Below are 115,343 nucleotides of genomic sequence, written 5' to 3'. Positions count from 1 at the left end.
GGCTACAGGCTTAATATCAAGATGGGCTTCAGGTTTACTCCCTACCCTAGTATCAGGTTTTATGGCATGATTGGCGGCGAAGAGAAAAACCATCTACTTAACACATCGAAGGGGTTGCTGTTTCCGGTTTTGTGGCATGAGCCTTTCGGCATAGCGCTTATCGAAAGTTTATATCTGGGATGTCCGGTATTTGGAACACCCTATGGGTCTTTACCTGAATTAATTACGAATGAGGTAGGCTTTTTATCAGATAAAAAATCTGAATTAATAAAACAGGTAGCTGATATTGGGCGATTCAGCAATAAAAAGTGTTCTGAATATGTAGCCGATAATTTTACTATTCAGCATACTACAAAAAAATACCTGAAATATTATGAAATGGTACTAAACAAACAAAGCATTAATGCTTTTCCCCCAAAGTTAAAAGAGGCAACCCCAAAGTTTTTACCTTTTTATGAATAGAAATAGGGTAAAATTAAGTATTACCCGACTGAATATATACCAAGCCCTGCTACCTTCTGATAAGATAGCAGGGCTTTTGAAATTGAAAGGTTCTACAATCTGAAATTTCGTAGATTGTAAGTAAATGTGAGCATATAGTAGCGGCCTAAAACCTGATTTTTTACATCTTCCACATAAGCTGTTAATACATTACGGCTAATGCTATTATTCTGTTTCAGGATGTCAAATACATTGATACGAAGCTCTCCGGCTTGTTTTTTCAGGAATTTGTAACCCAAGCCCCCATTCCATAAAGTAAAGCTTCTGTTATAGCCAGCACCCAAACCCGAATAAGCCTGATTAACTACTTCTGTCTGGAACACAAAACCTTTTCCGAACAACCAGTTTAGCTTGAAATTAGTACTCTGCGATAAATAATTGCTGTTCAGGTTAGCTTGTAAGCTATTACGTACAATATTATAACTCGGCGAGTATGAAAGAGTAAAGTCTAGTTTTTCGCTGGCACTACTACTTACCACTACCCCACCATTAATACCATAATTGTTAGTGAAACTCTTATTGTTATTAATCAGGTTCGGGTTTTTAGCATAAGAGAACCCAGCATTGAAATTTACATTAGACTTGATTTTTGATACTGGCAACCCATAACTTACAAATGAACGAACATTTAACATACCATCCATGTTAACTGGTTTTGTTAATTGTGAACCTTTGAAAAGGATAATTCCGTTGGTTAGCTCATAGTCTCTGTCAGCTATAAAAGTTGACTGTACAATGGCATTATTTGAGTAACTAAGGTTACCAAATATATTGAAGCTCTGAGCAGTTTTTGATTGAGTTGAACCAAAACGTACAGAAACCGAATGTGTATAATCTTGTTTTAAATCAGGGTTACCGGTTGACAACTGCGTTGGGTTGCTATTATCGATAACATCTTGTAACTGATTAACCGACGGTGCGTTTGTATTGGTACGATAAAAAAACCGTAAGTTAGCTTTGTTCTTGAAACGATAGTTAAACATAGCATTTGGCAGAAAGCTATTAAACGAATATTTCACGTTTTGTGCAATTGGATACGTTTGTTCGCTTGCTAGCTGCGCATTCTGATATGCAGCCCCTACTGTAAGGAACGATTGCTGATTACGGATACGATAACTAACACCGGTTCGGTTAGTCAGGTAACCGTTGTCAAATACGCTACTCAACGACTGGTTTAGTAACGAATAGGTTTCAGTTTTTTCGTCAAACGCATTTACGCGTTTGTCTGACATACTCGAATTATACGAGATATTATGGTCAAACTGTATTTGTCCTGTTTTACTTACAGGCTCTGTGTAAGTAACAGTTGCCGAAATACGATTACTATTTGTCAACGACTTGGTTTGCTGATTAATAATCTGCGTGGTATCGTTCGGAGAGAAATAGCGGCTTATCGAATATTGGTTGGTTAAACCTGTGCGGTCGCTCAGATTATCTTGTAGGCTAATAGAGAAAGTCCGGCCTTCTTTGGCAAATCTATGACGATATAAAAGTTCTCCTGAAGCGTTAATACCCTTGTTATTTGAATTTCTTGAAGTTTGTGTGGTGTTCTGTAAAGCGCCTTCAAGTATAGTCTTGGCATCAAGAGTTGAAAGAGCGTCGTTATCTTGCCAACTAATACGTGGCGTAAAAATAATAGAGTTGTTTTTATCGATATTGTACTCCAGACGCATATTTAACCGGTGGTTCATGTTATCGTTATTAGTAGTACTTACGGCATCATAAGTTTGAGGTAAAGTACCTAGATACTCGCGGTGCGAGGTGCTTACGTTTCCGTTATTGGCTGAGTTGAAAAAATAACTGGTATTGAGTTTTACTTTTTTACCTAAGTTATCGCTATAATTCAGACCAATAGAAGTTGTATGTGCAATACCCGGCTGCTGCCCAACCAGAAAATCACCAGCGTTGCCACCACCACCACCCGGGCGGCCACCTCCACCAAAATTACCACCACCACCGCCTGGACGACCACCGCCACCGCCGCCACCTCCTCCGCCAAAGCCACCACCACCCGATGAGCCTAAAACACCCAGAATATCCTGATTTGAGAAGTTTTGCTGATTAATATTGTTAGAAAGCCCAATAATAGTTAGTCGCTGGTCTTTCTTAAAGAAGTTCATACTTACGCCAGCCTGATAGCGTTCGTTTTCACCATAACCGGCATAAACCTTACCAAACTGGCCATTATTTTTACCCTGAACCGTAGTAATGTTAATGGTCTTGACAGAGTTACCATCATCAAAACCTGTAAATTGTGCTTGTTCGCTGAGGCGATCAAAAACCTGAACTTTATCAATAATTTCGGCAGGCAGGTTTTTGAGAGCTAAAGTAGCATCATCACCAAAAAACTCTTGCCCATCAACCGTTACTTTTTTAACCTCTTCTCCTTGTGCTTTTACAACACCATTTTCAATGGTTACACCGGGCATTTTCTTAACAAGGTCTTCGGCCGAAGCATCAGGATTAGTTTTAAAAGCATTGGCATTGTATTGAACCGTATCACCTTTTTGTTCAACACGAATCTGTTTCTGACGAACCACCACTTCGCTTAACTGGCGTGCATTTTCACCCATTACTATTACGCCTACGTTTTTGGCCGTAGCACCCACAGTAACTTTGGTTTCGGTGTCATCATAACCAATTGAAGTAACCCGTAGGCGATATGCCCCTGCCATAACTCCTGTAAATCTGAAGTTACCAGCGGTATCGGCTTGTACTCCTTTTCGTTGTGTGCTGTCTTTCTGGTTAATTAATAATACGCTGGCACCAACCACTGCTATCTTGGTTTTTGCCTCTTGCACTGTTCCTGTTACTTCTACTCCTTGAGCAAAAATTCTAGCAGAAATCAGAAGTGTGATAGATAATAAAAATAGATGCTTCTTCATTGTTAGTATATCGTTGACATCTCTTAGAATAATAATCGACCATAAAGTTTAGCCAAGTATAAACGTTAGGCGACCAACTTGTTAGTTTTGTAGATAAAACATATCAAAACGACTGATTATCTACACATTTTTTATTGTATTTATCTAATATTAATAATTTAAGCTCTCTAAAATAATATTTTGGCCAATAGTAAATTATCATCTTAAACTACGTAAAATTGCATTTTATTTAGTCAAAAAGGCACAGGTAGCCACATTAAATTTTACAATAATTAAAACACTGATAATCAAATAATTAAAAACACAAAATATGTATCTCCACCGCTACGTCCATCAGTTTACAATAGGATTTTATTTTGTTTTATGCCTTACACAAATACAGTATACCCATGCTCAGGCAAATATAAAGCCTAAAGCGAAGTATAATTATTTATTGTATTTACCCAAGGATTATGACAAAAAAACTATGCCATACCCTGTAATTATTTATTTACATGGCAGTTCGCATCGAGGCACTGACCTCAATAAATTAAAAGGCTATGGTCTTCCCTATCTGATTGAGCAAGGAAAGGAGTTTAATTTTATTATTGCTTCACCCCAATGCCCCGATGGCAAATACTGGAGCAGCGAAAACTGGTTTGACTCCCTTTATACCGAACTCACCAGCAAATATCGGGTTGATACACAACGCGTATATCTGACGGGTATCAGCCTCGGCGGTTATGGTACTTTCATTGCTGGTATGGACCATGCCGACAAACTGGCAGCGATGGTTCCGCTTTGTGGGGGTTGTAATGATAGCGATATGCCACGGATATGCAACACCCTGAAAACTATGCCTATCTGGACCTTCCACGGAACGGCCGATAATGTTATTCCTATCAGCGAGACTGAACGAATTGTAAAAACACTGGAAGGGTGTCAGGGGAATATTAAATTTACTAAGTTAACCGACGAAGGCCACGGTATACAGTACCTCTACGAACGTGACGATATTTATGAATGGATGCTACAATGGAAACGAAAATAAGTAATGATACCCTTAAAAAATTAGCAAAACACCCAAAAATATGAATGTTTTGCCAGTATAAAATCTTAAAAAAAGTGTATTTCCAAAAGAAGCCTATTTAACTATTTTTCAACACTGTATCCTGATTTTTTGAGAAAATCAATAAGCCAGTAAAAGTAATAAGCCCGTTAAGCATAAGTTTTGAAAAGCCAAACTCAAACGAGAAATTATATTTCATAAATTCTTCAATACCATAAGTCAGAAACGGAGAAGCCACACAAACAAAAGGAATATATTTATCTGTTACAGGGCGTTTCATATATAAACCAAAGGCAAAAAGCCCCAGTAAAGGCCCATAAGTATAGCCCGCTACATTGAATACTGCCGAAATTATCTCCTGACTATTAATGGCTCTGAATATGATAATAATAATAAAGAATACCCCTGTAAAGCCAATATGCACCCAATGTTTCAACCGTGTTTTATCTTTTTCGGTACGGTTTTCAAATTTAAGAAAATCAACACAAAAAGCCGTTGTAAGAGCCGTTAAGGCCGAGTCAGAACTGGCATAGGTAGCTGCCGTAATACCTAGCAAGAACGTTACAGCCGCAAGTGTACCAAAATGGTTTCCGAGGGCTAATGAAGGGTATAAGTCATCTGTATTAGCAGGAATTGGAATGTTCATTGTCTGAGAATAAAAATAAAGCAACACTCCCAGACTTAAAAACAACAGATTCACAAAAACCAGTACGACATAAAACCAGAACATATTTTTTTGAGCTTCGCCTATGCTTTTACAGGTCAGATTTTTTTGCATTAAATCTTGGTCAAGCCCTGTCATGGTCATGGCAATAAATGCCCCCGACAAAAAATCTTTCACAAAATGGTGCTTATTCGCCCATTCCCAAACAAAAATTTTAGAATACGGACTTTCTGAAATAGTAGTAAAGACCTCGCCTGCTGTCAGGTTCAATTGTTTGGCTATCAGATAAATAGTCATCACAAGGGCTGTGAGCAAGAAGAAAGTCTGGAGTGTATCAGTAACAATAATAGTTTTTACCCCACCTTTAAAAGTATAAACAAATATAAGACCCATGGCTATAAGTACCGTCAGTTCGAAAGGTATTTTCAGGTCATCAAAAATTACTAGTTGTAACACCTGAACGGCCACATACATTCTTAGGGCTGAGCCAATAGTACGCGAAAGCAAGAAAAAACCTGAGCCTGTTTTATAAGCCCAAAAACCAAAGCGTTTTTCGAGGTAACCGTAAATCGAAATCAGGTTTAGCCTGTAATACATAGGCATAAGCACGGTGGCAATTACCCAATACCCTACTGCATAGCCTAAAACTACCTGAAAATAAGAAAACTGAATTTTTCCGACAGCACCCGGTACCGAAACGAACGTTACGCCTGAAATAGATGTTCCTATCATACCGAAAGCTACCAGATACCATGGTGACTGGCGGTTTGCCGTAAAGAAAGTATCGGTGTTAGCACCTTTGGCTGTATAGATAGAAATAAGAATTAAAACAAGAAAATAAACTATCAGAATTGTTAGGGCAAGCGTCGAACTCATAGGTGCTTTGATTTATCATTAAAGTGTCAAATATCAAAACTTTTTTTGCGATAACAAAACTACTGTTTGCAAAGAATGAGTTATCTTCGTATAAAAATAGGCAATATTACATATTAATCATGCACTCTTTACACGTTAATATGAGTATGACCTATTTGATATAGTGTTTCTTAAAAAATTTAGAAAGTTTATAAAAATGACAACATTGCCGAATCCAGAGGTGGAAATCTTAGAGGAAGTAGTTGAAGATATTGCCAGCATAAAACTTTGGGAACTAGTAGTTTATAATGATGATATAAACACTTTTGACCATGTAATTAACACATTAATTGATGTTTGCAAACATACCCCAGAGCAAGCCGAACAATGTACATTCATTATCCATTACAAAGGAAAATGTGGCGTAAAATCGGGCGATTTTGAAGAATTGGCACCAATGAGAAATGAAATTTGCCGAAGACATATTTCGGCAGAAATAATGCTTAAATAACGCTATTTTGCCAGATAATAAATCAATGTAGCTGCTGCGTTAAATCCAAATACACAATTTATTTATTACACCAAAAGGCCTGAAAAATCTTGAATTTCCCTTCAAAATTAATCGAAGACGCTGTTATTGAAATCTCAAAGCTGCCCGGTATCGGAAAGAAGTCTGCCTTGAGGCTGGTTTTGCATTTGCTTAAACGAGAAGAAGCTCAAACACAGCTTTTGGCAGATGCGCTGCTGGCTATGCGCAACAAAACTACCTATTGCCGGAAATGCCATAATATTTCAGACGATGAACTATGCCAGATTTGTAGTTCGCCCCGCCGCGACCAACACATTATTTGCGTAGTTGAAGATACGCGTGATGTACTCGCTATTGAAAATACGGCTCAGTATAAGGGTTTATACCATGTGCTTGGGGGTATTATTTCTCCGTTAATGGGTGTTGGCCCGAATGACCTCCAAATAGAATCTTTGTTGAAAAGAATTGAACACGCCTCAGGAGAAGAAAAAGTTCAGGAGGTAATTCTGGCACTTAGCCCAACTATGGAAGGCGATACCACGGCTTTTTACCTGCAAAAGAAATTAAAGGTTTTTCCTATCAAAATCAGTACTATTGCCCGAGGTATACCTATTGGCGGAGATTTGGAATATACCGATGAGGTTACATTAGGCAGAAGTATTCTGAGCAGAATAGCCTACGAATAATATAAATCATATAAAAACTCATGAATCAGTTACAAGGCTCTGGGCAATTCCCTGTATTCAAGGGTATTCCGAGAGTTAAAATATGTTGTATCAGCAGTATTCAGGAAGCACACGAAGCTGTAAGTTTTGGTGCCTCGGCGTTGGGTCTGGTAGCTAAAATGCCTAGTGGCCCCGGCCCTATTGCCGATGAACTCATCCGTGAAATTATAGCTACTATCCCCCCGCCTGTGGCTTCTTTTTTGTTAACCAGCCGCACCGATACGCAGGATATTATTCAGCATCAGCAATTGGTTAACAGCAACGTTATTCAGCTTGTTGATGCCATTAACAAAGGCAATTATGAAGACTTCCGCCTTGCAATACCCGCTACAAAAATTGTACAGGTGATTCATGTCATTGATGAAAACAGTATTGATGAGGCTCTGGCAGCTGCCGAACAGGTTGATGCCCTCTTGCTTGACTCAGGCAACCCTAATCTGGCAGTGAAAGAACTAGGAGGCACAGGGCGAGTTCATAACTGGGCTGTAAGTCGGAAAATTGTTGAACAGGCCCGTGTACCTGTTTTTCTGGCCGGAGGGCTGAAAGCCGAAAATGTACGGGCTGCCATTGATAACGTACAACCCTATGGTTTGGATTTATGCAGCGGTGTACGAACAAACGGAAAGCTCGACTTGTTTAAGCTAGAAACGTTTTTTAATGAAATTTATAAAATTTAAGTCTATATATTTGTAGAAGTACAATCGATTCATTTTTACTCAAATCCCCTGCATAAACCATGAACAGAAAAGATTTCATCAAAGCAATTGTCGGAAGCTCTTTTTTATTGAAAATGGGTAATGTTTTTGCGAAACCTGTTAGCTTTGAAGGTATGTATACGCTTGCACCGTTACCTTATGCTAACGATGCTCTAGAACCGCACATTGATAAACTTACCATGGAAATTCACCATGACCGTCATCATAAAGCCTATGTTGATAACCTTAATAAAGCCATTGCCGGCACAGACATGGAAAAAGTACCTCTGGCTCAGTTATTAAAAGATATCAGTAAATATCCTGTGGCAGTAAGAAATAACGGTGGCGGGCATTGGAATCATACGTTTTTCTGGCAAATATTAGGCCCTAATGCTGGCGGAGCACCCACTGGTAAATTAGCAACTGCCATTAATAGTTCATTTGGCAGTTTCGATAAAATGAAAGAAGAGTTTGCCAAGGCAGCAACTTCACGCTTTGGTTCAGGCTGGGCATGGCTGATTGTTGGCCCTGACAAAAAACTTAAAATTACATCAACTCCAAATCAGGACAACCCGCTAATGGATGTAGCGCCAGACAAAGGCACACCCGTATTAGCTATTGATGTCTGGGAACACGCATATTATTTGAAGTATCAGAATAAGCGCGCCGATTATATCAATGCTTTCTGGAATGTAGTTAACTGGGCCAAAGTAAGCGAGAATTTTGAAGCAGCTTAAAGCACTGATTAATATACCACTACCAAAAAAGGATTTACAAGACGTAAGTCCTTTTTTGTGTAATAAGGGGAAATAGTTGCTATTTTTTACTATATTTGCTATAAATTTATGCTTTCTTGTATTGATTCCCATGAGTGACCAAAACCCTAAATACGATCCGCTTCAACAAAAAGAAGTTATCGATGATATGTTTGAGAACTGGTTTCTCGACTATGCGTCGTATGTAATTCTCGAACGTGCCGTGCCAGCCATTGAGGATGGCCTGAAACCTGTGCAAAGACGCGTGCTTCATGCACTTAAGGAAATGGACGACGGCCGGTTTAACAAAGTAGCCAACGTAATTGGCTCCACCATGCAGTTTCACCCACACGGTGATGCTTCTATCGGAGACGCCATCGTTTCGATGGGGCAAAAAAACTTGCTTCTCGACACGCAAGGTAACTGGGGGGATATCAGAACCGGAGACGGCGCAGCAGCACCCCGCTACATAGAGGTAAGGTTATCTAAGTTTGCTAACGACGTTTTATTTAACGAAGACACTACCGAATGGCAGATGTCGTACGATGGTCGTAAGCGCGAACCTATCAATCTTCCTTCTAAATTCCCGCTCCTGATTGTACAAGGAGTTGAGGGTATTGCCGTAGGCTTATCAACTAAAATATTGCCTCATAACTTTGTTGAAGTCTGCGAGGCATCAATTGCCCTTTTAAAGAAAGAGTCTTTCCAGCTTTTCCCTGACTTCGCCACAGGTGGCATGATTGACGTAAGTAACTATAACGACGGTGCCAGAGGCGGAAAGGTAAGGGTAAGGGCAAAAATTGCTGAGATAGACAAAAAAACACTGGCCATTCAGGAAATACCGTTTAGTACTACTACCTCAAGCCTTATTGAGTCGATTATCAAGGCAAACGATGCCGGAAAAATAAAAATCAAAAAGGTTGAAGATAACACTGCAAAAGATGTTTCTATTATTATTCATCTGGCCCCAAACACTTCGCCTGATATTACCATAGATGCGCTATACGCTTTCACAGAATGTGAAAGTTCTATTTCGCCCAATGCCTGCGTTATCATTGACGAGAAACCTCACTTCGTTTCTATCAGCGATATTCTACGCACCTGTACACAGCAAACTATGCACCTCTTGAAACGTGAGCTTGAAATCAAGAAGCATGAGTTAAAAGAGAAACTATTGTATAGCTCGCTGGAAAAAATCTTTATCGAAAACCGCATTTATCGTGACATTGAAGAATGCGAAACCTTTGAAGCCGTAATACAAACTATCGATAAAGGCTTAGAACCCTATAAAAAAGATTTTTACAGAGAAATAATCGAAGAGGACATTCTTCGCCTTTGTGAAATAAAAATCAAGCGTATTTCAAAATACGACTCCTTCAAGGCTGACGAATTAATGCGTCGCCTAGAACAAGAACTCGCAGAAGTAGAAGATAACCTGCAAAATCTGGTTCGATACACCATTAGTTTCTATAAAGATTTACTAAAGAAATATGGTAAAGGCCGCGAACGTAAAACCGAAATCAGACAGTTCGGGGCTGTTCAGGCAACAGTAGTAGCTGCCAATAACCAAAAACTATATGTTGACCGCGAAGGTGGCTTCATTGGCTATGGCTTAAAGAAAGACGAGTACGTAATGGATTGCTCTGATATTGACGACATTATTGCCTTTAAACGCGATGGCAAGTATGTTATCACCAAAATTCAGGAAAAGGTTTTTGTGGGTAAAGACATTATTTACTGCTCGGTATTTCGCAAAAACGATGAAAGAAAAATCTATAATGTTGTTTATGTCGATGGTAAATCGGGTACGTCTTATGCCAAGCGTTTCTTTGTAACAGGTATAACCCGCGACAAAGAATATGACATCACAATGGGGCATCCGAAATCGAAAGTACTTTACTTTACTGCCAACGACAATGGCGAAGCCGAAAGCGTTTTGGTTAACCTTACGGCCAATTCAACAGCCAAAAAGAAACAACTCGATTGGGATTTTTCGACGCTTTCCATCAAAAACCGAAACTCAATGGGAAATGTACTCACCAAGTTTCCGGTCCGAAAAGTCGTATTCAAATCAGCAGGAAAATCTACTTTAGGTGGGGTCGACATCTGGTTTGACAGTGTAATTGGTAAACTTAACCGCGATGAACACGGGCTGTATCTGGGCAACTTTGGTTCTGAAGACAGAATTCTTGTACTTTATAAAGATGGCCAATATGAATTAACCAACTTTGAACTGACGAATCGGTACGAGCCACGAGAGATTATGCAGGTAGTGAAGTTTGTAGCCGATAAGCCCATTTCATGTTTATACTACGAAGGCGAAAGTAAAACCTACTACATTAAACGCTTTAAAATTGAGACAACTACCATCGACAAAAAATTCTTGTTCATTACTGATACCAAGAATTCCCGTTTGTTGGCCGTTAGCACCGATAAATACCCGCGGATGTCGCTCAAAACAAAAGCAGATAAAAAAGCACCTGTTGAGACCCAGAGTATCAATATCGATGAATTTGTTGAAATAAGAGGCTGGAAAGCCATCGGACAAAAACTGAGTGTTCATGAGGTTGTTGAGGCAAAAATGCTTGCGCCTAAACCCGAAGAAGTAGAGCAACCCAAAGAAGAAATAACTCAGGAAATACAACTACCTGAAAATCAGGAAATAACCGATGACACAGACGGCCAACTAGCGTTATTTTAATAACCTGAATTTTTCGCTTAAGCTATATTTTAATATGAGGGGAAATTATGTTTCCCCTTATTGTTTTTACTAACAAATAATATTATGCGTTGTTTATTGTTGTGCTGCCTACTTCTCTGTGGGTTTGTTCAAGGCCAGACACTCCCCGATAAGTTTAAACAACTAAGCTATGCTACATCGTGGCAAAAGGTAGCAGCCATTCAGCTGAATTTTTCGGCATACCATCCACAGGGAATGGTAAAAATTGATAATTATTTTTTTCTGAGTTCGGTTGAAGTTACACAAGCACCCAGAAATGGAAGTTCGGGCGAAGGCATTGGGCATTTATTTAAATTAGATTCAACAGGTAAATTAATTTCTTCTATTAACTTAGGCGAAGGCGCAGTGTATCATCCCGGAGGTATTGATTATGATGGTGAATCTATCTGGATTCCCGTAGCCGAATACCGCCCTGATAGTAAATCTATTATCTATAAAGTTAATCCGAATACACTTGCAATTAAAGAGATAATGCGTTACCCCGAACATATCGGAGGTATTGTGCATAATACCGAAGCCCACAAACTTCTAGGCATAAGCTGGGGTTCAAGAAATTTCTACCAATGGCCCGTTAATTCAAAAGATAAAGCAAGCAATACGGAGGTACCTCCTGATAAATTACGAATTCCTAACCCCTCTTTTTATATCGATTATCAGGACTGCCACTATGTGGGCCAGCAAATGATGCTCTGTTCAGGTTTACAGAAATATAGCAATGGTACACAAATTATCCGGCTTGGGGGTATTGATTTAATTAGTTTAAAAGACTACCGCCCTATTCATCAGGTACCTATACGCCTGTGGTCGCCTACTGGTTTACCCATGACAAACAACCCTTTTTGGCTGGAATCTACGGCTAAAGGTATAAGAACCTACTTTATCCCTGATGATGATAAAGCCGCTACTCTCTTCATTTATGAGGCTGTTTTAGAGCCATAACTACTATTAAAACGTCTTTTTAGGCTTATAAGACCTATTTTTACCGAATTTTGATTTTTTTTCTCCATAAAATTTGGTAGATTAAAAATTACTTTTTATAATTGCCGAAAGTTTCGGCAACGAAATCCGAAAAAATCGGCACAATGAAAAATAACACCAACAAAACCATACTGGCAATTAATATTGCTCATTTAAGAAAATTGAAAGAATTGAGTCAGGGAAATCTGGCGGAAACCCTGAATGTGCCGAGAACAACGCTAGGTTCCTGGGAGGAAGGCAAATCATCTCCCTCTATTGAAGGGCTTACTGCTCTTGCAAGATTCTTTGATATATCAGTTGATACGCTCATATCGATGGATTTGAGTTCGGTAACTGACATTAAAAGTCTGGTTGAAATTGGTGGGAAAAGAGTACTTTTTCCGATTGTGGTTGATAAACATGGTAATGATATGATTGAGTTAGTGCCAGTAAAAGCCTCGGCGGGATACCTCACAGGCTACACTAACCCTGAGTATATCCAGAGTCTGCCACGCATTTCGTTACCATATATTGCGCATGGCAAATATCGGGGTTTTCCGATTGTTGGAGACTCAATGCCTCCTTTAGAAAAAGGAGCGTTTGTAATAGGAAAATATCTGGAGAATGTATCTGAAATAAAAGATGGTAAAACCTATGTAATACTAACACAAAACGATGGACTGGTATACAAAAGAATATTAAAATTTAATAAGTCTGACGGCTACCTGATGCTACATTCTGATAACAGCTACTACATGCCCTATAAAATTCCTTTTGAAGAAATATTCGAGATTTGGGAATTTGTATGTAGCATTAATCCTTCAGACCAACAACCATCCGACTTGGCGTTTTCTGTTTTGCAAAGCATTCAACAGGATGTACAGGCAATTAAATTAAATATGAAGTTATAAAAAAGCTATATCGATAGTAAGGAACTCTAGAACTGCTGCTTGATTATTAAATAAAAACATTTCCTGATAACCATTAACTAACTTTTAAACAAAGCCTAAAGATGCAAACCACTAAATTTCTGAGTATGAGAATATATGAATATATAGCTGAGGGAATCGATTTTAAAATGCACGATTTCCTACCAGCCTCCAATAAAAAGCAAGCCGAAAAAAAGGTGAAGCTGGCAATAGCCAAAATGGGGTATCAGAAACCAACCTCTCTTAATCTGAGCCCTGTAAAATAACATTATGATTGAACTCCATTTACTTAGAAGAGCCGTAGCAGAGAAATAGTAAATCCACACAGCACTCGTTCTAAATATATAATCAATTTGATTATAGCAATACTATTTCTCTCTACGCATTATTTAACTCACTTCACATTAAATTCCCGATGTAGCTTCTCTCTTTGTAAGGCTATTATTACCTTTGCCATTATTTTTTCAGACAAGAAAAAAAACTTCCTTTTTTTATAAGAAAATTAGCCTTTTTTTAGTTAATTTTCAGTGTGCTTTAATCAATTATAAGTTATAATGCTCGAGAATCGTAAAAAAATTATCCTTTTCTTCTTCTTTACCGTCCTCATGATTTACGCTGTGAGGTTGCTGTATTTACAAGTTATTGATGAAAAATACCGGTCATTAGGTTCAACTAACGCCATCAGACGTGACGTTCAGATTCCGCTACGCGGGCAAATCTACGACCGTAATGGCAAGCTGCTTGTAGCCAATGTAGACGTTTATGATATGTATGTAACCCCACGGAAAACCAAGCCGATGGATACACTACTGTTTTGCCGTTTGTTTGGTATTACTCGCCAGTATTTTGATAGCACCATGCGCATAGCAAATGAATACTCGGTAAACCGCCCTTCGTTATTTTTACGACAATTATCTAAGGAAGACTATGGTCGAGTATCTGGTCTTATGCTGCATTTCCCGGGGTTTACGTTTGAACTATCATTCTTTCGGACTTATCCGGCCAATACAATGGCCAACGCCTTAGGTTATATTGGTGAGTTATCGAAAGCTCAATATGATGCACAAGGAGATGTTAAATATTATCGAAAAGGAGATTACATAGGCCTAACGGGTATAGAAAAAGAATATGAACCTGAACTGCGAGGCAGACGAGGAACCCGATTTACGATGGTAAACGTAAAAGGTGAAGATAAGGGCTCTTATGGTGACGGCGCGTTTGATACACTGGCAGTTATTGGCAAAAACCTCTATACGGGTATTGATGTAGAAGTGCAACAATTAGCCGACAGCCTTTTCCAGAACAAAGTAGGTGGCGTAGTGGCCATTGAACCCAGCACAGGCGAAATCCTGACTATTGGGTCATATCCTACTTACAACCCCAATGAACTTTCAGGACGACAATTTTCAGCTAAATTCAAACAATTATCTCTTAATCCTGATAAACCATTGTTAAATAGGGTAACAAACTCTTTTTATCGGCCCGGTTCTACATTTAAACTTGTACAGTCGGCTGTTGCACTTGAGCAAGGAGTGATAACACCAACAACTTCTTTTACGGGTTACCCCTCTCCTATGGCCTGCCACGGACACTCGGCGTTTCATACAGCTAATTTGCATAATGCTATTCAAAATTCATGTAATCCTTATTTCTTCAATGTTTTCAAGAAAATAATTGGCAATAATAATATTTCAGACCCTTTCGAGTCGGCCCGTCAGGGATTAGATGTATGGCATACCATGATGGCCAAGTTTGGCTTTGGGGTAAAATTAGGGATTGATATTCCGGGTGAAAAAGCAGGTTTGTTACCAAGCGTAGAACGATACGACAAAGTATATGGAAAAAAACAGTGGAAATTCTCTAATATTTATTCGCTGAGTATTGGTGAGGGTGAACTTGGCGTAAATGTACTTAAACTAGCCAATTTATGTGCGGCACTTGCCAACCGTGGATACTGGGTAACACCGCATGTAGTAAAAGGGATAGGCCAACCTAAAGGTGGCACTAAACAGGAATTGATTCAGGTACATCAGACAGGTATTGACGCCAAATATTTTGAACCAATTGTTGACGGCATGTATGATGTAGTTGAACACGGTACAGGCCGTGTTGCAAGGCTGGAAGGGATTGAGGTTTGTGGTAAAACAGGTACTTCGCAAAACAAGAAAGGTGGCGACCACTCGCTTTTTATTGCATTTGCACCACGTGTAAACCCTAAAATAGCCATTGCCGTGGTTGTCGAGAATGGTATCTGGGGAGCAAGAGCCGCGGCTCCGATAGCTTCTCTTTTAATTGAAAAATACCTTAAACGCGATATTAAACGTAAAGAATATATCTTACAGATTATGAACACAAGTTACCGCACAACGGCAGCTCGTGCGCAAGGCTTTTCGCCTGAAAATTAATTTATAAAATGGCATTCAACACAAAAGCCTCCTTCTTTCTGAGGGAGGCTTTTATTATTTGTAAGACAACCTATTATTGAGTTTTGAGCATCGGGAATAATCTTCTGATGTCGTCTTCTGTGGGTCTTGAGCCATATTCACAAATTTCAAATGCTTCGGCGTGTTTCACGTTGGCGGCATAGGCTTTTCCATACCATTTTTCGAGTGATGCCCTAGCTTCTGGTGTAATAGGCACAGCTCGGGTTTTAGCTAACCATGCTTTACGGTCAGCATCGCTTTTGGGTACTTGGTCGAGGTACCCCCCAATCCACGGAAGCCACTCATATACCTGTGATACGTGCGCATCGAGTGCATAAACTTTCTGTTCATAAACAGAGGTAATATCAACAGTAACATCAGGGCGAAAGGGATTAGGTCGCTGAAAATTGTCCTGAAAATACAGAAATACAGGATTTTTCTTTAAAGGAGGAGTATCGGCTGCTACATTCGGAACACCTACCATATAGGCGGCATCCTGTACCAAAACACCTGTATATCGGTGGTCTGGGTGATAATCGTTTGGCCTTGGTGCAATCACAACATCTGCACCCCATTCTCTGATTTTACGAATAATCTGTAACCTTACATTCAGGTTAGGCAACAACTCCCCATCATGATTGTCAAGTACATCATACTCTACTCCAAACCTACGGCCAGCTTCTTTGGCTTCGGCTAGTCTTCTTTTGGCTAGTATACCACCACCCTCGCTCTGGTGTCCTGCGTCACCATTAGTTACCGAAACAAATTTAACAGCATGGCCCATTTTGGAAAATAATATACCAACACCCCCTGCATCTAAATCACAATCGTCAGGGTGTGCACCAATCATAATAATTCTAAGGGGTGTCTGGGCTTCGCTCACCGAAATACCCATGCAGGCCAGTAAGGCAAATAGTAGTATTCGTCTTAACATAATTGTTGTTGTTTAAAGGGTTGAATTTGATTAAATTACCGCTAAAATTAAGTTTTTTTATCTGGTTTTTCAATCGTTTTTTTACTCAAAAATTGGCATATCATGCAACGACTTATATGTTTTTTCACATTTTTGCTATTTTTTCTTAGTACCTCTTTTAGTTCTGTTGCACAGGAAGTTTCGGCCTCTGGACAACTACATATTTTAAAAACTGCCGACTTTGAACCTAATGGCAAAGGCACAAGTATCGAATGGGAGAAAACTCAGTGGGTTTCGCTTCCTCAAAGGCGAAATGATGGAAAAGTTTACACTACTAATGCTAAGGTTTTATATTCTGACACAGGTATTTACTTTTTGTTCGATTGTCAGGATTCTCTCATAACTTCTACCCTGAAAGCTGATTTCACAAACCTGTATCTGGAAGATGTTGTTGAAGTGTTTTTATGGACAGACGAAACCAACCCAATCTATTTTGAATATGAACTCTCGCCATATAATTATGAACTACCTATACTGGTACCTAATATGAAAGGTAATTTTTTAGGCTGGCTGCCGTGGCATTATGAAGGCGACAGACGTACAAAGCATGCTGCCATAATTGAAAGTAATGGAAAACAAGTTACAGGCTGGAAAGCCGAATTTTATATACCGTATGTACTTCTGAAACCATTGAACAATGTACCACCCAAAAAAGGAACGCAATGGCGGGCCAATATGTACAGACTTGATTATGACAAAAGAACATCGGCGTGGTCATGGCAATTGACCCGAACGAATTTTCATGATTTTGAAAAATTCGGCACTTTTATTTTTGACTAAACCGCCCTTGTGCTGGTTTCGTTATAGCCATCGTTTGTATTTTTTCTGAAAAATCGTTTACATTTGCTAAAATCAACTCATTAATGACTTTACAACAACTCTTTCAGCGCATTGGCGAGAATCCTAGTTTTTTATTGTTTTATTTCCTGATTATTCCGGTAGCTGCCATCATTGCGGGTGTGTTAGGTAAAGGCGAAGGGCATCTATCACCCTGGAAATACCTGTATGCTGTTCTAATTTATCTGGTAAGTGCGCCCGGAGTTTTTGCCGTTGTTCTTAATATCTATTTTTTTCTTTTTCAAAGGGGAGATATTATGCAGACCGATGTTTACTTACAAATTTTACCGATTGTAGTGATGTTGGTTACTATTTTTATTATAAGACGTAACGTTGACCTCGCCCTGATTCCGGGATTTGATAAGATTTCGGGTCTATGGTTTATGCTTTTTGCGACTGTGGCACTTATGTGGCTACTCGAAAAGATACATATTGTTGTTTTCTCTTACTTGCCATTTCAGTATCTTCTGGGCATTTTCGTTATTCTTTTCACCCTTATTTATGTTGGTTGGCGGCGTTTTGTGGCTAAATGATTCTGGCATAAGCGTTAACAAAAAAGGCATCTAAAATGATAATAGATGCCTTTTTAACTTTAGCCAACAGGCTTTTATTTCACTTTATTACCATTTTTATCTATAAGAAAAGATTCCATGCCTTTATAAACTCTGGCTCTGCCTTTCTTTTCTTTACTGAATGCCTCGGCATTATCATATTCGCACTTGATAATTATATTTCCGTCAATACCAATGTAGCCCCAATAACCGTCTATATTTACCATTGCTAGTTCATCTTCTGAAAACTCTTCAATTTCATCAAAGGCAGGTTTTGCTATTACTTTAGCAGTTTCTGCATCTCTTACTCCCCACTTTTCATTTGCCTTGAAACCTAGTAGCACAACTTTACTATTTTTAATTAATGTTTTTTTCTTTTCTTCAACGGCTACTTTTTCGGTTTCGGTATCAGGTTTATCAGTACTATTTTTTTCGATGATAACATTTGCAGAATAATCCTTTTCGTTATCGGTAAAAAAACGAAGAGCATCGATTGTAAACTGCCATGTACCATTTATTTTTTCGACATGAATTTCGGCTACTCTGTTGCAGGGCTTTTTAAATGGTTGATTTGTTCGTGAATCAAACCCATTGTAATCAACCTGAAAGCTAACCTTTACAAACATAAATGTCTTAGACGGCGCAGCCATTACCTTTGATGCTACCGCGTTTATGAGTTTAATCTTCTTATTTGCGTTTTTAAAAACGCCGTTATCAGACTTACCATAATAGAGGCATATATCATTCAGGTAAGAGTCTATTCTTTTAAAATCAGCTTTATTAGTAGTGGTAGCCCTTGTTCTGAAATCGTCTTCTACCTGTATCTGGTCATCTTTAAACAATGGGTAAAATTCAGAAGAAGAGATTGTTACATTTTTTATGATGTCTTCCCTTTCGTATGAGGGGGCCTCGAGTAACTGATTATACATATATTCTAATTCCTCAATTTTTTCAAGGGCCTTGCGTTTAAACAGTTTTTCTTCCGAGGTAGTAATTCTATGCTGCGCCTGCGCCCATATTGAATGAGCACAAATGAGCATAACAAATAATGACAGAAGTTTTAGTCTCATTTTATTTGGTATCTGTTAGTTCCTGTTTTGTATAAATAATCTCGACTCTCCTATTTTTTTTCTTGTTATTTTCATCATCATTAGAATTAGCCGGACGGTTACCGCCATAAGAAATCCACGATAATCTTTTAGGATTTATTCCCGATTTTAATAAATAAGTATAAGTTATTTTGGCTCTGTACTCGCCTAAGGTTTCATTCTTTTTGGGGTCACCTACGTTGTCGGTATGGCCTATAATTTTAGCATAAATATCTGTCTTGACAGCCAAATAACGTGCGATAGAGTCTAAAGTACCTTTGGCTCCTGCTGTAAGATTATAATCACTTTGTTCAAAATAAATAATATCAGTGTCATTTCTTTTAAGATTTGCTGATACATTAGCCACTGAATCTTTCTTTGGCTGTTGTGTGGGCTCTTCTATTTTAAAAAAACTAAGACCTGAATTAACAGTAAATTGCCCGTTCAGGGTTTGTTTGGTTGTAGTTATGCTATACTTGTACACACCGGCCTCTTCTACATTGGCATAAAAGCTGTTCTGTTTAATAAAAGTTGGTATATTTTTAGGCTTGGTATCTGATATGGTTACTTTTTGCAACATATCGGGGTTAACTGTGTGTACATCAACCGAAATATAAACTGGTGTTTTAGACAAAGCAATTTCATAATTAGAAACTTTGTTATCTATTTTGTCAATCACCAGATTCCCCATATACTTCTGAAAACCTTTTGCTTCAATTTCGATGGCTATTATATCTTCTTCCGTAAAAACTACTTTTTCAGCCGAGGTTTCTTTTGTTTCAAAACATTGCTCCTGACCATTTTTTGTATAGTAAAGGCAGACCTTGCTTTTAATAGCTTTCTTTGTAATGGCATCAATCACCTTGAAATATCTGATAGCCTTTTTATCAACTTTAGGTTCTTTGGCATTGGCTAAAGTAAAGTCAGATTGCTCTGACTGTGCATAGGGTTTATCCATAATTTCCTTATCGAGAGCCAGCATCTGGAAAGTAACATAGTATAAGCCGTTATAATCGGCATTTGTCAACGGTACCTCTACACTACGGAAACCTTTCTTGGTTAGTGTTATGCTTGGTGTGCCACACGGAATATTTACTTTAAACATACCTGTTTCGTCCGACTGCCCCAGGATTTGTTTTTTTGCACCGGTTTTTGTCGAAATTTCGGCCGATAAGCCTTTGTTATCTATATAATTAATTATTTTTCCGTGTAGCTGTATACACTGCCCATTGGCTTTAAAAAAAATAAGATAAAAAAATATGAATAGTATATTTTTCAAGTTGAATTATTTGATTTTACTTATCTTTTTCTTGGCTTACAGTTACATCACCCAATAAAACTTTCCAGCCTACTTTCGATTCTCCACTAGCATTACTGGTAAAAGACTCCAGTTTAACTTTATAGTTTTTATCTACAACATCCGAATACAGGGCTTTGCCATTAGCACCAAATCCTACGAAAGACTGCTCGCCTCTTACCAAACCATAATAATTACCGTCTGATGCTTGTGATAACTCACTCACGAATCTAAGGTTAGCATATTCAATATCAATTGTGCTATAACTTAAATTTTTTAAGTCTTTAAGATATTTTTCTACTGTCTTGGTAGCTGTTGTTCCTCGTGTTTTAGAAGTAATTTCAATGGTAGCTCCGGGCGTGAATAACTCCAATGCTTCTTTGATAGCCTTGTTTCTTTCGTCAGAACTTTTATTCTTATTACCGATAACCTCAAGATAATCCTTGAACTTCACTACGTAGTCAATAGATTGCTTCGCATAAGTTTCTTTTTCCTCGCTAGATAGTTTGGTCGCTTTTCCGTTAGTTTTGGCAACTGGTATTTTCAAAGAATCAGGCTTAGGCTTGATATTTGGCTTCACAATAGGCTTTGGATTAATAGGAGTATGAGTGTTAGTAGTTTTATTGACAATACTATTAAACTTATCGCTATTGGTCTCTAATATTGGAGCGACTTCTTCTATGCTTCCTATGATTTCGTGTGAACCATCGCGATGCACAACTACCAGCACGTTATCTTTATTAATTGAAGAACGTTCGCCCTTGAGGTTCTGATAATTGATTGACTCCTTGTTGTACATAATCGTACAAGGTATTATATCAAAAGGAACAGCCCTGAATATAACATCATGCTCAGGCATGGATGATTGAGTATTATAAAATTTATCAATGATAACTTTGGCGGCATCAGGTGAGTCAGGTAATGATGAAATCACCAGATATCTTCCGAATTCATTGAATGCCGCTACTACTTTTGATTTCTGGTAGGTTCTTGTTCCGCCATTATCAATTGAGAAACTGATTTTCCCTTCTTCGGGCACTTTCTCTATTTTACCAACAAAACCGGCCCCATTATTTAGATAGAGATATGTTTTACGCTTTGAGTCCTGAGCAAAAGCGCCATAAGCAATCATCCAACATATAAATAACTGTAAAAATCTTTTCATATTATTCGTATTTAAGTGAGTTGTTATGCTTAAAAGCATTGTTCTGAGCTTATTTTTTCATTTTAAAACGCCAGATTTGATATTTATCAGGCTTAGCCCCTCTGTCCGAACAGAAATATACGAAGTCGTCGGCGGTCCAGATAGGTGCAAAATCGTTTGATTTGTTTACTGTATATTGGCGAAGGTTTTCTCCGTTTATATCAATAGTATAAATGTCTGAATCTTCTTTATTCTTCTTGGTTAACTGAAAAATGAGTTTTTTTCCATCGGGGCTCCAGTTAGGGCTGGTTGCATAACCTAAGCTGGCATTTGTAATTTGTTTCGGAGATTCGCCATCAAGCGACATAATCCAGAGCGTACCTGTTTCTTTTGATTTTTTTTTGTCGAGGTCATATCTGATAAAAGCCACACTTTTGCCATCAGGTGAAATTCTTGGAAAACTACCTACACCAATCATTTTTAACTCATTTGTTTTAAGGTCTTTTACCCAGATTTGATTCTTTGTTACAACAGCACCTCGATACTCAATTTTCGCTGATTTTGAGGTAGCTTGAAGGTACGTTCTGGGGGTGGCTCCTTTTTCAAAAATAATTAGGTTACCATCTGGCGACCACGAAGGGTTATATTCGTCTTCATCGGTATTGGTTACCTGCGTAATTGCTTTACCTTTTCCGGCTTCTATATAATATATATCATAATTGGTTTTATCCAGATACTGAAACACAATCCGGTTATTAGCCGTAGAATAATTGGGTGCCAGATTAATATTTTGCCCACTTGATTTTTGAACTAGTACTTTATTCAACACTTTTTCTCTCATATACATATTATATGACCCATCTTCTTCTTTCATCACGAAAACCAAATTTTCACCAAAATCACCTCCCGACGGGTAATACGAAGGTTTATCTGAATCTGTTATCTGGGTGAGTGTATCAAAGTTTTCACCTTCTGAGGTAGTCTGGTAAATTTTTGGCGCGCACGAACTAAGTATAATAAATAAAAGAATAGGTAATTTTTGCTTCATACAATTAGTAATTTTATAGGAGTTTAAATTCAAACTTTGTCAATACAATACTTTCGTTGGCCTTAAGCGATTTAAAAACAAAACCTGCATTGATTTTTTTCATATCGATTAAATGATTGAACGGAAACTTATTGTATCCTGAAATGGCCTGCCCGTTAACTGAGTAAATAAACTTATTTTGTGTAGGGTCAACTGCAATTTTAAGCATATACTTGCCCGATTGCGGTATATCTGTCAGCTGAGGTTTAATACCTGTCATGAATTTCATTGCTTCGCCTTTGGCTTTTGCGTTAATCGAGAACGTGTTTTCTTCTGTATTTATAATGAAGTAGCTGTAATTGTCTTTATCCTGATACTGCCACACAATTCCGAACTCTTTGATGTCAGTTTGTTTGGGTTTATCAAATTCAGCAACAACTTCAAAAGGTCTACCTTTAAAATCGCCGGTTACTGGTACGGTTAAAGCTCCTTCAACTTTATCAGTATTGGTTAATATCTGATATTTATTTTCTTTTTCGAGAAAACTAGCTTTAAAACCCTCAGCTCCTTGCCATGACCACTCTTTAGGATTCGCCACACAAGTAAAGTTTTGCAGCACTGCTCTATATTCGGTATTGTTTTCTCCAAAATATGTTACATTAGCCATTGGGCAGTTATCTTCATAGTCAATTAGCATTTGCTGCTTGCCCTTGTCATCATAGATATATTTAGTGGCAGTTTCTATTTTTAATGCGGCATTGTATTTACCCACAATAACTTCTTTTTCCAGACCATTTTTATCGTATACTACTTCTTTGAAGTATTTACGGGTTTTGTTGGTATTATACAACTGTTCAGATTTTATTTTGCCGTCAGCATAATAAGAAAAATCTTTTTCGAGTTCACCATTATTATATGTCCTGACCGATTTGGTGCCGTCCTCTGCATAAAAAATACAGTCGCCCTGATAAGCTCTGTTTTCGGCCTCGTTTTGTGTATCATAACGAAGAAACTTACCTATAAACTTTAACTTATTAGTACCCTTGTAATAGTCTTCAACTATACCCACAGGAGCCTGACTTTGGTCGAACTGGGCTTTACGATAATAATAGGCTTTATCGGCTGAGGTTTGCTTATAATTTCTATCAAAGTAAATAATTGACTCGCCCTCTTTAAGGGTAGGAACACTACTGGTATAAGCCAAAGAGTTACCTGAACTGGAATTATTAAAATAGGATAATGTATTGACTCTCTTGAAGGCACTAACTCCATAGGCTACTTTATTTTCCTGTGCAAAACAGGGGTTTATCAAAAGGCTTATGGCAATAATCGACGACAGTTTTATTGTGGCTTTCATTTAGGTATGTTTTATCTTTGACTATATACACTTTGCCAGAAATAATCTCGGAAATACGTAGTTTATCCGAGCCTCTAGTCATAGCAATACTGACTTGAAAAATACGATAGAATTATCAAAACTAAAAGTGTTTTGCTGATAAATAATTCGTTGAAATATCCCAAAATCTGTAACAAATATTTAAAAAAGAGCCGGATAATAAAAAAGGAAGCTTCCTTTTTTATTATCCGGCTCTTTTTTCTAAGTTCACAACCGAAAACAAGAATTTATTATGGCCTAAATATGCCTGTATCTGTTTTCGGGACTATAATGTAATGGGTAAATATTAGTTTACAGCTAGCAAGCCAGACATAAAAAGATTAACATTTTCTTGTAACAAAACACCCTTGCCCATTACACATTATCAGGATTATTATCTTGAAAAACGGCTTAAAACGAATAACTTTTACCTTTGACCTACTTATGTTTTTTTATTATGGCTAGGCTATTAATGATAACCATATAAAAGATTATATTAGCATTAATTTTACTATAAAGCTACCTATCGATTTTGAAATAATACTATGACTGTTGAGGATTTTAATAAAAGATTTGACTTTAACTCGGATGCTTCGGGAAGCATTATTGGCCGAGGAGGCTTTGGCGTTGTTTATAAAGCCTACGACAAAGTGAGGCATCGTTTTGTAGCCATTAAACGATGTGAAGTTGAGCAGTCATCAAAATTTGACCTCAAAAGAGAAGTAGAGGTAGCCAATGAAATAGAGCCTCATCCGAATATTTTGCGGTATGAAAACATTTTCAGAATAACTGAACAATATGGCACTTATGATTACGCTGTAATGAAATATTATGCCGAGGGCAATCTGGAAGATGTAATGAAAAAAAATGTTCTTTCAGACGAACACAAAAAACAGATTATTGCCGGATTACTGAAAGGGCTTATTCATATTCATCAGATACCTATTATTCATCGGGACTTTAAAACAGCTAATATTCTGATGGAAAAATCGCCGACGGGAGAGTGGAAACCGCTGATTTGTGATTTCGGGCAAAGCCGTTTAGTAGATAACGACAATAGTATTATTACCAATAATTCGCAGTTTGCCCTGACTCCAAAATATTCGGCCCCTGAACAGCTATTAGGTACGAAACAACTACGAACAAATGCCGACTTGTGGGCGCTGGGTGTGATAATTTATCAGATGTTTAAAGGCAAACTTCCTTTTACTGTTGAGGGAAGCGATAAAGACTGGGGCAGGTCTGAGAGAATTCGTTTATTGATTCTGCAAGGTGATATTCCTAAAGACATTGTTACACTGCCGGAGCCTTATCAGGAAATTGTTAAAAAATGCTTGGTATCAGATCCTGATAAACGGGTAAAGAATGCCTCTACCCTTCTGGGGCTGATTGAAAAACATAACTCTTCAAGCAAAGAAAATAGCGATATTAGTGGTGATATAACGACTGTTTTTCCGCCACCAAAACCCAAACCGCCTACACCGAGGCCTAAGCCTTTAGAAGATAAAAAGGTGCTTTACACCGAGCAAAGTGAAGAAGAAAAAGAAGGTTCAGGAAAAGTTCTTAATTATGTTCTGATGGCAGCCATTGTTATTATTGTTGGGGTTGGTGTATATTTCTTTCTCAAAAACAACGACTCACAACCTGTAGCTTCAATGGTTGCTCCTAATAACACATCAGACAGTACAGTTAATAATAATAAGCCACAACAAAAAAAGGTTAACAGTATTACGCCTCCTGAAGTAATACCTGATAAGAATGATAAAACAACAGCACCTGTTGATTCGCCCCTTAATGAGAGTTCTATAAAGAAAGGAAACCAAGTTTTTGCTATTCAGGTGATTACTAATGAAGACTGCCAGATATGGATTGATGGCAAAAAACATGGAAGCCTTAAAGCTTATGAAAGTAAAAAGTTTACTTTTTCTTATCCTTCTTCACAAGATTCATACAAAGTGTATATTGTTACCTTGAAAAGCTACAAAGACGATGAAGTAACAAGCAATGTAGGAGTAAATGCAGGGCAAACGGAAATAGCAGAAATTAATTTTTAATACCATGGGAAACTATTCTTTAATATATAAACAGTTCAGCGAACCTCCGGCGTATCAACTTGCTTATGATAACAACACCGGAAATATTTATATAGGCGGAGGATATAATTTAAGTAGCCACTCGGCTGAAGAAATTATTACAGATTTAACACGTGCGGGTTTTGATAATTTTACTGCACATACGTTGGCCGAAGCAGCACATAAAACTGACATAGAAGCCCAGAACTGGGTGAATCAGAACCGTTTTTTGATGTTGTCGGAGCAACAGCACCAGAATATTTTCAGCCATATTATTATACCTGAATACGAAGAAAAACTTTCGCAGCAGTTAGATGCGCTCCACGAGATGTATCCGGCAAATTTCCCTGAAAATCAGGAGAATTTATCAGATACTCAAAAACAGATACTGTATCATTTTGTAGATAAAGGAGAGTTAGGCCAACATCCTGAACTTGTAATTGCAGTATTGAATGAAGACTGGGAAACTGTTAAAGCCGAGCTACACAATTTCGATGCAGGTATTTATCAGGATGCTTCTCACGACATTTTAAATACTTTTTTTGCTGAGGGAAATTCATCAGCAACATTTGAGAGTGACTCCCAACCTGAAGGGTATGAAGCCATACAATTGCGCATACCTACCAATTATGATTTTACTTATAATCAGGAAATAGGGCATCAGGGGCAAAGTCTTGTACCACATTTTCCGGGAGGGAAATCAGGGGTTACCATCGGCCCCGGATATGATATGAGCCTTAGGTCGCCAGAAGAAATTTATCAAGACCTGACCTCAGCCGGAATTGATACCAAAACAGTAGAAATATTAATGCAGGCAGCTAATAAGTCAGGCCCGGAGGCACAGGCATGGATTGCCTCGCATCAGGATATACATATTACGGAAGAGCAACAACGCTATTTATTTTATAATATTCTGGTGCCACAATATGAGGAGCGTACCCAGCAACAATTAGAGAGTTTTCTTGAATCTCATCCTGAAATAGACCCAACGCTAGCCGATTGGGATAATCTTTCAGACAAGCAAAAGCAAATGTTATTTGACTTTACCTATAATGCAGGGCTAGAAAAGTTTCCAACATTTGTGAATGCCGTATTGGAAGAAGACTGGGAAAAAGCGTATCAGTCTTTTGAGCGGTATTCGGCAGGTGAGCTTCTGGCATATCGGAATGAAAGCTTTTATGATGAATTTCTGGACGACAACCTGCATCATAATTATCAAAGCTGGCACGACTTGCCTAATGACGACACAGACCACCATGCGTATCTGGGTATGTAAGGCCAACACAAACAATGGGATACTACCAGATAAATACCCTTTACAAAACAGGTAAAACTACCCAATAAAACGTAACAACCCTACGACGAAAATCATTCTTAGGCACGTTATCGGGTAAGCCTCTGGGGATGTCCTCACCGCGGCCTAGCACAGTTATTTTTATATCAAGTTTTCGGCCTTCAACTTCTTTTCTCTGATTAATTATTTTTTCCAGTAATTCTTTTACAGCCACTGCACGAAGTTCTGATAATTTCTGATTCAGCATACTACTGCTTGGGTCGCTTACACCTACAAAGTCGGCTAGTTCACGATATAATCTCGATCTCTTGTCGATAGGTGTAGCATCCGAATATCCGGTTACAATAATTTCACCCTTTAAGTTGGTAAAAGTACCTTTATATTTGTCGGCAAACGAGAAAAGTTTCTCCACAATAGGGCTAAACAATCTTTTCCCTTCATCCTGTTGGTCGGCTAATAACCGGTATTCTCCGGGCTTAAACAAGGCACCTATCTCTGACTTACTAAATGTTTCATTACCCAGAAAATCAACAATAACCTTAGTTTTTTCTTCCAGAATCCGCATTTTATTACCATTCTCTCTGATTGCCTGATTCGCTCGTTCTAATGATTCATTGTTAATGCTTCCTTTTGTTTCCAAGTCTTTAAGCGACTTGTTAAGGATTATGTTCTGAATCTGAATACTTTTTTGTTCAGCTAATACATAATTCTGTATCTCAGCATTGGCCGATTCGGCAATTTTACCCTCTTTATAGGCTTGTTCTGACTGCCCTGCCACTATTTGTAGCATTTTTATTGACCTTTCGTTCGAATCAATGGCGGTTCGCAAGGCAGCTTTTGAACTATCAACAGCGGCCTGATTAACAGCACAAGCGTTTACTATCCATGTTACAGCAAGCACCGACAATATTCGTACAAACAGTTTCATAAGCATTTTCTTCTTTAATAGTCACAATATCAGTTAGTTATCTTTAGGCCCTGAACTTTTCTTTTTAGGCTTATTTAATTCATAATCATAAATAAAACTCCCACCTTCTTGTTTATCTTTCTGTTTTTTGGGTTTAATTTTTGTCCTTTCTGGTAGAGGCTTTGTTTCTTTCTGAACTGTATCAACGGCTTGCTCTTTAGGTTGAGTTGTTACAGGAGATACAGTGTTACTTTCGGGCTTGTTTTTAGGTATGGTATCTTTCACCATTTCAGTTGGTGAGTTTTGCATAGTCGGGCTACCCTGATTTCTATTCTCTTTTGAATAGTAGAACCAGAAAACTCCTAAAGCCAGCAAGGTTATACCTATCATAACATAAGGCAATAGTTCAACGCGCTTGCCATTATCTTTTTTTACCTGTGGTTTCGGTGTGGGGGCGTGTCTTGGTTTTTCAACAATTGGTTCAGTAAAAATTTCTGTTTTTTCAGCACGTACGGTTTTTAAAATTTTGATTAGCTCTGTTGCTGATTTTGCTCGTTTTTCAGTATCCAAAACCAGACATTTCAGAATGATGGTCTGATATGGTTCTTCTACTTTGAAAATTGTTTCAGGAAGTTCAACTTTAAGAATCTTGTTAATTAACTGTTCTCTGCGGCCTGTGGTATCGCTTTCACTTACGAAGAAAGGAGGGTTACCCGTACACATTTTGTACAATAACGCGCCAAACGCCCATAAATCTGCGTTGGGTTTTACTTTAGTACCCAAAATCTGTTCCGGTGCCGCATAGTTCAGGGTTCCACCAACAAAGCTGTTATCCGTAAACGACTCTTCGGTTGATTCCTTTATTTTGCCTAAGCCAAAATCAGCAATTTTAGGTATGTATTTACCTTTCTGAGAAGCAATCAGGATATTTGCTGGCTTAATATCCCGATGGATTATTTTATTCTGGTGTAGAAAATCAATACCCAACAGCATTTCTTCAACCAAAGACTGAAACTGAGCAGAAGAAATTCTTTGTTTGTCAAGAAAACTATTAAGGTTCCCTAAAGGATAATAATCCATAATAGCTATGTCGTACACGCCAAGCCCAGCCATTTTAAAACGGTAACAGGCTTCATAATACACAATATTTTTATGAATAGGCAACGATTTAACTATTTCATATTCGTGCATTAAGCTGTATTTTTCTTCTTTAGGTACTTTTGAAACCTTTACAACTACTTCTCTATTTCTCAATAAATCATCAGCACGATAAATACTGGCAAAGCCTCCTTCACCAAGTTTATCGTTTACTTCATCATAGATATAATCCTGAGAAAATTCAGAAAAGTCTTTGTATTGTTTTTCCATTTAGTATGGTTTTATTTTCTTGAATTCGTTTTCTACTGAAAGTGTACTGGCTTTTTGTCCTACCCTTACCATAGCCGTTTTAAGTTTACCATTCATACTCAGAATGGTATCATACTTTGCCTGCAAATATTTAATGCCGTTATCTGTAAGTAAAATTAGCCCATATCTGCCTTGCTCTTTAACCCAAAAAAATTGTCTCCCATTATAAGCATGTGGTTCTATTTGCTCAAACCTGAATGGTAGTTTAACAGCATTATATCTATTCACGAGGCCATAAAAATTATCTCTTTTTTCAAGAAAAAGATAAGCCCAGCCAGTTTTATTATTAAATGTGTCTTTTGTTATTGTTGTTTCAAGAGGCGTTGAAACTAGGGTGTCAGCGTTTTTTTTTTCGATTTTAGCCTTTTCTTCTTTTTGTTTAGACTGGTGACCTTGTTTTTTTTCAGATTTGAAAAAATCAAGGTATTTCGCGGGCAACATCGTATACCCAAAATAGGCAACGGTTATACCTAATAAAATGAGTATTATCCAGAAAGCGGCTTTCAATGAGGTATCGTTATTTTTTACATTTTTTGATAACTTTCTGGCTGAATTATTTGGTTTAGAAGAGCTACTCTTATTTTGCGAAACGATAATATCTCTTATTTTAACAATATAGGCCGAAAAATTATCTTTTGTTTGTCCGGCAGATATATCAATAAGGGCTTTGCCGATATATGCAGGTTCGTTAAATTTCCTTACAGTATCTTCCAGAACATTTTCGTTTACCTGTTCGGTTACTCCATCAGTACAAAGAAAAAAAACATCACCGGTTTTTATAGTATTTATAACCGTAACATCGGGCTTTGTTTCTTTTACTGTTCTGCCCTGAATAGCTCTCGTAATTTCGTTTCGTCTTGGGTGCTCCTGTGCTTCTTCGAGAGAAATAAAACCATTTTCGTACAATTCCATCACAAAAGAGTGGTCTTTTGTCTGGAAAATAATATTTCCGTCACGAACAAGATACACTCTGCTGTCGCCGATATGAGCAATGGTAGCACCTTGCTCATGCAAATGTACAAGAGTAGCAGTAGTAGCCATTCCTTTAGCTAAAGGGTTATGGCTGAAGTAATCATCAAAGGTTTGTTCAACATAAGCTAACGCCTGCTCAATTGTTTCTTTGGTGGAAACAGTTACATTGTTTTCAGCAAAGAATTTTTCAAAACTTTTGCAGGCCAGTTTACTGGCGATTTCTCCTTTTTGTGCCCCTCCTACACCATCACATACAATAAAAAGCCTTGAAGAAACACTAACTTTGTCGGGGTCTGGAAAGATACTATCTTCATTGTTAGCTCTGCCTCCTATTTCAGAATAGCCGTAAGGTTGGAACAACTGGAAGTACATAAAAACGTTGAATTATTTTTTATAAAAAAACAGTACTACCATTCCGGTAATAAAAACTATAATTCCACCAATAAGAATGATGGCATCCCACGCAGACAAAGATTGTTTATTTTTAGGCTTATCTTCTGAAAATTCATCTAAATACTGTAATTCGTCTTCATAAGAGGTAGACGCTTTTTCTCTTGGCTTGCGAGAAGTTTCTGTAAAAACCGATGTATTGTCGTTTGATTTGCGCGCAGGCTCATTAACAACTGGTGTATTATCACTCTCATAATACATGGTTGCATCCTCTCTTTTGGGCTTTTCGGCAGCGGGAGGAGGCGTTTGTGGCGGATGCTCAAAAAACTGTGTTTTATCTTCAACTGGTGCTTTTGGCTTTGGTTTTTCCGCGGGCTTTTCACTTGCCGGAACAGGTTGTGGTTTAGGATTCACCACGGTCTTGTCGGTATCAACGGGCCTACCTTCTGCTGCGGGCCGTGGTGTTGGTTCAGGCCGAGGTCGGGGGTTAATACGAGTTTTGTCGGGGTCAACAACGCCCCCTTGCAAATAAGGGTCTAATTGGTTTTCGATACAGTTTTTAAATTCATTACAACTCGAAAATCTGTTCTGTGGGTTTCGTTCAAGGGCCTTCGCTAGTATCTTATCAAATACTTCTGGAATATTTTTATTAACCATACTCAGCTGAGGCAATTTTCCTTCTTCGATGGCTCTGAAAAGCTCAATTGGCGACTGCGTATTGCTAAAAAGCGGCTTCCCTACCAATATGTAAAACATTACTAATCCTAACGAATAAATATCGCTTTGCGGGCTTACGTTCCGTGAGTTATCAAATTGTTCTGGACTGATAAAATTAAAAGTACCCACTGTAAAATTTGCCGTAGTAAAATTTGCATCATCAGCAAAGTCTTTTACGGTATCAAAATCAATTACTTTTGCTTGTAACTCTCTGCTAATTAATATATTAGAAGGCTTGATGTCACGATGTATTACCTTATTCTGATGTGCATATTCGATAGCATCCAGTAACTGCGAGAAAAAACGCATCAGTTTTAAAGGAGAAGCCGGGTCATAGTTCTTTATTATAAAATCTTCCAGATTAATGCCATCAATATACTCTAAAGCTACTCCGAGTATATCTGGTTTGTTAATCAGGCTTACAAAACTTACGATGTTAGGATGATTCAACCGCTTTAAAATTTCAGCACCATGTTTAAATCTTTCTTTAAATTTAAGATTTGCCATACGGCTTTTATCAATAATTTTTAACGCGACTTTTAGATCGGAAGATTCTTCGGCAGCCAGCCAAACATCTGAAAAACCACCATTACCCAGATGGCTCAAGACTCTGTAATTATTAATAATCTCCCCTATCATGTAAGTAAATTCCTTTAGATTTAGATAATCATTTATTTTTTTCAACCCTTTGCAGGGCTTCGCGGGCTTCTTCGTTATCAGGCTGAATGTCCAGAATTTTTTTGTACCATTTTCTGGCCTCTTCCTTATCTGTTCTCACTTTATTCGCGTTCATTTTTGTAATGTCAGATTCTCCGTATTCATAAATATAGCCTATTTCATACATCGCGTCAGTATCGCCCAGATTAGCTGCAATTGTATACCACGTAAGTGCGTCTCTGCTTTTTTTCTCAAATTTATTTTCGATAGGATATTGGTACAGATTACCTAACCTGAACGAAGCATCTTTTTTAAGGCTTTTATTCATTTTTGCAGTATTAATAGCTTCCTTATAATACTTGATAGCATTTTCATACCTGAATTCAATTTTAAACTTCTGCTCGTCTTTTTCGTACAGATAAGCCATATTATACATAGCCGTAGCATTTCCTAGTTTGGCCGCGTCTTTCCATAATTCAAGTGCTTTGTCGAGATTTTGGGCTACTCCATTACCTTTGTAATATAACTGACCAAGTTTTACCATCGCAGAGTCGTCGTTCATACTTACTGCTTTTTCGTAAGCACTTATTGCTTTTTTATATTGAAAGTTAGCCCAACTCCCGTTAAGTGGTTTGCCTGCAGTAGCATTTGTGGCTGCACCCGATTGCTCATTTTTTTTGACAAAATCATCAGCCCTTTGGCGATAAATATCACCAGTGATTCTCCACGCCCATTTTTTCTGGCTTTCGTCACTATTAGCGTTGTTGGCTAGCTTTTCGGCCCACTCAATTACCTTCTCAGACTTTTCTTTACTATTTTTTAAAAATAAAGTATAATAATAAATGCCATTCAGTTTACCCGTAGCGGCTACTTTTTCGTACCAGTGGCTAGCTTTTTCATGCGCTTCTTCGCCTTCTTTGGCTAAAATATTAGCCAGATTAAGCATGGCTTCTACATTGCCACCATTAGCTGCTTTTTCATACCATTTTTTGGCTTCATTATGATTATTGCCAGAAATAAGATTGCGGTCATAGAGCGTACCGATGTTATTTTGTGCTTCAACAACTGTGTTAGCCACTTCTTTATATAGCTCAAAAGCCTGTTTTACATCGACTTTTATTCCTATGCCTTCGCTCAGGCAAAGTGCCATGTTATAAATACTGTATCTATCTTTCAGGTATTTACCCTTCATGAAAATATCGTACAGATTTTCAAAGTTTTTGCTTCGGGCCAGAATAACCCCTAAGGCATTACAAGACTGAGCATCGTCTTCGGCACAGCCTTTTTCAAAATATGCCTTTGCTTTGGCAACATCAGGCTTAACATCATATAAACCTTCGTTGTATATTTCTCCTAGCCTTCTGCTTGAAGCCCCCAAACCGTTTTTTGAAGCCTCTTCATATTTAGCCAGCATTTCTGGCACCATACCTTTACTTTCGTAGATAGAGGCAATATTAATAAGTATGTTTTTCTTTTCTTCCGTAGTAGCTCTCTGATACCAGTATAAAGCACTATCCAGATTACTTTTTGTTTTGCGGGTCTGATAGATATAGCCTATTTTAACGCCTGCTTTCTCGATACCATTTTTATATGCCTTTTTCAGACTCAAAATAGCGGCGGAATCACTTTGGGTGTATCCTTCGCCATAATAATAGATCATACCCATACTTTCAAAAGCAGGTGAGAAGTTACGCATACTGGCATTATAGAACCACAGAAAAGCCGAGTTTTTATCTACCGTTCCGGTCAAACCCAGATAGTGGTATTTACCAAGCAAATACATGGCGAGGGGGTCGTCGTCTTTCTTTGATACAATAATCTTGTATGCTTCACTGAATTTTTTTTCACTTTCCAACTGAATAACATTGTTATACCAGCTTGTTTTTATCAGATAGGGTTCATCCAGAATAGTATCTATTTTGAATGGATTGTAAAGAGAGGGTCTTGATAGTGAATCAACAAATGTTGACACAAAAGTTTTTTGTGCAGTCAGACGAAAGAAAGCAAGCCCAAATATTAATATGAAAACTGTTTTTTTCATGAGTGCTAATAGGATATTATTACTTGGTCGAGAGGGAAATTTCCGAAGGTTATAGGGTTTTGTGTATTTTGTGAAGCCTGATTTACCTTCTTTTTCACATAAAGATGCAACTCAGTAATGGTAATTTTATGGTCATTATTTAAATCGGCATACCCACGAAGGCCATTTAATAAGAAAAAACTAAAAAAACCACCTTTATAGTATCCGTTTTCTATGGAGCTTTCATTGGCTCGGCATGAAACCATTGCAATAATTTTATCAGAAACACTGCTTACCTCTTCGTTTTTCTTGGGTTTTAAGCCACCAATACGGCACGCATCAGCAAAAATGATTTTTGTTTCTGACTTGCAACTTCTAAACAATTCTGCAATTTTAGCAAACGAAATAGAGTTACTTCTGCCGTCAAAATCATACGGTAATATTTTACCATTATCGCCATGGCCCGAGAAGTAAAATATAACTAAGTCTTCTTTTTTTGCTTTTGTAAAAGCTGTGCTAACTATCTCAATAATATTACTATAAGATGCCTGCTGATTAACCAACATATAAACATTAGCTGGTGAGATTTTCAGGTCTTTGGTTAAAAAACTATAAAAGTTTCTTACGTCATCGTCGGCATATTTTAAGTCCTGATTATCAGGAATAAATTTATAGTCAGACACACCAATCAACACTGAATAGATTTCAGCTTTAGCCTGAAAGCTCAGTAATAATGAAAGTATAATATATTTAAGGTAGGTTTTCATGACTTTTAGCTGTCTTTTGGTCCTTGATTTTTTTCTTTTGGTTTTCTTGATGGCTGAGAGCTAGGCTCTGAACCTTGTGGGGTTGTGGAAGAGTCTTCTTTTTTAGATTTATCTTCTGTTTTTTGTTCTTTTTGCTCTTTCTTAGAATCTTTTTTATCTCTTAATTCACCAGGTTGAGGCTTTGTAACTTTATTACCCGGTTTAGTTTTAGTTTTTTGTTTTTCAGGTTTTGAAGTTGGTACAGCTACCGGTGCTACGTCTGGAGTTGTATTAGTATCATGCTTAACAGAATCTTTTTTTATCTCTGGTGAAGTTGATAAGTCTAAATTGGGAACCGTTTCGTCTTTCACTGTTTTTTTACCCGGAAAAAAGTAATCATAGGTCAGGTATCCGAATAGTAGGATAATTCCTGCACCTAAGGCATATATAAGCCCCAGAAAAATATCTTTCGTCTTTTTTATCTTAGTTGGTTGTGGTCTTTCTTTGGGGTCTTCGTCTGTTAATTCCTGAAATTTTTCAGCGGTATGAACGTCATATTCTTCTTCATAGGTAATACTATGAATCTGGTCATTTTTTGTTTCCTTCGATGGCAGAATAAGCGGCTCGCCTAAAACCTGTTTAATTTCTATCAGATAAGCCGAGAAATTATCTCTTGTAAGGTTTTGGCACTTTTCAATAATTATGCTGGCTCTTTCCTGTAACGAATAATCTGGTGCCGAAAAAACTTCTTCTAAAATTCTATCACTTATCTGCTCCAGAACACCGTCTGTACAAATGAAGAAGTAATCGTTTTCTTGCAGGTCAGTAATTAAATCAAACTCTATCTCTGAGGGTCTTTTTGCTCCCTGAATAGCTCTGGTGATTACATTTTTGGCTGGGTAGTTTCTTGCTTCTTCAGGGGTTATTTGCCCTGCTCTAAGCAATTGGTTAACAATTGAGTGGTCTTCTGTTCTGAAAATTATTTTATTTTCTCTGATTTGATATATCCTGCTATCACCAATATGCCCCAGTGTGATACCGGAAGTATGCACATGCAAAAAGCATAATGTTGTACCCATCCCTGACGATTCAGGATGCGTAGCCATGTATTCTTCAAAGCTATTCTCTGTTTCTCTTAAGGCAGCACTCCAAGATTGGTAAATTTCTTCGTCAGAACGTGGATTATCCAGTTCAGGGTGTGCATGCAAGTAGTTAGCAAATTCAATACTTGCCAGCCGGCTTGCTATTTCACCACTATTATGCCCTCCTATACCATCACAAACTACAAATAGTTTATTACTATTTGTAGCTTCGTTTTCGAGTGGATATATAGCATCTTCATTATTGGCACGCCCACCAATTCTACTAAAACCCACAGGATGAGCTATTGAGATAATCATATAATTAAGCCGTTTTTATTGACTGCAATATTTTAATAAACTTTAGAATACTATTGTTTTGTTATAGTCTGTGTCAGCGGTATTGTTTTGGGGGATTTCGACGATAACCTCAAATATTGTATTACCTAGCCTTAAGAAATCACCTTGATGAATTTGCCGGATAATTCCTCGCTCGATGGGTTTTCCATTAACTTCAACCAGATTAGCCGCATTGGCATGGGTAGTCAGGCTAAGAGCTACTGTATTTTGCTGTTTTTTAATTTGTAACTCGCATTGCCTACGGCTGATAGTTGTATCCTGACTGTCCAGTTTTATATCAACGTCTTCAAATCCATCAGGATTCATAGGTTTCCGTCCTATTAAAACCTTGTCTTTTGAAATTCCCAATATAGGGAATTGATTGTTACCTTGCTTATAGACTATTTCCTTCTGATAGGCAAAAGGCATGGAGAAAACTTTTATTTTCTCAAGGAAATCAACATCGAAAGTACCCAGGCACTTCAAACCGATTTTTATTTCGGGTTGCGTAGGCTTTGGCTCTGTTGGTTTATTCGAGAAAAATACGGTTTTATCTTCAAAGCCAGTGCCTGCACTGTTTTCACCCACGGTGTTCCGACCATTCTCTGGCGGTGTCTGCACTGGTGGAGTAACTTCAGGAGAAGGAATGGGCTTCGCTGGTCTGATGGTATGAACTGCACGACAACTAGAACATCTGATTGTTGTGATATTAGAATAAACTTCTATTTTATGTCCACACTGATGACAAATAATCATAAAAAAGGAATGGGCTTTGAATAGGAAGCTATAAAAAGCCCAGATTAAGATTTTGAATTAATTTCCAAACGCTGACATATCGGCATGATTATTTAAATCACCCGAATATATTTCATTTTCAATATCAACTCTATATGGGTCATCTTCAATGGTAGCTATATCATTTGAGTCAGTGATTGGGTCTTCTACTGGCCCGATAAAGCTATCATCTACATTGTTGTCTTTATTGTCGTCGTTATCATTATCGGTATCTGGTAAACTAATATCTTCAGGATTATCAGGGTCTTCGTTTCCACCAGTACCACCATCGTTAAATTCTTCAGGAATAATAACATTGCCATTCTGCACTGTCATTGGCACAATGTCCCATTCATGTATTGGTTCAAGTTTATCATTTAAAATGGCAGCGTGGTCAAACTTACCATCTCCGTCGGTATCGGTATAGCTCAGAATTTTACCATCATATTCACCTACAAGGCCCGTATACTTACCGGGTTCACCATAAGCCAGAAACTCAATATTATCCATTATAATAATGTCATAAGTTACAGGCGGTATTGCCTCTGAGTCCGTTTCAATAGGCTCGGCCAGACTGATGATTTCTCCGCTAGGGCTTTGAAACGCATCGAATTTATTATCTCCGTCAGTATCTATCAGTTCACATCGCATTTCATTATTTTCATAGAACCATTTGTCGGCAATACCATCTTTATCGCTATCGCTGGCAATAATTTTTGCTCCGGTTCCATCTTCCCAGATTACCATTTCAACTTCAAGGCCTTGTTCTGTTTTTACACAGCTACAACCCTCTTCTACTTCGTGCTTATATGTAGTTGTAAAAGGTTTACCATGATAAATAAAAATTTCACCGGGGCCTCCGAGTTCGGCTCTTGCGTGAGCAAACGCCTGTGCAAAACTACCACAGCCTGAATAATCATGTAAGCCATTTGGCCCATCGACTACTATATGCGTTACATGCGATGTACTACCACCATCAGGTTTGGGGTTAGGTGTTGGCGTCGGATTAGGTGTTGGTGTAGGCGTGGGGCCGGGTGTTGGAGCCGTATAATTGGTCAATGAAGGATTCAGGAATTCGGGCGATAATTCATTTTTTACATCTTCCGAAATCTGTAAATCTTGTTTTGGTGGCTTAGCTCCTGTACTATCAGCAGGTGTCGACGAAGGGTCTTGTGTGTTTCCTTCCTCTTCGCCTGCTTCTCTGCTTCTATCTATCATAGAATAACCTAAAGCAGCAATTCCAACCGTAAAGAGGGCAGTACCTGCCACTCTTACTCTCAATCGTCTTGAAGCACTTGCTTCATCAGATTGCCCAGTATCTATTCCTTCACCCCAGTTAGTTGAAGAACTTCCTCCAGAGGGGTGCATTTGTGTTTGGTCGTATACAGACATAGCATTTATTATTAAATGAAATATTGTTATTTATTTTCTTCGGTCCACGGTGTTTTACAAAAAGCGCACTGATTCTGCCGCGCCAGTAAAGTCCATGAAGTTTTACCGAACGACCTGCTACAATTAGGGCAGATATAATCTACCTCAAACTGGTCGTTCAATTGGATTATTTTATCTCTCGGGCTTATTGAATTCAGGAATAAAGTAACACCAATTACTACCACAACCGGAATACCAATCTTAACAAGTTTCATGGTAGTGTCATCTTCTTTGCCCAGAATAGCAATTAAACCCACACTAGCTGTACTTAAAGCAAACACACTACTGCGAAGCCCGTTAATAAGGGCATCTTTTTTGGTTAATCGGGTACTTTCTTTTTTATAATTATCGTAGATGTCTTTCAATAACAAAAAATCGGGTTTATATTGTTTGGCTGTGGGTGCTTTAGGTAAAGGAATTTTGGCAAATGTCAATAGTTCTTTAATGCTTATTGGTTCGTTCTGGATGCTCACCAGTTGTAAAGCATCATCAATATTGAGTGCATACGGCTTGTTGTTTTCCAGTACTTTCCCATTGATAAATGTCTTATTGACCGACTTAGCCGTTACATTCATTTTTAAAGGGCTTTTGCTTTCAACGGTAATAAAAGCATGATGACGGCTAATGAATCTATCATCCGTATTTAGTTTATAGTCAACACCCTTAACGGAGGTATCAACCGAGGGGTCTTTGCCGATTTTAATATTCATAATAAAAACTATTTATTACAGTTTGCCAATTGTATTCTTAGGCCTTCAACCTGAGATTTAAGTTGCCCAACTTCTCCGTTAATTTTTGTATTCTCAAGCCTAAGCTGTGATAACTCTGCATTTTTATCATCACTACTTGTCTGAAAGTCTACTTTTTCCATAAAAGCATTATGATAGGCTACATAGTTATTAAGGAAGGTATTAATATTTGTGATGAATTTTTTAACTGCCTCACTTTTGGCTTTTGGCTTACTTTCTTCCATATTTTTAATAACCCTATCAATGTTATTGACTGTATGTTTGGCCTGATCTTTTAGGTTCAGTTTGGTAGTTGGTGGGCCTGGCTTAACTATATCAAGGTCAATTTCTATTATTTTTTTCGAGAGGCTATCTAATTTTTCTGTCAATTTAGTTAATCTTTCGAACTCTTTTATCTGAATTTGTAAATTATCATAGTCTTTGCTACTTCCTCCGCTGTTTCTGAAAATATAGAAAAAGGCTACCATTGGAAGAATTAAAACAATAATATAAATGGCCCAAAAACGGAAAATTGCTCCTTGGCGTTCTGATTGATTCTGTGGTCTCATGAGATAATTTTATAATTAATTAAAAATTCCAGCCTAATCCTCCTGACGAATTATTATTATTATTTTGCTGATTAATTGGTTGTCCGGTATAATGATGGGTGTCGCTCCTAAGTTCTCTTTCTTCATAGGTAGAGATATCGTTGATGACTTTCACATAAAACCTGAATACTTCTGTGAGTACTTCAAGGTGGTCTGAGAGTTTTTTCACAACGGGGCCTATGTCATCATGGTTATAGGGTACTCTTGTGAGCTCGGCATACTTCTGAGGCGAGTAGCGGTGATGATTCGGCATTTTGTTTATTTCGGCCGTAATTTTATTTTTCTCATCATCCCCCAAAGTGCTGATTAAGTAAAAATGGAGGTTTAGAAATTCGATAAAGAAACTCAGACTATCGATTGGGGTAATATCTTTATCATACAAATCAATTCTGGTTATGTTAGGTATCAGAAACTGATTGGTATGCTCGGCCACATACATGATTCCTCCGGCGAAAACGCTGTGTAAGAGCCGTTTGTAGGTTCTTACTGTACGGATTATTTCGAGAGAATCCGACATTATCATTTTTACTTTCTTCTTTAGAGAATCATTGTAGACCTCATACAGTTTGCTATGAGAAGAAATAGCCATACAAGGCGGGAAATAGTCATTATCTTTACTAAAATTACGATTCATCAGCCTTACTTTACCAATTACTAACGAACTACGATAAGTAGACTGGTTGAGGCTAAAGTTTGCCGGTAGCACAAAATCTATTTTATAAACTGGTTGTGCATGGGGTTGTCTGGTCGGGATTTCTTCTTTTGAGGGCTCGCCAATGGGTGCTCTATCAAAAGGATTGGTATGTATGATTACATAAATTTCATAAGGTTGGCTATCCAGATTCAGGTAATTAACCATCTCGTTCACATTTGTGTGTTTCGAGAAGTGCTGGTTAATAATTTCAATTCTGTTACCGTTTGACGTAACCGCCCTACAATTTGTCAGGTTAACACTCAACGACTCACCATTGGTATTAATTTCTACCTGAAAGTTATTTTCGTTTGTTTCATTAACAGGCAGAATACCATAGTAAAAACGGTTCAAAGCCAGCATTCTGCTATCTCTCAATCCATCAATAAAAGCATTATCTGTTTCAATAAAATGCTTTTGGGTAATTTTCATACCGCTTACCCAGTTGACCGGCAAATGTGATATACTTGTTAGCATGATAATCTTTAGTTAATTTGGCGCGCAATAATTCTTTTTTCTGATAGCCCCAGTTCTTCACAAGTTTTATCGGGGTCGATATACCTGTTTCCATAAAAAAGCTGGTTGAAAAAACCTTCTGCTTTAATATAAAAATGCCATTGTGTACCAGCCCCTAACTCATTACCCAAGTTAATTGTAGGCAGTTTTTTCAGCATTCTGTCTTCGTTAAGTTGTAAAATAAACGCATGGAAAATTTCACCAAATGGGGCCTTTGTAGGCAATTTTGGTGTATATGGCCCCAGTGGTTCTACTGTGTTAGCGAGAATCATCAGTTTAGGTCGCTGGATAGAGTTAGGGTCATATTCACGGATATTCGGGCGTTTATTAGGGATAGTCCAGATTTTATAAAGAGGTTCAGGAATTTCGTTCCAAGCTCTGAAGGCTTCTCTCATTAAAAACGGTACAGGATAAAACAGTCCGCCTGTCCATAAGTTATCAGGCACCGAACTTTTATAGAAAATTCGGGAAATAACCAGAATAAGCAATTGCCCCAATAGCGATATAGCCAATGTAAACCAGATTTTATTACTCAATGGAAGTTTATCGACCCATTTCAGATTTCCATCAAACGTCCAGATATATAAAAAGCCCAGTAATAATGCCACACCGCACAGTATCAGGCTAATATAAAGTATTTCAAATTCTGCTTTTTTGCTGCCAATGTAAAATATACAACCCAACAAGATTGACGTAAATACAATGCTTACCAGTAAAAACATTAGTATTTGTCTGAAATATCTTGGGCTTTCGGTAAGTGCTTCATTAGTTGCAAAGAAAAGCGAAGCAATTATCAAAAAAATAAAAACTAAAATCTTAATTAAGTAAACATCCATAATCAAACTATTTATAAAACTGTGGTAAATCCTAAAACACTATTTACGTTATCGTTGAGCTCGAAGCATATACCCTCTTGGTCGTGCTGCGACTCTTTTCTTTTTAGTATTAAATTTGTTTCTGCATCTACTTCAAATGGAATAATAATTCTTTCGATTATTTTAAGCAGGTTATGTTTTGTGCCTCTGGGCAAAAACTCTTTCACCTGTTCTTTATTTAAGGGGCCTATGTGTAAAATCCATCTGAAAGTTCCGTCGTTAACTTTATTGCCTATGACTGTATTTACACCCAGAAGGTTATCTCCACCACAAACAAAAAAGGCGGTATTATCTTCTGGCAACTCACTTTCTAAAGCTGATTTAACCTCAATTTTTATGGGTGCCTCTAGAATATCGGTCAGGCACAATTCTGTTTGGGTTCTATTACCAACAACCTTATATATATTAGGTAACCATTTGAAAAGTGCAAAATACTGGCGTGCTGTCAGGTTTTCGTTTATACCCCATATATCGTCTACAATATTTTTAAGCGCGGGTAAATTCTTTTCAAAACTGGTGTAATAAAACTGTTCTTTCAGTTCGATATCAACTCTTTGCCTGAAAAATTCTTTTTCAAAAGGGAAGAAAAACATACGAGCCTGTTTCTCTTCAATTTCATGTTTTTTACGTTTTTTCTCTAGCCAATGCTTGTTATCGGTGTTTTTCTGTAAATCTTCATAAGCGTTTTCTTCATGAAAAAGGCTTTCGGGCAGAGTATCGTAAAGGGCATTTCTGGTTACATGAAAATTCAGTATTTTTTTGTTATCATCATAATACAGGCTGTCGATATCCTTTTTAAATCCTCGCTTGAAATAACTGATAGCCCTGACATCGATATTGTCATAATCATACCCTTCTTTAATTAAGTTGGCAATTATGAATTCTGTCAGATAATCAATGTTGTCTGTGGCAAGCTGACGATTGATTCTTTTTTGCTTTTCTCTTAAACTCATTTATAATCGACCATTATGGGTAATACCTGCATTTGTTCATTCAATAGAAGGCTTATGTCATGGCACATACCGGCCCATTCGCCCCTATTGGGGTTTTCTTCTTTTGGAATTAACTTTACATGAATGTATCTGGTAAAGCCTGTTGAAGAGTTCTGCCCAATCATGACATCCTTTTTAACTTCCACGTCGGCCAGTTTATCTCCTACATAATCCATACAGAAAAGGCGTATATCCTGATGTGTTACCACACGCCCCCTTGAGGTGAGTTTATGCCGGAAGCTAGCTATTTTTTCACTTTCAGTTGGCCGTTTTCTACCTCTTTGGATGGTTAGCAGCAAACCGTCAGAACTGATACCTTCGGCGTTATCTGACAGAAATTCAGTTAAAGACTTCGGGTATTGCTCAAAAGCTGAGGTTGTCCAGAAAAAAACATCAACGGCTTCTTCTTCTTTAGATTCTTTACCCTCTACATAGACATAGATTTTATTCTGCCAGTTATCGAGGTTTTCGTTTAATTTCTGAAGTATCCTTTCAAAATTCTTTTTAACCTCCTCAATATTTTCTGAGATAAAATTACCATAGTTCAGTTCCTTAAACGCGTGGGTTTCATCCTGCAAAACATTGGTTACATACCTGAGCAATTCCTTTGCATCACGGTTGTCGAAGCGTTCTATTCCTTTTCTTCTGAGCGAATACATTAGCTGCCTGCCTTTGTTACCCAGTATTTTTTCAACAGCCATAAACTCTTCACTATATTTGGTAACAATGGGTATCAGGTTACTTTCGCCATAGATTTTGTATGTAATTGGCTCATTAATTTTTCTATTGAGTACCGGAAACGCGTTTGTTGTACAGTACAAGCGTTTAATGGCTTCATGGGGCATATCACGCGGGAACTCTACTTTAATCCAAAGCAGGTTGTCAATCCGTTGGTTGATTATTTCATCATGAAAGATTCTTAATTCGGCCGGAGTTTCAAATTTTTCTTTTTCTAACGGAACTGACTTCGTGATGGTTACGAAGGCATCACGATAGAAATTCTGGGCTTTATTTTCGAAATAATTCAGAATAGTATTCGGATTAGTGCTTTCCTTAAAGGAGGTTTCGTTTGCCGCCGGAGTAATGTCATTACCATTGAAATACCACTTGCTTTGCTTGATATAAGGGTAATATTTGTTTTTTTCGTCGTCTACTGTCCAGTCAAAAAAGAATCTTAGCCCTTGCAGGTTTGTACAAGCAGATAGGTATTCAATGCCTAGCCAGATAGTATGTGAATGAAGCTGAGTATTACCTTTCAGGGATGTTTTTTTGCTTACATCTTCAACTTTAGAAAAGTTAACGCTATTGACCAGAAAAGCTACTTCTGCCCCTAATACCTGAAATTCGTTAGTAGCCGAAAGATAATATTCTTCGTAGCTTTCATCAACTTTTACAGTACCCAGAAAATGATTCTGGGGTTTAACAGCCACACTCGGGGCCGTTTCGTAGGAAGTCTGCTTTACTTTTAAAACACCGAATGCTGGTTTCGGAATATCCCATTCGTCAGGCATTAAAAGTTCAGCCAACCTGTTCAGGATTTCCGATTGTGAGCTATGAAACTTTTCTTCAATTCTTGAAAGTTCGTCAGCACAAGCACTTAACAACATCTGCACGAATGGGTCAAGTGAGTCAGTACCTCCCTGCATATTCCATTCTTTGCCAATGGTTTCAAGCATTGAATGTTTGATAGTCTTGTAAGGTCTTGGCTGAAAATAACTCATAATTAACTTAATATTTAAAAGATATACGAATAGGGCTAAAGTACATAAGTTCTTCAAACTCGAATGAATTCGATGTAAATTTGAACTTTGCGTCTACTTTTACCATAAACTGATGGCTACGTGAAGTTGATTTACCGGTATTTTTTTTCAAAGAAATATTAACCCTTATATCAACAAGCCGTCTTTCATATTCAATAATTTTTTGTTTGAAATCTTCTTTTATCAGTTTTTCCCAGTTCGATTCATTCGTTATGTTTTCGAAGTCTTTACTCCACCCCAGATAGCCAAACTCAGGGTCAAAACGGCATGATTTAAGGCGCGTTCGGAGTATCAGGCGCAGGTTTAATCTGATAGATTGGTCTAGGTCAATTTTATCGATAGAGCTTTTACGGACGTAGGAATCGTCGTCTAACTGTTCGTCTGCGTTTTTATGCTGAATAAAGGAAGCAATATTCAGGGGCAAATTGTAATATTTAATTTTTTTGTCCATCAATTCAGTTTTATTATACCTGCCCTAATATTTGCGGCAGTGCCTCCGTCTACTTCTAACTGGCTTGACCTCAACTTGGTCTGAGCCGATGACTCAATCTGGGTATTAGCAGTAGAGGTTTTGATTTTAGTTCCTGCTTTGATATTTACTTCTTGCTTGGCATCTAGAATAATTTTCTGAGACTCCATTTTTATTATATCTTTTGCTATGAGTTCAATATCACCTTTTGATTCTACCTTAATTTTGCCTTTACCGTCCATCGTGAGCGTTATCTGGTTTTCGCCCTTTGGATTTTTAATCTGAATTATCTCCTTCCCTTTTTCATCAATAATCAGGATTTCGTTACCGCTTTTTGTTTTAATGCCCTTTTTAAAGTTCTGGTCATGCTTTTTATCAGGCTGTTTGGCTTTACCATGATAGGCACTTCCCATAACAATAGGCAATTGCGGGTTGCCGAGTTCATAGCCAACAATTACTTGTTCGCCAATTTCGGGTACGAAATAAAATCCGTATTCGGAGCCACTCATCTGATTTGCCAGACGAATCCACGGGGTGGTATCGTTACCTTTTTGCCATTGGGTTTGCACTTTTACTCGCCCTAGACCTTTAGGGTCTTTGTTGTCTTTCACAATAGCATATTCGGGGTCTGCTCTGGTTACCGACAAGTTTAAGTTAACTGGCGGAAACTCGACTCCACTGCTTTTCGGAATAGCTGTAAATATATTGGTATACATGTTGTCACGTACCAAGTGGGTGATGCCCGTTACACGATACGTACCATAATCTTTATGTTCAGACCTTCTGTCTACCCTGTTGCTTCCTAAAATCTGTACCTGATAACCAATATGAATATCAGGGTATACACTCGAACCCGTTATTTCAACCATTGAGTTAGCAATGCGGGTTTTCTGGTTTTTAAGGGTATTTGTCAGGTCTCCGTCTGAACGTAGGTGTGTCGAATAATTAGTAGTGGTTTTTTGCTTGAATAAGTTACCAGATTGTTTTAAACTGAAATCATTTAAAGATGCCAGACCAGACACTGCTATACCTGTTGAATCTTTGGCAACTAGTTTATCGTTCTGATAATGATAAAACTGGCTTTCGATAGTGCTTGGCAAAACCTGCATTCCGAGGTTAATATCAATCAGGTCTTTATCGAAACCAAGTTGAACGTTTCCGCCTTTGGGGTCGCCGAGGCAAATTTTTTTACCGTCATAATAAAACCATTCATTGCTGATGTCGGCCAAGCGGCTCATGAAATGAAAATGGGTTTCATTAAACTGTATTGTGTATTTCCAGGATACTTTTTTTCTGGGTTTTATTTCGGCGTTTGATAAAAACGATGAGTTTACAGCTTTGATAGCACCGTTTACAATATCTTCAATATTTTTTTGTGCAAAGGTTTTTTTAACAGGGCCTGTATCTAGCAGGATAGTGGGGCTAAACCCACTTAATACAACTACCGACTCGGCATCAGAGGCCGTTCGGGCCATGCTAACCCCTGTAACTATACCTCTGAATACGTATTCAACAGGTTTACCTCTTAAATAACGCTGGTTTATTATATAAATATTAATGGCTTTGCCGAGGTATTTCTGGTAAGAATCCTTGAAAAAACCATGTTGTTGTTTATTCTCAATTTGTGAAAACGGGACTTCGACCGTAAAAACATGATGCCCAAAAAGTATTTCCTTTATTTCAATACTTGAAATAATTTCTATCTTAGTATTATCATCAAATACAATTCTTGTTTTTACTTCGTATGCCATGAAATAATCGGACGAGGTTAAATATGAGTAATAAAGAAAAAAATAGCATAGTTCTGTAACGAATATGCTATTTTTTGTTCGTCACATGTTATCAATCGAAGTCTTTCCAGATATTTTCATGTTCAACTGAACCCACTTTTAGTTTTTTTGCTGAAAGGGTGAACTTCACAATCATTGGTCGAGGTCTTTCTATCTGACCTAATTCTGGTCTGTAATATTCTTCGTACTCTACGCAATAGGCATCGGTAAATTCGATAGTTTTACGGGTCGACAATGAATTTACTGATTTTATCAGTAGGCTTCCACCTTTTACGCTGGTTGGGTCAGATGCCCACTCAGGTATGGTGCTATCACCTTCTTTGATTTCAAGTTCTACCTGAATTGTTCCGCCTTGAACGCGTCCGACGGCTCTACCGAATTCATCATAAGGTTGTGCAAATGAAAAACGAAAACTCAGTACTTGTCTTTCCGCTCCGCCATCTAAAGTGAAATAGGCTTTCATGATTGGTTAAATTTTTAAGTTTAAGAGAATATTAACTTGTCCATTCGTTGTCCAAGGCAGTACCACCAATGGTGATTTTCTTGGATGAAATCAGTAATGACGTAGTGTAGGGCAGATTAGGGTCTGTGTTATCAAACTCTTCTGTGTATCCTACGCAGAAAGCCTCTTCAAAATCGACTTTTTGTTCAATTTTTTGTTGAAGCCCCAGAAACTCTATTGAGCCACTTTCTTGCTTGTAGTGGTCAATCATCCAGTCGGTTAAAGAATCTTCTGAGTTAGCACCTTCACATCTTACTGTTACATGAATGGTTCCACCGATAACATTGCCTTTTGGCTGTCCGTAGAAGTCAATGTCTCTCTTAAAACCATAACTTATTTTAGACACAGGAAATTCTCCTCCTGCTACCTTTAGTTTTGCTTCTATAGGCATAGTTGTAAATTATTAAAATTTAAGTTATAAAACACTACTGGGTAAGTAATAAAACGCTTGCGGGTATCTATTTTCTGCTGACATCGGTTGTTCCATCTTCCAGACGGCTCAACGAGAACACGAAGCTCCGGGCAGGGTAGAATGGTGTAATGCTTAAATCAGCATTGATTACATCTTTGTTATTTTTATCTTGCTTAATGTTATTGATTTTAAAATCCTGAATCATTTTGGCATTATGTTTCAGGCTATCCAGAAACTGGGTTAAATCCTGCTGTACCTGTTTTTGTTCGGCGGGGGTCCAGAGTTGATAGGCTTTTGCATTGAAATAGTGGGTAAGGCATTTGGAAATAAAGTTATATACCCTTACTACTGAATATTTATTAAAATCAATATCACCACCATTGTTAAGGCTTTGGTCACCATAAGCAATTACACTACCTTCATAGGTTGTTAAAGGCACTAGGCATCTTTCATGAAGGTTAGTTAGGTGGTCTCTGGTCAGGTTCATTCTTACGCCTTTTGCATCGAAAAGGGTTCCATGCTTCACCCCTGCAATGGGTTGTGCCGGATTGTTAGAGAGTAGCCGGCCAGCCAATGCGCCTGCACCACCTACCAGTAGTGGTAGTTTCTCTCCTACTTCGGTATAACCGTCTCTGGCTACAATTTCATTGGCTACTACAACTGCATTAGCCAGATGGTTGGTCATGCCTGAAAGTTGGTTTTCCTCCATATCGATTGAGCCGAGGAAGGTATTCCGGTCATCATTAGAGCCGAAAGTCGAGTCAATATCGATGTCTTCGGCAGTCCAGTTCGGCAAATCAGAATAATCGGTAATCATGGTTACTCTATTCTCATAGCATATTTTGGCCCACCCTTCAATGGCTGTTTTAGAGCCCATATAACCCGGAATCAGAAGTAAAGAGTAGCTATCACGCATATCGACGCTGTTGAAAGCCTCTTTAAATCGGCTGTGAATCTCCTGACGAGCAGAAGAATCGGGCGATATAATATCTTCAAATTGTATATTAACAAACTCAACGTTTTTGATTCTTTGCTCACCTGCGTTACTATAAAAGAGTGCTATTGAACGGAAGGATTTTTCAAGATTTCTGGATTTTTTCAGAATCTCAATCATATTTTCGTTATAGGTATCTTTTACTGTCGTTTTATCTCCTTCTATCATTGTGTAAAGGTCAGTGGCATCGCCTTCTGCTTTTAATACCTCTACCCATTGTTCGAGTTGTTTTTTTATTTTTCTGCGTTCTTCTTTCTTTTTTTCATCTTTCAGGAAGATGTTTTTTCTGGCTGTCTGCGCCGGATCAAGGTTTGTTAACCCTCCTGAAACGAGGTTTGAGGCAAAGCTAAAGCCACCATATTCTTTCAGCTTTGCCAAACTATCTTCAATGGTAGCGGCAGGGGTTTCGGTCTGTAATTTATGTTCTTGTGAGCTTTGTTCTTGTAAATCCTTCTGAGCCATGAGTTTCTTGTTTTTAAGATGCTTGAATCTTTTACTTTTCGCTATTTTCTAATTCTTCAATCAATGAAGAAAACAGATTGATAAGAGACTGACGAGCTTCAGGCTTTTTCAGTAAGCGGTTAAATACTGTATTGTTTTTTAATTGTCTTAACATGGTATTATACCCTTCTTCACTTTCTTTAAGGTCTTTCATTAAAGGCAAGCTATTGGTAATTTCTTTCGGATTAAAATCCTGCATTTTCTTGAAATTAACTTTTACGCCATCGTGCAGATTACCTTCTTTGTCTTTCAGGTCTACATTGATAGTAGGCTCGAATTTCTTAAAAACATCTTCGAGCGTTATGCCTGATGGGTCAGAAAGGACTTCTGGAATTTGAGACGGGGCATCGTAGGAAAACTGACCCACTATTGCAGTTTTATCAAGGTTCAGGTACTCTACCTTCGCGTTCGACTCCCTTTCTTTCTCAGTACCTCCGGGAGGTAGGGTTTTCGTAGTATAGGCCATATTATAGGTAAAACTTTATGTGTTAAATATTCAATAATTTTTTCATGCATCAACTTATTAATCACAAGGCAAAAGACACCCAACCCATGCCAGTTCAACACGATATTCACCTTTTTTATTACTCACTTAATTCTGGGCAAAAGCCTAATTGTCAGAACATATCATTCCTGTGCCAAAATCTTGTTCGACATTAGGTATACGGATAATAAAGATTTTTATGATCGACTAAGTTGTTGTATTATAAGCTTTTCTAAAAGCGGACTCATGCTGTGTTTTTGATTGACCTGCAGAATTCTATCAAAAACTTTTACCGAATAACTTATACTTTTTTTCTTTAGTATAAGCTCATGCAATACACACAGGTTTCTTAAGCAAGTTATATAAAATACTATTTTCTCTCTAACATTTTCTTCTTTTTTTATTTTCCGGCTCGTTTTAGGGTTTGCTAGTAAGTTATTGGTAGTTTTACTGTTTTTAGCTTCTCATTTTCGATACTGAAATGAAGCTGAAAATCTTCGTCGGTATCTTCACAGAAAAAAACTTCGACAGGCCCAAATAACTCTTTCAATTGTGTAACGTGACAAGTGGGCAGAAAGGTACGCAAGACACGCGGGTCATAAAAACGGAAGTATACCATTCTGCCGTCATCCTGCATGGTTACAATCAATAATTTTTGAAGATGAGCGGCTAGTTCTTTCAGGGTTAATGAGGTATTTATAAAAATCCCCCAAGAGTCTCCCTTGCCTTCGTTTAGTAACCAGTTATATAGCCGGCTATCTGCTTCGCAAGGGAAAAGGTGTGGTGTAATGGTCTTGAAGTCGTCCTGATTAACGCTAGTCTGTAAGGCAGCCCCCTCTATTGCCAGCTCATAAGCCTGGCCAAAGTCTGAACCAATTCTGATAGGGTCAAGGAGGGTGTATTGGGGCATTTTATTTTAATCTTGAGGACTTATTATTTATTTACTCACTAAATATAGTAATATAACTAAAAGGTATCATTACAGTTTTAAGGCTTTTTTTGTTTCAGATAACCATTTATTAAATAACTCCTGCAAACCCTCTCTAGAACCTAACGTTTTTTCTATTTCTAGAGTCCTCATATAAATATCATTTACATAAGGTTTTCTCATATCTTCTTTTTGGCTGATATATTTTTTCAATTCAGCTATTTCATTGGCACTATTGAGATTATCTGCGAAGCAGGCTGAGTATGCAACAGATTCAAAGTGAGCTAAAGATATCTGTTTATCATTTTTAAAAACTCTATAAAATAAATCTGCGTTCGTTACTTTTGACAAAAAATTATCGTCTATTTGATTTATATAATTTGCCAGTTTTTCACCTAACTCTGCTTTATTATCTTCGATATAATCCCACCATTGCATGTTTTCAGGAGATTTCACTAATTGTCCGAATGTTAAGAAAATAAATGGACAAGGCACATAAAGTGGCTGAATAAAAGCAATTACTTCAAATTGAGTTATTGAAAAAGCAGAGCTATTAAAACAAAACCCTCTCAGTAATTCTGAATTACCTATTTCTTTATAAATTAAATGATTTTTACAAATCCAGTCCTGACTAACAAGATTAGGTTTTATTTCTTTATTGAAAAATGTTTTTAAAATTTTAGCTTTCATTTAATTACAGTTATTTGATTTGAATCAGAAACCCCTGGAATATTGTTTATATAACGGGTTGATTGTTTTGGAGATAGTACAGCTTGACCTGTCTTGAAATCAAACACCTGTTTGATTGTACCATCATCATTTAACAAAACCACATCTGCTCTTGAAGAACCTTTAGTTCCGTATTTAACAGGGCGGCCATTCAAATATGATTGTTCAGTAGCAACATTTTTTAAACCACTTGAATCAACAAGTTTTTTAAATTCAGTGTGTGCAGCTGTACCAAAACCTTTTTGACCTTCAACAAGGCCTGTACGAGCAGTAGCATTTGCTTTTGCTTTTGCAGCAAGCTCTGTCAGTTTACTTTCTGTTTGAGCCACTTGGGCTGCTCCAATTACTTTACTAGCAGACCTGCTGACACCTGAAACCCCAAAACCAATTCCTAAATCTACCGCCGTACCTATCTTGCTTGCTGTGCTTTCGCTTGCTCCAAGTGCTTCTGCTGTACTTTTTGTTCCCTCATAAGTCAATGTGTTGGTATTTTCTCCCGTCCATAATTGTCTTATTCCTGCCTGAAATGAATCTGCTCCATGCACAACACCAACTACTCCTGCTACCTTTGTTAAACCTGTTGGTTCAGGTGCCGCTAATAAACCAACTCCCACTATAACTTGTATTGCTCCTGAAATTGCCTGTACTCCTCCCAATATCCTTATTACAACAGGGTTATTTAGAAGGTCGAGTATATCAGCATATAAGCTTTTTGCTTTGCTAGCTAAACAAGCTATTAATTCATTTGCTCCGTCAATTAGATTGTTTATAATTGAGGAAGCCTTATCAGCAATATCTGAAACGCCTTTAACTACCGCATTTTTTACATTACCATAAGTATTTTTTAATAAAGCAATCCCACTGTTAGTTGTTGTAACAACGGCACTTTTAGTTTTATCCCAGCCTCTACCAACAGCATTACCAACTTTTTGTGCGGTTGTACTGATAGTATTTTTTGCATTTAATGCACTATCTTTAATTGTACTTCCTATTTTGCTAATCCCTCCTCCTATAAATGTAGATATGCATCCGAGAGCATCAGCTTTATTGTAAGGGTTATTATTAGCATAGTTATAATTTGAAGCCTCTGCTTCATGCCATCGGGGGTCACGCGAGAGATACGTTTTAAGTTGTGGGCTATAATATCTACCTACATTATAATGCAAATCTGTTTCGGCATCAAAATATTGGCCTTGTAAACGCCACGGCTGATGAATTTTCCTTACACGATTCGAAGCTCTTCCAAAGGCTTCATATTCAACCTCCCATACCAAGTCTCCAAAGCTATCAATTGCCCTGATAATAGCTCCGCGGTGGTCTTGTTGAAGTAAATATAATCCTTTTTCATCTTTAATAGCAAAGGGTATCGATTCAAATGGTCGATAAAGATATTTTTGCCTATGCTGTTTTCCGTCAGCATTTATTGTTATTTCTTCTAATAACTGAGTTTCAGCCCAAATAAATTGCGTTGTTTCTTTTCCATTGGTTTTAAGGATTCTCCTGCCAAAGGCATCATACTGATACACCCAGCGGTTTCCTTTGGCCTCAACAGACTCCAACAAATGATTATTCTGAAAGTTAGCTTTGATGCCAAGAAAATTACTGAGATTTCCGTTAGCATCATACCCAAGTATATGTTCGCCATATACTTTTACCTCTTCCATGGCGCCAATTACAATAGTATTGTTAATGGTAGATACCATTTGCCCGCTACGGTCGTAGGTAAATTTTTCGATGGTTTTATTCTCACTAGCTTTTACTTCTAGGAGGTGGTCGGCATCATCATAAGTAAATGTCCTGTCAGGAAACTTACTTCTGGCATCTGTAATTCGAGATAATCTTTCCTGATTATCATAATCATATAGCTGCCCGTAAGAATTGCCATTTAGGGTATTAATGCTTGTTTCGGCTATCTGTCCGTTAAAATGGTCTCTAAGGCTGTATTCTACGTTTCCTCCAGAAAGAATAATCTTTGAAGTTGAACTTTTAGCATCATAAGTAAATTTGTGAACTTCACCTTCAGAATCACTTACTTCTGAGAGTTCTCCGTCAATGTCATAAGCATAAGACAATTCATAATTATCAGCATAAATAATTTTTGATAGATTCCCTATTTCATCATACTCATATTTTATGGAACCGTACTCTCCTGCTTCTTCAACAACTCTGTTTTGAGCATTTTTTTTAAAATTAACTAGACTATTTTCATTTTGAATAGATGCAATATTTCCTTTCTCATCATATTCTAATAAAATGAAGTTACCATCTTGCCACTCTACTTGCCGAAGATTATTGTTATCGTCATAGTAATTTCTTACCCAACTATTATTACGTTGAGTGATTTCGAGACAGTTATTCTCTTCATCGAATTTATAGGTTTCACGGCTACCGTCAGGATATTGAATATATCGGAGGTCGTTTTCACCTACTTCGTAATGAAAATAAGTAGTGCGGTTTTCGGAATCTATTTTCTGACGAAGATTACCAGAATTATCATGATTAAAAACCTTTTTTTGCTTATTACCATCTATTAAACTATGTAAATAGCCATAGGTTTTGTCGTATTGAAACAGGTATTTAATCTTATCGGAAATCTTTACTTCAGAAACTTTATGCTCCTGACTATATTTTATATTTATAGAGGCCCCTCCCTTATGTTTTAAATTTATAAGGTTACCATCTTTAGTGAAGATTTCTACGGCATTGCCGTTTGGCATTTGTATTGACTGAAGGCCACCACTAGGATAATATTTGAGGTGATAGGATGTGCCAGAAGGTAATTGAAAAGTAGAAGGTAATATTTCTTCATTGTAACGCAGCCAAGAAACATTTCCAAATTTATCTTTAAATCCTATATCTTGATTTTCCTGATTTTGAATTGTTTCGTAACCACATTCTTCCAAAAGGCCTACTACCTCGTCTCTAAAAGAAAGGTTAAAGTTCTGCCGTATAGGCTGAATTTGTTCGCTACGAATCTGAAACATAAGCTATTACTTACATAGTTCTAAAAATGCCTTTCCACTTAAAGCTCCCAGCATTCCCATGACTGTTGTAGGGCTAGGGGTATCTCCTATCAGGACGGTCCAGCAACCTTGAATTATTACACCACCATGTGAACAGTTGTCCAGAAAACGAGCAGCCATTTTGTTGCCTATTAAAACGGACGAGGAACCCTTTACAATGCTATCTGGCGGGCCAACACATGTACACATATCCCCGACAGTAGCTGCTACCAGCCCACCGATTACCACATTAGGAATACCAGGCCCAGTAATAGGCCCACCAAAGTGGGGTTTAAAAATGGGGTCAACCATGGGGCATAAATGAAAATCTGTTAAACGTGCGGCAGGAAAAGCAATCGAAAAACCGGGTATTGATGGCTCTATTTCTGGTATTGAAGCCTTAGGTATATCTGCGTTAACAGGCAAAGCTGGCTGCGCTGGTGTAGCAGGTGGCTCTGCCAGATTATTAGCTGCACTGCTACCTGAACCACCGGGTGCGGGCTGTGCAGGTGGTGCCGGATTTGGAGTTTTATTCAGGAAGTTTTCTTCAAACCTCTTGTTTCTGCCTAATTCCAGCTTGACTTTCTTACCTTCTTTATTAGTTAATTTAACATATCTTTTATAATTTTCTTCTACCTTTTTTCTGTCTTTTTCAACTACCCCATCCATCAAATTCGGAAAAACTGATAAGCCGGGGTTATACTCAAAATCAAAAAGTATCTGTTTCTGTTCGTCATCCAGTTTGTCCCAATCGTACATGCTTTTGTCTGCATCTTTCTTGGTCTCGGCTCTTTTTTTCAATGCACTTTTTACTCGTTTTTCATATTCTGAGGTAAGTACATCGTTAAAAAGTTTTTTCTGCTGTTCTTCTTCTATTTCAATATCCTGATTTTCTTTTACCCATTTGGAAGCGTCATCGCCTGTTTTATTGGCACCCTCGGCTAAACGTTTTGCTTTATCTTCGTCTATACCTATGGCCATCATGTCTGCTTTTATTTCTTCAGCGCTACGCTTTTTCATGTCATACCCCGGCCCTATGGTTACACCTGAGTCTTCTGACGGGTGGTGTGGTTTCAGGCTGGTAGCATCTACTTCAGAATTGTATGTAAAATCATAATTTGCCATAAAACTTATTGCGAACAGGTAAAAAACTTTGTTGGGACATCATAGAAAATCTTTTGGTAAAGACTTTGTGTAATGTGTACTACGGATATAAAACGTTGCAGGTGTTAACATTAAACCATCTACCTGAAAATTCATAGCAAAATGTTCGGGGGTCATGATGGCTTCAATTGTGCCTCTTCCTTTACCCTTTTCCAGATAAATTGATACGCCGGAAGAATCAGCCTTACAAATATATCCTCTGGCATTTTCTGAGTCAATACCACAATTTCTGTTAACCATTGTTTCTTTAGCTTTAATAGAAGCTCCTTCTTTTATACCGCTGTACATAGTTTTATTTATTTTATAGTTACTAACATATAAGCATACGCAGACATGGCTCCAAAACGTTGTTTGAGGCAATTTTAAGTCTGTTTAAACTGGATATTCAGCTATAAGTTTTCAATAAATAATCGCCCAAACCAGCGTTATAGTTATATCTCAGGATTATTTATGGTGGGTTCTCCGGTTATTTTCCAGTCAATTTTTTTATCTTCCGTTACTGAGACCGTAAGTGTCTGGCCACCTTGAATCTCTCCGTTGATAATCATCTGCGAAATAGGCCACATCAGTTCATTACGGATAATACCTTTGATTTGCCTTGCTCCGTATTCTGATGTAAAGTCAGAAAGTGCCAGTGCCTGAATAGCCTCCTTGTCCATCTCAAAGTTAATACCTTGCTGATTAAGTGACGAAACCAGCCCTTTAAGTTGAATTTCAAAGATTTTTGTAGCCATTTCTTCTGAAATTGGTGCAAACGGAATAATAGTGTTGATACGCTGCAAGAACTCTGGCCTGAAATGACCTTGCATAATTTTTAGTAAGTCTTTATGCTCAGGTGTTTTACCTTCTTTGAAATGATTGACGATAAACTCGGCACCGATGTTTGATGTGAATATAATGATGGCGTTGGAGAAATCTCCTACTTTATCGAGTTTATCTTTTACACGGCCTTCATCTAACACATTCAGAAATATATCAAAGACAGATTTATGCGCTTTTTCTATTTCATCAAATAGTACAACAGAATAGGGTTTCTGGCGGATTCTGTTCACTAGTAAACCTCCTTCTTCATAACCTACGTAGCCAGGGGGAGCTCCAAGAAGTAAAGAAGCTGAGTGTTCTTCTTTAAATTCGGACATATCAAAACGAATCATGAACGATTCGTCGTTAAAAAGGAAATCGGCAAGCGATTTGGCTAACTCTGTTTTACCAGTACCTGTTGAACCCAGAAAGAAAAATGACCCGATAGGTTGTTTTCCTTTAAGCAACCCAGCTCTTGAAATATTAAGCGATTTCGCAATGATTTCAATGGCGTGGTCCTGCCCTACTACTCTACTTTTTAATATTTCGCCTATTTTGGCGAGTTTTTCTTTTTCCTGACTCTGTAATTTACCTGTCGGGATACCTGTCTGGGTTGAGATTGTTATGGCGATGTCGTCTTCTTCAACCCATTCTTTTTTGTTTTTTGAAACTTCAATTAATGTATTAAGTATTTCTGTCAGATGTGCTTCAAAATCAGCGGCAGTTTCTGGTACATTTTTAAACTCCTGCGATTTATTAACCAGAATAGGGCTTATCTTATTTTTAATTCTTGCCTTAAACCAAGCTAGCTCTGTCAAGTATGTTTTTTCGCCCAGTTCTTCTTTTTTACTTATCAGTTCTTCAAGTTCTTTTTGTAGTCCTCTGAGGGTTTCTTCTGAAGTTTCGCCAACCATTGCAACAGATGCCATGGTACGGTCAATGAGGTCAATGGCCGAATCAGGCAAACGGCGGTCTGGCAAATATCTTTTTGCCAAGCGCGCTGCTTCTACCGGAATATTAGCCTTTAGTTTTAAGTTATGATGTGTTTCGTACTTAGGCAAAATGTGTTGAAGCATACGGGCGGTGCTGTCAATATCTGGTTCTTCTATTCTTAGCACACCGAATCTACGTGCAAAGGCATCGTCTTTCTCTATAAACTTCTGGTATTCTTCGTTTGTAGTGGCTCCAATAACCGTTAACTCACCTCTGGCAAGTTCAGGTTTTAATAATTGTGCTACACCATTACCTATTGACCCTTTGGAATCTAGCAATACATGAATTTCATCAATAAAGAGAATAGCTTTCTCAAATTGTTTCACTTCGCGTATAATATTTTTTATTCGGTCTTCAACCTCGCCCTTGTATGAGGCCCCTGCTACCAGCGCACCTGTATCAAGTTCAAGCAGTTGGGCATTTTTTAGGCTATTAGGCACTTTACCCTGCACAATATTAAGAGCTAGGCCATCAACCAATGCGGTTTTACCTACCCCGGGTTCACCTGTAATGATTACATTTGGTTTACTCCGGCGGCCTAAATATTCAATCAAATGGCGTGTTTCATTGTCGCGCCCGATAATTGGGTCGATTTTTTCTTCTTTAGCTAACTCTGTCTTATTAATACAAAATTTATGAACAGCATTTTTGCCCGTATTTCTAGGTGCATCAGTGGCTGTTTTGGTATTTGTTGTTGTTGCCGGAGTCTCGCTTACTGCTGCAATCAGGTCGTCTTCGGCCAGCATTGCATCAATCACTTCTTTTGAAGTAATTGAAAGCGTACTTAGCTCATCTATTTTAAAAACCATATTTGGTTTTACAATAGCTGCCAGCACACACCAAGCATCAATATTGTTTTTTTCGTATTGTATTTTAAAAATTTCAGCCCCTTCTAACGCTTTCTTTGCCAGCGCATCGGCAGTTGGGTTTTCTACTGCTTTTGTTCTTGGGAGTTCTTCGATTCTTACTTCTGCCCAGTCTCTCAGATAATGAATGTCTTTTCCTTGCGCTATAAGCACTGCCGAAAGACCTATTTCTTCATGCAAGAGGGCTTTTAGCAGGTGAGCTGCTGAAAACTGGGCATGATTAAATTCTTTTGCAATGATTTGCGCAATCTGGATAGCTCTTTGAGACGTTTCTGAAAATTTCATAAATAATGGTTAATTCAAATCTGAAAGGAATGATGGTGTTTTTTTTCTGAGCACCCTTATAATTTTCATGGTTTTATCTTTGTCTTGCTGATATGCTTTCAGAAACCATGTTTCAGCATTTTTAAGTTGCCCCTTTTCATAGTATAATATACCAAGATTATTGGTAGCGTCTGCATCTCCGGCTTCACTTCCTAAGGTATAGTATTTAATTGCCTCTTCAGGAGAATTCTTTTTATAAGCAAATAATACTCCCAAATTATTATACGGGCGGGTATCACCTCGGCTTATGCCTTTTTTGTAAAGGTCTATGGCTGTGTCAAAATCTCCGTTGCTATCTGCTGCTTTTGCCTTACCAAATAAAATATTTATTATTGAATTATCAGCATTTTTTTTATTATCCGGCTCGTTTTGGGGCAATGAATTTGTTAGAGTATCTTTCTGAACAGCCTCAACCTGACTGACACTATCTTTTTTATCATGATTAATATAAAAATAAACCCCTATGGCTGTTATTACCATGGCTAGTAACAACCCAATCAGGATTGCCTTAGAATTAGTTTTTTTGGGTTCAGAAGTAGGCGTTTCGGGTTCGGCCTGAGCAGTACTTTGTGTTACAGGTTCTATTTTAGAAAAAAATTGTGTTTTTTCTGAGTCCATCATCACTGTTTTCTCTTCTTCCGTGACTGCCTTTTGACTCATTCCACTCAGAATCGCGTCTCTGAACTCCTGACAGTTCTGAAAACGCATTTCGGGTTGTTTATGGGTAGCTTTGTTAACAACAGCCACAGCCCAATCAGGTATGTTAGTATTAATTGTTTTAATATCTGGCAATGGCTCTTTTACAATTTTCTCCATCAACTTGAATTGGGAGTCTGTCTGTGCAGAATATGCTGCCTTTCCGGTTAATACAAAAAACATCATAACACCCAATGAGTAAATATCGCTTCTTTCGTCGATGGCTTTTGCACTAAGTACTTGCTCAGGACTCATGTAAGTGATGGTTCCCATCTGCTGATTAGTAAGCGTTGCCGTATGCTCACTATTCAGGTCTTTAGCTATGTCAAAATCCAGCAATTTTGCCCTTAGGGTACTATCACTTAATTGCTGAATAATTACATTAGTTGGTTTAATATCTCTATGAATAACCCCTTTTTGATGAATAAAGCCTACGGCCTCAATAACCTGAAGAAAAAGCGGAATAAACTCAAGTGGCTTACTGGCGTTGTAGTTTTTAGTAATGTACTCACGAAACATGGGGCCATCGAGATACTCCATAATCATTACATATCTGTCGGTATCGTCATAATCTATTACTTCAACAATATAGGGGTGTTTCAGGCTACTTAGTAGTTTGGCGGCTCTCAGAAAACGTTCTTTAAAGCCATCCATTTCGACAATTTTAGTATCTAGTATTTTTATAGCAACTTTGTTATTTAGCTTTTCATGCTCTCCAAGCCAGACCTCCGCAAATCCGCCCTCACCAATTTTTTTTAAAAGCTTATATTTCAGAATTGTAGTGTTTTGCATAATCAGTTCACATTACTATTGTTTTAACATTTCATTTATTTTCTTCCATGCAAGGTCTTTAGCTATGTTTACCCTATTGGGACTTCTTAATGAACCTAGTAAAAACTGTATGGTAGTTCTTGAATCGGGTTTAAAAGAACTTCCAGCGGCACCACCGAAATAATCTTCTGAAAAAAAACGATTTTCGTCAGCCACTCTATTCCAATACTCATATTCAAGTCTGGCAATTTTCAGGTTGTTTTCCTTTGTGTTAGGTAGGGCCATTATTCTTTGTGCTTCAGGGCTATTAAAAAGCTCACCTATGAAAGCATCGCCATAGTCACCAAATATGCTTCTTATGGTTGTGATACTAGCATGCACGCCATATCCTACGGTTCCTTCTCTAAACTTTTCAGTTGCCAATTTAGCCCCTAACCTTGTTTTTAATAACTGGTGCATTGTGGTATATGACAATGTATTGCTACGTTTGTCCATCATAAAAATTATGTCTTCTCGTACTTTGAAAATATCGACATAGTTTCTACCATAATCATCTTCTTTTACTATGTGGGTTGAGATAGTTTTAGGTTCATTAACAAAGTGTGGAAGGATGGTGTTATTTTTATAGTGAATTGTATTGACTCTATCGAACCACGTAAATTGCTTATACCATATAAATATGGCTTTTTCAATATCCGAAATATTACTAGTTCTTGTAATTATTCTGTATCTCATAACCAAGTTTTAATTACTCACTACATTTTCTGTTAATATCTTCTAATTGTCGGGTAATATCTTTCATGGCTTCTATAACCAACGAAAGTTTAGACATGGCTTTTAACTTAAAATCTTTTGTATCAACGTATTCGTTGGTTTCGTCAAAGAGTTCAATAATTTCCTTGCCCTTGCTGGTAAACCATTTTGTTCGGGCAGGATACTGTTCTATTTCCAGAAAACTGGCTATATCCTTATAAAAAATTCTGGTATTTTCAGGATACACACTTTCCTTGAAACGCTCTGAGGCTTCTTCGTCCGAAAGGCCATCGAGTCCTTTCCAATAGCTTTCCAGATACGCCAACCTTTCTTTATTTATTCTGAATCCACTAAAATTATAATTACATGGTTCATTTACGTTCTTTGATGCTTTTTTAGGTTCGTTTGTGGGCAGCGAAACTGGTGGCGCTATGGGTTTTTCCTGTTTGGCTACTGGTCTATTATTTTGGGTGTCTTCTTTTGGAATAACAGGCGATTTTGCAGGCATATTATTAATTTCGTAGACGGGCGACTGAGGGTCTTCGCTACCACTATCGTAGGCAAGTTTTTCAGTAGCTTTTTTGGTTGTTTCCATTAGTTCTTCCCAAGTAGCCGGCTTTTTATGCTTTTTTGAGGTAAAATCTTCCAATGTTTCTCTGAAAGATTGGGTAAACCATCCGCCTTTGTCGACATCAGAGGTAGAGACCTGCCCTCTGCGTGACGAACACATGAGTATGCCTTTATTGCTTTTCCTGAAAAGGTTTTTAAATTGTTCTGCATCAATATCAAAACGTGGTGGATGCACCACAAGCTCTTTCGATTTAATGGCAGGAGGGCGAACATTCCGTTCGCGGTTACATGCTTCTCCTATTACAATCAAAAGCTTTGGATTTTTCTTTATAATACTCTGATAGATTTCGTTCAGGTTAATAGAGCCATTATCTATCCCTAATGATTTAGGGCCAAAAACCATCATGGGATATTCGTTTCTCATATTGTTCCACCCATGACTGATGATATAGGCAAATACAACATCCTGAGAACCCACATTCAGATTATTTATGGTTGACAGAAAGTTTGCCTTAGTGTAATCGGAACCCGTAAACTTCATAAAGTTTTCTTTGAGTTCGGCATTTGTTGCAATTTCATCTGAAAGTTGTTTCAGGTAGTCACAACTCATATTAGTGGGAATACCAATCCGTGGGTCTTCTGTGTCTCCAAACACCAGAAAATGAAGGGTTTGCCCGTTTGTATTCAAACCCAAGCATAAAAAAATCAGCAGAAGAAATTTATTCATTTTCTTTACATTTATCTAATGGTACCTCGATGGTTACTTTAGGATTCTGGCGGTTCTTAGATTTACCACTCACATATTTCACATAGTTTTCTTTGATTGTCATCCAGTCAGCACTCACATCTTTATTATTAATGGCTTCACGCAGGCATTTTTCGAGGCAAAACAGGCCGTAAGACCCATCTACTACGTTACTGATGGCGTTTTCACCAATTGAGTTTGACTGAAAAATTATCACTTTTGTTCCTTCAAAATTTTTGAAAAGTCGGCCATAATTCTCTAGCTGATGATACGCACCCATTTCTCTGGGAATAGGGTTTGAAACCAGCGGTTTTACAATTCTGACTAGTGGCGAACCAGATACCTGCACTTCTGTACTCTGGTCAGATACCTGATTAGAAAATTCTTTTGCTGGTTTTTTCTCATTACCGGAATCAATACTGATTAAAATAATTTTTGGCTTTTTAGTCCTGAGCATAGCTATAATATCGCGAAGGTATATTTCAGACCCACCCATTTTGAGGGCTGGGTAAATAGTTTCATCATCATTGCGGCCATAACCAGAAAAATGAATCCAGACAACGTCCTGATTACAAACACTAAACCGGAGTTTCTGAATGGTTTGCTTGAGGGTAACAGGGTTAAAAGCATCTCCTTCGCCTAAATCATAGAAATATCTGGTAAAACCAGCATAAGCAGCAATATCGGTGCTTAGGTCATTGATTCGGTCAGCATCTAGCAGGCGGTCGGGTCTGGCGGCCTCTTTACTTTGAACCACTGAAAACACATGGAGATTCTGGGAAATTCCAGTAAAGGGTAGTCCGATAAAGCATAAAATAAAAATTGTCTGACAAGTTATGTCAGGCAATGATTTATTGCTCTTACTTATTATTTTATGAATAAAATCAGGCATTTTTTCAATTCTTGTGTGTTTATGTATTATTCTAAAACCTCAGATACATAACCTTGATACTAAGAAATAACACCTCGAAAGGTGTTATTTCTTAAAAAAAACAATTACTAAATGTTTGATTTTTTCTTGATGTTTTCATCAATACTCGAAAGGCGAGCATAAATTCTGAAAGATACAATCATCAATTCACAAAATACTCTTGACCAGATAGGGCCAAAAATAAGTGTCAGCAAGCCACTAAAAACCATCATTCCACCACCCCACGGAGCAGAAATGCCCTGCACGATAAAAACTATGCCCCCGAAAATTGAAGCAATAACAAGGAAGTAATAGATAATTTTAATGATTACCGGTGTAATCATTTTGTCGAAGGTCAGAAAATCATCGAATTTCATTTGCTTGAAAATTTAGTTTTAGGTATTTAGAATAAAAATAAATGCAAGAATTAATAATGGTTATTTACACGTTTGGTTTTATTCGTCCTCAACGTCAGACAAAACTTGTATAGTAAACTTTGGTTTTTGTAGGTTATTGGTGGCTTTTTGCACCCTATTCAGGGTTTTTTCACGAATAGTATTCCATGAGGCATTACTTGTTTCAGAACTGGTTTCTTCTTCAAATGTTCTTTTGAATTCTTTCAGAAACACAGAGCCATAAGTTTTGTCGCGTTTTGCTACCTGCCCAACCGAAGTAGATGAAATAAGAATTGTTGTTCTCCCCTTAAAAGCCGTAAATAACTGAGCGAAATTATCTTTTTCACTTGCCGGATGCACCACTACCAATGATTTTAAGTCAATATCAGGAATATACTCTTTCTGGTCGCAATCGCCTATAATTAGCAATAATTTGGGCTTTTTAGCTTTCAAAATTGCTATGGCATCACGCATGAGCAAATCACTCTCGGGGTAATGAAACACAGGCCATATTTTTTGTTCGTCGATAGTGCCTTTACCACTATAATAGAGAATGACTATATCAGACGGATTCGGATTTATGTTCTGAAGCGTTTGTTTCGTATTTTTTGCATTGAATTTTACACCCGTCAGTTGTGACGTTTTTAAGGAAAAGCCCAGATTTGTGGCGATGTCTTTACTCAGTAACGTAAATTGCTCGGCATCTTTCAGGCGTGTTTTGTCGTCAGTACCAATGAGTGCCACTGAATATACACTTTGAGCGTAACTAACCTGCACAAGCAGTAATTGAATAATAATAAATAGTCTTAAATTCATGTATTTGCTTAATCGTTAGGTTTCTTTTTAACTTGTGCTTTAGGTTTGGTTGGCGGCTTGTTGGCAGGTGGCTTGGTATCCGTTGCAGGTTTAGGGTCAACAGGTTTGGTCTCTTCTTTTTTAGGAGCCACATATACCGGTTCATCAAATGCCTTTCCTTTCAATACATTTTTCAATCCTTTTTTAAAGGCTGTGTATTCGTCTTTCCCAATTGTTTTATCTTCAAGCTCCTCAGTAAAGAGGTTTTGTGCCAGAAGCCGGTTAAGACTTTTATAACGATTATTCGCATCGGGGTGAGAGGCATAGATTGTTTCGATACCTTTTGATACCGCTCTGACCACATCTGAACCATAATGATATTCAGGTTCATTTTTATCGCTAAGTGTCGAAAGCCTTTTCCAGATTTTTGCGGCCTCTCTTGGGTCATATCCGGCGTTAATCATATAGGTAAGTCCATTTCGGTCTGCCTGACTTTCGAGGTCTCTGCTATATTTGCTCGAAAGTGCCTGACCACCAAAACTTGCCACCATTACCGATAAATCGGCCACAGGAATTGATGTATTGGTGGTGCGGTCTATTATTTTTCCAATAATTACAACACCTTCTTTTCCTAACTTTATGTTTTTATTTGTTTCAAAATTCTTTTTAGAATGCTCATAAGTTACATGAGCCATTTCGTGGCCCAGAATAGCCGCAAGCTGAGCCTCGTTTTCTATTTCTTCAAGCAGTGTTGAATGCACGAAAATAGAACCGTCAGGATACGCACAGGCATTAAACGTACTATCTTTTATTACATAAAAATTAAAATCTATTTTAGCGGGATGGTCTTTGTGCAACTCTTTCTGATACTGTGGAATAAGTGACCTCCCAACTTTAGACACATACGTCTGAATGGCCGGATTTTTAATAAGCTGAAATTTTGAATCCCCAAAAGCAACTTCATTAGCCGACATCCGCATGGTATTTTTCAAAGAAACTTTTATTTGCCTGTCAAGGTCGTCTTCTGAGTTTTCCCATACTTCGCCTTTTTCTGCCAGCAACACGCCGTCGGCTTGCCTTCTTCCATTCACTTCTACAATGCTACCCAACATCATTTCTTTAAACGAGTTGAACACTTTTCCTTCAAATCCTTTACCTTTTTTTCCTTTTATCTGTGCTTTTTCTACCAGTTTTACTGCTTTTCCATCAATTGTAGCAATATCACCGTCTAGTTTTTCGAAAATCCCCTCATAAGTAGCTTTTTTATCTAAATCAGTAGTTATTACAATAGTGGTAACCAAAAGTTTTTTACTTGAACGGTACTCCTGATACGTAACTTCTAATTCCAGACCCGGCTTTAATAATTCTCTGTTTATAATTAAATAAGTTGTTTTATCTGGTGGGGTAAGTACTACTTCTTTTTTGTTTTTTGAACTTTTCTTTGCCTTTCCTTCCTTTAATTCTTTTTCCTCTTCTTCTTTTTCTTTAATGGCTCTTTCTACGGCCTTTTTATATTTTTCTACTTCGTTGGTATATTTCTTAAATTCGTTTTTACTTCTGAAAACCATCAAAGAATCGCTTACATCCATTTTGGCATAAAAACCTTTGTAGTCATCTTCAAAGTCGAGCCTTATTTCTTTATAAGGGTCTTTAAAACTCATCAGGAATGCTGGCTTCGGATAAGAGATACTCACTTCTGTTTGAGCATGAATCTTAAATGCCAGCAAGAAGAAAATAAGAAATATTTTTTTCATAGGGTTGTGATATATACGTTATAAGTTTGTACCAGTTGTTAGGCGTTATGTAGCCATAATAATAGAGGGAATCTTTAGAATAATGGTAGTTTTTTTATTTTCCGGCGTTTTTTGAGAGCAATTTTTATTTTCCGGCATATTTTGAGTGAAGGAAAAATTGTAACACTCAAAAGCGTTTTCAAGAAAGTTCCTGAAAGTAAATAAGCCTTTAACGAGAATATCAGAAGGCTAATACCATGAAATAAAACTACAAATGATACAGTAGAAGAATAAGGCATTTACTCAGATACTAGTACCTGAGTAAATGAATCCTGAAAAGACGTAGAGTAAGTTTCTTGTAAGTATAATTAAACAAGAACGTAGGTACTTGATGTATAATTACTCTCTGAGATTAACTAAGGACAACACTCCAAGTTCGGCTAAATGTCTGGCCAGTAGCAAGTTTATTAATTCCTTCTTTGGTGGTTAATTGCTGATTATGTTCGGTGCTATCTGCAATGCCACACCATGGTTCAATACAAACGAAGTCAGCATCTTTAGCAGCCCATATTCCAAGAAAAGGAAAATCAGGATAATTGAATTGCAACTGGTGGGTTGTTTTGTCTGACTTCAAGGTAACACTATCAGATTTTAAGTACTTAAACACCAGCGCATCCTGATAAAAAAGCTCTTTGCTTAAAGGCAATCCTTTTTTCTCGATTATTAGTTTTTCAGGGGTCAGCTTTATTAAGCCCCCATCGGCCAGAGGCCAGCGCATCAAATCTTCGTTCTGGTTAAATTCGAGATAATAATCTTCATAAGTTGTACCTTCTACTAATGGCACTTTAAAAGCCGGATGCCCCCCTACTGAAAAAAGCATTTCTTTAGTACTCGTGTTATCAATCTGGTAGGTTACTCCAAGTTGATTTTCATGAAGTGTATATATAAGACGAAGCGCAAATGAAAACGGGTAAACCTGCAAAGTGTCGGGGTCATTTTTTAGTAAAAAGACAATCTTCTCTTGCGAGTGCATTTCTACGTCAAATATTTTATCACGGGCAAAGCCATGCCTCGGCAAACGATACGATTGATGCTCATAAATAAAGGTATCGTCATTTAATGCTCCTACAATCGGGAACAAAACAGGCGATGTTTTACCCCAGAAAGCCGGATTCCCCGACCACATATATTCAAGATTATTGACCTTGTGTAACAGGCTCACCAACTCTGCGCCTTTAGGCTTAATGGTAGCTTTAATACTTGCGTTTTCAATTATATACATATATATCCCGATTAGAATCTGCTGCAAGATACATATCAGCCAGTAACTTGAAAATTCTTTTTAAGAAAAACATAGCCCTCATATAAAAACAATGGGTAAGGTTAATACCTTACCCTGTTTGTTGTTTACGAAAAAGCATTATTAATAAAACTCATTTATTAATATCTCCCATAGCGGTCGTTATAACGACCATTGGCATACCCTCGGCTATACTCATCATAAGTAACACGTTCTCTGTCGCGTTTCTCACGAGCAATCCAGCTATTCAATACTGCGAGGTCTTGCGCCAATTCACGGCGTTCAAAGGCATCAAGTCTGCCATCACGTTTAAAACGATTTTCTTTTGCTTCAATGCGTTCGGCCTCACGTAATAAACGTTTCGCTTCATGCGATGTTATTCTTCCACTTTCAATACCAAAAGCAATCTGACGGCGAGCTTCACGTTGGTAGTCATCTATTTTATCATATCCGTATCCGTTATCAAAACGGCCAGGTCTGTCATATCCTCTTTGCGCATTAGCAGCGATGGCTCCTGCCACCAACATTGCTACCATAACTAACTTTCTCATAGTGAATTTCTGGTTATTGTTTTTTATTTTGTTCTTTTTTGATTCTTAGATGTAAAAGAAACGCTCAGGGTTTACTGGCTATTTGTTAACGATTAGTTAAGACAACTAAACAGCCTGAAAATGAGATAGTTAGACTAAAGAAGTTAAATTGAAAAATATAAATTATTAGCTATGGGGTATATCTGTTCAATAGTTAATAATGCTCTGCGGCATTCGGGTTTTATATTGTTTTTAAAAACTCAATACTCAATCAAGAGATTTTGTATGGCTTTTTTTCCGTCTTAATAAGAAAAATTTCTACACCTTTTTAATAAGTCTTTACCTTTGAAGAAAAATAAACTTTATGATACGAGTTATTATATCTGCCTTATTATGTTTTCAGTTATCAACGGTTATTGGCCAGCAACTGAGCCTAAATGAGGCTATTCAGCAAGGGCTGGCTAACCGGATTGAATTAAAAGCACAAGACCTGAATATTCAGATTGCTAGTGCCGAGAATAATAAAATTAAAGCAAAATGGTTGCCTCAGGTAAGCGGCAATGTTGATGTACGCTGGAATACCCAGCTACAAACAACTGTTCTGCCTTTTGCGTTACCGGGTACGGGTGCGTCTCAGACAGAAATAAAATTAGGCCGCCCATTTAATAATACACTCTTGTTACAGGCTGACCAGAAAGTTTATGACGCCAACAGAAAAATTGACCGCCAGATAAACAACACTCAGGCTGAAATACAAGCCAACACACTTGAGCAAATCAAGGTTAATATCAGACAGGCAATTACTGAGGCGTATTATAATTGCGTTTTCTCGAAAGAAAAACTTAATCTTTCGAGTCTGGCACTACAAAGAGCTACCAGCTACTTTGAAGCCGGACAAGCCAAGTTTGACCAAGGCACTATTTTAAAGAATGATTTAGATAAACTGGAATTAGAAGTAAGTAATGCCCGCCTAGCACAAACCAAAAATCAGCAAGATTACGAACTAAGCCTTATTGCCTTACAATATCAGTTAAATACTACGGCCAATGTAACCCCTTCTGAAGATTTGCAAACAATATTTAACTATTCGCAACTGATTCAGAATCAATCAAATATTGATAAACGAACTGAAATTAAAGCCGAAGAATTTAGTTTGCGCTTGAATAGTTTGAATGTAGAAAAACAAAAAGCCAGAAATAAACCCAGTATTTCGGCTTATGGGAATTACTCTTATTTTCAGCTAGCCGAAACTTTTAACCCTTTTGCCAGTGGCACGTGGTTTCCGGCTAATTATGTGGGTATCAGAGCAAATATCCCAATATTTGATGGCAGACAGGCTAATCTGGCTGCACAGGATTTCAGGATTCGCCAACAGATAAATACCTATAATATTGAGCGTTTTAAAAATGATTTCAGTTATGAATCGAAAAGCACATGGAACACGCTTCAACAATCAAGGATGAATCTGGAAGAGGCCAAGAAAAATATTGCCCTTGCACAAAGGATTCTTGACACTGATAAATTCCGTTTTGAGAAAGGTGTTATTCTGATTTCTGATTTGAAAAACACCGAGTATTCATTACAAAGTGCCGAAAACCAGTATCTATCAAGTATTTATAATTTTCTGATAGCCAGTGTAAGATACAGAAAAGCCAGCGGAAATTTGTAGAGGGAGTAAACCTACTCCCCCATTAACTCTTTCAGAATTTTCTGTGCAGCTACCGATATAACCGTACCGGGACCAAATACACCTTTTACTCCGGCATCGTACAAAAATTGGTAATCCTGCGGTGGAATAACCCCACCAGCAATTACCATAATATCTTCACGGCCTAGTTTTTTGAGTTCTTCAATAAGCTGAGGGACCAATGTTTTATGCCCTGCTGCCAGACTTGAAGCACCCACAATATGCACATCATTTTCGGCAGCTTGTTGCGCTGTTTCCTGAGGGGTCTGGAACAGAGGGCCAATATCAACATCAAAGCCTAAATCGGCAAAACTTGTGGCAATTACCTTAGCCCCGCGGTCGTGGCCATCCTGCCCCATTTTGGCAATCATAATTCGAGGGCGGCGGCCTTCCATTGCGGCAAATTTATCAGCCATAGTCTTGGCAAGCCGGAAATTTTCATCGTCAGAAACTTCTGACTGATATATACCCGAAATAGAACGGATAGTAGCTTTATGACGACCAACGATTTTTTCCATGGCATAAGATATTTCTCCTAAGGTAGCTCTCTTGCGGGCCGCTTCAACCGCTAAAGCCAGCAGATTATCTTCTTCGTTTCCGGTGGGTGTAGCCGTTACTTCCGAGATTTTATTTAAAATTCGTTCAACCTCTTCATTATTACGCTCTTTCTTTATTTTCTCTAACCTTTCTATCTGTTTGCGGCGTACATTCTGGTTATCTACTTCCAGCAACTCTATTTCTGTGTTGGTAGCAGCTTTATACTTGTTAACACCTACAATTATATCTTTGCCTGAGTCTATTCTTGCTTGTTTTCTGGCAGCCGCTTCTTCTATTCTCATTTTAGGCAAACCAGTATCAATTGCTTTGGTCATGCCGCCTAGTGCCTCTACTTCTTCAATTAGTTTCCAAGCTTTTTCAACCAGTTCTTTTGTCAGGTACTCTACATAATATGAGCCTCCCCACGGGTCAACCACACGACAAATTTCAGTTTCGTGCTGAATATATAGTTGGGTATTACGAGCAATACGAGCCGAAAAATCGGTAGGCAGTGCAATAGCCTCGTCCAGAGAGTTTGTATGTAACGATTGTGTATGCCCCAAAGCAGCAGCCATTGCTTCAATAGTGGTGCGGGCTACATTATTGAATGGGTCTTGCTCGGTCAACGACCAACCTGAGGTCTGGCAATGGGTACGCAATGCCAATGATTTGGCATTTTTCGGATTAAATTGTTTCACAATTTTTGCCCACAATAATCTGCCTGCCCGCATTTTGGCAATCTCCATAAAATGGTTCATGCCGATACCCCAGAAAAACGACAATCTGGGCGCAAAGTCGTCGATGTCCATACCTGCGGCAATACCTGTTCTGATGTATTCCAGACCATCGGCCAGTGTATATGCCAATTCAAGGTGCGCAGGCGCACCCGCTTCATGAATATGATACCCTGAAATAGAAATAGAGTTGAATTTAGGCATGAGTCGGGCAGTATAAGAAAATATCTCGCCTACTATCCGCATCGAAAACTCGGGTGGGTAAATATAGGTATTACGCACCATAAACTCTTTCAGTATGTCGTTCTGGATTGTACCTGAAAGTTGAGCAGGCAAAACACCCTGTTCTTCGGCTGCTACTATGTAAAAAGCCATTACAGGAAGCACCGCCCCGTTCATGGTCATAGAAACAGACATTTCGTTGAGCGGTATGTGGTCGAACAGGATTTTCATATCTTCGACCGAATCAATGGCAACTCCGGCCTTGCCTACATCACCTACCACGCGGGGATGGTCAGAGTCATAGCCTCTGTGAGTAGCCAAATCAAATGCGACCGACAGCCCTTTCTGCCCCGCAGCCAGATTCCGCCGATAAAATGCGTTCGACTCTTCGGCTGTTGAAAAACCCGCATACTGCCGGATAGTCCAAGGTTGCATCACATACATTGTACTGTAAGGCCCCCTCAGAAAAGGAGGAATACCCGCCGAAAAATGTAAATGCTCAGCATCCTGAATATCAGTTGCCGTAAAGTAAGGTTTAATATTTATACCTTCGGCTGTTTTAAAAACATTTGCGTTTGTTGTTGGTGTAGTGTCCGCATTTGTTTTTTCAAAAAGGTTTACTTTTGAAAAATCAGGTTTCATAATGATTCAATACGATTTTATCAATCGTGCTACAACTTCCTACCAGAACTTTTCAGTAAATATCTTCTTTTTTAAAAACAATGCAATGAGATTTTAAGAATTTGAGTGCTATATATAACAAAAAAGTTTGCCCCTATAAGCGACAAACTTTCTAAAAATAGAAGTAGATTTGTTTCAAAAACTCTTTATCAATTATAAATTAACTTCTTTGATGGCAAAGAAGTATCGTTGATTTCTCTCAAAGATTCACTTCCCGATTGTTTGGGCAAGTCTTTCAAGCCTTTCGTTCCTCTGGTTTCCCAGGCATCGAGCCAGTTGGTAATAGTTGCTCTGCTTACTTCAAAAATATCTGACAAAGTTGTTACATTATAGCCTTTGAAGCTCAGTAAAATAGCCTTTGCCCGCTCACGCTCCCTATAATTACGACTACGGCGAGATACCTCCCTCAGATACTCCACTTGGTCTTGGGTTATTTTTCTTACGTAACGCATACGCAAAACGTTTAAATAGTTGATGATAAAGTATTGCTTTTTCTGATAAATAAGTATGCCACAATACTTATACATGCTTAATCATAAAATGTGTGACAGACTCTTTAAACCTAAGACGTTTAAAACAATACGAACGCTGTTAAATTGCTAAAATTTATTATTAATACGTATGGGCTGCCAGTTGGGTTGCTTCGTAAAAATGCTTTTTATGAGTTGTTCTGGCAGGGGTATAGGGTTAAGCTATAATATTTTGTAGCTTTGTGTGTAAATGATTCATGGTTGTTTAATATTTGATTTACTCTTAGGATATGCAAATTATAAATCCGGCTACCGAAGCCATTATTACGACTTTAACTGAAGATACCGCCGAGAGTCTTCAAGGTAAATACAAACTACTGCAAAAGGGACAAAAATCTTGGGCTAAAGTGCCATTAAAAAAACGCATTAGTATTATTGCCCTGTTTTCGGAGCTAATTGCTGAAAACATTGAAGAACTGGCCTCGACACTTACCTCAGAAATGGGTAAGCCCTTGCAGCAATCACGCAATGAAGTAAATGGAGCCAGAGCTAGAATCAAATATTTTGTAGAAAACTCTCAGAAATACCTGAAAGATGAAACTGTTACCAGACAGGATAACCTCACCGAACGAATTTCATACGAACCACTAGGGGTTGTCTGCAATATTTCGGCATGGAATTATCCGTTTTTAGTAGGGGTAAATGTTTTTATTCCGGCATTGATTGGAGGTAATGCGGTGTTCTACAAACCTTCTGAGTTTTCTACCCTTACCGGCTTGAAAATTGAAAAATATCTGAAACAGGCTGGCGTACCCGACAACGTTTTTCAGGTGGCTATTGGTGCTAAAGAAGTAGGAGAACAACTGCTGGATATGCCACTTGATGGGTATTTCTTTACAGGCTCGTACCGTACTGGTTTACATATTTATAATAGAGTGGCTCCTAAAATGGTGCCATGCCAACTTGAATTAGGCGGCAAAGACCCTTTATATGTAGCCGATGACGTAAATGATATTGCCTCAGTAGCGGCAGGCACTGCTGATGGAGCCTTTTATAACAATGGGCAAAGTTGCTGTGCAGTTGAAAGAATTTATGTGCATGAAAAAGTATATGACCGCTATGTAGAAGAATTTGTAAAAGAGGTTAAATCTTATACAATTGGGCAACCCACTGAAAGTGGCGTGTATATAGGTGCGTTAAGCCGCCAGTCACAAATAGCGTTTTTAGAAAATCAGGTACAGGATGCCCTCAAAAAAGGAGCTAAACTATTAACAGGTGGTAAAGGCATTAGTGGGCAGGGGTATTTCTTTGAGCCGACAGTTCTGGTAGAGGTAACGCATAAAATGAGCGTTATGCAAGAAGAATCGTTCGGGCCTATTATTGGTATCATGAAAGTGAAGGACGACAAAGAGGCGACCAGATTAATGCAGGATACTGAATATGGGTTAACGGCTGCTGTATATACCGCTGACAAGAAACGGGCAGAAAAAATATTGAAAGAGATTAACGCCGGAACAGGCTACTGGAATTGCTGCGACAGGGTGTCGGCCCCTTTACCGTGGAGTGGCAGAAAGCATTCAGGGTTTGGAGCTACTTTGTCTCATGCAGGCATAAGAGCATTTGTAAAACCTAAAGCATGGCATTTACGAGGATAATAGTTTACTGAATGGCTAAGGATTAATTACAGCCTTAGCCATTTACCAATATCAAATTCGGTTTTTTGAATCAATCATAATTGTAACCGGCCCATCGTTCAGTAAGGCAACTTTCATGTCAGCCCCGAACTCTCCGGTTTCTATACTTTTGCCTGAATCCTGCTCGAGTTGTTTTATCATTTGCTCATATAACGGAATAGCCACTTCGGGGCGGGCAGCTTCAATAAATGAAGGTCTATTTCCTTTCTTCGTACTGGCGTGTAAAGTGAACTGACTGATAAGCAGGATGTTTCCGTCAACAGCCTTTAAATCAAGGTTCATTTTTCCTTCTTCATCTCCAAAAACACGCAAACCTGTAATTTTTTTTGACAGCCATTCGATGTCTTCTTGTGTGTCGGTGTGTGTTATGCCCAGCAATACTAAAAAGCCCATGCCGATTTGCCCTTTCACTATATTATTGATAGTTACTGAAGCCTGTGTTACACGTTGAATAATAGCAATCATATTTTATAAATGCAGCAACAAGTGTGCAATTAAAAGGTAAGTACCAATACCTATAATATCGTTAGCGGTCGTAATAAAAGGCCCCGAAGCAATAGCCGGATTGACCCCTATCCTGTCGAGCACCAGCGGGGTAATTGTACCCGTAAAAGAAGCCAGCACCACTACCGATAGCAAAGAAAAACATACAACCAGAAAAAGTTGAGATTCGCCAATTATATAAATATAGGCTCCTGCCAATGCCCCGATAATAAGCCCGTTTACAATAGCTACCAGAATAATTTTTAATAAACGTTGCCCTAAAGAAGTAGATATACCTGTTTTTTCGGCAAGGCTCTGTACTATCAGGGACGATGTCTGAATACCTACATTGCCCCCCGTTGAACCCATAATAGGAATAAAAGCGGCCAGTGCAGCTACTTTCTGAAATTCGGCTTCAAAACCCTTGATAACTGTTGCTGCCAGCAGGCTTCCGGCCACTCCTACTACCAGCCACGGCAAACGGGCCTTGGCAAGTTGCCAAACGCTGTCGGCTTCTTCGGCCTCACCCGTGATACCCGCCATAACCTGAATATCTTCCTCAGCCTTATCGGTAATGTAGTCAAAAACGTCATCAATCGTAATCCGACCTAAAAGCCTACCCAATGTATTTACTACCGGAATAGCCTCAAGGTCATACTTCTGCATCATTTCGGCTACTTCTTCGGCTTTAGTGGTTGTTTCAACAAAAACAATGTCATCGTCCAGAATATTCTCAATTCTGGTGTTCTTGCGGGCTAGTACAATTTGTTTCAGCGATACAATCCCCTGAAGTTTCTGTTCGTCATCAACCACATAAATAGCAAATACTTTCTCTACATCTTCGGCCTGCCTTCTGATTTCCTCCACACACTCGCTTACGGTCCAGCTTGAATTTACTTTTACCAACTCTTTTTGCATTAGCCCGCCTGCAATATCTTCGGGGTAATACATTAAATCAATAATGAATCGGGCCTGTTCGCGGTCTTCCAACAGGGCTATTACCTTTTCTCTTACTTCAATCGACTGCTCATTGAGCAAGTCGGCGGCATCATCTGAGTCAAAAAGGTTAACATATTTGGCAATTTCCTCAATAGTAAATTGCTCTTGAATAAACTTTTTACGATTTTCTGACTCAATATGTGATAAAATCTCTGCTCCGGTTTCGGTATCTACCAGCGTAAGTAAGTAATGCCCCTGCTCTCCGTTCAGTTCGAGCAAGATACTGGCGATGTCGGCCGGATACAGGTCTTCCATTTCTGTCTTGAGCAATTTTTCATCTTTTTGCTCAATAGCCGTCTCTAATCTTTCAATATACTCTTTGGTTAGCTCGAAAGTAGTCATAATGACCTCACTTGTTTTCAGTAAATGCCTTTGTCAGTTGTATAAACTCGGCCACACCTAATTGTTCAGCCCGTTTGTTCAGTAATTCATGTTCAAAGTTTAATCCAAGCGGTTTCAGTGCATTCCGAAGTGTTTTTCTTCGTTGGTTAAACCCTGCTTTAACTACCTGTACGAATTTACGTTCGTCGCAGTCCAGTTGCTGAATGGCATTGCGTCGGAGGCTTATCACACCAGAATCTACTTTGGGTGGAGGATTAAAAGCTCCGGGCAAAACCGTAAACTCGTACTTAATATCATAAAATGCCTGTAAAAGTACGCTTAGGATGCCGTAATCTTTATTTCCCGGGGCCGAAGCTATACGTTTGGCTACTTCTTTCTGCAACATACAAACCACTTCAACAACGATATCTTTGTAGTCAAGAACTTTAAAGAATATCTGCGAAGAAATGTTATAAGGGAAGTTTCCGATGATGGCGAATGGCTCAGGATTACCCTCTTCATGTAAACCCGACAAGCGCGACAAATCCATTTTTAAAAAGTCTTCTGAAAAAATCCGTCCGGTCAGTTCTGGAAAATGTTCGTTCAGATACACCACCGATTCGCCGTCAATCTCAACCACGAAGGTTTTGTAATTAGTCTTTTTGAGTAAAAATTGGGTTAATACACCCATTCCAGGCCCTATTTCTAAAACCTTTGTGTAATTACGGTGTAACGAAAGTAAATTTACGATGCGTTCGGCAGCATTCATGTCTTTCAGGAAATGCTGTCCGAGGTGTTTTTTAGGCCTAACTTTTTGCATAGCCCAAAATTAGTTCTTTCTTGTCAGAATGACAGTATTTAAGCAAAAAAATGGCAAACTTTGTTGAATCTCCTCCACAGATTGTCTATCATTTTACTCTTAGGCTTTAAACTTACCAATGCACCATGCTAGTGGAATGCTTTTTTAATTGTTTACAATAAAAAATTAAAGCCATGCAAAAAAATATTATGTCCAGAACTTTTGTGTTAGCAGCCTCATTATTTGCCTTAGGTTATGCTAACGTTAGTTGTAAATCAACGGGTAGTATGTCTAAAACTAATATGTCTAATACTAGCAATCAGACTACATACATGACACCCGACCATGCCGAAAAAGCAACTATATCGACCGTTTCATTAGGTGGTGAATCGGGGGAAGAAATTAAAAAAATTATGGCCGACTTTGTGCCGGCACTCAACGAAAACTTACAGAATATCGCCTTAGTTGAAACCTACGACGAAGGGTTGCTGATTACCATGAACAAGGGTAATATTTTTGATGTTAACTCTTCTATGATTAACGAAAGTGCTAAAGAAGATTTACTCAGAATAGCCTATTCGCTTAATCAGATGCCTAATACATTTGTCTTGGTTGGTGGGCATACCGACGCTACTGGCAGTAAAGCCTACAACGAAAAACTATCAAGACAAAGAGCCGTACAGGTAGCTAATTTCCTGAAAAGCTCGGGTGTAGATGAAAAAAGATTATTGGTGGATGGGTTCGGCGAAAATGTACCCAAATTCAGCAATAAGAATTTTTACGGACGGAATAAAAACCGCCGTGTCGATTTCATTATCGTAGCTGATAATTTCCTGCGCGAAAATATCATTAGCACAGCTAATGGCGGAAAATAACAAAACTATCTTACCAAAACCTAGCCGGAGTGGTTGATTAACCGCTCTGGCTTTTATTTTATACTTTAATACGCAACAAGCTATAACTTTATTGATAAATTTGGTTTTTAATCTGCCACTATGCTAAAAACGTTTACATTTTTATGTTTTTTTCTGCCCGTATTTGTATGGGCGCAAGCCGGAACAGAGATTTATATTTTTGACCTGTCGTTTAAAAACAATGAGTTTACACTCTCTAACCCTATTAACATAAGCCAGCATAAGGGCTATGATAACCAGCCATTTTTTCATCCTGTATTGCCTATTATTTATTATGCCTCGGCTAATGATAGTGGCCGCACCGATATAAAAGCGTATCATTATATTAACCAAACTACCACAGTACTTACTAACACCCACGAACGCGAGTACTCGCCGACGGTTACTCCTGATGGCATTTTTTTTTCCTGTATTATTCAACGTGACAACGGACAGCAGGATTTAGGCAAGTACCCCATTAGCGGAGGCGAGCCTATTATTTTAATTGATAACCTAAAAGTAGGTTACCATACATGGACAGCCCCAGACCAACTACTATTATTTGTACTGGCCGACTCTGCTAATTTTTTGCATGAATATAATATAACTACAAAAACTGATAACATTATTGCCGCCAAGCCCGGGCGTTCGTTGCATAAAATACCACATCAACAGGCATTCAGCTTTGTTGATAAATCCTCGGTTAATCAATGGAATATTAATCGGTTCGATGCGAAAACTAAAACCATCAGCCCTATTGTTGCCACTATTGGCCAAACAGAAGATATTGCGTGGGCTGCTAACGGATACTTATTCGGGAGCGATGGAAGCCACCTGTATGCGTATCATCCGGTATTACAAAAACAATGGCAAATGATTGACACAAGCCATTTGCCGATGCTAAAAAAAATAACACGTCTGGCTATTAACCAGACTAGTAATAAAATAGCTATTGTTGTAAACGAATAAGCACTTATTCTGTATTGTTTTAAATATTAGCCTGCTTAATTACCCAAAGCATACAAGAAATTTCATCTTTCTTTGTAGATTTGGCTTAACTTTTTATTGTTCTAAATAGCTACTTATAAAATGACCGCTGATAAATCGACTGAAGAATTATTGTTTGAAATTGAAAAACTTAAGCGCAAACTTGAGGAGGCCGAACACAGCAATGCTATTGACCAGTTACAGGATTTAGTCGATAATACCTCTGAAATTATCATGCTGCTTTCGCTTAATGGGCGGTTTTTGTTTGTGAACAAGGCTTTCAGAGAAACTATGGGATATTCGGGCGAAGAGCTTTCACGTCTTTCGCTGCAAGATGTTCTTCATCCACAATTTGCTGAAGATATGTTATCTACGCTCCAGCAAGTAAAAGAAGACAAGCAAATTATTGATTTTCAAACAGTTGTCAGAAATAAAGAGGGCAAACGGGTTTACCTTTCGGGCGATATAAGTTGCCGTTTCGAGAATGGTCTACCTACGGCTTTTCGTTGTTTATTTCGGGATATTACCTTACGCCGACGCGCCGAAAGAGCCCAGCAACTTTATTATACTATTGCCCAGTTAAACCTGAATACCCTTAACTTAAAAGATTTTTTAACGCAGGTTCATGACGAACTTCAAAAGAAAATTCAGGCCAATAATTTTTTTGTAGCACTTTTTGAGCCGGAAGAAGGCACCATTTACTACCCTTATGTAGTGGATGAATATTACGAAACAAGCGAAAACTTTCTCAGACGTAAATTAGGCAATGGCATTATTGAATATTCGATGGTGCAAAACAAGCCCTTATTTTTATATAAAGAAGATATTGAAAAACTGGTAGCCACCGAAAGGTTAACGCTCTACGGCTCGGCTTTGCCTGAAGTAATGCTTTGTGTGCCACTAAAAGTAGGTAGCAATATTACAGGCGTTATTGGTGTACAGTCGTATAGCGACCGTAACAAGTTTAATATCAGAGACCTTGAGCTATTGGAATTTATTTCGGGTCAGGTAGCTGCGGCATTGGTAAGAAAACAGAAAGAAGAAGATTTATTGAGGCAGACCTCGCGCCTGAATGCTGTTTTTGATAGCAGTTCACACGTTATCTGGACTGTTAATCTGAAAAGACAGCTCAGCTCATTCAATAAGAACTACGAAGAAGTAATCAAAAAAAATCTTGGTTTTCCGCCACAGATTAACTCAAGTACAGAAAAAATTGGCTGGCGATTGATTGCCCCCGAAGACCGCCCCGTATTGCGTGAAAAATATAACGAAGCCTTTAAAGGAAAACCGCAGTATTTTGAGATGCACTGGGGAAAAATAGACGGCGGCGACGACTGGTATGAGTTTTATCTGAACCCGATTTTATCTTCGTCAAGCGGGCAAATTGAAGAGATTTCAGGCATTGCCCAGAATATAACCGAGAAAAAGAATTCGACTATCACGCTTCAGAAAAGTGAACAGAAATTCCGTGATACCATCGAATCGTTTATTGATATTTATTACCGTACTGATTTGGCAGGCAATATCAGCATGATTTCGCCGTCTGTGCTGACACACACAGGCTACACAGTAGAAGAAGTAATGGGCAATAAGGTTGATAAATTCTTTGAAAACGCTATTGATAGTTCAAAGAATATAAAAGCCCTGTTGAAGTCGGGTAGTATTACCAATTTTGAGGTGGTAGTTAAAAGAAAAGACGGCGAGTTAAGGCAATTCATGCTTAATATCCGTATGATAAAAGATGCCAAAGGCATTCCGATTGAAGTAGAAGGAGTTGCTCGGGATATTTCTGAGTTAAAACGTGCAAGCGATGAACTGATTATTGCCAAAGAAGAAGCCGAAAGGTCATTGAAAGTAAAAGAGAGGTTTCTGGCTAATATGAGTCATGAAATCAGGACTCCGATGAATGGGGTAATCGGAATGATTGACCTCATGTATGAAACGCCACTAAACCCCGAACAAAGAGATTATGTACAGACTATCAAGAAATCGTCAGAAACATTGCTGGCTATTCTGAATGATATTCTTGACCTTTCTAAAATTGAGGCAGGCAAAATGGATTTGCATAATGCGCCGTTAGACATCAGAGAACTTCTTGAAAGACTCGTCGCTTTGTTCCGCCAACGGGCCATTGAAAAAAACAATAAACTTACTTACCATATTGCCGAAGACGTACCCGCGTATCTGATAGCAGACCAAACAAGATTGTTACAGATTTTCTCAAACCTTACTTCAAATGCTTTGAAGTTTACCGAAAACGGTAGCGTAACGGTATCGTTATCGAAGGTTTCATCAAACGGAAAAATTCATGTACTTAAGGGAGAAATTAAGGATTCGGGTATTGGCATTTCAGAAGAAGACCAGAAATTATTATTTGGTGCTTTCCAGCAGGTTGATAACTCAACCAAAAAATCTTTTGGTGGAACTGGGCTAGGACTGGCCATTTCGAGAGAATTATGCCGCCTCATGAAAGGCGATATGGGCGTTGTTTCAGGTGAAGGGCTGGGGAGTACTTTCTGGTTTACGATTGAAGTACGTTCAACCAGTATCAGCCCAAGTGTTTCAGAGAACAATGATGGGGAAATACAGCTAACAAATTTCTTCAAGAATTACGCGCCTAAAATTTTATTGGTTGATGATAACCAAGTAAACAGGAAAGTAGCCTCAGAGATACTCCAGAAGTCAGGATGCCAAGTTGTTACTGCTGAAAGTGGCCCTAAAGCCATAGAGATTTTTGGCAACACCCCTACTTTTGACCTCATATTTATGGATATTCAGATGCCCGAAATGGACGGCATCGAAACCACCAAACGAATGCGCACATTGTATGGCAATTCATTGCCTAAAATAGTGGCTATGACAGCTTATTCGATGCAACACGACCGTGAACGGTTCTTAAGCGAAGGCATGGACGACTACGTTCCTAAACCTATCAGAGCTGCGGTTCTGGTACAAAAGGTAAATGAGTTAGTAAGGGTCGATGAACCTGCACCACATAAAGCCCCCACACCAACCCACTCGGTGGTGGCAGAGCCTGAAAGTACAGCAACTCAGGTTGTTCTGTCAAATGAGACTGATAAACCAACACCGCCTACCCCTCAAGCTGATTTCAGTTTGCCGACCGATATGCCTATGTTTGACATGGAAGTTGTGAATCAATTAAAAGAGATGGTAGGTGAAGAAATGCTGCTTACAGTATTTGAAGATTTTGAACAGGAAGCCGAAGAACAAATCAGGAATACAAAAAATGCGTATCCTGACAACGTTAAAACTATTCAGAGCGAGTTGCATACCCTGAAAGGGAATTCAGGTACAATTGGGTTAACACGGATTCATGAAATAACTAAAGAGATTGAAGTACCTTCAAAAACAGGCGATTTGTCGCATTTCATCGAAAAAATGTCCGTTTTAGAAGAAGAGTTCACTAAATTTCGCCAAAAATATCGTAATATCGTGTCTTGATTGTTTTCCCAAAAATATATTCCTTAGCTATCTTAGAGTGAATTTATAAGATGAAACGCCTCTGGCCATTTATTTTTTTGCTACTTTCATTAGGGCAGAGTGAAAATCTTTTCGCTCAATGGCATTGTGGTACGCCTTCACCAAGTGAAAAAGAACGAGAAACCTTGCTGGCACAATACCAGAGTTTTCTCCAACAACAATCCAACCATAAGGCAAGGGTTACTAATTATAAAGTTGCCGTTCGGGTCAATGTTATTGCCGGCACCTCAACACCCGAAACAGCCATTCTGAACGAAACAGAAATCCGCGATATTATCAGCCATGCCAATACGTACCTCCAGCCCATTAATGTAGAATTATACCTGCTTGATAATCAGGTTTATTCAATCAGAGACGATAAATATTTTGAGTTCAAGATTACCGACGAAGCCGAACTACGCAAAAAATATGATGTCAACAACGCCATTAATATTTACTTTGCCAGAAACATAAGCATGGCCGATTTAACTGTGTTGGCAGGTTATTCAAGTTTACCGAGTGCGTCAGCCAGTAGTAATCGTATTTTCTATTCATATTTTGAGCATTCTCCAGAAGATGTTCAGAATATCAGAAACCGTACTTTTCTGCATGAACTGGGGCATTATTTTGGCTTATTACATACATTTCAGGATAGTAAAAATACAAATCTGCTTAAAAGAGAACTAGTAACACGCGGAGTCGGCTCTAATTGCTCAACAATGGGCGACCAGCTATGTGATACACCTGCCGACCCTTTTGAGCTATTACCCATCGAAGCAGCATTTAAATGCAGTAATACCAGCCCTACAACTATTGTTGATGCCAACGGTGAACCCTTCACCCCACCCGTCGATAATATTATGTCTTATTATCAGGGTTGTGGTAATGTATTTACCCCACAACAATACCAGAAAATGCAGGCATCGTTTGCCGTTAGGTTTTCTCCCTCGGTCGAATACCAGATTGCCGCTCAGGGTTCTACCAACTTTTTAACAATTAAAAGCCTAAGCAAAGACATCTACTGCGCCGGAGATTCAATGCAAGTGGTGTATGGACTAGATGGTGTATTTGAAGACAATAATCAGATAAATGTAGAATTATCTGATTCCTCAGGGCAAAATTATCAATCAATTACTGCCAGCAGGCGTGGAAACCGGATTTACCTGAAACTACCCGAAACATTACTTGCCGGAGACAATTATCACATACGGCTTACAGCTACCCGCCCCGAAACTACCAGCCCTATTAGCGAAGGGTTTTCGGTTCGTGCCTATCCGAGTGCTTCGCTTACAAGTAATACCTTAAATACGATTGCCGGCGAAAGTATTAATCTGACCTTACGTTTGCAAGGGAGCGGACCGTGGTCATTTAATTTATCTGATAGTACTGCCATCAAGGATAGCCGACAAGACACTTTTCAATTTACCAAAATACTCACCGAAACAACTATGTTTTCGGTGCTATCTCTCAGAAACGTTTGTGGCGAAGGCAGTAAAACTGAGCCTATAACTATTAACGTAGCTCAACCTCAGATACGCCTAAGTAACTTACCCTCTACCACTATATGCCAGGGGCAAACGGTCAGGTTTTCCATAAGCATTTCAGGAGGCTTAACTTTTGACAGCCAGTTAGTTATGCAAATTTCTGACCCAATCGGAAACAGTTACATCGACCTGCCAACACAGGTTTCTTTATTTAATATATCGGCTCAGATTCCCTCCGATTTACCAATGGGGTCAGGCTACAAAATTAAAGTTATCACCCGTAAATCACAGTTATTTAGTGCTGCTATTGGCCCTATAACCGTAATAGCACCACCTGCGCCGCCTGCCATCAGTTCAGTTATTAACCTGTGCCAAAACAGTGCCTTACAAGTTCTGAAAGCCGGAGGAACCAACCTTAAATGGTACGAAGCAGAATACGACCTTACTTATTATAATACTATTACCCCACCTACACAGAAAGAAGGCACATTTACCTATTATGTAACACAAACCAATGGCTTTGGTTGTGAAAGTAATCGTGCAAAAGTAGAGGTCAACATTCGTCCTACGCCTGCTGCTACCCTTACCGGTGACAACACGATATTATCGGGCGATAGTACCTCTTTAAATGTAGCTATTACAGGTGATTTTCCGGTAACACTTACGATGTCAGACGGAAATGTTTATAATGCTGGTGCTAATCCGTTCAAGGTTGGTGTTAAGCCATCAAAAACTACTACTTACAGCTTACGCGAAGTAAAAAATATATGTGGTACAGGCATGGCCAGCGGAACTGCCCGTATCACTATTATGGAGCCTCTGGCTAAAGAAGAGAACCTTAATCAGGCCGTCAGCGTATATCCCAACCCAGCCAGCCAACAGTTAACACTTGAATTATTAACCCCACAGATTTATACACCTGTGGTATCTGTTACCGACATGACGGGTAAAGTTCTTCAGGAAAACGCTTTGATGAGTACACAGCAAACTATTGACCTGAGTCATTATTCAGCAGGTAATTATATACTACGCATCCGCTTGGGAGATAAATACATAAACCGAAAGATTACTATCCAGAAATAATATATCAATAGTGGCATCAATGATTCTGCTTCATGCTGCCACTATTTTTTCTGATTGATACAAAAACTAGGCTATTACCTCACAAAAGCCGAAACCTTCTGAACAATATCTGCCAAAACCACCCAATAAACCTACCTCTATCACCTCTTTAGGGCCAGTAAGGGCAAAAGTAAAATCCCGATACCCCTTAATATCGGTAGCTTCTTCTTTGTTTTCTTTGATGGTGATTTTTCTGGAGCGTATTTTTGACTTATCGAGCAACTCAAAACGGATTTCCTGACTTATAATATCAGGTTTAATTTTTTCACCTTTTTCTTTCAGTACACTCAGATACTTATCTATTAAGCCCGTTATAAGTAATTGCCCGAAGTTTTCATTGGTAGGCTCAAGGTATTTATCAACCCCATCTATTTTTTCTGCAATAACCATAGCAGAGGTAGCCCTGAAATGAGTAGTATTAGTACAAGTAGCCTGAGGCAAGATTTCAACGCGTTCTACTTTAAAAGAAGCGTTGTACTCCCGATTAAATAAATGGATAGTCTGATTCTGGAAAAGCCCGATAATAAACTTTTCAGCGGCGCGGTCAATGTAAAAAGATACTGTCCATTGAACCGTTGGTGAAACAATCTGAAAACCCGAATCACCTTTATCAAACTTGATTTTTGCCTGCAAATCAGAGAACGTAAAATGTTTAAAAACTTTCCCCTGTTTGGTCTGATAACCTTTTTCGTGCAGAAAGGTAGCGTAGGTATCATCTGCTTTTGCTATCACATTATAGAGCCACGAGGCCAAAGGGTAGTGATAGTTCCACATGAGTTGAGGGGGGTGGTTAAGTGGTAGTAATGTTAAAGTAAAACGCATGAAAGTTGTTTTTTAATAAAGGCAGCGAAACTAAAAGAGATAGTCCCTAAAAAAAAATGTTTGTTCAGATATTTTTTTTTCGGTCACTTTTTGGGGATTTGCCGTTGAAACAACAAAAATATTTGCTAGCAAAGCCATAAACTTTCAGTCAAATCTGAGGTTTAGCATTAATATAATTTGTTCTCCGTAATTTTGTCACGCAAATTTTTTTTCGTCAACACCGAGAAACCCTGTCTGAAAACGGAAATGTAAACCCCGAAATAGCCGTATGACTATACTGGTTGTAGAAAAAACAGAAGATAGCTTTCAATTCATAGCCAAAATACTGGCTGATAGTTATCCTATGGCTACGCTCGTACACTGCCAGAGTATTCAGGAAACACTGGCGTGGCTGGCGACAAATTCCGGTGCTGATTTAGGTTTTTTTGAAATAGAACTTTCAGACGGGCTCAGTTTTGAAGTGTTTCAGGAAATGTCTCTTACTTTTCCGGTAGTTTTTATGTCGTCGTATGATAAATATTGGTCACAGGCAATGCCTTTCAATGCGATTGATTACCTGCGAAGACCTATCGAAAAAACAGAACTTGAAAGAGTACTGGATAAATATCAGGTATTTAGCAAGCACTTTAACCAGTATGATGCTTCACAAGACTATCGTAACCCTTATAAAAATATTCCAGCCAAAGACAGGCTCATAGCCAAGAAAGGAACCAATTACTATGTAATCAAAACCAACGAAATAGCTTTTATCTATACTGAAGCAAGAGTGGTATTTCTGGTTGATAAACAAGGAGAACGATACATTACAGAGAAAAATCTGGGTGAACTGGAAATTGAACTACCCGGCCGGCAGTTTTTCAGGGCTAACAGAAAATTCATTGTCAGTATCGATGCCATCAAAAGTTTTAAGCCTTCTTTCAAAGGTAAAATTGCATTAGAATTAATGCATTTATCAAGGGCAGAAGTGAGTATCAGCCAAGAGAATGCCGCCCAGTTCAGAAAATGGATAGAAGAGTAAACAAAACCATATATAACCAAAGAATCATGAAAAGAACAATTTACCTGATTGCCTTTTTATATACGCAACTGGTGTGGGGGCAAAACTTGCCTACCGATAGCACCAAAGCACTGAACGAGGTAGTGGTGTCGGCCTCAAGAATTGAAGAAAATATCTTTAAAGCTCCGGTGTCTGTCACGAAAGTATCAGCCGTACAATTACAGCGGTCGCCGGGTATAGAGCTTATTTCTTCGCTGGCTCGTTATAAAAGCATTGACGTAAGCCAGTCAAGCTGGTTTGTAACCAGCCTTAGCACACGTGGTTTTAATAGTTCAAAAGCCGAACGCATTCTTCAACTTGCCGATTACGTTGATTTCATGTCGCCTACTTCTTCTCTCTATGGAGGTAACTGGATGGGAACACCCGATTTAGACATTGATAATATTGAAGTAATTTATGGGGCAAACTCAGCCTTATATGGCTCAGGAGCTTTTAATGGCGTTATACTGATACACTCGAAAGACCCTTTCAAATATGAGGGCATCACAGCTTCAGTTCGGGGAGGGTCAAGGTCATTGATTGACGGGCAATTGAGATATGCCCAGACATTTGCCAAGCGTTTTGCCTTTAAACTAAATGCTAACCTTACACAAGGACAAGAATTTTTGGGTCAGTCGGACGCAGCCATTAAAGCTATAACGGCTGGTGGACTGGCGGGCTCTGATGCCTCCAACAATGCCTATGGCTCGCCTTTCGGGTGGAATAAACTTAATTACTTTGGTGATATAGGTTCAACTATAACTGACCCCAATTATACTAAATACAATAATAATCAGCCTTACAGAATTTATATGCCCGGCTTTAAAGAAGCCGATGTTATTGCTGCCAATGCCGGAAATGCTTTTGCCAGTAGCAAAGGGTTTCAGGCGGGTAGTATACGCATAAACCCATCTTTACATTTTAAAATCAATGAACAAACACAAGCGTCGTATGAATACCGTTGGTCGTTAGGAAATGGTATTTTTCAGAGTACCAGCCGCTTTGCATGGCGCGAAATGAAATACGATTTGCATAAATTCGAGATAAAAAACAAACGCTGGTTCATCAGGGCTTATTCGATGTTCGATTATGGCGGCAAAGCCTATGAAGTTGGTGGGGTAGCCAATGCGCTCCAGAATGTGCGTATGACCGACCCTAAAAATGGGGTATTCCCGACTATTGCAGCCAATTATTTTAACGCATGGAATCAGATTTTTGCGGCTGCTCGCGGTACAGGCTCAAGCGGTGGAAACTTAACAGGCGTTTACATACCCGATGCTATTAACGGAGGCGTTCCATCGGCGTTTTCAATTCCAGCTATTCAAGGTGGGCAATCTATTCAGGATGCAACCAGACTTGCTTTCAGCCTGACTCAGAACTTACAACTTAGCCCAAATGCTAGTGGTAACTCTCTTTTTAACCAGATTACTCAGAAAGTAGCCAATGGTATAGGCGATTTATCGGTCAATGGCTCTAACGTAAAAGGGGCTGCCTTTGCTAACACCGCTCGTTATAGCGACTTCTCGGCACAACGTGAATTTCGCTTAGCTAGTACAGATATTGTAGTTGGAGGGGCCTATCGCACTTATCTGCTGAAATCGAACGGAACCTTATTAGCTGATGGCAACTTTTCACCATTAGGCTCAGAAAAAAGAACAGGTATTGTAAACTGGGAATCTGGCGTTTATACACAGATTCAACAAAAACTGCTCAACGAAAAACTCACACTAGCTGCCGCCGGAAGAATAGATTTTTTCAAAAATTTTGACACCAAATTTTCTCCACGGCTTTCAGCAGTTTATTCCGTTGGGCGGCATAATTTCAGAGCTAATTATGCAACGGCTTTCAGGGCTCCCGCTCAGTTAGACCAATATATTTACCTCGACTACGGCAGTATTCTGCTTATAGGCAATGTTGAAAATGGCTTTAAAGGGCTTAACTCGGCAGGTACACAACCCTATGAAGTAAAAAAACTGGCTCCCGAAAAAATGAATAGCTGGGAAATTGGCTACAAAGGCTTATTAACCAAAGACTTACAGATTGATTTGAGCTATTACCGGAGTCTTTATAATGGTTTTATAGGTATTGTACGTTTTCAGGGGCGTGAAGATGGAAAAATGCCAGAAGGCAATTATCAGCAAAAAACCGGCGACTGGGCTAAACCCGCTCCTGACCGCACACGTGGAAGATTTATTCAGACATGGGCTAATTTTGACAAGCCTGTTACTACGCAAGGAGCATTTATTAGTCTTGACTACCGTTTAAATCATCAGCTTAGCCTTTATGGAAATTATACGTGGTCACATATTTCAGATATTAAAGACCTGATAGCAGGCTTTAATACCCCTGAACATAAGTTCAACATCGGGCTTAACGGTGTGGTGTCGAAACAATTCTCTTATTCGGTTAATTATCGTTGGAGTAGTACTTATATGTACTTTATGCCGTTCGACGAAGGAGAAATAAAAGCATTTGGAACGTTAGATGCACAAGTTAATTATATGCTTCCGAAACTAAAGAGTACGATTAAAGTTGGAGGCACAAACCTTACCAATGCCAATGCTATTACGGTATATGGTTCGGCCCCTATAAGCCGCATTATTTACGCGGGTATTGTGTATGACCTGAACTTTAAAAAATAGCTAATTCTGTTCTCTATAAAAATGCACCTTGCCATATAGGTATGGTGCATTTTTTCGTTGTAAACAAGCATCTTGATAAGCTAAAAATTATGTAATCTGCTTATTTTTTTGCATCTTTGAATAGATTAGTAAGAGAATATGCAAAATATATTCAAAAGCATTGCAATAGCTTTATGCTGTTTTTATACTTCTGCTTTATTAGCTCAACCTACCATCACGCTCAATAATGTACCTATCGGCATCCATCCGGTTGGTTATTACATAGCAGGAGTGACAGACAGTCGTTTATCTAAAGAAAACGTAGGCACCATTATTACCTCTGCTAATGACAAGGCGGTCATTAATATGGCAGGGGGTGTTCAGAATCAGTTTCAGCATTTTCTTTCTAAAAACCTCAGCCGAAATGCCAGTTTCGCCCCTATTCTTTATAATATTACGGCATTAAATATTTCTGAATCAAAAGGGGCCGATGGCTATATCAGCGGTAAGGTATCTCTGGTAGTTAATTTTGAGAGAATCAGAACACTCGATACTGCACTGCTGGTTACTTCAAATGTTTATACTGATTATAAACGTAGAGGAGGAGCGTCGGGCATGAATAACTACGAAGTAGTACTGCGTTCGTTGATTGTTCAGACAATACAGTATTTTGACGGCTGGATGGAAATTAATTATAAGAAGCATGAAGCATTAATCAAAGGCATTACAATTAAATTACTGACTGACTATGCCGTTAATGACAGTGATACCATTTACTACAATACACGTAAAATTAACTGGGATGACTTCAGGGCAAGGCCAACAGCTTCAAATAGGTATGGTGCTTCTATCTTCTCGAATTTTGCCTATACGTCTTCATTTAAAGTTTCGGAAGGGCTAATTCAAGCCTTTATTCAAACCAGAACTTACATGGTAAGGGGAATGTCGTGGGCCATTGAAAGTGCCAAAAACGATTATGCGCTGGCGCATGAACAACTACATTTCGACATAACCAGATTGGTAGTTGAACGTTTTAAAAAGAAGGTTTTGGCTATGCAGGCCGAAACCATTGATGACCTCAACAGCATGATTCAGTATGAATATCTTGAATCATATAAAGAAATGAATAAACTTCAGAAAGAATATGATAGCGAAACCCGCCATAGCCTTGATACCATCAGGCAGGCAGAGTGGGCTAATAAAATAAGGACGTGGCTTGCAGAAATAACTTCATAAAAAAAATCCCTTCCATTGCTGAAAGGGATTTTCTCATATCACCAACCATCGTCTGATGGCTTAGGTTTTGCGGCAGGTTTTTTACCAGGAGTAGCTTTCGATGTTGTAGCCGGAGACGCGGGCGCGCTCACACCATTAGCTGCAACGAGCGTTGTTTTATCTACTTTTGAAAACACACGGCTAACAATTTTCCATTCTCCGTTTATTTTTAATAAGTTCAGAAAGTCTACATATTTAAAACTATCAAATTCTTCTTCTGTAACGGCAGTTCCGGCAGTTCCGGCGTAACTATAACTCACAATGTTACCCTTCCATTTGGCCCCTCCGGCAGGAACCGAAGCAATAAACTTCTTAACCTGAATTTCTGAAATACGACCATTGGATAAACTACGTAAATTGGCTGCTGGGTGAAAAGCCCGATTCAGTTTGGCTGAGTCTCCAACTGCGCCTCCGTCCAGATAATTCATCAGCGTAGCTTTAATAGCGTCGTCGTCAGATTGTGCGGTTGCTTTCACAGAAAAGCCTATTAATAATATAAATGCGAGTAGTAGTTGATTACATTTCATCGATATAAGTGTTTTAATCTTCTCCTCAAATTAACGAAAATATTATGGGAGTATTGCAACTTTTTTTTGCATTATTTAGCAGGTATTTAATTTTTTTTTAATCTTACACTTACCATTATATACCTGTGTGGGCTACATTTCTGATTTATAGTATCACTAAAAATAAATATGATTTGTTTTGTTACTTTGGGGGGCTGGTACGTCTAAAAGGAAATTGTCGATAAGGAGGCAAATTAAAATTCACTGGCATTTAAATAATTAGTTAGTTTTTTTATTTAAGGTTTCAAGTTTTTAATACATTTGCACTACCTTATTATTTATCAATTATTTAACAAAACAATTACCAAAATGGGATTAATGTCATTTTTTAAAGGAGTAGGTGAAAAACTTTTCGGCCACAAAGAAGAAGCTGCACCAGTTGAGAAAAAAGAAGAACTCAAAGCAAGTGCGCTATTGGCCCACGTACAAAACCTTGGCTTAGCATTCAACACCTTAACCGTTAAAACAACAGGCGATACTGTAACTTTAATTGGAGAAGTTGATAAACAAGAAGATGCTGAGAAAATTGCTTTAGCAGTAGGTAACGTAGAAGGTGTTCATGTGGTTGACAACCAGCTAGTAGTAGCTACACCTGAACCTGAAGCAAAGTTCCATACAGTAGAAAAAGGTGATACTTTATCTAAAATCGCTAAGACTTATTATGGCGACATGATGAAATACCCTATTATTTTTGAAGCCAATAAACCAATGCTTACCCACCCTGATAAAATTTACCCTGGGCAAGTGTTAAGAATTCCAGCTATTTAATAAATATATACCTGAAGTTCAGGTTATAAAAAAACCTTCTGTTCAAGTTATGTGCAGAAGGTTTTTTTATGCGCTTCAATAAAGTTATCAAACAATTTAGTAACTAGCATTGCTTTCGGTTCCCTTTATAATAGCTACACCCGACGAAGTTCCAAGCCTATCGGCTCCGGCTTCAATAAAAGCTATGGCTTGCTCGTAGTTCTGGATTCCGCCTGAGGCTTTTATCCTGACCGTAGAAGGCAGACAATTACGCATTAACTTTACTTGTGTTAAATCTGCACCTTTTGGGGCAAAGCCGGTTGATGTTTTCACAAAATCTGCACCCGATTCTTCGCAAATTTCACACGCAATGCTTAGGTCGAAATTATCCAGATAAGCCGTTTCAACAATTACTTTTAATAAAGCCTGACGGCCATGTACTATTTCTGCTATACTTTTTATCTCTTGCTTAACTGTAAGATAAGCCATTGATTTAAAAGCACTTATATTCATCACGACATCAACTTCATCGGCTCCGTCGTTCAATGCTTTTTCGGTTTCAGCTATTTTTATGTTCGTAGCCTGATACCCCAACGGAAACCCTATTACGGTACAGACTTTGGCCGGGCTATAAGCTAGTATCTCTTTCACAAAACTTACGTAGTGAGGCGGTACACACGCCGAATAGAAATGGTATTGATAGATTTCTTCACATAGTTTTCTGAAATCCATTTCTGTTGCTGTTGGCTTTAATAAGGTATGGTCGATGTAGTGCGCCAGATTTTGCATAGTTAAAAAAAAATTTTTTCTGCCAGACGAAAAGTATTGCAATGTGCCTCAACGATATCGGCAATACGAGGAGAATACCCCCCTCCCATTGATACTACCACAGGAATTTTATTGGCAATGGCCTGTTCAAACACGAAGGCATCGCGCTGACGGCAGCCTTGCATCGAAACTTTTAATTTTCCTAGTTTATCTGATGCCAGAATATCTACGCCTGAAATATAAAAAATAAATTGAGGTTTTACTTCCTTGATTAGCCGCGGTAGTGTATCATATAGTAACGATAAATAGGTAGTGTCATCGCAGTTGGTTGGCAACTCAATGTCAAGGTCAGATTTTTCTTTTTTAAGCGGATAATTATCTTTTCCGTGCATTGAAAAAGTAAAAACCTGCGGATTATCCTGAAAAATAACGGCTGTTCCATTGCCTTGATGCACATCTAAGTCAACAACCAGAATTTGTTCGGCCAGTTTATTGGTTATCAGATAATAGGCTGCTACGGCCACATCGTTTAACAAACAAAAGCCTTCTCCCCTATCGGCATAAGCATGGTGTGTACCACCCGCAATATTCATTGCGATACCCGTTTGTAAAGCAAAGGTACAGCAATCAATGGTACCTTGCGTAATTATTAACTCCCTTCTGACGAGCATCTCCGAAATAGGAAATCCTATTTTACGCTCCATTTTGGGATCAATCCGTAGGTTCAGTAAATCATCAAGATATTTTTCATCATGAACACCCGTAACCCAGCGTCGGTCGACTGATACCGGAGAAAAAAAATTAGCAGGTGTACAGGTGCCTTCATAAAGCAATTGCTCATGAATCAGTTCATACTTAATCATCGGAAACCGATGACCTTCGGGTAATGGATGAGTATAAATAGAATCGTAAGCTATTTTAAGCATGCAAACTATTTAAATAAGCGGGCATCTAAGGAGTATTTTCCGGGCCCTGTCAGCAGGATACTTATAAAACTAACAAGATATAGAATTGCCTGTTCTTTATCACCGAAAGGGTCGTTACCATGTATAACAAAGGCAATTATTAACATACAAACCACCAGAATTAATGCTGCAATACGGGTAAATAAGCCTATAACCAAAAAAATTGAGCAAACCAATTCGGCAGTAATAGTCAACACCTGTGAAACGACGGGGCTTACGTGCAGAGGGTCTGGGAAGTCGTGGTCACCGGCTAAAAAACTTTGTAATTTATTGTAACCGTGTGGGATTAATAACAGAGCAAACCCAAGTCTTAAAATAAAAACTGCCAGGCTTACCTGATTGGATAGATTTGTAGGCTTTAAAAATTTTTTCAACATTACTATTTTATTTAATTACAGAACAGGTATTACTTAACTTCCTCAAAATCGACGTACTGCCCCCCCTCAAAACTATCTTTTTTGTTAGTTTGCTCGGTTGATTTCACCTTAACATCGCCTTCTTTCCCTCTTTGTTTCTCCATAATATCGTTATAACGCTTTTGTTCTTTCGCAATTTGCTTGCCTACAAGCAACTCAAAAAGAAAGTTTCTGAACGTAGGCACAAAAACTATCAGTAATAATAATATAATAACGTATTTAAACATGACTTATATTCCTGCCAGAGGAAATTTTAAAATGAAAATACAATACTCTTACAAATGTAATTTGTTTTCACAGATGTAATACAATCAAAACTAAAAATTAATTCCTTACGAAACTCCTATGAGTTTCTGTAATAATTCGAGTGTAGCAGGATTGCTCGGCCGTACGGCATCAGGCTGAACAATAGTTCCGTTTTTATCAATTATCATATAACGCGGAATACTATTGATTTGGTATTTTCTGGTTAACTCCGAGTTCCAGCCTCCTCCTGAATGGCCGTGGTCGCCGTTGTCAAGTTTTAACTGTTCGACTGCATTTTTCCAGTTTGCGGGGTCTTCATCAATTGATATATACAAAAATACTATATTCTTTTTTTGTTTTTCGCTCAATGCGGCATGGAGTTTTCTAGAAAATGGAAATTCCTGCCTGCAAGGGCCACACCAGCTAGCCCAGAAGTCAACATAAATTACTTTCCCTTTGTATTTGGCAAAATTGAATGGTTTGCCATCAAGCCCTACCAGCACAGGATATTCACTATTGTTGAGCAATTCTTTTGAGCTTTGTGTTTTTTCTTCTTTTACTTTAGCAATTTCTTCCTTTTTGTTGAGCGTTTCCTTACAATGGCTAAGTAATAAGTTTCTGTAATTGTCTGATTCTACCTGACTAATCCAGTATTTGGCTGCCGAAGCAGTAATTCTGCCACAATTATCATATACCATTTTCGTAATAGTAAAATCAAGCACTTTACCTTTGAGGTACTTTTGTGCGTAATTGTTTTTGTCTGAAAGGGCTTTTACTTGGTCAGAATATTTAGCAAATTTTTGTTCCTGCGAATTAAAATAAGTGATAAAGAAAGGAAGGAAATTACGGTAAGCCTCGGCGTTTAGCAAGCTTTCATCAGAAATTTTCTGAGGGTCAAGTGCTTCGGTCATTACAGCTGGTAACGATACCACACGAGCCAGTTTTACATCAAGATTACTTCTGATGATGGGGTAAGCCAGTAATAGATGCCAATAATTCCAACGAATATTGGTTTCAACAAGTTTCTGAAAATCGGCCGACAGTTTTTCTTTTGCCGGATAGTTTTTCAGGAAATCCAGTTGATTTTTACGTTCGTCGTATAAACCCATTTCCCAATCATCTACATTAGCAGATAACAGTTGTTTATAGCGTATTTCTTTTTCAAAAGCATCAGGAAATTTCTTCTGGAAATCAGCCAAGAACAACTGGCTTTGGGGGTCTTGCAATAAACTATTAAGTTTTTGTTTGGCCGAAACCTCTGCTGTTTGCATAAAAATATCGGTACTGTCTTGTTTCGAAAATCCTATGTTTTGGGCAAACGAAAAGGCAGGTAACAATACGGCCAGTAGTACACTTTTCAACATAACTCTAAATTTTATCGGGTAGTTTATTTTATGTATCAATATTATAACAAATAAACGAAAATCTATGCCAAAGATTGGTACAAAATAAAAATTGTATCTATAAACATGAAAGCTGAAATTCATTAAAAATGATGCACAAAATACATATATCACTAACAAAAACAATACTTTTCCTAGCTAATAAGACCATATTCCATATTTAATAAAAGCGGGAACATATATCACAGAATTATTTTTTGATATTCAGGATATTTATAAAATATAATTTTTTCAACAAAAAACTAAAAACAATCAAGAATAATCATGTAAATCATTGAATTAGTATTTTTTTGTACTAATTTTCTATGACATGCAACAGATAATATTTTAACAAAAATGCCTACAACACTCGACCAACAGGTAGCCCAACGCCTTACGCGGTTGTACATGATAGCACTAATGGCGGTAGGGTTGCTTTCAATTACAGGACAGATTTTAATTCAGTACTCGTTGAAAGATTCGCTGGACGATGCACATGTTGTTAATATTGCTGGTCGCCAGCGAATGCTTAGTCAAAGGCTAGTTAAAATGGCTATTTTGCTTATAAACTCTGAAAATTTAGCCGGAGAAGCAAGCTTTTACAAAGATGATTACAGAGAGACATTAGCACTTTGGAATAAATGCCACGAGGGCTTAATAAACGGACATCTGGCAGTTGAACATGAAGTGTATGTAAAGAATTCGGAACATACTCGCCGTATGTTACAGGAACTAGACCCTATTTTTAATGACCTGAATAATAAAATGACTCTGATATTGAATAACAAAAGCTTCAATAAAGATGAAATTCTGCATCAAATATTGCTTGATGAGCGGCTTTTTCTTGATAAAATGGATAGCATTGTTTTTCAGTACGATTCAGAATCGAAAGAGAGGGTCAAGCGTATGAGATATATAGAGCTCTCGCTTTTTATTGTAACCTTTGCGGTGCTACTGCTGGAAGGGTTATTAATTTTTAAACCCTTGGCCAGTTATATCAGAACCGTTATAAAAAAATTGGTTGATTCGGAGGAAACTTTACGATTAAAAAATCAGGAATTAAGTATTGCCAATCAAAAATTATTAGATACCCAGAACGACCTTCTTCGAATGACAGAAGAAAAATTTGAATTGATAAGAAAAGAAGACAAAGTGAGGTCAGGTGCTTTACTTGAAGGGCAGGAAGAAGAACGCAGGAGATTATCGCGCGAGTTGCACGACGGTATCGGGCAGATGCTTACGGGATTAAAACTACATAGCGAAAAATTTAAAAGCCTGACTATTGACAATGAAAAGCAAAAGAAAATTTTTGACGACCACAGTAAACTTATTGAAGAAACCATTGAGGCAACAAGGCTAGCCTCTTTTAACCTGATGCCTGCGGTATTAACCGATTTCGGACTAAGTGCGGCTATCAGGCTCTTGGCCGAACACACAACTAAGGCGAGTGGTATAGTTGTGGATGTTGAAACTAATCTTGAGAAAAGACGGCTCAGTACTAATCTGGAGGTAAATCTTTACAGAATAACTCAGGAAGCCATTAATAATATTGTAAAGCATGCTAATGCTACAAATGCAAAAGTGATGTTGTGGCGACAAAAAAATGAAATAGAATTATTGATTATTGACAATGGTGTTGGATTTGACCCCAAATATCTTAAAAAAGACTCTAGTAGCAAAAATGGCCTTTCTAATATGAAAACACGTGTGAACTTATCAGGTGGGTCCATCAAAATTGACACGAAACCAACCAAAGGAACTAATATAATTATAAAAATCCCTGACTATAATGACTAATAAAATAAAATTAATGATTGTAGACGACCACGCAGTAGTTCGTCGGGGTCTTATAAACCTTCTGGAAGAAGAAGAGCATCTTGAGATTGTTGGTGAAGCCTCAGATGGAGTTGAATCTCTGGAGAGCATCAAAGAATTAAAACCTGACTTGATTTTGCTGGATTTATCGATGCCCAAGATGTCGGGCTTTGAAGTTGCCCGAATTATTTCACAGAAACACCCATCTGTTAAATCAATTATTTTTTCGATGCATAATAATCAGGAGTATATGGTAACAGCCGTCGAAAATGGGGCCATGGGCTACCTATTGAAAGATACCAGTAAAGAAGAAATCCTGAAAGCATTGGAAACGGTAGCAAAAGGTAGCAAATATTTCCCTCCAAATATATCAGCTTTGATAATTGATGGCCTATTAGGTCAGAAGAAAAGTCATGCAAATGCCACTAGCAAAGAGGCATCAGGAATCATTAATATGCTTTCGAAGCAAGAAAAAGTTATTTTATCCTATATTGTTGAGGGCCTAAATAGTCAGGAGATTTCTGAAAAGCTTAATTTAAGTGTGCGTACAATTTCTAACCATCGTGCCAACATACTTCGCAAAACACAAGTTAAGAATACAGCCGAGCTGGTACGGCTAGCCATGGAGTAAGCGTCTGAGTTTAGGGAAAGTTTATATTTATCTTTAGCAAAATTCAGAAAGAAATAATTGAGCTTATAAAAGACAATACAAAAAACGATTTTTTTTATCAACCTAAATACCTGACAGTAAGACTGTTTAGTGAACACCGCTGAAAAATTAGAATAAAAAATAAAATATTTTTCAAATTTTATTTGACACATATATATTAAAAGTCTAATTTTGCACCACGATTTCAGAACAACGGAGTCGCGGCAAACAATCCCGAATAGCTCAGTCGGTTAGAGCATCTGACTGTTAATCAGAGGGTCGCTGGTTCGAGCCCAGCTTCGGGAGCTTTAAAATGAGAAATCAGAAGATTTCAGCACAAAGCTACACTAAATAAGTGTAGCTTTTTTGTTTTTTGCCATTTTTCTCCCAAAAAACTCTACTCTTAGGTCGTTTCTACACCTCATTAAAAAGCTACACAAAAGATCACACTAAAATTAAAAAAAAGCACACCTGTTGGAAGCCAACTAATGCTCATTATTTGACTCAATAATGCTGATAAAAATATGTACCCTACTATTAGATTTAGACCCCGTAAAGATGGTAATTCCGCCAACCTTAAATTATATTGCTTCATAAGATTCAACGGATTAACCGCTACCCGATTTAGCACAAATATTGACTGTATTTACACGTTCGACTTAAAAAAGCAAATCTTTAATGGCTCTAAGAACGAAGTCAATAGTATAAATGACCAGCTCATCAATATCAGAACCGAAATAAGAGAGATTTTTAATAAGCTAAATAAACTTAATCACTCTTTTACTGCACAGATGATAAGAGATAGGTATGTTAGTGAGAAAAAGCTGAGTACTATCAAAATACCGACCTCTTTAGAGTGTTTTCAAGAATATATTCAGCACCGTAACCAAACTGAAAATTTAGAAAAAAGCACTTTAGATAAAATCACCTATTCAAAAAAGCAATTTGAATGCTTTTTAAAAACACATTATAACAGGAAAGATTTGGAATTAAGAGCTATTACCAATACTGTAGCAAATAATTACTTTAACTATTTACAGTTACAGAAAAACAACCAAGGCCTAGTAGTTAGTTATGAACATTGTTATAGAACATTACAAAATCTAATTAAATGCTTGACCTATGCCGTGCAAAAACAATATCTTCTTTCTAACCCGCTGTTAGAACTTGGTATTGAAAATAAGGTTCAGTCTCCTAAAGTTGAACCTTTACCTTTTTCTGATATTATCAAACTAATCAATTGTGAGGGATGTTCAGATACAGAGAAAAAGGTACTGGATGGTTTTTTAATTATGTGTTTTACTGGCTTCAGGCATTCTGACTATGTAAGGTTTTTAAAACAACCTAAAAATTATATCTTCAAAGATGAGTCGGACTTTGAGTATATTGAATTGCTTAGTTTCAAAAATCGAAAAGATAAAAATCAAGAGAGCAGTTATATACCACTTCATCCAGTTGTAAAGAATATCTTGGAGCACTATCATTACAATCTTGCTATTTACTCAGATCAAGTTATAAATAGATATATCAAAATTATTGCTACCCGTGCCGGTATCACTTCTGTAAAAAAAATTACTACTTATACAGCTCGTAAATCATGTGCTTCATACTATGGCAATCTGGACGGTTTCGATGTAAAGTCTGTAAGCAAAATTTTAGGTCATAAAAGAGTTAGTACTACTGAAAAGCATTACTTCAGAGTGGATAAAGAAACTGTGAAAAGGCAGTTTTTGAAAGCTACCAATTAATGATATTTCGGTCTTATTCTTTTACTTTGATCTCAATAAGGTGCTTAGAAATCTCCGAGCACTTTACATATTTGTAAATTTGAATAATTAAACCTCTTTAAAGATGTAAAAATTAAGATTTGATATTACAGACAACAGATTTTAAATGAGAATAAATCTTACATTTCTTACAAGTAATAATTGAGTGTAAGTACCTTATTTTCAATCTTAAAAATGAGAAATTGAAGTGTATCTATTGCCAGATAATAAAAAACCTAATTTTCTTCAAAGTGTTGATTTAAATTTAGTTTTTTACATTAAAGAGGTATCTTTCCATACCCGAATCTTTGATATATTTAATCCATTTTTTTTCAAAAGTCCAATAAAGCATATCTTGCTTAACATATGTCAAATTTAAAACGTCTTCCCAATCATTTTTGTCAAATTTAAATCCACTTGAGGCTTTTCCTAGAGTAATAAAAAATTGATTAACTGTATAAAGTAACAATTCGTAATCTGAAAAGTCGAACTTCCAAAAATCAAATTTATTACCTCCATTAAGGAAAAAACTTAAAAACTCTTTAGTACTCTCAAAATGTTGCACTTGTCCATTACATGACTTTAAGAGGTTTTTTAATTGCGTTCTATATATGTTTCTATAAGTTTCTATGGTTTCATTGATTTCTATTTCTGACAAATTTTCATCATTCCAAAGCAATTCGCGATACTTTTTTGAGGTCATAGTACCATGAACATCAAACTTATCATTACTTAAATCTTTAGTTATATTAGTCAATAATAAAGAAATATTTTTTCCTTCCTCAGAATAATTGTCCCTAAACATTTCAGATTTAAAATACTGAATCGGGCTTAAATACTTAAAGTCTTTACATTTCAACATGATTTGAAACATTGCCAATGCCCTTTTATTTTGAAAGTCTTTAGTAGTCAACATTTCATGAATATTAATCCAAGTTGGTACAAGATTATAATTAGAGTAATCCTCTATTTTTAACCGACCATCAGCAAATCGATACCAAACGTTAGTATCACAAATTATTGGGTTTTTCATTTACTTTTTTATTTTTAACTTAGAGCAACCCCTCAAAGTGTCTCAAAATTATGGCACATTTAAAGCTTTGCCAACTAAACGATTGCGGGAAAAAATAATTTCCTTAAGCTCAGTTGACAAGTATTTTGTATGAAAATTATATTTTTTATACAAAATTGGCAAAGAAAAACAAAAAATATGTCCTTTTAACCTATAGTTGAATTGTATAGAACCTAAATATCTAAAGCCAAATTAAGAGCCTGTTTAAAAAATAAATGATAAAAAGAATAAGAGCATCTAACTAATAATAAGAATGAACTTTCTTTAAAGTGACTAAACCAAAAAGAGATGTATTCAACCGATTTATCAGATGCTCAGTGGCAATTTATCAAAAAGCATTAAACTATAACAACAAGAAACGCAAACATTGTTTACGAACAGTTTGGAATGCTATTTTATACTTAATAAAGACGGGTTGTCAATGGCGTATGCTTCCGAAAAATTTCCCTAACTGGCAATTAGTCTATTACTATTTCAAGAAATGGGCAGATTTGGAAGAATTTGATGCTTTGTTAGAAAAAATAAGGGGTAAAGTACGGCTTCAAAAAGGTCAGAATTTCTCTCCCAGTCTTGGAATAGAAATATACAAGTGCAGACCAATAAGTAATTCAATTAATAAAAAGCACATATAAAATATGAAAATTATTAGCAAAGCAGCTTTTTATTATCAATTTTGCTGATATTATATAGTTCATAAATCTATAGAATTCATAATAACTTCTAATCCGAAAAATATGCAGGATTCGTAACAATTCCTAATTCTCAAATACGCAAGAATCGTAACGAATCCTAATTCTCAAATATGCACGAATCGTAACGAATCCTAATTCTCAAATACGCACGAATCGTAACGAATCCTAATTCTCAAATATGCACGAATCGTAACGAATCGTAACGAATCCTAATTCTCAAATATGTACGAATCGTTACGAATCCTAATTCTCAAATATGCACGAATCGTAACGAATCCTAATTCTCAAATACGCACGAATCGTAACGAATCCTAATTCTCAAATATGCACGAATCGTAACGAATCGTTACGATTCCTAACGAATCCTAATTCTCAAATACGCACGAATCCTAACGAATCCTAATTCTCAAATATGCACGAATCGTAACGAATCCTAATTCTCAAATATGCACGAATCGTTACGATTCGTAAAAATAATTGCGGCAAATCCTTAAATTTGTCTATCGAAATAAAACTTACCCATTGACATTATTTATGGCACAATCAATACTCCCAGAAAATCTGACATTGAAAGCATTAGTAGCAATGATAATGGCTGACATTGAGATAGGTTCAGATAGATGTCGATGAAAGCCTAAAGGCCAAGATTCATTTACAATAAATTCTGCCGGAAGGAATAAACAAATATTTCCCTTGTCCACAATCAATAGTCGATATTCTTTAATACCTAACAACTATGCTTGTATACTCTCCAAAGTTTTTTAGAATGAAGTTCTTCCTCTCTGAAAGAACTTATTTTAGAAGAATCAATATGCTGAAGGAAACTGACCCAATTATTCAGCAGAATATTGATAAAATTACCAATAAGAAGAATTGGGATTATGAAACATATATTATGGTCAAAAATGCTTTTGAAAGGTTTGGAATAATCGAATAGAGTAGTAAGTTATTTAGCAACTCATTTATGTATTTATTTTCTTAAGTATTTCTGGTATTTCATCTGTAAAAAACTAAATTTAAATCAACACTTTGAAGAAAATTAGGTTTTTTATTATCTGACAATAGATACATTTCAATTTCTCATTTTTAAGATTGAAAATAAGGCATTTACACTCAATTATTACTTATAAGAAATGTAAGATTTATGCTCATCTAAAATCTGTTGTCTGTAATATCAAACCTTAATTTTTACAAATTATTCTTTTGGCTTAGTAATTTTCAATACATTAACCTCATCTTTCAATTGCTTTATTTCATCTGCCTGCTGTTTGTTAATTTTATTTTGCTCTCCAATGTAAAGAGTTAATTCTTCTATCTTTTTCAATAGTTTGGCAACAATATCTTGCATTTCCACCCCATTTTTAACCACCTCTTCAGCCGTAGGAATATTAGGCAAATGTTTATTTTCTCGCGCAAATTTTGTTACTTCTTCGATAGGTTGAATTTTGTATGTTGAGTCAAATACTCCGTCGGGCCACTCATTAACATTATCATATTTCACTTTAAAATTTGATACTAAGAATTCTCCTTCATTATCTAATTCTAAAAAGTTCTTGCCATTCATTTTAATACCAGGGCTATTATAGGCAGTGCGCATATTGATAACCCCTTTCACATCTAATCTATATTGAGGGTCATGCACTCCTATACCTATTTTAATATTTAGATTTTCAAAGTCACCTAATACAATAGCATCATTAACAGAAACGCGCGCATTATAGCCAATAGCACCGGAACGTTGAAGTGTACCTATATTATCCCCATAGCTATTTGAACTGCTACCGATAAAGATATTTCCTTGACCTGAAATAATTCCCAACCCTGCTTTATTCCCAAAGAATGTATTGTTTGCACCTGTTGTATTACTACCGGCATTAACCCCTGCAAATATATTGGCTATACCAGTAGCGTGAATAAACTTATTTGGGCCAAATTTAATCACATCAGCTACAGAAGTTACCACTTCAGCGGCATACATTTGCTGAATTTCAGCAGCCGTCAAGGCTCGGTCATATATTCTTACCTCATCCAATTGCCCATTAAAATAATTAGAGTTTTGAACATAGGAGCCAATGATGAGATTTGAGCTACCTGTATTGAGTGGTGAATTTGTTTTTGTGTTTTGAGACACACCATCTAAATAAAGATTCATTGTGTTTCCATCATATGTAAAACTCATTAAATGCCACCTGTCATCGAAGTATTGAGCCGCATTTAATAATGATAAATCATTATTAATACCAAAAAAACCTAAATAGCTATAAGCAGGCTGGGCTGATATACCTAAGATGCTGCCTGTATTTGTAGTATGACCGGGATTTCCCCAAGAAATCATATAGTATGATGATGTATTTTGATTCGTTTTAAACCAAACAGATAGCGTTCGAGCCGCATTTCCTTGAAGAAGACTCCAGTCATCAACCGTAATATTACCATTTACTCCATCGAAACTATAAGCCTGACCGACGTTTCCATAACGATCTGCTGAAGCGGTAACTCCCCCTGCAATAGTACCGTTACGTCCATTCCCACTGGCATCATTTGCATTACCCGAAAAGGGATAGTAAGCTACTAAGCCATTAGTAGGAGCTTGAGAGAAGCTTATATTACTGTTAATAATTATACCTGTCAATACTGATAAGATTTTTGTGAAGTTTTTCATAACTATTCAGTTTAAAACTATTTCTTTTCTAATTCCTCTACTCTTTTTTGTAAATTTTGATAGTCACTTTGTAATTTTTTGTAGTCACTATTTATCTTATCAATATACAGAGTTTGCTCTTCTATATTTTTTAATAGCTTAGCAATCATTGATGGAACATCTACACCATTTTTAACTACTTCTTCAGCCGTTGGAATATTAGGCAAATGTTTATTTTCTCTAGCATACTTTGCTACATCCTCAATAGTTTGAATTTTGTAAGATGAACTAAAGACTGTATCTGGCCATTCATTAGGGTTTGTATATCTTACTCTAAAATTTGATACTACAAATTCTCCTTCATTATTTAATTCTAAGAAACTCTTGCCATTCATCTTAATACCAGGGCTATTGTAAGCAGTGCGCATATTAATGACTCCTTTCACATCTAATCTATATTGAGGGTCATGTACACCAATTCCTACTTTAATATTAGGGTTTTCAAAGTCACCCAATACAATAGCATCGTTAACAGAAACGCGCGCATTGTAGCCAATTGCACCAGAGCGTTGAAGGATAGAAGAATTGGAACCAAAGCTATTGGACTTACTACCTATGAAGATATTACCTAAACCTGTAGAAATATCAGTTCCTGTATTATTTCCTAAAAATGTGTTATTCGCTCCGGTTGTATTTCTTCCTGAATTTATCCCAATAAATGTATTGGCTTCACCTTTTGTGTTGATAAAACTATTTGTACCCAATTTTATAACATCTGTTGTAGTAGAAGGAGCTACTTCAGCTAAATACATTTGTTGAATTTCTGTTGGAGTGAGAGCACGGTTGTAGACTCTTATATCATCTAAAGAGCCGGTATAATAATAATTAAATGTACCAGTAGTACCAAAGCCAATTACAAGAGAAGTGTTGCTTGTGTTTAATAATACTCCAGTATTGTAATAAATCACTCGAACGCCGTCAAGATAAAGGCTCATTAAAGAACCATCATAAGTAAAGGTCATTAGATGCCAGCGATTATCATAATATTGAAATTGGTCAAGTAAGGTGATGTCATTTGAGTTTCCTAAAAAACCTAAATACCGAATTCCATTAGTACCAAAATATGTTCCTAAATGGCTTGCAGCACTAGCCGCATTAAGTCTTCCCCAGGAGAGCATATATTGTGATGATGAAGGTGCTGAGCATTTGAACCAAACTGACATAGTCCTTGCTGCATTTCCCGTTAATATATTCCAGGGAGCTATTATACTACCTGTTCCATCAAAATAGGAAGCCTTATTGGGGTTACCAAAGCGATCGGTCATTGCATAAACACCACCAGAAACTGTCCCATGTCGGTTATTCCCACTTTCGTCGTTTCCAAAAGAGTTATTAAATGGATAGTAAGCGAGTAGGCCATTAGTAGGAGCTTGAGCAAGGCTTATCTGAGTATTAATAATTATGACTATTAATACCAATGAAATTTTTGTTAGGTAATTCATAATTATAAAGGATGAAAATTAAGGTAGAACTATTGTCCCATTATTATCATATACTAAAAAGCCATTACCCATAACAAGGGTTTTAGCATATCCAAAGTTGGTTAAGCTTACTTGATGATTAATGTAAACTTCATCATTAATTGTGGGTATACGGCCACATATCCATGTATTTGGGTTATGCCAATTACCCGGTTGTTTAGTAACCATGACATCTCCTGGCAAACATCCAGAAATTCCTCCGACTAAAATAGTAGCTGACCCTATATCAGGACAGTAATCTCTACTACAGGTAGCCATATAAATAGCCGAGGAACCATACATTTGTACATTAATAGGGGAGCCAATTTGCCCTGAAGACCATTTAACTATGCCATTGACACAACCAAAGGCATAAAGTGTAACAGACTGACCATATTTTACTGAATTTGCAGAGGTTGCTACTGTAATAGGTATGGTTTCACATTGGATGATTGACACGGTAATGCGCGCAAAACCATTATTAGCGCAACCAACAACTATACAATTCGCAGTATACTCTGTTGTAACAGTAGGGTTTACTACAATCTGATTGCCTGTTAGACCCCCAGGTTGCCATTGAATAGAGCCACCTGTACAACCAGTTGCCACCAATGTACTTGATTGACTCGGGGCAACAGCTTCTGGGCTTGCAGTAACTGTTGGGTTTGGGCTACTGCCTTTTAATTGTTTACTTATACGATTGCCGTTGGCATCGTATATCAACAAAACCGTAGTTTGGGAAAAACAATTATTACTAAATAGCATTAAAAAAAATATAATTTTTTTCATAATTAGTATATTATTATTTAATTCTATCACAAGGAGGATAATCTAACCAAGTCGGGTTTGTATTACCAGAATTCATTTGGTAGTGTAAATGTGGGGAATACACTTTCAGTCCTGTACTACCAACTCTGCCAATGATAGTGCCCGCTTCAATTTTACTTCCAATTGTAATGTTTGAAGGGATGGAACCAGCTTGCATATGAAAATATTGATGTAAGTCGTTATTCGCATCTCTAATTGCAATTCTATAACCAGCTGAATTATTGCTCCAACCACGCATTTCTACTTTTCCGTCTGAGACAGAATATATATTTTCTCCATCAACTGCTCCTATTTCATTACGAACAATATCAATCCCAACATGGGTATGATCAGAGCGTTTTTCTCCATAATTGCCTATTTTGCAATAACTTGCATCTTCTTCATTTAGAGGAAGATGTCTAGCTAATTGATTAAACATCATTATAAAAGCACCAGCCATTGCACCGTTTTGAAAATTTCCTCCTGTTAATTCAGAGGTTATTCCACCAACAATAGCAGCAGCAGCTACTTTACTGCTAAAATCAGGAAAATTATTTCCAATTAAATCTTCAGTTCCACCAGAAATAGCACCTGTAATAAATCCATGTATAAATCTTCCACCAGTCACTTCTGACATTGTTCCTTGTACTACCCCATGCCCTAAAACTTTTATCCCATAATACCTTGCAGTTTCCATTACTGGGGCATTATCAGCTAATACACCGGCCCATTGTCCAACTCCATAGGTTAAGCCAGCACTCACTGCGCCTATTATTGCCCCTTTAAATCCAGACCTTAGCGCACTTCCAAGCCCACCACCATTAAGTAAAGCCCCTGTAACATTAGAAGCAAAGCCAGCTGCGGCCCCTGATTTTGCGGCAACGATCCAGGAAGTAGCATTTAATCCTCCAGTAAGATATGTAACAGCGACAGCCACTGCAACTGTTAAAAGTGGTTTCCAATTTTCAGCTACAAAATTTACAACTGCACTCACTACATTTTTAATGGCTTTAAAAATACTCTTAAAAAAGTATCCACTTGGGTCAGTATAGCTTAAAGGATTGTTTTTAACATAACTGTATCGATTAAGGTCTTGCAAATCGGTTATATCTTGTATATATGGATCTGGCTGTAAGAAAAGTCCTAAGGTAGGGTCATAGACTCGCCCATTCATGTCAATCATAGCAAAGAGGTCATAATGCTCATGATTGGTAAAGCCTCTTTCATGACTGCCATTAAACGCAGCATTTGAAACCGTCCAGTCGGCATTACGTCTCTTACCCCAGGCATCAAAACTCATTTCTTCCAATAATACTCCACCATTTCCTGTAAAGCCAGTAACTGAGCCTAAATGATCCTTAAGATAATACTTTATTGTTTTTGTAGTAGTAGCACCTTGTGTTTCGGTAACTTGTATGCCAATTCCTCCTATAAAATTAGTAGCAATGGTTTTGCCATTAGCAAATATTTCTATTTCCGAAATGCCACCAATGTATAACTTGGTACGAGTGAGAGTGTTACGCACATACATTTTTTGCATGATACGTTGCTGGTCGGGACCATACTTTACCTCAACACGTGCTGTATCATTCGATATTTCTTTTACTTTATTGAATGAGTTGTAAACAGTATAAATATTGAGCGTAAAAGAGCATTGTACATTGGCATTGTTCGTTCGTATGTTAAGCAATCTATGTGGCCCATTGTTAATAGCTCCGTACTCGTAATCGCCTACATCAGACTTATAGATTATATTACCAAGCGCATCATATCTTAGTGTAGTTGTAGTAACATCATTTAATTTAGTAGCAATAAGTCTGTTTACCTCATCATAATCAAATGTTTCGGTTTTATTCCGTTTTACGTCTTTGCGTTCGGTTAAATGAGCTAAATCATTAAATGTATAATTAAAATGCTGTAAGGTAGTAGTACTATTAAAGTTTCGGATAGATTGTAGATACTGCGTTGCTGCCTCATATTGTTTTTCGGTTTTTACACCATTGCCGTATTCCTGCAAAAGAATATTACCACTAGCATCCATGGTACTTATTTTCCAGAATAAGCTATTATCAGCATTATTCCTTAACTCTGATAAGTATCCATAGGCATTATATACATTTTTGATAACTAAACCAGATGCAGGATAACTTAGTGTATTGAGCCTGCTTTGTGCATCGTATGTATAACCTGTAGTATAAGTCTGACCGTTTACTGTTGTTGTTTCCTGACTCTTCCTACCTAAATTATCAAAAGAGAATGTATGGGTGGAAACATAGCTGCTAACGGCACTGAGTTTCCCGATTGCTTTATTGCCAGAATCATAAGTATTAGTGGTAACACCATCTGTATCAGTACGAGTAACTAATCTGCCTAATATGTCGTAGGTCATAGTTACGATATTTCCATTAGGATAAGTCTGCTTAGTCAATTCACCAAAACCATTATATTCATACAAATAAGTACCCATATCTGGGTCTATCATTTTGGTTTTTAAGCCCCTTACATCGTATTCATTAGTAATAATATTACCTTTAAAATCTTTAGAAGTTAATAATCTATCGGCTACATCATAAGTAAGAAAAACATTATTCCCATCATTCCAACGACTTTCTATTACTCTCCCTTTTATATCTTCAATGTCAGTTTTTTTCTGGCTTTTAAAGTTGTAAAACTCTGTAATGGGTCCCCCAAAAGTAGAACTAGCAGTTCGTATACCCCCTGTCTTAGTCTCTCGTACAGCAACTACCCGGCCTAACTTATCTAATTCTTTTTGAGTATATCCGGCAGGAGCTTCACCTTCATAATAAGGGTATGTGTCTTTAATGATTTCACGAACCTCAGGAGATGCGATACGACTAAAAATATGGTCAACTTTTATCCATCGCCCATCAAAACCTTTTGATTTATTTTGAATACTTCGATTGTAAGAATCAAAATGCTCAATGGATACCTGGCCGACACTATTTTGGGTATAGGTTAAAAAGACTGCGCTATTTGGACTTTGGAATTGACTAATATCCGCCTTTCGATAGGCAATTGCTTTCCAGGTGCCATCTGGTGAAGTTTCTTTAGTAATTCTTGAAAACCCATCGTATTGAAAAGAAGTAACCAGTCCATTTGGGTCGGTCTGAGTCAGTGGTAAACCAAATTTTTGCTCGTAGGTTACTGATGCTGTATGACCTAAAGCGTTAGTAGTTTGGGTAATAAAACGATTGGTTAAGGCATCGTACTGTGTTTGGATGGTTCTATTCTGAAAAGCTACACCTGTCCATGCATTAGTTGTACTTTGGGTGATATTACCGAATGTATCATAAACATAAGTTTTGATTATGCGTTTTTCAGCAGCCAGATTAGCATCAGAGGTTTCTTTGGTTAACAAACCATTCGCATCATATTCAAAAGATGCCTGACGAATTTCGGTTGTTAAATTAGGCGCAGACTTATGAACAGTAGCTTGGGTTAATCTCCCTAAAATCCAGTTATTAACATTATCTGTATAAATATTAGCAGTAGAGTCTTTTATACTTTGCCCATAGTCAGCTACAACGTAAGTCGGATTACCATACGAATCGTTTAATTTTCTGGTTTTACGAGTTGTATTGTTAACAAAATCTTCAATACTTTCTTCATATTCATAAGCATTAAAACTGGTAGAATTGGTAGTTGGATAACCAATTAGGACTGGACTGTGAGTAGTTCGGGCTATTAGTACATCATTTGAATAATATCGCTCAGTTTTAATAAGATTCTGGCCTGTATATTTCCATTGATCATTACCTTGTCTAAAATAACGAACATCATAAATGCCTGTAATAGAATCAATTTCAATAATCTTTGAGTAACCTCTGAATCCTCGACCCTCTACATTAATTGTAGCACCGAAATAACGGAATTTCTTAGCTGTTTCATCGCCTGTAGGTGTTATAGTTTTGACTTTTGAAACAATATATAAAGGAGACTGAATATCGACGTTAGGAAATTTAACTTGTCCGGCCTTTTCGTATAATTGAGAGTTTAATAAATTATCATAGCTTATTTCAGTAGATAAGCCAGCACCATTGGTTATCTTTTTTATACTTAATCCCTGACTTTGTCTCATTCGTTGCACAAACCATTTACTGTTTGAGCTATTATAATAAAATAAATCGCTATGAGAAGACTTTAGAAAATTGCCGATTTGAGGTTTAGGGTTTGAACCTGTATCCTTAAAACGGAACGTTGGCAGAGCATCAATCAAAGGTTGAGAGAAACTAAAATTAAATTCTCCTAGATTCAGGTAAGTCCTGTTAGTACCATTAGTTGTTTCGTAAAAGGTTAAATCTATTAACCCATCAGCATTGAAATCATTTGGTGCTACATTAGGAAAGCTACTAAGTACCGAAACTGTTTCAATTTTATGATTACCTAAATTTTCAAAGCTTTTTCCTCCTTTATTAGGGATAATAACTACTTGATTTGTAGATGGCTTTAGTATTAATACTTCTGATAGATTGTCACTATTTAAATCAACCAATGTAACTTTATTTGTTGAGCCAGCTAACCATGTGGTTTGAAGAGACTGACGTTGACTTGAAGTTATCCTTGATTTGTATTGATTTTTGCGACTGGCAATGGCCGTAACACTTCTAAAGGATTCAGTATAGATAATTACGTTATCACCAGTTGTTTTATCATAAATAAAAATATCAGTTAAGCCATCATTATTTATATCGTCAAACAACTTTTCAGGCTCTGCAGAACCTGACCAACCAATATTATAGCCACTATTATTCAAATCAGGCTGAACCACCATACCATAATACGTTTGTGGTGTAGCAGTATTAGTAGGTAGATTTAATGCTATTCTTCCTCCAGTTAAAATAGGCTTATAGGTTCCAGGCTCAGTTCTTAAGTCTATTAAGTCAGATATACCATCTTGATTAATGTCTACTATATAATCATCCCATGGAGTATCACCAATAGTGACAAGTTTCATATAGTAGGTGCATGGGTATGTGTAGGCTGCGTCTACGGCAGGAGTAGGTGGATTAGAAACAAAATATAAACAGTCATTTGCCCCAAAAATAGCAGGTTGCCATGTAGCAATAACATCAGCAATATTATCTCCATTTACTTCACCTGTTTGTATTCTGAAATTACTACCACCTCCTGGAATACTTATGGTGTTTTCATAAGCTGGCGTAGATGTAAAACTCCCTGCACCGTTATTTAGAAAAAATTTAACAACTAAATTAGCAGTATTAGTCGGAATATCCCAGGTGGCAATATCAACTAAACCATCACCATTAAAATCGCCGAATAGCCTTTTTTCGGGAGTGGTATTAGGTACATTAGTTACTTCAATCGGTGTTCCTAATCCTAATTCAAGATTAGACCACTCAAAAACTGTTGGTTCCAGACAAATTTGAGTATTACTACCATCACATTCTTGTATCTGGCTAAGTAAAGAATATTGGTTAACTACATAAGATAATTTATACTCTCTTATGAGCGTTGTTTGGTAAAAAATCTGAATTGACTTTAAACGTTTTTGATAAGTGTTTTTCTGTTGAAATCTTATTCCATAAACACTTGATTTATCTGGTCGGTCTTCCCAGATAAATTTTACTTTGTTATAGGGCATCAAACTTCCGGCAATATTCCCGGTATAGTTGATTTCATCAGGATATACCTCTCCGGAAACACTATTTTGGATATAGGAAAAGGTCATATAATTTCCTTTTCTATCTTCGATTCGATTAACTAACCATTGAAATCCAACATTCTTAGTAGGGTCTATTACACGGCTATCAGAGGTATTTCCATATTCATATATTAATCCAGCTTTAGAATAAGATTTAAAATATTGAGGGCTTTGTGTAGATGAATTTTCGCATAATATTACCTTATTGAAAGAGTTTTGTTCTGTATAGTAGACTGTTTGGTCATTACCGTAATTCTCGTCAAAAGCAATAGTAGAATTAATCGATTCAGGGGCCAATACTAATCTTTCACCATCTAAACTAAAACGATCAGATTTATTATAGGAGATTCCTAAAGAGACGGCTTTAGTTTCTTGTACATTATCAGCAGTTTCATCCTGAGCGCGCGTCTTGGAGCTTCTTGTAATACTTGAAAGGCCATTTAAGGACCAACCCAATCCTATAAAACTATTCCCGTTTTGACTACTATAGCTTAAACCTAATTTAGGCTGGAGCCCAGCCGTACCTGCGGGTAATACCAAAGGTATTTGATAAGTAGAACCACCAGCATCCGAAACACTAAATGCACCTTGAGTGTAACCAAAGTTATTACCAGGAACTACAGATTGAGCTTGGAGATTATTTATAAATGGGAGAGTAAGTAAAAGGGCTAGTAAATATATTTTCATGTTCATGGTTAAAAACACAAGTTATGCTTTTCTCTATGTAATAAATATATCTTTTGGGGATTTTTATTTTAAGGTATTTTTTTACATTTAAACCTTTACATTTTTTTCTTAAAGAGGCTGATTTTTCTATTCTTTAGTTTTTATTTACCTTATTTTTTATCCCAAAGGGGCACAAGGAAACGGATTAAAAAATGCCTTCGGTTCAAGAAATATGTTAGAAACTCTTGATTCTTTCAAGAATTATGCAAAAAACCATGGGTTTAATGAACTTAGAATACAGTCCCAACGGGCAGCAAATAGTTCATCTGCTAATCCTGATCATGGATTTGATAAAATATTTAAACTACGATAATGGGAAAATATAGATTATTTTTTAGAGAGAATTATAATGGGGATAACTTAGACACCATTTTAGGTGAGTTGAAAAGTAAAGGAGTATCACAAATGCAATCAGCATTGATACTAACCTTAGAATTAAAATTAAGTTTAAGTGATGCTGATAAGGCTTTACTAAACTCAAAAGTGTGGGATGAAACAAAAGAAGTTACTGAAAAGTTTAGAAATGACTTTGGTAATTTTATAGATAATTATGATGAATAACACAAAGCCCCTATCCGGGGCTTTGTGATTAAATGGCATACTGTTTGGAGAGCATCAAAAAGTGTGGGGCAGAAACTATTAAAAAGATAATTTATAAATGGAGAAAAATATTAGTAATTCCGTTCTTCTTTCAATTTTTAGACGAAAAGGAGGCGAAGGAAAATTAACAGAAATTATTAGCCTTAAAAATGCTGATAAATATAATAATCTGTTAAAAAATGCCTTTGAAAGTAATGATGAGAACTTGATTGGCTATCTTAAAGACTTGAAAAATTGGCTTATTCTTACTAATAGGCATTTAATCTATTCAAAAGACGATATTATTTACATAATTAATAATTCTGAAATTGTAGGAGTATCTTTTGCTCTAAAAGAAGAAATGAAAAAAGGAATTAAAGATAAACAACACTTTACAATGATTGAGGTTGCCGAAAATGGAAAATCTCATATTATTACCATTGAAGCAGGAAAGCCATATCAAGGATTTTATCAAGTCTTGTCTTTTATTGCTGGAAATAATATAAATAATAGAGAAAGTGTGAAGTAATGATAAGTCTTCAAATAAATATCATCTAAACATAGATGATAAAATGGATAGCCAAGATTTAATTAGGCTTGGCAAAGAAGTAGCAGAATATGAGTTTGATAGTTTTTTCTTGATTAAAGTATTTGATTACAATGAAACTTTACTTTTTGAAAAAATTATGGGATATGAATTGAGTAAACCAAAAATTTGTTTTTTTCAAAATCTTGAAGGGTTTATATGTGAAGGTTCAATAGATTCGCTACAGTTAGACCTACTTTATATTTCTTAGAATTATTATATTTTCATAGTAATTACCGATTCTTTTAAAGAAGAAATACTTTGTTTTCTCCTTGGAATTTATATCAAAATAGAAAAATTGAATCAAGATAGCTAAGAAAAATACAATAAATTTACAATTCAAAATTGTAGCGTTTCTATAGAACCACCACAAATAAGGGTATTTTTCAATATCTTCTTTTCTGACGTATTCTTTAGTGTCTCTGTATTTTTTACCATCAATACTACTTTCAGCAGTATTAAGATTATTTTTCAAGATTTCAAATACTGCTGCTCGGATAAAGTAGCTATTATTATTATTTATAATTTCGAAATATTCTCCAGCTTTTAATACTACTTGAGTATTAATTATTTTATCTTTATCTCCTTTTTTTATTAATATCCCGCGTTCAAATGAAGTTGGAATTTGAATGAAATCAGTACCACCAAAAAGTAAGTCAATATTTTCGTGTGAAATATATTTTCCAGCTTTCCCGGTTACAATAGTACCCCTAATAAGCAATACTTTATGACTTAAAGAAAAATCCATCATATCGAAGGATTCTTCAGATTGAAACAATATCTCTTCCATTCTGATATATCAAAATTAGGGTAATAGGCACTCTATTTATAGTTAATATGAAATCTAGTACTTAAAACGACTATTATGTACAGTAAAATCAATTAATTATCTTCCATTATACTCGGCTTTACACTTAAATATATTTGATTATTATCTGGTTGATATCCCATAACTCGACCCTTAATTTTACTAGCTATTGGAGGAAATGAAGAATAATCAAATAATTCTTGTTTATCTTTTATATCAATTATTTCGATTAGACCCATAAAGGTTGGGTGGTCTATTTTCAGAAATATTCCAAAAGGAACCAACATATAAACTTCACCCTCTATTATTGAACCAATCGGGTATAATTCCTTCATCTCTTCTATTTTTGATTTCATATTTAAATAATTAATGCGAATAATGGGTTGAAAGAGCAGAAATAGAGCCAAGACAACTAAGACTTACTTTTATGGT

The 115,343-nt window shown here is 37.5% G+C and carries 95 protein-coding genes and 1 tRNA gene (1 of these 96 running past the window's edge); 33 read left to right on the top strand and 63 right to left on the bottom strand.

The window, feature by feature from the left end:
* On the top strand, window positions 1-462 hold the 3' end of the coding sequence (locus WAA15_RS00480) for a glycosyltransferase (protein WP_337040366.1). The gene continues 519 nt to the left of window position 1, outside the view; only the last 462 of its 981 coding nucleotides appear in the window; the start codon falls outside the window, past its left edge; its stop codon occupies window positions 460-462.
* A 92-nt stretch (window positions 463-554) separates the two neighbouring features.
* On the opposite strand, the gene WAA15_RS00475 is transcribed toward WAA15_RS00480, so the two are convergent.
* Entirely contained in the window at window positions 555-3,386 is a 2,832-nt protein-coding gene (locus WAA15_RS00475; protein ID WP_337040364.1) for a TonB-dependent receptor, read from the bottom strand.
* 310 nt (window positions 3,387-3,696) lie between these two features.
* Between WAA15_RS00475 and WAA15_RS00470 the strand changes: the two genes are divergently transcribed.
* Window positions 3,697-4,416 (top strand): alpha/beta hydrolase-fold protein, encoded by a 720-nt coding sequence (locus tag WAA15_RS00470; RefSeq protein WP_442892735.1) that lies wholly within the window; start codon window positions 3,697-3,699, stop codon window positions 4,414-4,416.
* 97 nt (window positions 4,417-4,513) lie between these two features.
* On the opposite strand, the gene WAA15_RS00465 is transcribed toward WAA15_RS00470, so the two are convergent.
* Window positions 4,514-5,974 carry a sodium:solute symporter gene (locus WAA15_RS00465; RefSeq protein WP_337040362.1) on the bottom strand — a complete coding sequence of 487 codons (1,461 nt, stop codon included), beginning with the start codon at window positions 5,972-5,974 and terminating at the stop codon, window positions 4,514-4,516.
* A gap of 196 nt (window positions 5,975-6,170) precedes the next feature.
* Between WAA15_RS00465 and WAA15_RS00460 the strand changes: the two genes are divergently transcribed.
* The 9 genes from WAA15_RS00460 to WAA15_RS00420 all read left to right on the top strand — a co-directional run bounded on the left by WAA15_RS00460 (window position 6,171) and on the right by WAA15_RS00420 (window position 15,688).
* Window positions 6,171-6,464 (top strand): ATP-dependent Clp protease adaptor ClpS, encoded by a 294-nt coding sequence (locus WAA15_RS00460; RefSeq protein WP_337040361.1) that lies wholly within the window; start codon window positions 6,171-6,173, stop codon window positions 6,462-6,464.
* An 89-nt stretch (window positions 6,465-6,553) separates the two neighbouring features.
* Window positions 6,554-7,168 carry a recombination mediator RecR gene (gene recR, locus WAA15_RS00455; protein WP_337040360.1) on the top strand — a complete coding sequence of 205 codons (615 nt, stop codon included), beginning with the start codon at window positions 6,554-6,556 and terminating at the stop codon, window positions 7,166-7,168.
* Between the two features lie 20 nt (window positions 7,169-7,188).
* On the top strand, window positions 7,189-7,884 hold the full coding sequence (locus WAA15_RS00450; RefSeq protein WP_337040359.1) for a phosphoribosylanthranilate isomerase: 696 nt from the start codon (window positions 7,189-7,191) through the stop codon (window positions 7,882-7,884).
* Between the two features lie 59 nt (window positions 7,885-7,943).
* Window positions 7,944-8,639, top strand: coding sequence for a superoxide dismutase (locus WAA15_RS00445; protein ID WP_337040358.1), 696 nt, complete (start codon window positions 7,944-7,946; stop codon window positions 8,637-8,639).
* Window positions 8,640-8,769: 130 nt separating this feature from the next.
* Entirely contained in the window at window positions 8,770-11,358 is a 2,589-nt protein-coding gene (locus tag WAA15_RS00440) for a DNA gyrase/topoisomerase IV subunit A (protein WP_337040357.1), read from the top strand.
* A gap of 84 nt (window positions 11,359-11,442) precedes the next feature.
* Window positions 11,443-12,336 (top strand): DUF6454 family protein, encoded by an 894-nt coding sequence (locus WAA15_RS00435; RefSeq protein ID WP_337040356.1) that lies wholly within the window; start codon window positions 11,443-11,445, stop codon window positions 12,334-12,336.
* Between the two features lie 143 nt (window positions 12,337-12,479).
* The gene (locus tag WAA15_RS00430) at window positions 12,480-13,265 is read left to right on the top strand and encodes an XRE family transcriptional regulator (protein WP_337040354.1); all 786 of its coding nucleotides are present in this window, start codon (window positions 12,480-12,482) and stop codon (window positions 13,263-13,265) included.
* Window positions 13,266-13,366: 101 nt separating this feature from the next.
* Window positions 13,367-13,549, top strand: coding sequence for a hypothetical protein (locus WAA15_RS00425; RefSeq protein ID WP_337040353.1), 183 nt, complete (start codon window positions 13,367-13,369; stop codon window positions 13,547-13,549).
* 288 nt (window positions 13,550-13,837) lie between these two features.
* Complete coding sequence (locus tag WAA15_RS00420) at window positions 13,838-15,688, top strand: peptidoglycan D,D-transpeptidase FtsI family protein (protein ID WP_337040352.1); 1,851 nt, start codon at window positions 13,838-13,840, stop codon at window positions 15,686-15,688.
* A 73-nt stretch (window positions 15,689-15,761) separates the two neighbouring features.
* On the opposite strand, the gene WAA15_RS00415 is transcribed toward WAA15_RS00420, so the two are convergent.
* Window positions 15,762-16,640, bottom strand: a complete 879-nt coding sequence (locus WAA15_RS00415) for a PIG-L deacetylase family protein (RefSeq protein ID WP_337040351.1) — start codon at window positions 16,638-16,640, stop codon at window positions 15,762-15,764.
* Between the two features lie 102 nt (window positions 16,641-16,742).
* Here WAA15_RS00415 and WAA15_RS00410 point away from each other — a divergent pair, with 102 nt between their 5' ends.
* Both WAA15_RS00410 and WAA15_RS00405 read left to right on the top strand, forming a co-directional pair.
* Window positions 16,743-17,459, top strand: coding sequence for a carbohydrate-binding family 9-like protein (locus WAA15_RS00410; protein WP_337040350.1), 717 nt, complete (start codon window positions 16,743-16,745; stop codon window positions 17,457-17,459).
* 83 nt (window positions 17,460-17,542) lie between these two features.
* Entirely contained in the window at window positions 17,543-18,049 is a 507-nt protein-coding gene (locus WAA15_RS00405) for a hypothetical protein (RefSeq protein ID WP_337040349.1), read from the top strand.
* A gap of 74 nt (window positions 18,050-18,123) precedes the next feature.
* Here the strand turns inward: WAA15_RS00405 and WAA15_RS00400 are convergent, their stop codons facing one another.
* Genes WAA15_RS00400 through WAA15_RS00380 form a run of 5 tightly spaced genes read right to left on the bottom strand, consistent with a single transcriptional unit; the run spans window position 18,124 to window position 23,980 of the window.
* A complete protein-coding gene (locus tag WAA15_RS00400) occupies window positions 18,124-19,137 on the bottom strand; it encodes a WG repeat-containing protein (RefSeq protein ID WP_337040348.1) in 1,014 nt (337 codons plus the stop codon).
* Window position 19,138: 1 nt separating this feature from the next.
* Window positions 19,139-20,434: an OmpA family protein gene (locus WAA15_RS00395; RefSeq protein ID WP_337040347.1), complete on the bottom strand. Its 1,296-nt coding sequence runs from the start codon at window positions 20,432-20,434 to the stop codon at window positions 19,139-19,141.
* A 16-nt stretch (window positions 20,435-20,450) separates the two neighbouring features.
* Window positions 20,451-21,617: a hypothetical protein gene (locus WAA15_RS00390; RefSeq protein ID WP_337040346.1), complete on the bottom strand. Its 1,167-nt coding sequence runs from the start codon at window positions 21,615-21,617 to the stop codon at window positions 20,451-20,453.
* Between the two features lie 49 nt (window positions 21,618-21,666).
* Window positions 21,667-22,644, bottom strand: a complete 978-nt coding sequence (locus WAA15_RS00385; RefSeq protein WP_337040344.1) for a TolB family protein — start codon at window positions 22,642-22,644, stop codon at window positions 21,667-21,669.
* A gap of 13 nt (window positions 22,645-22,657) precedes the next feature.
* Complete coding sequence (locus WAA15_RS00380; protein ID WP_337040343.1) at window positions 22,658-23,980, bottom strand: hypothetical protein; 1,323 nt, start codon at window positions 23,978-23,980, stop codon at window positions 22,658-22,660.
* 563 nt (window positions 23,981-24,543) lie between these two features.
* Here WAA15_RS00380 and WAA15_RS00375 point away from each other — a divergent pair.
* Window positions 24,544-26,052: a serine/threonine-protein kinase gene (locus WAA15_RS00375; protein WP_337040342.1), complete on the top strand. Its 1,509-nt coding sequence runs from the start codon at window positions 24,544-24,546 to the stop codon at window positions 26,050-26,052.
* A gap of 4 nt (window positions 26,053-26,056) precedes the next feature.
* Window positions 26,057-27,346: a hypothetical protein gene (locus WAA15_RS00370; protein WP_337040341.1), complete on the top strand. Its 1,290-nt coding sequence runs from the start codon at window positions 26,057-26,059 to the stop codon at window positions 27,344-27,346.
* A gap of 40 nt (window positions 27,347-27,386) precedes the next feature.
* On the opposite strand, the gene WAA15_RS00365 is transcribed toward WAA15_RS00370, so the two are convergent.
* The 36 genes from WAA15_RS00365 to WAA15_RS00190 all read right to left on the bottom strand — a co-directional run bounded on the left by WAA15_RS00365 (window position 27,387) and on the right by WAA15_RS00190 (window position 68,151).
* Window positions 27,387-28,292, bottom strand: coding sequence for a hypothetical protein (locus tag WAA15_RS00365; protein ID WP_337040340.1), 906 nt, complete (start codon window positions 28,290-28,292; stop codon window positions 27,387-27,389).
* A 33-nt stretch (window positions 28,293-28,325) separates the two neighbouring features.
* The gene (locus WAA15_RS00360) at window positions 28,326-29,639 is read right to left on the bottom strand and encodes a serine/threonine-protein kinase (protein ID WP_337040339.1); all 1,314 of its coding nucleotides are present in this window, start codon (window positions 29,637-29,639) and stop codon (window positions 28,326-28,328) included.
* The gene (locus WAA15_RS00355) at window positions 29,640-31,022 is read right to left on the bottom strand and encodes a PP2C family protein-serine/threonine phosphatase (RefSeq protein WP_337040338.1); all 1,383 of its coding nucleotides are present in this window, start codon (window positions 31,020-31,022) and stop codon (window positions 29,640-29,642) included.
* A 12-nt stretch (window positions 31,023-31,034) separates the two neighbouring features.
* The gene (locus tag WAA15_RS00350; protein ID WP_337040337.1) at window positions 31,035-32,396 is read right to left on the bottom strand and encodes a serine/threonine protein kinase; all 1,362 of its coding nucleotides are present in this window, start codon (window positions 32,394-32,396) and stop codon (window positions 31,035-31,037) included.
* A gap of 28 nt (window positions 32,397-32,424) precedes the next feature.
* A complete protein-coding gene (locus WAA15_RS00345; RefSeq protein ID WP_337040336.1) occupies window positions 32,425-34,455 on the bottom strand; it encodes a tetratricopeptide repeat protein in 2,031 nt (676 codons plus the stop codon).
* A gap of 5 nt (window positions 34,456-34,460) precedes the next feature.
* The gene (locus tag WAA15_RS00340) at window positions 34,461-35,201 is read right to left on the bottom strand and encodes a caspase family protein (RefSeq protein ID WP_337040334.1); all 741 of its coding nucleotides are present in this window, start codon (window positions 35,199-35,201) and stop codon (window positions 34,461-34,463) included.
* 5 nt (window positions 35,202-35,206) lie between these two features.
* Window positions 35,207-36,580, bottom strand: coding sequence for a PP2C family protein-serine/threonine phosphatase (locus tag WAA15_RS00335; RefSeq protein ID WP_337040333.1), 1,374 nt, complete (start codon window positions 36,578-36,580; stop codon window positions 35,207-35,209).
* A 42-nt stretch (window positions 36,581-36,622) separates the two neighbouring features.
* On the bottom strand, window positions 36,623-37,354 hold the full coding sequence (locus WAA15_RS00330) for an FHA domain-containing protein (RefSeq protein WP_337040332.1): 732 nt from the start codon (window positions 37,352-37,354) through the stop codon (window positions 36,623-36,625).
* Window positions 37,355-37,411: 57 nt separating this feature from the next.
* On the bottom strand, window positions 37,412-38,764 hold the full coding sequence (locus WAA15_RS00325; protein WP_337040331.1) for a hypothetical protein: 1,353 nt from the start codon (window positions 38,762-38,764) through the stop codon (window positions 37,412-37,414).
* A 26-nt stretch (window positions 38,765-38,790) separates the two neighbouring features.
* A complete protein-coding gene (locus WAA15_RS00320; protein WP_337040330.1) occupies window positions 38,791-39,513 on the bottom strand; it encodes an FHA domain-containing protein in 723 nt (240 codons plus the stop codon).
* 8 nt (window positions 39,514-39,521) lie between these two features.
* A complete protein-coding gene (locus WAA15_RS00315; RefSeq protein WP_337040329.1) occupies window positions 39,522-40,100 on the bottom strand; it encodes a hypothetical protein in 579 nt (192 codons plus the stop codon).
* A gap of 19 nt (window positions 40,101-40,119) precedes the next feature.
* Window positions 40,120-41,307, bottom strand: coding sequence for a hypothetical protein (locus tag WAA15_RS00310; protein ID WP_337040328.1), 1,188 nt, complete (start codon window positions 41,305-41,307; stop codon window positions 40,120-40,122).
* Window positions 41,308-41,315: 8 nt separating this feature from the next.
* A complete protein-coding gene (locus WAA15_RS00305) occupies window positions 41,316-42,182 on the bottom strand; it encodes a TssN family type VI secretion system protein (protein ID WP_337040327.1) in 867 nt (288 codons plus the stop codon).
* Between the two features lie 11 nt (window positions 42,183-42,193).
* On the bottom strand, window positions 42,194-43,174 hold the full coding sequence (locus WAA15_RS00300) for a type VI secretion system baseplate subunit TssG (protein ID WP_337040326.1): 981 nt from the start codon (window positions 43,172-43,174) through the stop codon (window positions 42,194-42,196).
* Window positions 43,171-44,934 carry a hypothetical protein gene (locus WAA15_RS00295; protein WP_337040325.1) on the bottom strand — a complete coding sequence of 588 codons (1,764 nt, stop codon included), beginning with the start codon at window positions 44,932-44,934 and terminating at the stop codon, window positions 43,171-43,173. Before WAA15_RS00295 ends, WAA15_RS00300 begins: the two co-directional genes overlap by 4 nt.
* 7 nt (window positions 44,935-44,941) lie before the next feature.
* Window positions 44,942-45,424, bottom strand: coding sequence for a GPW/gp25 family protein (locus tag WAA15_RS00290; RefSeq protein ID WP_337040324.1), 483 nt, complete (start codon window positions 45,422-45,424; stop codon window positions 44,942-44,944).
* Window positions 45,424-47,193: a phage baseplate assembly protein V gene (locus WAA15_RS00285; RefSeq protein ID WP_337040323.1), complete on the bottom strand. Its 1,770-nt coding sequence runs from the start codon at window positions 47,191-47,193 to the stop codon at window positions 45,424-45,426. The genes WAA15_RS00290 and WAA15_RS00285 overlap by 1 nt, the downstream gene beginning before the upstream one ends.
* A 91-nt stretch (window positions 47,194-47,284) precedes the next feature.
* Entirely contained in the window at window positions 47,285-47,695 is a 411-nt protein-coding gene (gene tssD, locus WAA15_RS00280; RefSeq protein WP_337040322.1) for a type VI secretion system tube protein TssD, read from the bottom strand.
* A gap of 31 nt (window positions 47,696-47,726) precedes the next feature.
* Window positions 47,727-48,125: a type VI secretion system tube protein TssD gene (gene tssD, locus WAA15_RS00275; RefSeq protein ID WP_337040321.1), complete on the bottom strand. Its 399-nt coding sequence runs from the start codon at window positions 48,123-48,125 to the stop codon at window positions 47,727-47,729.
* A gap of 67 nt (window positions 48,126-48,192) precedes the next feature.
* Window positions 48,193-49,602 (bottom strand): hypothetical protein, encoded by a 1,410-nt coding sequence (locus tag WAA15_RS00270; protein WP_337040320.1) that lies wholly within the window; start codon window positions 49,600-49,602, stop codon window positions 48,193-48,195.
* Window positions 49,603-49,633: 31 nt separating this feature from the next.
* On the bottom strand, window positions 49,634-50,107 hold the full coding sequence (locus tag WAA15_RS00265) for a type VI secretion system contractile sheath small subunit (RefSeq protein ID WP_337040319.1): 474 nt from the start codon (window positions 50,105-50,107) through the stop codon (window positions 49,634-49,636).
* Between the two features lie 445 nt (window positions 50,108-50,552).
* Window positions 50,553-51,035: a DUF4123 domain-containing protein gene (locus WAA15_RS00260; RefSeq protein WP_337040318.1), complete on the bottom strand. Its 483-nt coding sequence runs from the start codon at window positions 51,033-51,035 to the stop codon at window positions 50,553-50,555.
* Between the two features lie 69 nt (window positions 51,036-51,104).
* The gene (locus tag WAA15_RS00255) at window positions 51,105-51,743 is read right to left on the bottom strand and encodes a hypothetical protein (protein ID WP_337040317.1); all 639 of its coding nucleotides are present in this window, start codon (window positions 51,741-51,743) and stop codon (window positions 51,105-51,107) included.
* Window positions 51,740-54,766, bottom strand: coding sequence for an RHS repeat domain-containing protein (locus WAA15_RS00250; RefSeq protein ID WP_337040316.1), 3,027 nt, complete (start codon window positions 54,764-54,766; stop codon window positions 51,740-51,742). Before WAA15_RS00250 ends, WAA15_RS00255 begins: the two co-directional genes overlap by 4 nt.
* A 6-nt stretch (window positions 54,767-54,772) precedes the next feature.
* Complete coding sequence (locus tag WAA15_RS00245) at window positions 54,773-55,909, bottom strand: PAAR domain-containing protein (RefSeq protein WP_337040314.1); 1,137 nt, start codon at window positions 55,907-55,909, stop codon at window positions 54,773-54,775.
* A gap of 39 nt (window positions 55,910-55,948) precedes the next feature.
* Window positions 55,949-56,236, bottom strand: coding sequence for a hypothetical protein (locus tag WAA15_RS00240; protein WP_337040313.1), 288 nt, complete (start codon window positions 56,234-56,236; stop codon window positions 55,949-55,951).
* A 143-nt stretch (window positions 56,237-56,379) separates the two neighbouring features.
* On the bottom strand, window positions 56,380-58,893 hold the full coding sequence (locus WAA15_RS00235) for an ATP-dependent Clp protease ATP-binding subunit (protein WP_337040312.1): 2,514 nt from the start codon (window positions 58,891-58,893) through the stop codon (window positions 56,380-56,382).
* Between the two features lie 9 nt (window positions 58,894-58,902).
* On the bottom strand, window positions 58,903-60,420 hold the full coding sequence (locus WAA15_RS00230) for a protein kinase domain-containing protein (protein ID WP_337040311.1): 1,518 nt from the start codon (window positions 60,418-60,420) through the stop codon (window positions 58,903-58,905).
* 15 nt (window positions 60,421-60,435) lie between these two features.
* Window positions 60,436-61,134: a hypothetical protein gene (locus tag WAA15_RS00225; protein ID WP_337040310.1), complete on the bottom strand. Its 699-nt coding sequence runs from the start codon at window positions 61,132-61,134 to the stop codon at window positions 60,436-60,438.
* Window positions 61,135-61,147: 13 nt separating this feature from the next.
* Window positions 61,148-62,449 (bottom strand): caspase family protein, encoded by a 1,302-nt coding sequence (locus tag WAA15_RS00220; protein WP_337040309.1) that lies wholly within the window; start codon window positions 62,447-62,449, stop codon window positions 61,148-61,150.
* Entirely contained in the window at window positions 62,442-63,359 is a 918-nt protein-coding gene (locus WAA15_RS00215; protein ID WP_337040308.1) for a hypothetical protein, read from the bottom strand. Before WAA15_RS00215 ends, WAA15_RS00220 begins: the two co-directional genes overlap by 8 nt.
* Before the next feature lie 107 nt (window positions 63,360-63,466).
* Window positions 63,467-63,754 carry a DUF4282 domain-containing protein gene (locus WAA15_RS00210; protein ID WP_337040307.1) on the bottom strand — a complete coding sequence of 96 codons (288 nt, stop codon included), beginning with the start codon at window positions 63,752-63,754 and terminating at the stop codon, window positions 63,467-63,469.
* Window positions 63,755-63,832: 78 nt separating this feature from the next.
* Complete coding sequence (locus WAA15_RS00205) at window positions 63,833-64,588, bottom strand: caspase family protein (protein WP_337040306.1); 756 nt, start codon at window positions 64,586-64,588, stop codon at window positions 63,833-63,835.
* A gap of 8 nt (window positions 64,589-64,596) precedes the next feature.
* Window positions 64,597-66,321: a M48 family metalloprotease gene (locus WAA15_RS00200; protein WP_337040305.1), complete on the bottom strand. Its 1,725-nt coding sequence runs from the start codon at window positions 66,319-66,321 to the stop codon at window positions 64,597-64,599.
* 391 nt (window positions 66,322-66,712) lie between these two features.
* Window positions 66,713-67,582, bottom strand: a complete 870-nt coding sequence (locus tag WAA15_RS00195; RefSeq protein WP_337040304.1) for an aldose 1-epimerase family protein — start codon at window positions 67,580-67,582, stop codon at window positions 66,713-66,715.
* A gap of 158 nt (window positions 67,583-67,740) precedes the next feature.
* Window positions 67,741-68,151 carry a hypothetical protein gene (locus tag WAA15_RS00190; RefSeq protein WP_337040303.1) on the bottom strand — a complete coding sequence of 137 codons (411 nt, stop codon included), beginning with the start codon at window positions 68,149-68,151 and terminating at the stop codon, window positions 67,741-67,743.
* Window positions 68,152-68,494: 343 nt separating this feature from the next.
* Here WAA15_RS00190 and WAA15_RS00185 point away from each other — a divergent pair, with 343 nt between their 5' ends.
* Window positions 68,495-69,799 (top strand): TolC family protein, encoded by a 1,305-nt coding sequence (locus tag WAA15_RS00185; protein ID WP_337040302.1) that lies wholly within the window; start codon window positions 68,495-68,497, stop codon window positions 69,797-69,799.
* Window positions 69,800-69,810: 11 nt separating this feature from the next.
* On the opposite strand, the gene scpA is transcribed toward WAA15_RS00185, so the two are convergent.
* Both scpA and WAA15_RS00175 read right to left on the bottom strand, forming a co-directional pair.
* On the bottom strand, window positions 69,811-71,952 hold the full coding sequence (scpA, locus tag WAA15_RS00180) for a methylmalonyl-CoA mutase (protein WP_337040301.1): 2,142 nt from the start codon (window positions 71,950-71,952) through the stop codon (window positions 69,811-69,813).
* Between the two features lie 188 nt (window positions 71,953-72,140).
* Window positions 72,141-72,443, bottom strand: coding sequence for a helix-turn-helix domain-containing protein (locus tag WAA15_RS00175; protein WP_337040299.1), 303 nt, complete (start codon window positions 72,441-72,443; stop codon window positions 72,141-72,143).
* A gap of 308 nt (window positions 72,444-72,751) precedes the next feature.
* Here WAA15_RS00175 and WAA15_RS00170 point away from each other — a divergent pair, with 308 nt between their 5' ends.
* Window positions 72,752-74,116 carry an aldehyde dehydrogenase family protein gene (locus WAA15_RS00170; protein ID WP_337040298.1) on the top strand — a complete coding sequence of 455 codons (1,365 nt, stop codon included), beginning with the start codon at window positions 72,752-72,754 and terminating at the stop codon, window positions 74,114-74,116.
* Between the two features lie 51 nt (window positions 74,117-74,167).
* Here WAA15_RS00170 and dtd read toward each other — a convergent pair whose 3' ends face one another.
* From dtd to rsmA, 3 genes are read right to left on the bottom strand one after another with little or no spacing between them, the layout of a single operon-like run.
* Entirely contained in the window at window positions 74,168-74,620 is a 453-nt protein-coding gene (gene dtd / locus WAA15_RS00165; RefSeq protein WP_337040297.1) for a D-aminoacyl-tRNA deacylase, read from the bottom strand.
* A gap of 3 nt (window positions 74,621-74,623) precedes the next feature.
* On the bottom strand, window positions 74,624-75,979 hold the full coding sequence (gene mgtE / locus WAA15_RS00160; RefSeq protein ID WP_337040295.1) for a magnesium transporter: 1,356 nt from the start codon (window positions 75,977-75,979) through the stop codon (window positions 74,624-74,626).
* A 7-nt stretch (window positions 75,980-75,986) separates the two neighbouring features.
* Window positions 75,987-76,778: a 16S rRNA (adenine(1518)-N(6)/adenine(1519)-N(6))-dimethyltransferase RsmA gene (gene rsmA, locus WAA15_RS00155; RefSeq protein ID WP_337040294.1), complete on the bottom strand. Its 792-nt coding sequence runs from the start codon at window positions 76,776-76,778 to the stop codon at window positions 75,987-75,989.
* 173 nt (window positions 76,779-76,951) lie between these two features.
* On the opposite strand from rsmA, the gene WAA15_RS00150 reads away from it, so the two are divergent.
* From WAA15_RS00150 to WAA15_RS00135, 4 genes are all read left to right on the top strand, one after another.
* Window positions 76,952-77,632 carry an OmpA family protein gene (locus WAA15_RS00150; RefSeq protein WP_337040293.1) on the top strand — a complete coding sequence of 227 codons (681 nt, stop codon included), beginning with the start codon at window positions 76,952-76,954 and terminating at the stop codon, window positions 77,630-77,632.
* Between the two features lie 120 nt (window positions 77,633-77,752).
* Entirely contained in the window at window positions 77,753-78,619 is an 867-nt protein-coding gene (locus tag WAA15_RS00145; RefSeq protein ID WP_337040292.1) for a TolB family protein, read from the top strand.
* A 120-nt stretch (window positions 78,620-78,739) separates the two neighbouring features.
* A complete protein-coding gene (locus WAA15_RS00140; protein ID WP_337040291.1) occupies window positions 78,740-82,099 on the top strand; it encodes a PAS domain-containing hybrid sensor histidine kinase/response regulator in 3,360 nt (1,119 codons plus the stop codon).
* A 50-nt stretch (window positions 82,100-82,149) separates the two neighbouring features.
* A complete protein-coding gene (locus WAA15_RS00135) occupies window positions 82,150-84,684 on the top strand; it encodes a T9SS type A sorting domain-containing protein (protein ID WP_337040290.1) in 2,535 nt (844 codons plus the stop codon).
* Between the two features lie 66 nt (window positions 84,685-84,750).
* On the opposite strand, the gene cas6 is transcribed toward WAA15_RS00135, so the two are convergent.
* Window positions 84,751-85,545: a CRISPR-associated endoribonuclease Cas6 gene (gene cas6, locus WAA15_RS00130; RefSeq protein WP_337040289.1), complete on the bottom strand. Its 795-nt coding sequence runs from the start codon at window positions 85,543-85,545 to the stop codon at window positions 84,751-84,753.
* A gap of 268 nt (window positions 85,546-85,813) precedes the next feature.
* On the opposite strand from cas6, the gene WAA15_RS00125 reads away from it, so the two are divergent.
* The 3 genes from WAA15_RS00125 to WAA15_RS00115 all read left to right on the top strand — a co-directional run bounded on the left by WAA15_RS00125 (window position 85,814) and on the right by WAA15_RS00115 (window position 90,438).
* Entirely contained in the window at window positions 85,814-86,563 is a 750-nt protein-coding gene (locus WAA15_RS00125; RefSeq protein WP_337040288.1) for a LytR/AlgR family response regulator transcription factor, read from the top strand.
* Window positions 86,564-86,589: 26 nt separating this feature from the next.
* Window positions 86,590-89,223: a TonB-dependent receptor gene (locus tag WAA15_RS00120; protein WP_337040286.1), complete on the top strand. Its 2,634-nt coding sequence runs from the start codon at window positions 86,590-86,592 to the stop codon at window positions 89,221-89,223.
* Between the two features lie 138 nt (window positions 89,224-89,361).
* Entirely contained in the window at window positions 89,362-90,438 is a 1,077-nt protein-coding gene (locus WAA15_RS00115) for a DUF922 domain-containing protein (RefSeq protein ID WP_337040285.1), read from the top strand.
* Window positions 90,439-90,476: 38 nt separating this feature from the next.
* On the opposite strand, the gene WAA15_RS00110 is transcribed toward WAA15_RS00115, so the two are convergent.
* Window positions 90,477-91,004, bottom strand: coding sequence for a nuclear transport factor 2 family protein (locus WAA15_RS00110; protein WP_337040284.1), 528 nt, complete (start codon window positions 91,002-91,004; stop codon window positions 90,477-90,479).
* A 348-nt stretch (window positions 91,005-91,352) separates the two neighbouring features.
* Between WAA15_RS00110 and lysM the strand changes: the two genes are divergently transcribed.
* Window positions 91,353-91,811, top strand: a complete 459-nt coding sequence (lysM, locus tag WAA15_RS00105; RefSeq protein WP_337040283.1) for a peptidoglycan-binding protein LysM — start codon at window positions 91,353-91,355, stop codon at window positions 91,809-91,811.
* A 96-nt stretch (window positions 91,812-91,907) separates the two neighbouring features.
* Here the strand turns inward: lysM and deoC are convergent, their stop codons facing one another.
* The 5 genes from deoC to WAA15_RS00080 all read right to left on the bottom strand — a co-directional run bounded on the left by deoC (window position 91,908) and on the right by WAA15_RS00080 (window position 95,549).
* Window positions 91,908-92,579, bottom strand: a complete 672-nt coding sequence (deoC, locus tag WAA15_RS00100; protein WP_337040281.1) for a deoxyribose-phosphate aldolase — start codon at window positions 92,577-92,579, stop codon at window positions 91,908-91,910.
* A 2-nt stretch (window positions 92,580-92,581) separates the two neighbouring features.
* Complete coding sequence (locus WAA15_RS00095) at window positions 92,582-93,484, bottom strand: histone deacetylase family protein (protein ID WP_337040280.1); 903 nt, start codon at window positions 93,482-93,484, stop codon at window positions 92,582-92,584.
* Between the two features lie 5 nt (window positions 93,485-93,489).
* Window positions 93,490-93,900 carry a DoxX family protein gene (locus WAA15_RS00090; RefSeq protein ID WP_337040279.1) on the bottom strand — a complete coding sequence of 137 codons (411 nt, stop codon included), beginning with the start codon at window positions 93,898-93,900 and terminating at the stop codon, window positions 93,490-93,492.
* A 29-nt stretch (window positions 93,901-93,929) separates the two neighbouring features.
* The gene (locus WAA15_RS00085) at window positions 93,930-94,166 is read right to left on the bottom strand and encodes a DUF4834 domain-containing protein (protein WP_337040278.1); all 237 of its coding nucleotides are present in this window, start codon (window positions 94,164-94,166) and stop codon (window positions 93,930-93,932) included.
* Between the two features lie 105 nt (window positions 94,167-94,271).
* Window positions 94,272-95,549 (bottom strand): TlpA family protein disulfide reductase, encoded by a 1,278-nt coding sequence (locus WAA15_RS00080; RefSeq protein WP_337040277.1) that lies wholly within the window; start codon window positions 95,547-95,549, stop codon window positions 94,272-94,274.
* Between the two features lie 375 nt (window positions 95,550-95,924).
* On the opposite strand from WAA15_RS00080, the gene WAA15_RS00075 reads away from it, so the two are divergent.
* The 4 genes from WAA15_RS00075 (at window position 95,925) to WAA15_RS00060 (ending at window position 99,779) form a co-directional block, all read left to right on the top strand.
* The gene (locus WAA15_RS00075; protein ID WP_337040276.1) at window positions 95,925-97,364 is read left to right on the top strand and encodes an ATP-binding protein; all 1,440 of its coding nucleotides are present in this window, start codon (window positions 95,925-95,927) and stop codon (window positions 97,362-97,364) included.
* Window positions 97,357-98,013: a response regulator transcription factor gene (locus tag WAA15_RS00070; protein ID WP_337040275.1), complete on the top strand. Its 657-nt coding sequence runs from the start codon at window positions 97,357-97,359 to the stop codon at window positions 98,011-98,013. The genes WAA15_RS00075 and WAA15_RS00070 overlap by 8 nt, the downstream gene beginning before the upstream one ends.
* 250 nt (window positions 98,014-98,263) lie before the next feature.
* Window positions 98,264-98,337: transfer RNA gene (locus WAA15_RS00065), tRNA-Asn, on the top strand.
* A 218-nt stretch (window positions 98,338-98,555) separates the two neighbouring features.
* The gene (locus WAA15_RS00060) at window positions 98,556-99,779 is read left to right on the top strand and encodes a tyrosine-type recombinase/integrase (RefSeq protein ID WP_337040274.1); all 1,224 of its coding nucleotides are present in this window, start codon (window positions 98,556-98,558) and stop codon (window positions 99,777-99,779) included.
* A gap of 283 nt (window positions 99,780-100,062) precedes the next feature.
* On the opposite strand, the gene WAA15_RS00055 is transcribed toward WAA15_RS00060, so the two are convergent.
* Entirely contained in the window at window positions 100,063-100,830 is a 768-nt protein-coding gene (locus WAA15_RS00055) for a hypothetical protein (protein WP_337040273.1), read from the bottom strand.
* Window positions 100,831-101,138: 308 nt separating this feature from the next.
* Here WAA15_RS00055 and WAA15_RS00050 point away from each other — a divergent pair, with 308 nt between their 5' ends.
* Window positions 101,139-101,501, top strand: a complete 363-nt coding sequence (locus WAA15_RS00050; protein ID WP_337040272.1) for a transposase — start codon at window positions 101,139-101,141, stop codon at window positions 101,499-101,501.
* Window positions 101,502-102,756: 1,255 nt separating this feature from the next.
* Here the strand turns inward: WAA15_RS00050 and WAA15_RS00045 are convergent.
* From WAA15_RS00045 to WAA15_RS00030, 4 genes are read right to left on the bottom strand one after another with little or no spacing between them, the layout of a single operon-like run.
* The gene (locus WAA15_RS00045) at window positions 102,757-104,223 is read right to left on the bottom strand and encodes a LamG domain-containing protein (protein ID WP_337040271.1); all 1,467 of its coding nucleotides are present in this window, start codon (window positions 104,221-104,223) and stop codon (window positions 102,757-102,759) included.
* A 17-nt stretch (window positions 104,224-104,240) separates the two neighbouring features.
* Window positions 104,241-105,704: a LamG domain-containing protein gene (locus WAA15_RS00040; protein WP_337040270.1), complete on the bottom strand. Its 1,464-nt coding sequence runs from the start codon at window positions 105,702-105,704 to the stop codon at window positions 104,241-104,243.
* An 18-nt stretch (window positions 105,705-105,722) separates the two neighbouring features.
* Window positions 105,723-106,511: a hypothetical protein gene (locus WAA15_RS00035; protein WP_337040269.1), complete on the bottom strand. Its 789-nt coding sequence runs from the start codon at window positions 106,509-106,511 to the stop codon at window positions 105,723-105,725.
* Window positions 106,512-106,524: 13 nt separating this feature from the next.
* Window positions 106,525-112,899: a SpvB/TcaC N-terminal domain-containing protein gene (locus WAA15_RS00030; protein WP_337040268.1), complete on the bottom strand. Its 6,375-nt coding sequence runs from the start codon at window positions 112,897-112,899 to the stop codon at window positions 106,525-106,527.
* 351 nt (window positions 112,900-113,250) lie between these two features.
* Here WAA15_RS00030 and WAA15_RS00025 point away from each other — a divergent pair, with 351 nt between their 5' ends.
* The 3 genes from WAA15_RS00025 (at window position 113,251) to WAA15_RS00015 (ending at window position 114,314) form a co-directional block, all read left to right on the top strand.
* Window positions 113,251-113,499, top strand: a complete 249-nt coding sequence (locus WAA15_RS00025; protein ID WP_337040267.1) for a hypothetical protein — start codon at window positions 113,251-113,253, stop codon at window positions 113,497-113,499.
* 97 nt (window positions 113,500-113,596) lie between these two features.
* Window positions 113,597-114,046 (top strand): hypothetical protein, encoded by a 450-nt coding sequence (locus WAA15_RS00020; protein ID WP_337040266.1) that lies wholly within the window; start codon window positions 113,597-113,599, stop codon window positions 114,044-114,046.
* A gap of 43 nt (window positions 114,047-114,089) precedes the next feature.
* Window positions 114,090-114,314, top strand: a complete 225-nt coding sequence (locus WAA15_RS00015; protein WP_337040265.1) for a hypothetical protein — start codon at window positions 114,090-114,092, stop codon at window positions 114,312-114,314.
* Here the strand turns inward: WAA15_RS00015 and WAA15_RS00010 are convergent.
* Complete coding sequence (locus WAA15_RS00010; RefSeq protein WP_337040264.1) at window positions 114,297-114,893, bottom strand: hypothetical protein; 597 nt, start codon at window positions 114,891-114,893, stop codon at window positions 114,297-114,299. The genes WAA15_RS00015 and WAA15_RS00010 overlap by 18 nt on opposite strands.
* 92 nt (window positions 114,894-114,985) lie before the next feature.
* On the bottom strand, window positions 114,986-115,267 hold the full coding sequence (locus WAA15_RS00005) for a hypothetical protein (protein WP_337040262.1): 282 nt from the start codon (window positions 115,265-115,267) through the stop codon (window positions 114,986-114,988).
* Between the last annotated feature and the right edge of the window lie 76 nt (window positions 115,268-115,343).

The organism is Emticicia sp. 17c, assembly GCF_037153985.1.
GTDB lineage: Bacteria > Bacteroidota > Bacteroidia > Cytophagales > Spirosomataceae > Emticicia.
Note: the sequence above shows the minus strand (reverse complement) of the source record. Positions and strands in the feature narration are given on the sequence as shown.

What these genes read in the sequence shown, in the direction of transcription:
- WAA15_RS00430 (WP_337040354.1), top strand. Translation starts at nt 12,480, where the DNA reads ATGAAAAATAACACCAACAAAACCATACTGGCAATTAATATTGCTCAT.
- WAA15_RS00335 (WP_337040333.1), bottom strand. Translation starts at nt 36,580, where the DNA reads ATGATTATCTCAATAGCTCATCCTGTGGGTTTTAGTAGAATTGGTGGG.
- WAA15_RS00040 (WP_337040270.1), bottom strand. Translation starts at nt 105,704, where the DNA reads ATGAATTACCTAACAAAAATTTCATTGGTATTAATAGTCATAATTATT.
- mgtE (WP_337040295.1), bottom strand. Translation starts at nt 75,979, where the DNA reads ATGACTACTTTCGAGCTAACCAAAGAGTATATTGAAAGATTAGAGACG.
- WAA15_RS00010 (WP_337040264.1), bottom strand. Translation starts at nt 114,893, where the DNA reads ATGGAAGAGATATTGTTTCAATCTGAAGAATCCTTCGATATGATGGAT.
- WAA15_RS00350 (WP_337040337.1), bottom strand. Translation starts at nt 32,396, where the DNA reads ATGATAGGGGAGATTATTAATAATTACAGAGTCTTGAGCCATCTGGGT.
- WAA15_RS00330 (WP_337040332.1), bottom strand. Translation starts at nt 37,354, where the DNA reads ATGATTATTTGTCATCAGTGTGGACATAAAATAGAAGTTTATTCTAAT.
- WAA15_RS00270 (WP_337040320.1), bottom strand. Translation starts at nt 49,602, where the DNA reads ATGGCTCAGAAGGATTTACAAGAACAAAGCTCACAAGAACATAAATTA.
- WAA15_RS00125 (WP_337040288.1), top strand. Translation starts at nt 85,814, where the DNA reads ATGACTATACTGGTTGTAGAAAAAACAGAAGATAGCTTTCAATTCATA.
- WAA15_RS00055 (WP_337040273.1), bottom strand. Translation starts at nt 100,830, where the DNA reads ATGAAAAACCCAATAATTTGTGATACTAACGTTTGGTATCGATTTGCT.
- WAA15_RS00370 (WP_337040341.1), top strand. Translation starts at nt 26,057, where the DNA reads ATGGGAAACTATTCTTTAATATATAAACAGTTCAGCGAACCTCCGGCG.
- WAA15_RS00260 (WP_337040318.1), bottom strand. Translation starts at nt 51,035, where the DNA reads ATGCCCCAATACACCCTCCTTGACCCTATCAGAATTGGTTCAGACTTT.
- WAA15_RS00220 (WP_337040309.1), bottom strand. Translation starts at nt 62,449, where the DNA reads ATGAATAAATTTCTTCTGCTGATTTTTTTATGCTTGGGTTTGAATACA.
- WAA15_RS00290 (WP_337040324.1), bottom strand. Translation starts at nt 45,424, where the DNA reads ATGGACAAAAAAATTAAATATTACAATTTGCCCCTGAATATTGCTTCC.
- WAA15_RS00020 (WP_337040266.1), top strand. Translation starts at nt 113,597, where the DNA reads ATGGAGAAAAATATTAGTAATTCCGTTCTTCTTTCAATTTTTAGACGA.
- WAA15_RS00320 (WP_337040330.1), bottom strand. Translation starts at nt 39,513, where the DNA reads ATGAATATTAAAATCGGCAAAGACCCCTCGGTTGATACCTCCGTTAAG.
- WAA15_RS00030 (WP_337040268.1), bottom strand. Translation starts at nt 112,899, where the DNA reads ATGAAAATATATTTACTAGCCCTTTTACTTACTCTCCCATTTATAAAT.
- WAA15_RS00405 (WP_337040349.1), top strand. Translation starts at nt 17,543, where the DNA reads ATGACTTTACAACAACTCTTTCAGCGCATTGGCGAGAATCCTAGTTTT.
- WAA15_RS00345 (WP_337040336.1), bottom strand. Translation starts at nt 34,455, where the DNA reads ATGAAAAAAACAGTTTTCATATTAATATTTGGGCTTGCTTTCTTTCGT.
- WAA15_RS00325 (WP_337040331.1), bottom strand. Translation starts at nt 38,764, where the DNA reads ATGTCTGTATACGACCAAACACAAATGCACCCCTCTGGAGGAAGTTCT.
- WAA15_RS00300 (WP_337040326.1), bottom strand. Translation starts at nt 43,174, where the DNA reads ATGAGTTTAAGAGAAAAGCAAAAAAGAATCAATCGTCAGCTTGCCACA.
- tssD (WP_337040322.1), bottom strand. Translation starts at nt 47,695, where the DNA reads ATGAAAGCCTATTTCACTTTAGATGGCGGAGCGGAAAGACAAGTACTG.
- WAA15_RS00135 (WP_337040290.1), top strand. Translation starts at nt 82,150, where the DNA reads ATGAAACGCCTCTGGCCATTTATTTTTTTGCTACTTTCATTAGGGCAG.
- WAA15_RS00035 (WP_337040269.1), bottom strand. Translation starts at nt 106,511, where the DNA reads ATGAAAAAAATTATATTTTTTTTAATGCTATTTAGTAATAATTGTTTT.
- WAA15_RS00230 (WP_337040311.1), bottom strand. Translation starts at nt 60,420, where the DNA reads ATGCAAAACACTACAATTCTGAAATATAAGCTTTTAAAAAAAATTGGT.
- WAA15_RS00240 (WP_337040313.1), bottom strand. Translation starts at nt 56,236, where the DNA reads ATGTACAGCGGTATAAAAGAAGGAGCTTCTATTAAAGCTAAAGAAACA.
- WAA15_RS00470 (WP_442892735.1), top strand. Translation starts at nt 3,697, where the DNA reads ATGTATCTCCACCGCTACGTCCATCAGTTTACAATAGGATTTTATTTT.
- WAA15_RS00045 (WP_337040271.1), bottom strand. Translation starts at nt 104,223, where the DNA reads ATGAAAAACTTCACAAAAATCTTATCAGTATTGACAGGTATAATTATT.
- WAA15_RS00190 (WP_337040303.1), bottom strand. Translation starts at nt 68,151, where the DNA reads ATGAGAAAGTTAGTTATGGTAGCAATGTTGGTGGCAGGAGCCATCGCT.
- WAA15_RS00255 (WP_337040317.1), bottom strand. Translation starts at nt 51,743, where the DNA reads ATGAAAGCTAAAATTTTAAAAACATTTTTCAATAAAGAAATAAAACCT.
- WAA15_RS00420 (WP_337040352.1), top strand. Translation starts at nt 13,838, where the DNA reads ATGCTCGAGAATCGTAAAAAAATTATCCTTTTCTTCTTCTTTACCGTC.
- WAA15_RS00305 (WP_337040327.1), bottom strand. Translation starts at nt 42,182, where the DNA reads ATGGATGTTTACTTAATTAAGATTTTAGTTTTTATTTTTTTGATAATT.
- WAA15_RS00150 (WP_337040293.1), top strand. Translation starts at nt 76,952, where the DNA reads ATGCAAAAAAATATTATGTCCAGAACTTTTGTGTTAGCAGCCTCATTA.
- WAA15_RS00225 (WP_337040310.1), bottom strand. Translation starts at nt 61,134, where the DNA reads ATGAGATACAGAATAATTACAAGAACTAGTAATATTTCGGATATTGAA.
- WAA15_RS00365 (WP_337040340.1), bottom strand. Translation starts at nt 28,292, where the DNA reads ATGAAACTGTTTGTACGAATATTGTCGGTGCTTGCTGTAACATGGATA.
- WAA15_RS00415 (WP_337040351.1), bottom strand. Translation starts at nt 16,640, where the DNA reads ATGTTAAGACGAATACTACTATTTGCCTTACTGGCCTGCATGGGTATT.
- WAA15_RS00215 (WP_337040308.1), bottom strand. Translation starts at nt 63,359, where the DNA reads ATGCCTGATTTTATTCATAAAATAATAAGTAAGAGCAATAAATCATTG.
- WAA15_RS00145 (WP_337040292.1), top strand. Translation starts at nt 77,753, where the DNA reads ATGCTAAAAACGTTTACATTTTTATGTTTTTTTCTGCCCGTATTTGTA.
- WAA15_RS00375 (WP_337040342.1), top strand. Translation starts at nt 24,544, where the DNA reads ATGACTGTTGAGGATTTTAATAAAAGATTTGACTTTAACTCGGATGCT.
- WAA15_RS00170 (WP_337040298.1), top strand. Translation starts at nt 72,752, where the DNA reads ATGCAAATTATAAATCCGGCTACCGAAGCCATTATTACGACTTTAACT.
- dtd (WP_337040297.1), bottom strand. Translation starts at nt 74,620, where the DNA reads ATGATTGCTATTATTCAACGTGTAACACAGGCTTCAGTAACTATCAAT.
- WAA15_RS00120 (WP_337040286.1), top strand. Translation starts at nt 86,590, where the DNA reads ATGAAAAGAACAATTTACCTGATTGCCTTTTTATATACGCAACTGGTG.
- cas6 (WP_337040289.1), bottom strand. Translation starts at nt 85,545, where the DNA reads ATGCGTTTTACTTTAACATTACTACCACTTAACCACCCCCCTCAACTC.
- WAA15_RS00410 (WP_337040350.1), top strand. Translation starts at nt 16,743, where the DNA reads ATGCAACGACTTATATGTTTTTTCACATTTTTGCTATTTTTTCTTAGT.
- WAA15_RS00315 (WP_337040329.1), bottom strand. Translation starts at nt 40,100, where the DNA reads ATGAGACCACAGAATCAATCAGAACGCCAAGGAGCAATTTTCCGTTTT.
- WAA15_RS00140 (WP_337040291.1), top strand. Translation starts at nt 78,740, where the DNA reads ATGACCGCTGATAAATCGACTGAAGAATTATTGTTTGAAATTGAAAAA.
- WAA15_RS00440 (WP_337040357.1), top strand. Translation starts at nt 8,770, where the DNA reads ATGAGTGACCAAAACCCTAAATACGATCCGCTTCAACAAAAAGAAGTT.
- WAA15_RS00185 (WP_337040302.1), top strand. Translation starts at nt 68,495, where the DNA reads ATGATACGAGTTATTATATCTGCCTTATTATGTTTTCAGTTATCAACG.
- WAA15_RS00090 (WP_337040279.1), bottom strand. Translation starts at nt 93,900, where the DNA reads ATGTTGAAAAAATTTTTAAAGCCTACAAATCTATCCAATCAGGTAAGC.
- WAA15_RS00380 (WP_337040343.1), bottom strand. Translation starts at nt 23,980, where the DNA reads ATGAAAGCCACAATAAAACTGTCGTCGATTATTGCCATAAGCCTTTTG.
- WAA15_RS00465 (WP_337040362.1), bottom strand. Translation starts at nt 5,974, where the DNA reads ATGAGTTCGACGCTTGCCCTAACAATTCTGATAGTTTATTTTCTTGTT.
- WAA15_RS00005 (WP_337040262.1), bottom strand. Translation starts at nt 115,267, where the DNA reads ATGAAATCAAAAATAGAAGAGATGAAGGAATTATACCCGATTGGTTCA.
- WAA15_RS00360 (WP_337040339.1), bottom strand. Translation starts at nt 29,639, where the DNA reads ATGGAAAAACAATACAAAGACTTTTCTGAATTTTCTCAGGATTATATC.
- WAA15_RS00435 (WP_337040356.1), top strand. Translation starts at nt 11,443, where the DNA reads ATGCGTTGTTTATTGTTGTGCTGCCTACTTCTCTGTGGGTTTGTTCAA.
- lysM (WP_337040283.1), top strand. Translation starts at nt 91,353, where the DNA reads ATGGGATTAATGTCATTTTTTAAAGGAGTAGGTGAAAAACTTTTCGGC.
- WAA15_RS00110 (WP_337040284.1), bottom strand. Translation starts at nt 91,004, where the DNA reads ATGAAATGTAATCAACTACTACTCGCATTTATATTATTAATAGGCTTT.
- WAA15_RS00310 (WP_337040328.1), bottom strand. Translation starts at nt 41,307, where the DNA reads ATGCTAACAAGTATATCACATTTGCCGGTCAACTGGGTAAGCGGTATG.
- WAA15_RS00390 (WP_337040346.1), bottom strand. Translation starts at nt 21,617, where the DNA reads ATGAAAAGATTTTTACAGTTATTTATATGTTGGATGATTGCTTATGGC.
- WAA15_RS00175 (WP_337040299.1), bottom strand. Translation starts at nt 72,443, where the DNA reads ATGCGTTACGTAAGAAAAATAACCCAAGACCAAGTGGAGTATCTGAGG.
- WAA15_RS00210 (WP_337040307.1), bottom strand. Translation starts at nt 63,754, where the DNA reads ATGAAATTCGATGATTTTCTGACCTTCGACAAAATGATTACACCGGTA.
- WAA15_RS00450 (WP_337040359.1), top strand. Translation starts at nt 7,189, where the DNA reads ATGAATCAGTTACAAGGCTCTGGGCAATTCCCTGTATTCAAGGGTATT.
- WAA15_RS00250 (WP_337040316.1), bottom strand. Translation starts at nt 54,766, where the DNA reads ATGTTTCAGATTCGTAGCGAACAAATTCAGCCTATACGGCAGAACTTT.
- WAA15_RS00340 (WP_337040334.1), bottom strand. Translation starts at nt 35,201, where the DNA reads ATGAAAACCTACCTTAAATATATTATACTTTCATTATTACTGAGCTTT.
- WAA15_RS00060 (WP_337040274.1), top strand. Translation starts at nt 98,556, where the DNA reads ATGTACCCTACTATTAGATTTAGACCCCGTAAAGATGGTAATTCCGCC.
- WAA15_RS00070 (WP_337040275.1), top strand. Translation starts at nt 97,357, where the DNA reads ATGACTAATAAAATAAAATTAATGATTGTAGACGACCACGCAGTAGTT.
- WAA15_RS00285 (WP_337040323.1), bottom strand. Translation starts at nt 47,193, where the DNA reads ATGGCATACGAAGTAAAAACAAGAATTGTATTTGATGATAATACTAAG.
- WAA15_RS00015 (WP_337040265.1), top strand. Translation starts at nt 114,090, where the DNA reads ATGGATAGCCAAGATTTAATTAGGCTTGGCAAAGAAGTAGCAGAATAT.
- WAA15_RS00200 (WP_337040305.1), bottom strand. Translation starts at nt 66,321, where the DNA reads ATGAAAAAAATATTTCTTATTTTCTTCTTGCTGGCATTTAAGATTCAT.
- WAA15_RS00080 (WP_337040277.1), bottom strand. Translation starts at nt 95,549, where the DNA reads ATGTTGAAAAGTGTACTACTGGCCGTATTGTTACCTGCCTTTTCGTTT.
- WAA15_RS00205 (WP_337040306.1), bottom strand. Translation starts at nt 64,588, where the DNA reads ATGAATTTAAGACTATTTATTATTATTCAATTACTGCTTGTGCAGGTT.
- WAA15_RS00475 (WP_337040364.1), bottom strand. Translation starts at nt 3,386, where the DNA reads ATGAAGAAGCATCTATTTTTATTATCTATCACACTTCTGATTTCTGCT.
- WAA15_RS00095 (WP_337040280.1), bottom strand. Translation starts at nt 93,484, where the DNA reads ATGCTTAAAATAGCTTACGATTCTATTTATACTCATCCATTACCCGAA.
- WAA15_RS00075 (WP_337040276.1), top strand. Translation starts at nt 95,925, where the DNA reads ATGCCTACAACACTCGACCAACAGGTAGCCCAACGCCTTACGCGGTTG.
- WAA15_RS00355 (WP_337040338.1), bottom strand. Translation starts at nt 31,022, where the DNA reads ATGTACTTCCAGTTGTTCCAACCTTACGGCTATTCTGAAATAGGAGGC.
- WAA15_RS00265 (WP_337040319.1), bottom strand. Translation starts at nt 50,107, where the DNA reads ATGGCCTATACTACGAAAACCCTACCTCCCGGAGGTACTGAGAAAGAA.
- WAA15_RS00115 (WP_337040285.1), top strand. Translation starts at nt 89,362, where the DNA reads ATGCAAAATATATTCAAAAGCATTGCAATAGCTTTATGCTGTTTTTAT.
- deoC (WP_337040281.1), bottom strand. Translation starts at nt 92,579, where the DNA reads ATGCAAAATCTGGCGCACTACATCGACCATACCTTATTAAAGCCAACA.
- WAA15_RS00425 (WP_337040353.1), top strand. Translation starts at nt 13,367, where the DNA reads ATGCAAACCACTAAATTTCTGAGTATGAGAATATATGAATATATAGCT.
- scpA (WP_337040301.1), bottom strand. Translation starts at nt 71,952, where the DNA reads ATGAAACCTGATTTTTCAAAAGTAAACCTTTTTGAAAAAACAAATGCG.
- WAA15_RS00195 (WP_337040304.1), bottom strand. Translation starts at nt 67,582, where the DNA reads ATGTATATAATTGAAAACGCAAGTATTAAAGCTACCATTAAGCCTAAA.
- WAA15_RS00445 (WP_337040358.1), top strand. Translation starts at nt 7,944, where the DNA reads ATGAACAGAAAAGATTTCATCAAAGCAATTGTCGGAAGCTCTTTTTTA.
- WAA15_RS00235 (WP_337040312.1), bottom strand. Translation starts at nt 58,893, where the DNA reads ATGAAATTTTCAGAAACGTCTCAAAGAGCTATCCAGATTGCGCAAATC.
- WAA15_RS00025 (WP_337040267.1), top strand. Translation starts at nt 113,251, where the DNA reads ATGGGAAAATATAGATTATTTTTTAGAGAGAATTATAATGGGGATAAC.
- WAA15_RS00400 (WP_337040348.1), bottom strand. Translation starts at nt 19,137, where the DNA reads ATGAGACTAAAACTTCTGTCATTATTTGTTATGCTCATTTGTGCTCAT.
- rsmA (WP_337040294.1), bottom strand. Translation starts at nt 76,778, where the DNA reads ATGCAAAAAGTTAGGCCTAAAAAACACCTCGGACAGCATTTCCTGAAA.
- WAA15_RS00085 (WP_337040278.1), bottom strand. Translation starts at nt 94,166, where the DNA reads ATGTTTAAATACGTTATTATATTATTATTACTGATAGTTTTTGTGCCT.
- WAA15_RS00385 (WP_337040344.1), bottom strand. Translation starts at nt 22,644, where the DNA reads ATGAAGCAAAAATTACCTATTCTTTTATTTATTATACTTAGTTCGTGC.
- tssD (WP_337040321.1), bottom strand. Translation starts at nt 48,125, where the DNA reads ATGCCTATAGAAGCAAAACTAAAGGTAGCAGGAGGAGAATTTCCTGTG.
- WAA15_RS00460 (WP_337040361.1), top strand. Translation starts at nt 6,171, where the DNA reads ATGACAACATTGCCGAATCCAGAGGTGGAAATCTTAGAGGAAGTAGTT.
- WAA15_RS00245 (WP_337040314.1), bottom strand. Translation starts at nt 55,909, where the DNA reads ATGGCAAATTATGATTTTACATACAATTCTGAAGTAGATGCTACCAGC.
- WAA15_RS00295 (WP_337040325.1), bottom strand. Translation starts at nt 44,934, where the DNA reads ATGAGTTATTTTCAGCCAAGACCTTACAAGACTATCAAACATTCAATG.